This is a genomic window from Vibrio sp. QJM3NY_26 (assembly GCF_057786005.1).
The window spans coordinates 1-115,343 of record NZ_CM173516.1 but is presented as its reverse complement, the minus strand read 5'-3'; the positions used below and the strand labels follow the sequence as shown (position 1 = coordinate 115,343).

General features: G+C 44.0%; 101 protein-coding genes and 1 pseudogene (1 of these 102 running past the window's edge). 54 read left to right on the top strand and 48 right to left on the bottom strand.

Going from position 1 to position 115,343, the window contains the following annotated elements; translation table 11 throughout:
* On the top strand, positions 1–1,472 hold the 3' portion of the coding sequence (gene gndA / locus AC3CH4_RS16010) for an NADP-dependent phosphogluconate dehydrogenase (RefSeq protein ID WP_488544010.1). 37 nt of this gene lie to the left of the window's left edge; the window shows 1,472 of its 1,509 coding nt (coding positions 38–1,509); its start codon lies beyond the left edge, outside the window; the stop codon is at positions 1,470–1,472.
* 139 nt (positions 1,473–1,611) lie between these two features.
* The gene (gene gntR, locus AC3CH4_RS16005) at positions 1,612–2,613 is read left to right on the top strand and encodes a gluconate operon transcriptional repressor GntR (protein ID WP_154723734.1); all 1,002 of its coding nucleotides are present in this window, start codon (positions 1,612–1,614) and stop codon (positions 2,611–2,613) included.
* 115 nt (positions 2,614–2,728) lie between these two features.
* Here gntR and AC3CH4_RS16000 read toward each other — a convergent pair whose 3' ends face one another.
* The 3 genes from AC3CH4_RS16000 to AC3CH4_RS15990 form a co-directional block, all read right to left on the bottom strand.
* Positions 2,729–3,511 (bottom strand): siderophore-interacting protein, encoded by a 783-nt coding sequence (locus AC3CH4_RS16000; RefSeq protein ID WP_473577879.1) that lies wholly within the window; start codon positions 3,509–3,511, stop codon positions 2,729–2,731.
* 200 nt (positions 3,512–3,711) lie between these two features.
* On the bottom strand, positions 3,712–5,190 hold the full coding sequence (locus AC3CH4_RS15995) for a peptide MFS transporter (protein WP_473577881.1): 1,479 nt from the start codon (positions 5,188–5,190) through the stop codon (positions 3,712–3,714).
* A gap of 515 nt (positions 5,191–5,705) precedes the next feature.
* Positions 5,706–7,076 carry an L-serine ammonia-lyase gene (locus AC3CH4_RS15990; RefSeq protein WP_473577883.1) on the bottom strand — a complete coding sequence of 457 codons (1,371 nt, stop codon included), beginning with the start codon at positions 7,074–7,076 and terminating at the stop codon, positions 5,706–5,708.
* Positions 7,077–7,387: 311 nt separating this feature from the next.
* Between AC3CH4_RS15990 and AC3CH4_RS15985 the strand changes: the two genes are divergently transcribed.
* Positions 7,388–8,266: a YdcF family protein gene (locus tag AC3CH4_RS15985; protein WP_488544009.1), complete on the top strand. Its 879-nt coding sequence runs from the start codon at positions 7,388–7,390 to the stop codon at positions 8,264–8,266.
* Positions 8,267–8,270: 4 nt separating this feature from the next.
* Here the strand turns inward: AC3CH4_RS15985 and AC3CH4_RS15980 are convergent, their stop codons facing one another.
* Complete coding sequence (locus tag AC3CH4_RS15980; protein WP_171315733.1) at positions 8,271–8,948, bottom strand: hypothetical protein; 678 nt, start codon at positions 8,946–8,948, stop codon at positions 8,271–8,273.
* A 230-nt stretch (positions 8,949–9,178) separates the two neighbouring features.
* Positions 9,179–9,433: a putative hemolysin gene (locus tag AC3CH4_RS15975; RefSeq protein ID WP_102442190.1), complete on the bottom strand. Its 255-nt coding sequence runs from the start codon at positions 9,431–9,433 to the stop codon at positions 9,179–9,181.
* A gap of 370 nt (positions 9,434–9,803) precedes the next feature.
* Between AC3CH4_RS15975 and AC3CH4_RS15970 the strand changes: the two genes are divergently transcribed.
* From AC3CH4_RS15970 to AC3CH4_RS15940, 7 genes are all read left to right on the top strand, one after another.
* Positions 9,804–10,322 (top strand): NUDIX hydrolase, encoded by a 519-nt coding sequence (locus AC3CH4_RS15970; protein ID WP_017082444.1) that lies wholly within the window; start codon positions 9,804–9,806, stop codon positions 10,320–10,322.
* A 525-nt stretch (positions 10,323–10,847) separates the two neighbouring features.
* Positions 10,848–12,959, top strand: coding sequence for an LruC domain-containing protein (locus AC3CH4_RS15965; RefSeq protein ID WP_488544008.1), 2,112 nt, complete (start codon positions 10,848–10,850; stop codon positions 12,957–12,959).
* Between the two features lie 12 nt (positions 12,960–12,971).
* Complete coding sequence (locus AC3CH4_RS15960) at positions 12,972–13,406, top strand: hypothetical protein (RefSeq protein WP_488544007.1); 435 nt, start codon at positions 12,972–12,974, stop codon at positions 13,404–13,406.
* A 222-nt stretch (positions 13,407–13,628) separates the two neighbouring features.
* Positions 13,629–15,392 (top strand): ABC transporter ATP-binding protein, encoded by a 1,764-nt coding sequence (locus AC3CH4_RS15955; RefSeq protein WP_372243522.1) that lies wholly within the window; start codon positions 13,629–13,631, stop codon positions 15,390–15,392.
* Positions 15,386–17,170, top strand: a complete 1,785-nt coding sequence (locus tag AC3CH4_RS15950; protein WP_488544006.1) for an ABC transporter ATP-binding protein — start codon at positions 15,386–15,388, stop codon at positions 17,168–17,170. The genes AC3CH4_RS15955 and AC3CH4_RS15950 overlap by 7 nt, the downstream gene beginning before the upstream one ends.
* Positions 17,171–17,404: 234 nt before the next feature.
* Positions 17,405–17,671, top strand: coding sequence for a hypothetical protein (locus tag AC3CH4_RS15945; RefSeq protein ID WP_054547069.1), 267 nt, complete (start codon positions 17,405–17,407; stop codon positions 17,669–17,671).
* 134 nt (positions 17,672–17,805) lie between these two features.
* A complete protein-coding gene (locus AC3CH4_RS15940; protein WP_488544005.1) occupies positions 17,806–18,240 on the top strand; it encodes a hypothetical protein in 435 nt (144 codons plus the stop codon).
* A gap of 138 nt (positions 18,241–18,378) precedes the next feature.
* Here AC3CH4_RS15940 and AC3CH4_RS15935 read toward each other — a convergent pair whose 3' ends face one another.
* A complete protein-coding gene (locus tag AC3CH4_RS15935) occupies positions 18,379–18,870 on the bottom strand; it encodes a cytochrome b (protein WP_108150412.1) in 492 nt (163 codons plus the stop codon).
* 300 nt (positions 18,871–19,170) lie between these two features.
* Here AC3CH4_RS15935 and AC3CH4_RS15930 point away from each other — a divergent pair, with 300 nt between their 5' ends.
* Complete coding sequence (locus AC3CH4_RS15930) at positions 19,171–20,010, top strand: tetratricopeptide repeat protein (RefSeq protein ID WP_065205922.1); 840 nt, start codon at positions 19,171–19,173, stop codon at positions 20,008–20,010.
* 144 nt (positions 20,011–20,154) lie between these two features.
* Positions 20,155–21,432 carry a peptidoglycan DD-metalloendopeptidase family protein gene (locus AC3CH4_RS15925; protein ID WP_488544004.1) on the top strand — a complete coding sequence of 426 codons (1,278 nt, stop codon included), beginning with the start codon at positions 20,155–20,157 and terminating at the stop codon, positions 21,430–21,432.
* 185 nt (positions 21,433–21,617) lie between these two features.
* On the opposite strand, the gene AC3CH4_RS15920 is transcribed toward AC3CH4_RS15925, so the two are convergent.
* Complete coding sequence (locus AC3CH4_RS15920; RefSeq protein ID WP_004730185.1) at positions 21,618–21,938, bottom strand: heavy metal-binding domain-containing protein; 321 nt, start codon at positions 21,936–21,938, stop codon at positions 21,618–21,620.
* Between the two features lie 58 nt (positions 21,939–21,996).
* Positions 21,997–22,923: a LysR substrate-binding domain-containing protein gene (locus AC3CH4_RS15915; protein ID WP_054547064.1), complete on the bottom strand. Its 927-nt coding sequence runs from the start codon at positions 22,921–22,923 to the stop codon at positions 21,997–21,999.
* A gap of 91 nt (positions 22,924–23,014) precedes the next feature.
* Here AC3CH4_RS15915 and AC3CH4_RS15910 point away from each other — a divergent pair, with 91 nt between their 5' ends.
* The gene (locus tag AC3CH4_RS15910) at positions 23,015–24,052 is read left to right on the top strand and encodes a DMT family transporter (RefSeq protein ID WP_474356689.1); all 1,038 of its coding nucleotides are present in this window, start codon (positions 23,015–23,017) and stop codon (positions 24,050–24,052) included.
* Positions 24,053–24,094: 42 nt separating this feature from the next.
* Here the strand turns inward: AC3CH4_RS15910 and AC3CH4_RS15905 are convergent, their stop codons facing one another.
* Complete coding sequence (locus AC3CH4_RS15905) at positions 24,095–27,118, bottom strand: HD domain-containing phosphohydrolase (RefSeq protein ID WP_488544003.1); 3,024 nt, start codon at positions 27,116–27,118, stop codon at positions 24,095–24,097.
* Between the two features lie 346 nt (positions 27,119–27,464).
* Between AC3CH4_RS15905 and AC3CH4_RS15900 the strand changes: the two genes are divergently transcribed.
* From AC3CH4_RS15900 to AC3CH4_RS15885, 4 genes are all read left to right on the top strand, one after another.
* The gene (locus AC3CH4_RS15900) at positions 27,465–28,211 is read left to right on the top strand and encodes a PHP domain-containing protein (protein WP_488544002.1); all 747 of its coding nucleotides are present in this window, start codon (positions 27,465–27,467) and stop codon (positions 28,209–28,211) included.
* A 177-nt stretch (positions 28,212–28,388) separates the two neighbouring features.
* A complete protein-coding gene (locus AC3CH4_RS15895; RefSeq protein ID WP_004730193.1) occupies positions 28,389–28,784 on the top strand; it encodes a cytochrome b562 in 396 nt (131 codons plus the stop codon).
* A gap of 324 nt (positions 28,785–29,108) precedes the next feature.
* Positions 29,109–29,459, top strand: a complete 351-nt coding sequence (locus AC3CH4_RS15890) for a hypothetical protein (protein ID WP_061023346.1) — start codon at positions 29,109–29,111, stop codon at positions 29,457–29,459.
* A 111-nt stretch (positions 29,460–29,570) separates the two neighbouring features.
* Positions 29,571–31,106, top strand: a complete 1,536-nt coding sequence (locus AC3CH4_RS15885; RefSeq protein ID WP_488544001.1) for a PepSY-associated TM helix domain-containing protein — start codon at positions 29,571–29,573, stop codon at positions 31,104–31,106.
* A 111-nt stretch (positions 31,107–31,217) separates the two neighbouring features.
* Here AC3CH4_RS15885 and gloA2 read toward each other — a convergent pair whose 3' ends face one another.
* Together gloA2 and AC3CH4_RS15875 are read right to left on the bottom strand one after the other, a co-directional pair.
* Positions 31,218–31,601 carry an SMU1112c/YaeR family gloxylase I-like metalloprotein gene (gene gloA2, locus AC3CH4_RS15880; RefSeq protein ID WP_488544350.1) on the bottom strand — a complete coding sequence of 128 codons (384 nt, stop codon included), beginning with the start codon at positions 31,599–31,601 and terminating at the stop codon, positions 31,218–31,220.
* The gene (locus AC3CH4_RS15875) at positions 31,601–32,533 is read right to left on the bottom strand and encodes a LysR family transcriptional regulator (RefSeq protein ID WP_004730200.1); all 933 of its coding nucleotides are present in this window, start codon (positions 32,531–32,533) and stop codon (positions 31,601–31,603) included. Before AC3CH4_RS15875 ends, gloA2 begins: the two co-directional genes overlap by 1 nt.
* Before the next feature lie 487 nt (positions 32,534–33,020).
* Here AC3CH4_RS15875 and AC3CH4_RS15870 point away from each other — a divergent pair, with 487 nt between their 5' ends.
* From AC3CH4_RS15870 to AC3CH4_RS15860, 3 genes are all read left to right on the top strand, one after another.
* A complete protein-coding gene (locus tag AC3CH4_RS15870) occupies positions 33,021–34,214 on the top strand; it encodes a glycine C-acetyltransferase (RefSeq protein ID WP_488544000.1) in 1,194 nt (397 codons plus the stop codon).
* A 109-nt stretch (positions 34,215–34,323) separates the two neighbouring features.
* Complete coding sequence (gene tdh / locus AC3CH4_RS15865; RefSeq protein WP_004730216.1) at positions 34,324–35,355, top strand: L-threonine 3-dehydrogenase; 1,032 nt, start codon at positions 34,324–34,326, stop codon at positions 35,353–35,355.
* 210 nt (positions 35,356–35,565) lie between these two features.
* The gene (locus AC3CH4_RS15860) at positions 35,566–36,426 is read left to right on the top strand and encodes a hypothetical protein (RefSeq protein ID WP_488543999.1); all 861 of its coding nucleotides are present in this window, start codon (positions 35,566–35,568) and stop codon (positions 36,424–36,426) included.
* Between the two features lie 100 nt (positions 36,427–36,526).
* Here AC3CH4_RS15860 and AC3CH4_RS15855 read toward each other — a convergent pair whose 3' ends face one another.
* The 3 genes from AC3CH4_RS15855 to AC3CH4_RS15845 form a co-directional block, all read right to left on the bottom strand.
* On the bottom strand, positions 36,527–37,753 hold the full coding sequence (locus AC3CH4_RS15855; RefSeq protein WP_171307935.1) for a DUF819 family protein: 1,227 nt from the start codon (positions 37,751–37,753) through the stop codon (positions 36,527–36,529).
* Positions 37,754–38,294: 541 nt separating this feature from the next.
* The gene (locus tag AC3CH4_RS15850; protein WP_102571233.1) at positions 38,295–40,220 is read right to left on the bottom strand and encodes a monovalent cation:proton antiporter-2 (CPA2) family protein; all 1,926 of its coding nucleotides are present in this window, start codon (positions 40,218–40,220) and stop codon (positions 38,295–38,297) included.
* A gap of 3 nt (positions 40,221–40,223) precedes the next feature.
* Positions 40,224–40,838 carry an NAD(P)H-dependent oxidoreductase gene (locus AC3CH4_RS15845; RefSeq protein ID WP_154723786.1) on the bottom strand — a complete coding sequence of 205 codons (615 nt, stop codon included), beginning with the start codon at positions 40,836–40,838 and terminating at the stop codon, positions 40,224–40,226.
* A 303-nt stretch (positions 40,839–41,141) separates the two neighbouring features.
* Between AC3CH4_RS15845 and AC3CH4_RS15840 the strand changes: the two genes are divergently transcribed.
* Entirely contained in the window at positions 41,142–42,218 is a 1,077-nt protein-coding gene (locus tag AC3CH4_RS15840) for a threonine aldolase family protein (RefSeq protein ID WP_154723785.1), read from the top strand.
* A gap of 122 nt (positions 42,219–42,340) precedes the next feature.
* On the opposite strand, the gene AC3CH4_RS15835 is transcribed toward AC3CH4_RS15840, so the two are convergent.
* Positions 42,341–42,466: a hypothetical protein gene (locus AC3CH4_RS15835; RefSeq protein WP_017060906.1), complete on the bottom strand. Its 126-nt coding sequence runs from the start codon at positions 42,464–42,466 to the stop codon at positions 42,341–42,343.
* 247 nt (positions 42,467–42,713) lie between these two features.
* Here AC3CH4_RS15835 and AC3CH4_RS15830 point away from each other — a divergent pair, with 247 nt between their 5' ends.
* Positions 42,714–43,148: a YccF domain-containing protein gene (locus AC3CH4_RS15830; RefSeq protein ID WP_029225586.1), complete on the top strand. Its 435-nt coding sequence runs from the start codon at positions 42,714–42,716 to the stop codon at positions 43,146–43,148.
* A 162-nt stretch (positions 43,149–43,310) separates the two neighbouring features.
* Here AC3CH4_RS15830 and AC3CH4_RS15825 read toward each other — a convergent pair whose 3' ends face one another.
* From AC3CH4_RS15825 to AC3CH4_RS15815, 3 genes are all read right to left on the bottom strand, one after another.
* Positions 43,311–44,234 (bottom strand): hypothetical protein, encoded by a 924-nt coding sequence (locus AC3CH4_RS15825; protein ID WP_488543998.1) that lies wholly within the window; start codon positions 44,232–44,234, stop codon positions 43,311–43,313.
* 202 nt (positions 44,235–44,436) lie between these two features.
* Positions 44,437–45,585: an L-threonine dehydrogenase gene (gene yiaY, locus AC3CH4_RS15820; protein ID WP_488543997.1), complete on the bottom strand. Its 1,149-nt coding sequence runs from the start codon at positions 45,583–45,585 to the stop codon at positions 44,437–44,439.
* Positions 45,586–45,845: 260 nt separating this feature from the next.
* Positions 45,846–45,998 carry a hypothetical protein gene (locus tag AC3CH4_RS15815; RefSeq protein ID WP_172837680.1) on the bottom strand — a complete coding sequence of 51 codons (153 nt, stop codon included), beginning with the start codon at positions 45,996–45,998 and terminating at the stop codon, positions 45,846–45,848.
* A gap of 225 nt (positions 45,999–46,223) precedes the next feature.
* Between AC3CH4_RS15815 and yjjG the strand changes: the two genes are divergently transcribed.
* Both yjjG and yddG read left to right on the top strand, forming a co-directional pair.
* Positions 46,224–46,898 (top strand): pyrimidine 5'-nucleotidase, encoded by a 675-nt coding sequence (yjjG, locus tag AC3CH4_RS15810; RefSeq protein WP_171310667.1) that lies wholly within the window; start codon positions 46,224–46,226, stop codon positions 46,896–46,898.
* Positions 46,899–47,085: 187 nt separating this feature from the next.
* A complete protein-coding gene (yddG, locus tag AC3CH4_RS15805) occupies positions 47,086–48,015 on the top strand; it encodes an aromatic amino acid DMT transporter YddG (protein WP_488543996.1) in 930 nt (309 codons plus the stop codon).
* A gap of 50 nt (positions 48,016–48,065) precedes the next feature.
* Here the strand turns inward: yddG and AC3CH4_RS15800 are convergent, their stop codons facing one another.
* A complete protein-coding gene (locus tag AC3CH4_RS15800; RefSeq protein WP_488543995.1) occupies positions 48,066–48,962 on the bottom strand; it encodes a cation diffusion facilitator family transporter in 897 nt (298 codons plus the stop codon).
* Between the two features lie 297 nt (positions 48,963–49,259).
* Here AC3CH4_RS15800 and AC3CH4_RS15795 point away from each other — a divergent pair, with 297 nt between their 5' ends.
* Positions 49,260–49,610: a hypothetical protein gene (locus tag AC3CH4_RS15795; protein ID WP_065205938.1), complete on the top strand. Its 351-nt coding sequence runs from the start codon at positions 49,260–49,262 to the stop codon at positions 49,608–49,610.
* Positions 49,611–49,671: 61 nt separating this feature from the next.
* Here the strand turns inward: AC3CH4_RS15795 and AC3CH4_RS15790 are convergent, their stop codons facing one another.
* Positions 49,672–50,550, bottom strand: coding sequence for a LysR family transcriptional regulator (locus AC3CH4_RS15790; protein ID WP_004730238.1), 879 nt, complete (start codon positions 50,548–50,550; stop codon positions 49,672–49,674).
* 161 nt (positions 50,551–50,711) lie between these two features.
* Here AC3CH4_RS15790 and AC3CH4_RS15785 point away from each other — a divergent pair, with 161 nt between their 5' ends.
* The 3 genes from AC3CH4_RS15785 to AC3CH4_RS15775 all read left to right on the top strand — a co-directional run bounded on the left by AC3CH4_RS15785 (position 50,712) and on the right by AC3CH4_RS15775 (position 54,187).
* Positions 50,712–51,311: a class I SAM-dependent DNA methyltransferase gene (locus tag AC3CH4_RS15785; protein ID WP_065205939.1), complete on the top strand. Its 600-nt coding sequence runs from the start codon at positions 50,712–50,714 to the stop codon at positions 51,309–51,311.
* A gap of 348 nt (positions 51,312–51,659) precedes the next feature.
* Entirely contained in the window at positions 51,660–53,216 is a 1,557-nt protein-coding gene (locus AC3CH4_RS15780) for a YjjI family glycine radical enzyme (protein ID WP_488543994.1), read from the top strand.
* 56 nt (positions 53,217–53,272) lie between these two features.
* The gene (locus AC3CH4_RS15775; RefSeq protein ID WP_488543993.1) at positions 53,273–54,187 is read left to right on the top strand and encodes a YjjW family glycine radical enzyme activase; all 915 of its coding nucleotides are present in this window, start codon (positions 53,273–53,275) and stop codon (positions 54,185–54,187) included.
* Between the two features lie 58 nt (positions 54,188–54,245).
* Here AC3CH4_RS15775 and AC3CH4_RS15770 read toward each other — a convergent pair whose 3' ends face one another.
* The 5 genes from AC3CH4_RS15770 to yccS all read right to left on the bottom strand — a co-directional run bounded on the left by AC3CH4_RS15770 (position 54,246) and on the right by yccS (position 59,809).
* A complete protein-coding gene (locus tag AC3CH4_RS15770) occupies positions 54,246–55,157 on the bottom strand; it encodes a LysR family transcriptional regulator (RefSeq protein ID WP_054547044.1) in 912 nt (303 codons plus the stop codon).
* Between the two features lie 78 nt (positions 55,158–55,235).
* Entirely contained in the window at positions 55,236–56,495 is a 1,260-nt protein-coding gene (locus AC3CH4_RS15765) for a hydroxymethylglutaryl-CoA reductase (RefSeq protein ID WP_488543992.1), read from the bottom strand.
* A gap of 170 nt (positions 56,496–56,665) precedes the next feature.
* Positions 56,666–56,986, bottom strand: coding sequence for a hypothetical protein (locus tag AC3CH4_RS15760; RefSeq protein ID WP_050613103.1), 321 nt, complete (start codon positions 56,984–56,986; stop codon positions 56,666–56,668).
* 121 nt (positions 56,987–57,107) lie between these two features.
* Entirely contained in the window at positions 57,108–57,293 is a 186-nt protein-coding gene (locus tag AC3CH4_RS15755; protein ID WP_004730253.1) for a hypothetical protein, read from the bottom strand.
* A 332-nt stretch (positions 57,294–57,625) separates the two neighbouring features.
* Positions 57,626–59,809, bottom strand: coding sequence for a YccS family putative transporter (gene yccS / locus AC3CH4_RS15750; RefSeq protein ID WP_004730255.1), 2,184 nt, complete (start codon positions 59,807–59,809; stop codon positions 57,626–57,628).
* 177 nt (positions 59,810–59,986) lie between these two features.
* Between yccS and helD the strand changes: the two genes are divergently transcribed.
* The 4 genes and pseudogenes from helD to AC3CH4_RS15730 form a co-directional block, all read left to right on the top strand.
* The gene (gene helD, locus AC3CH4_RS15745) at positions 59,987–62,062 is read left to right on the top strand and encodes a DNA helicase IV (RefSeq protein ID WP_054547042.1); all 2,076 of its coding nucleotides are present in this window, start codon (positions 59,987–59,989) and stop codon (positions 62,060–62,062) included.
* Between the two features lie 110 nt (positions 62,063–62,172).
* Complete coding sequence (locus AC3CH4_RS15740; RefSeq protein ID WP_488543991.1) at positions 62,173–62,466, top strand: VOC family protein; 294 nt, start codon at positions 62,173–62,175, stop codon at positions 62,464–62,466.
* Positions 62,467–62,468: 2 nt separating this feature from the next.
* Positions 62,469–63,709, top strand: a protein-coding gene (locus AC3CH4_RS15735) for an IS3 family transposase (RefSeq protein WP_479304477.1) whose coding sequence is annotated in 2 segments (ribosomal slippage) — positions 62,469–62,841 and positions 62,841–63,709 — 1,242 coding nt in all. Because the reading frame shifts where the segments join, the coding sequence is not laid out codon by codon here.
* A 30-nt stretch (positions 63,710–63,739) separates the two neighbouring features.
* Positions 63,740–63,835 (top strand): annotated as a pseudogene (locus AC3CH4_RS15730) (VOC family protein); the annotation flags it as partial.
* A 134-nt stretch (positions 63,836–63,969) separates the two neighbouring features.
* On the opposite strand, the gene AC3CH4_RS15725 reads toward AC3CH4_RS15730, so the two are convergent.
* Both AC3CH4_RS15725 and torT read right to left on the bottom strand, forming a co-directional pair.
* Positions 63,970–64,425 (bottom strand): methylglyoxal synthase, encoded by a 456-nt coding sequence (locus AC3CH4_RS15725; RefSeq protein ID WP_009844869.1) that lies wholly within the window; start codon positions 64,423–64,425, stop codon positions 63,970–63,972.
* A 60-nt stretch (positions 64,426–64,485) separates the two neighbouring features.
* Positions 64,486–65,433, bottom strand: a complete 948-nt coding sequence (gene torT, locus AC3CH4_RS15720) for a TMAO reductase system periplasmic protein TorT (RefSeq protein WP_488543990.1) — start codon at positions 65,431–65,433, stop codon at positions 64,486–64,488.
* On the opposite strand from torT, the gene AC3CH4_RS15715 reads away from it, so the two are divergent.
* Both AC3CH4_RS15715 and torS read left to right on the top strand, forming a co-directional pair.
* Positions 65,378–65,542, top strand: coding sequence for a hypothetical protein (locus tag AC3CH4_RS15715; RefSeq protein WP_231903598.1), 165 nt, complete (start codon positions 65,378–65,380; stop codon positions 65,540–65,542). The genes torT and AC3CH4_RS15715 overlap by 56 nt on opposite strands.
* A gap of 64 nt (positions 65,543–65,606) precedes the next feature.
* A complete protein-coding gene (gene torS / locus AC3CH4_RS15710; protein WP_171328201.1) occupies positions 65,607–68,621 on the top strand; it encodes a TMAO reductase system sensor histidine kinase/response regulator TorS in 3,015 nt (1,004 codons plus the stop codon).
* Positions 68,622–68,787: 166 nt separating this feature from the next.
* Here the strand turns inward: torS and AC3CH4_RS15705 are convergent, their stop codons facing one another.
* The 3 genes from AC3CH4_RS15705 to AC3CH4_RS15695 form a co-directional block, all read right to left on the bottom strand.
* Complete coding sequence (locus tag AC3CH4_RS15705) at positions 68,788–71,142, bottom strand: fatty acid cis/trans isomerase (RefSeq protein ID WP_488543989.1); 2,355 nt, start codon at positions 71,140–71,142, stop codon at positions 68,788–68,790.
* Between the two features lie 157 nt (positions 71,143–71,299).
* A complete protein-coding gene (locus AC3CH4_RS15700) occupies positions 71,300–72,982 on the bottom strand; it encodes a VRR-NUC domain-containing protein (protein WP_488543988.1) in 1,683 nt (560 codons plus the stop codon).
* A gap of 57 nt (positions 72,983–73,039) precedes the next feature.
* Positions 73,040–74,278 (bottom strand): L-lactate MFS transporter, encoded by a 1,239-nt coding sequence (locus tag AC3CH4_RS15695; RefSeq protein ID WP_488543987.1) that lies wholly within the window; start codon positions 74,276–74,278, stop codon positions 73,040–73,042.
* Between the two features lie 594 nt (positions 74,279–74,872).
* Here AC3CH4_RS15695 and AC3CH4_RS15690 point away from each other — a divergent pair.
* Positions 74,873–75,253, top strand: coding sequence for a hypothetical protein (locus AC3CH4_RS15690; protein ID WP_054547036.1), 381 nt, complete (start codon positions 74,873–74,875; stop codon positions 75,251–75,253).
* 182 nt (positions 75,254–75,435) lie between these two features.
* Here AC3CH4_RS15690 and AC3CH4_RS15685 read toward each other — a convergent pair whose 3' ends face one another.
* Positions 75,436–75,780: a YajD family HNH nuclease gene (locus AC3CH4_RS15685; protein ID WP_004730279.1), complete on the bottom strand. Its 345-nt coding sequence runs from the start codon at positions 75,778–75,780 to the stop codon at positions 75,436–75,438.
* Positions 75,781–76,055: 275 nt separating this feature from the next.
* Between AC3CH4_RS15685 and yghU the strand changes: the two genes are divergently transcribed.
* Positions 76,056–76,913, top strand: coding sequence for a glutathione-dependent disulfide-bond oxidoreductase (yghU, locus tag AC3CH4_RS15680; protein ID WP_473577996.1), 858 nt, complete (start codon positions 76,056–76,058; stop codon positions 76,911–76,913).
* Between the two features lie 182 nt (positions 76,914–77,095).
* Positions 77,096–77,419: a DOPA 4,5-dioxygenase family protein gene (locus AC3CH4_RS15675; protein WP_017085490.1), complete on the top strand. Its 324-nt coding sequence runs from the start codon at positions 77,096–77,098 to the stop codon at positions 77,417–77,419.
* 110 nt (positions 77,420–77,529) lie between these two features.
* On the opposite strand, the gene AC3CH4_RS15670 is transcribed toward AC3CH4_RS15675, so the two are convergent.
* The 8 genes from AC3CH4_RS15670 to fruB form a co-directional block, all read right to left on the bottom strand.
* Positions 77,530–77,682: a hypothetical protein gene (locus AC3CH4_RS15670; protein WP_009844874.1), complete on the bottom strand. Its 153-nt coding sequence runs from the start codon at positions 77,680–77,682 to the stop codon at positions 77,530–77,532.
* A gap of 87 nt (positions 77,683–77,769) precedes the next feature.
* Positions 77,770–79,062, bottom strand: a complete 1,293-nt coding sequence (locus tag AC3CH4_RS15665; protein ID WP_473578000.1) for a sensor histidine kinase — start codon at positions 79,060–79,062, stop codon at positions 77,770–77,772.
* Positions 79,059–79,733, bottom strand: a complete 675-nt coding sequence (locus tag AC3CH4_RS15660) for a response regulator transcription factor (RefSeq protein WP_488543986.1) — start codon at positions 79,731–79,733, stop codon at positions 79,059–79,061. Before AC3CH4_RS15660 ends, AC3CH4_RS15665 begins: the two co-directional genes overlap by 4 nt.
* Positions 79,734–79,741: 8 nt before the next feature.
* Positions 79,742–80,653, bottom strand: coding sequence for a sterol desaturase family protein (locus AC3CH4_RS15655; protein ID WP_488543985.1), 912 nt, complete (start codon positions 80,651–80,653; stop codon positions 79,742–79,744).
* A gap of 11 nt (positions 80,654–80,664) precedes the next feature.
* Positions 80,665–81,285: a hypothetical protein gene (locus AC3CH4_RS15650; protein ID WP_488543984.1), complete on the bottom strand. Its 621-nt coding sequence runs from the start codon at positions 81,283–81,285 to the stop codon at positions 80,665–80,667.
* Positions 81,286–81,487: 202 nt separating this feature from the next.
* Positions 81,488–83,263, bottom strand: a complete 1,776-nt coding sequence (gene fruA, locus AC3CH4_RS15645) for a PTS fructose transporter subunit IIBC (RefSeq protein ID WP_488543983.1) — start codon at positions 83,261–83,263, stop codon at positions 81,488–81,490.
* 15 nt (positions 83,264–83,278) lie between these two features.
* On the bottom strand, positions 83,279–84,256 hold the full coding sequence (pfkB, locus tag AC3CH4_RS15640) for a 1-phosphofructokinase (RefSeq protein ID WP_488543982.1): 978 nt from the start codon (positions 84,254–84,256) through the stop codon (positions 83,279–83,281).
* Positions 84,257–84,265: 9 nt separating this feature from the next.
* The gene (fruB, locus tag AC3CH4_RS15635) at positions 84,266–85,399 is read right to left on the bottom strand and encodes a fused PTS fructose transporter subunit IIA/HPr protein (RefSeq protein WP_488543981.1); all 1,134 of its coding nucleotides are present in this window, start codon (positions 85,397–85,399) and stop codon (positions 84,266–84,268) included.
* A gap of 385 nt (positions 85,400–85,784) precedes the next feature.
* Between fruB and cra the strand changes: the two genes are divergently transcribed.
* On the top strand, positions 85,785–86,789 hold the full coding sequence (cra, locus tag AC3CH4_RS15630; RefSeq protein WP_135457646.1) for a catabolite repressor/activator: 1,005 nt from the start codon (positions 85,785–85,787) through the stop codon (positions 86,787–86,789).
* A 78-nt stretch (positions 86,790–86,867) separates the two neighbouring features.
* Here the strand turns inward: cra and AC3CH4_RS15625 are convergent, their stop codons facing one another.
* From AC3CH4_RS15625 to nirB, 4 genes are all read right to left on the bottom strand, one after another.
* The gene (locus AC3CH4_RS15625) at positions 86,868–88,658 is read right to left on the bottom strand and encodes a bifunctional protein-serine/threonine kinase/phosphatase (protein ID WP_488543980.1); all 1,791 of its coding nucleotides are present in this window, start codon (positions 88,656–88,658) and stop codon (positions 86,868–86,870) included.
* Between the two features lie 167 nt (positions 88,659–88,825).
* Positions 88,826–90,295 carry a NarK family nitrate/nitrite MFS transporter gene (locus tag AC3CH4_RS15620; protein ID WP_428783100.1) on the bottom strand — a complete coding sequence of 490 codons (1,470 nt, stop codon included), beginning with the start codon at positions 90,293–90,295 and terminating at the stop codon, positions 88,826–88,828.
* Positions 90,296–90,435: 140 nt separating this feature from the next.
* Positions 90,436–90,780 (bottom strand): nitrite reductase small subunit NirD, encoded by a 345-nt coding sequence (gene nirD / locus AC3CH4_RS15615; RefSeq protein WP_488543979.1) that lies wholly within the window; start codon positions 90,778–90,780, stop codon positions 90,436–90,438.
* Positions 90,781–90,964: 184 nt separating this feature from the next.
* Complete coding sequence (gene nirB / locus AC3CH4_RS15610; protein ID WP_488543978.1) at positions 90,965–93,547, bottom strand: nitrite reductase large subunit NirB; 2,583 nt, start codon at positions 93,545–93,547, stop codon at positions 90,965–90,967.
* Positions 93,548–94,048: 501 nt separating this feature from the next.
* Here nirB and AC3CH4_RS15605 point away from each other — a divergent pair.
* Positions 94,049–96,604, top strand: a complete 2,556-nt coding sequence (locus AC3CH4_RS15605) for a molybdopterin oxidoreductase family protein (protein WP_488543977.1) — start codon at positions 94,049–94,051, stop codon at positions 96,602–96,604.
* A 99-nt stretch (positions 96,605–96,703) separates the two neighbouring features.
* Here the strand turns inward: AC3CH4_RS15605 and AC3CH4_RS15600 are convergent, their stop codons facing one another.
* Positions 96,704–97,636, bottom strand: a complete 933-nt coding sequence (locus AC3CH4_RS15600) for a LysR family transcriptional regulator (protein ID WP_488543976.1) — start codon at positions 97,634–97,636, stop codon at positions 96,704–96,706.
* 158 nt (positions 97,637–97,794) lie between these two features.
* On the opposite strand from AC3CH4_RS15600, the gene cuyA reads away from it, so the two are divergent.
* The 13 genes from cuyA (at position 97,795) to AC3CH4_RS15535 (ending at position 107,525) form a co-directional block, all read left to right on the top strand.
* Positions 97,795–98,805, top strand: a complete 1,011-nt coding sequence (cuyA, locus tag AC3CH4_RS15595; protein ID WP_145565790.1) for a D-cysteate sulfo-lyase — start codon at positions 97,795–97,797, stop codon at positions 98,803–98,805.
* 108 nt (positions 98,806–98,913) lie between these two features.
* A complete protein-coding gene (locus tag AC3CH4_RS15590; protein ID WP_145565789.1) occupies positions 98,914–99,903 on the top strand; it encodes a TRAP transporter substrate-binding protein in 990 nt (329 codons plus the stop codon).
* An 11-nt stretch (positions 99,904–99,914) separates the two neighbouring features.
* Positions 99,915–100,448 (top strand): TRAP transporter small permease, encoded by a 534-nt coding sequence (locus AC3CH4_RS15585; protein WP_145565788.1) that lies wholly within the window; start codon positions 99,915–99,917, stop codon positions 100,446–100,448.
* 3 nt (positions 100,449–100,451) lie between these two features.
* On the top strand, positions 100,452–101,756 hold the full coding sequence (locus AC3CH4_RS15580; RefSeq protein WP_145565787.1) for a TRAP transporter large permease: 1,305 nt from the start codon (positions 100,452–100,454) through the stop codon (positions 101,754–101,756).
* Between the two features lie 5 nt (positions 101,757–101,761).
* Positions 101,762–102,502 carry an alpha/beta fold hydrolase gene (locus AC3CH4_RS15575; RefSeq protein ID WP_488543975.1) on the top strand — a complete coding sequence of 247 codons (741 nt, stop codon included), beginning with the start codon at positions 101,762–101,764 and terminating at the stop codon, positions 102,500–102,502.
* Positions 102,503–102,955: 453 nt separating this feature from the next.
* Positions 102,956–103,447 (top strand): GNAT family N-acetyltransferase, encoded by a 492-nt coding sequence (locus tag AC3CH4_RS15570; RefSeq protein WP_171307906.1) that lies wholly within the window; start codon positions 102,956–102,958, stop codon positions 103,445–103,447.
* A 98-nt stretch (positions 103,448–103,545) separates the two neighbouring features.
* Positions 103,546–103,902 (top strand): DUF6404 family protein, encoded by a 357-nt coding sequence (locus AC3CH4_RS15565; protein ID WP_017082412.1) that lies wholly within the window; start codon positions 103,546–103,548, stop codon positions 103,900–103,902.
* A 59-nt stretch (positions 103,903–103,961) separates the two neighbouring features.
* On the top strand, positions 103,962–104,285 hold the full coding sequence (locus tag AC3CH4_RS15560; protein ID WP_102442418.1) for a YqfO family protein: 324 nt from the start codon (positions 103,962–103,964) through the stop codon (positions 104,283–104,285).
* 140 nt (positions 104,286–104,425) lie between these two features.
* Entirely contained in the window at positions 104,426–105,016 is a 591-nt protein-coding gene (locus tag AC3CH4_RS15555) for a GNAT family N-acetyltransferase (protein WP_065681367.1), read from the top strand.
* Positions 105,017–105,031: 15 nt separating this feature from the next.
* Complete coding sequence (locus tag AC3CH4_RS15550; RefSeq protein ID WP_102446736.1) at positions 105,032–105,460, top strand: bleomycin resistance protein; 429 nt, start codon at positions 105,032–105,034, stop codon at positions 105,458–105,460.
* Between the two features lie 222 nt (positions 105,461–105,682).
* The gene (locus tag AC3CH4_RS15545; protein ID WP_171307904.1) at positions 105,683–106,033 is read left to right on the top strand and encodes a cupin domain-containing protein; all 351 of its coding nucleotides are present in this window, start codon (positions 105,683–105,685) and stop codon (positions 106,031–106,033) included.
* A 292-nt stretch (positions 106,034–106,325) separates the two neighbouring features.
* Positions 106,326–107,096, top strand: coding sequence for an alpha/beta fold hydrolase (locus AC3CH4_RS15540; protein WP_488543974.1), 771 nt, complete (start codon positions 106,326–106,328; stop codon positions 107,094–107,096).
* 111 nt (positions 107,097–107,207) lie between these two features.
* Positions 107,208–107,525 (top strand): heavy metal-binding domain-containing protein, encoded by a 318-nt coding sequence (locus tag AC3CH4_RS15535; protein WP_017082406.1) that lies wholly within the window; start codon positions 107,208–107,210, stop codon positions 107,523–107,525.
* Positions 107,526–107,631: 106 nt separating this feature from the next.
* Here AC3CH4_RS15535 and AC3CH4_RS15530 read toward each other — a convergent pair whose 3' ends face one another.
* The 3 genes from AC3CH4_RS15530 to AC3CH4_RS15520 form a co-directional block, all read right to left on the bottom strand.
* Entirely contained in the window at positions 107,632–108,030 is a 399-nt protein-coding gene (locus AC3CH4_RS15530) for a hypothetical protein (protein ID WP_488543973.1), read from the bottom strand.
* Positions 108,031–108,233: 203 nt separating this feature from the next.
* Positions 108,234–110,696, bottom strand: a complete 2,463-nt coding sequence (locus AC3CH4_RS15525; protein ID WP_488543972.1) for a CHASE3 domain-containing protein — start codon at positions 110,694–110,696, stop codon at positions 108,234–108,236.
* Between the two features lie 193 nt (positions 110,697–110,889).
* A complete protein-coding gene (locus AC3CH4_RS15520; protein WP_146453877.1) occupies positions 110,890–112,470 on the bottom strand; it encodes an EAL domain-containing protein in 1,581 nt (526 codons plus the stop codon).
* Positions 112,471–112,797: 327 nt separating this feature from the next.
* On the opposite strand from AC3CH4_RS15520, the gene AC3CH4_RS15515 reads away from it, so the two are divergent.
* Both AC3CH4_RS15515 and AC3CH4_RS15510 read left to right on the top strand, forming a co-directional pair.
* The gene (locus tag AC3CH4_RS15515) at positions 112,798–113,229 is read left to right on the top strand and encodes a lysozyme inhibitor LprI family protein (RefSeq protein ID WP_054547011.1); all 432 of its coding nucleotides are present in this window, start codon (positions 112,798–112,800) and stop codon (positions 113,227–113,229) included.
* 170 nt (positions 113,230–113,399) lie between these two features.
* Positions 113,400–114,191, top strand: a complete 792-nt coding sequence (locus AC3CH4_RS15510; RefSeq protein WP_488543971.1) for a carbon-nitrogen hydrolase family protein — start codon at positions 113,400–113,402, stop codon at positions 114,189–114,191.
* Between the two features lie 150 nt (positions 114,192–114,341).
* Here the strand turns inward: AC3CH4_RS15510 and AC3CH4_RS15505 are convergent, their stop codons facing one another.
* Positions 114,342–115,343: a substrate-binding domain-containing protein gene (locus tag AC3CH4_RS15505; RefSeq protein WP_017074037.1), complete on the bottom strand. Its 1,002-nt coding sequence runs from the start codon at positions 115,341–115,343 to the stop codon at positions 114,342–114,344.

Genomic DNA, 115,343 nt, shown 5'->3' with positions numbered 1-115,343 from the left:
TAGGCGTTATGGGCAAAAGCCTTGCACTCAACTTACTGGATAACGGCTTTAACGTTGCTGGCTTTGATTTGAATACAGACAACATTGAGCGCGCCAGTTCAGAAGCAAAGCTGCTTAATGAATTGTTTACTGGTAAAGGTCAGTTCACACAAGGGACTAGCCTTGAGCATGTACTGCAAGGGCTAGCGAAGCCGCGTGTAATCGCTTTGTCGGTTCCTGCTGGAAAACCTGTCGATATCGTCGTGAATAGCTTGCTTGATGCTGGCTTAGAAAATGACGACATTGTTATCGATACGGGTAACAGCCTTTGGACAGATACCGAGGCGCGTGAAGTGGGCTACAAAGGCAAACTGCGCTTCTTTAGCACCGCCGTTTCTGGTGGTGAAGAAGGCGCTCGTGTTGGCCCTGCGCTTATGGCGAGTGGTGACCAATCGGCTTGGCAATATGTGAAACCGATGTGGGAAGCGATTGCTGCAAAAGTGGATGCTAATGGGCTACCGGTTGCTCAGTTTGAAGCGGGTGAAGCATGCGCTGCCTATGTTGGTCCTTCTGGTACAGGGCACTATGTGAAAATGGTACACAACGGTATTGAATATGCCGACATGCAGCTCATCTGCGAAGTGTATCAGTTCATGCGTGATGTACTTGAAATGCCAGCTCAAGAGATTGGCCAAGTTTTCGAACAGTGGAACAACGGTGTACTTAATAGCTACTTAATGGAAATCAGTGCCGACATTCTTCAACAAGAAGATTTGGCTACGGGTAAACCATTTGTTGATGTTGTGCTTGATAAGGCTGGCCAAAAAGGCACAGGCTTATGGACAGCAGTTAACAGCCTTCAGGAAGGCTGCCCAACTCCAACCATTGCACAGGCGGTTTATGCACGTGCGATGAGCGGTCAAAAATCACAACGTATTCAAGGGAGCAAACTGCTAAAAGGCAATGTTGCCGATGCGAGTCAGTTGGATAAAACAGAGGTTATTTCTGAACTTCACGATGCCCTATATTGCGCCAAGTTGTCTGTTTATGCACAAGGCTTTGATTTATTAAAGACAGCGTCAGACAAAGAGGGTTGGAATCTCGATTTCACTCAAATAGCTAAGATCTGGCGAGCAGGTTGTATTATTCGTGCAGCATTCTTACAAGGTATCACATCGGCTTATCAACAAAATGGTGAGCTGGCGAATCTGTTGTTTGACGAGGTTTTCATCAAACAAGTGGAAGAGCGTGAGCTTGCTTGGCGTATCGCCGTTGCTAACTCCGCTTTGTATGGTGTGCCGATGCCGGGGATCAGTTCTGCATTAAGCTACTTTGATTCTCTGCGCTGTGAAGTGTTACCAGCGAATCTATTGCAAGCGCAACGTGACTATTTTGGTTCTCATACCTATTCGCGAGTCGATAGAGAGGAAGCCGAAAAATTCCATGTCACTTGGAGTCAGTCCCCAAGAACTGAAGTAAAAGTAAACGCTTAAACAATCAATAACGCCCTCAACAAGAGGGCGTTTTTAATTATGATGCTGTATCAACATTTTACTAAATTAGGCTTCAAATTCCACGTCAGTCGGATACACTGTTACCAGTAACATAACTCAAAAATAATAATTACTAATTATGTCGAATAAGAAAAAACGTCCAACATTACAAGATGTTGCCAACTTAGTTGGTGTCACCAAAATGACCGTCAGTCGCTGCCTGAGAGACTCTTCTCAAGTATCAGAAGCACTGCGAGATAAGATCAGCGCTGCAGTAGACGAGCTAGGTTATATCCCTAACCGCGCACCAGACATTCTTTCCAACGCAAAAAGCAATGCGATTGGTGTTTTGGTCCCCTCGTTAACTAACCAAGTTTTTGCTGAAGTTATTCGTGGTATTGAGCAAGTCACCGCGCCTGCGGGTTACCAAACCATGATTGCTCACTATGGCTATAGCGCAGAACTGGAAGAGCAGAGCATCGCTTCGCTGCTTTCTTACAACGTTGACGCGATTATCCTTTCAGAAAACGTGCACACTGATAGAGCGCGTAAGATGCTGCAGACTGTTTCTATACCAGTGATTGAGATTATGGATTCGGTATCGCCAAGAATTGAACAAGCCGTCGGCTTTGATAACTTCGAAGCGGCACGAGCGATGACCAAAACTATGCTCGACCGAGGGCGTACCAATATCGCTTACTTAGCGGCACGTATGGATGAGCGTACGCGCTTGAAAATGGCAGGCTATGAGCATGCGATGCAAGAAGCCGACAAAACGCCAGTAACGCTGCAAACGGAAGACGCTTCCTCGTTTACTCTTGGTGCCAAACTGATTGGCGAGTTACTTGAGAAGCACCCTGAAGTGAATGGCATTTTTTGTACTAACGATGATTTGGCCATTGGTGCTTTTTACGAATGTGTACGACGTGGTATTCAAGTACCAGAGAAGATGGCGATTGCAGGCTTCCACGGACACGACATTACGGTGGCGATGACGCCGCGTTTAGCGACTGTCGTAACACCTAGGGAGCAGATCGGTAAAGTCGCTGCAGAGCAAGTTGTAGCGCGTTTACAAGGCAACAATGAATGGGTGGCGAAGCTGGATCTTGGTTATGAGATTGAAGTAGGTGAGAGTATCTAATCTTACACTTCGGCTTTGATCTTCATCGGATTCAAACTAAAACGCCCTTAACGAGATGAACTTTGCTAAGGGCGTTTTCTATTTATCTAGTAAGAAGCTGTAGGTAGTAAAAGACTTAACCCGCTAAAGCTTGAGCATCCTGTTGTTTCAACACTTTGTGACCATCTTCAGTGACACCACGTTTCCAGTAACTGCTAATGTAGATGTTCTCTTTCGCGACTTCTTTTTCGTTACGGAAGTACTGTCTTAGTTCGCGCATGCTTTCAAATTCACACGCCGTCCATACTGAAACCTGCCCTTCTAACCATTCTGTGTTACGCACGGTTTGTGAAAGTGTTTCTTCAGTTGCATCTTCAATTAACCAAGTGACTTTTATACCTTGAGGTACTTCAAGTGTTTGCTTGTCTGCTGCTGAATTGATCTGAATGACAGCGTGGCCTGCTGCGTGTTCCGGAAGCGTTTTTACTTTTGCAGAGAGCGCAGGTAGCGAAGTCATATCTGCCACCAAGAAGAACCAATCCGATTCTAGATTCAGCCCTTGAATTAATCCAGGGCCTGCCACTGAAACCGTGTCACCTACTTCTGCGTTCATTGCCCATCTTGCAGCAAAGCCACATTGCAGATCTGTGGTGATGTGGCGTACGAAATCAACCTCAATCCACTTTTCGACAGGGTTGTACTGACGAATGGTGTAAGTGCGCATGGTTGGGCGCTCACCTTCGTTCAGTTGACTTAAATCTGTGGTGCCGAGTGGCGAGAACAAAAGCTTGATGTAGCCGCCGGCACATTCGGTTGGGTACTTACTTAATCCTTCACCGCTAAGCGTTATACGCTGCATATTCGGTGTAATGGTTGAGGTTTGAGTAACGGTTAATGTGATAGGGCTAGGCTTGCTCATATAAGGCTCTCTTAGATTTTGATTTCCACATCATAATCCTGAACAAGAAAACACTCAATACTAATAATTATCATTTACTTTTATTTACACAAGCGCAACGTAACTTGAACCCGATATCAATAGAAACAAAAATATCGACAAAAAAGCCCTTTAGAAAACTAAAGGGCTTGAAGTGTTAGAGCTATTTAACGTGAGCAGAATTAGCTGTTTGCTTGCTCTAGTTCAATCGTTTCATCAGCGGCTTTCGCTGCGTCTAGCATCTTACGAATAACGAACGATGCTGCCATTGCGATACCCACCATTACTACCGCTAGGATAGTTAATAGTTGGAAGTAATCACCGTAAACCGTTTGAACGATCTCTTGTGTGATCTCTTGGCCTTTCTCAAGTGCAATAGACGTTGAGAATACAGCACCAACAATGCCTGATAGTGCGATTGCGACAGAGAATAAGCTTACTGAAAAGTTCTCGATGTGCTTAGGTGCAACAGACAGAATGAATGCTACAACCATAGAACCAACAATAACCTCACCAAATGCTAGGAAGAAGTGGATTGCTAGGAACACTTCTGGGCGAATCAGAATATCTTCACCAACGGTCGTTACTGCCATCGTTAAGATACCGAAAGCGATCGCCGTCAGAATGAAAGAGAAACCTACTTTGGTTGCGGTAGAGAAATGAATGTTTTTCTTTTCTAGTTTAGAGAAGATGCCCGTAATGATAGGGCCTGCAACCATACACCAAAGTGGGTTCATTGCCATCGACGCTTCAGGTGCTACAGGGATGAAACCGAATAGATCGCCACGCATTGTGTTGATTGCAACCATTGTCATCGATGTCATCATTTGACCGTAGTACACGAAGAAACATGTCGTCAGGAATGTGATGATTAAGATCGTGCCCATTTTCAGCATGTCTGACTTCTTCGATTTCATCATCAAAGAGACAAAGTAGATGATCGCTGCACCACCAATTGCGTACACGATGTTCTGGCCGATATCCATGTTAGAAAACATGAAGAATACCAAACCAATCATTGCAGCTGAAAGGCCAAGGAATGCAGCCCAGTGTTTAGTGCTTACTGGTTTTTGGTCGATTTCAGCACTTGCTTCAACAAGGCCTTTGCGAACAAAGAGCATCATCAGAAGTGCGGCACCTGCTAGAGCAGCTGAAAGAAGGAAGCCACCGTGGAAACCAACAACAAGCACTAGCATCGGGAACAAGTACTGGCCTAAAAGCGCACCAATATTGTTGACTGAGTAGTTGATAGGGTAGCAGTTTTCGAAATCTTCCTGAGTTTTGAACGTGCGTTTGTAAAGACTTGGGTAAGAAGGGGACATCAAACCACGCGCATAACTCGCTAAAGCAATACCACATAATGCCATTGGAACATTGGTCGCCGCGGCACCGAGTACCAGTAGAGCATAACCACTTGCGAACCCTAGAAAGGCAATGGTCAACGATCGGTATGCGCCTAAAAATTTGTCGGCGATGAAGCCACCTGCAATAGCAAATAGCGGTCCGATTGCAGAGAAAGCACCAACAACCATCATTGTGTCGGCTTCATTGTAGTTAAGATCTTCAAGGAAGAAACGAGTCAAGATCACCATGACGCCATAGAACGAAAGTCCAAACATCATTTGGCAGAACATCATTGATTTGTTTAATCTATTCCACATTATTTTATTCTCACATTAGTATTAAGATGTAGTGTAATAACCTAATTATAATACCATCACTAGCAATACATAAAATGAAACATGCATCCCAAACAGAACTTTACTCGATATACCTTTTCTTATGAGTGCATTGATATTTCTCATGAATGAAATTTGCAATGTTAGATTTTGATAATAGATGCATAACTGTGAGAAATTTAGCTACCTTCATTTGTGGCTAAGTAATGAACGGATAAAGGAAAAGTTAACATTGGTCATCTTGTAAAATGTTCAAGTGAGTATCACTTTCAATTGGCTGTTGGATTTTAGCCAATAAAAAAGCCAGCTTGGTGGCTGGCTTTTGTACGGATACCGAAAACTAAGTTTACAATAACGGTTCTGAGTGAGGCGATTTCTCGTCGTGCGTGTCAACGATGTATTGCGTTTCAACTATTCTCTTTATCTCGACTATTCACCGCATCTAACTAGTCACCGCATCTAACTGGTCACTACATCTAATTGGTCACCGCAACTAGCTATTCACACGGTGGCGCCATGTGGATCACCGCTAAACCACCTAAAGACGTTTCACGGTACTTCTTGTTCATGTCTTTACCTGTTTGGTACATGGTTGCGATAACCTTGTCTAACGAGATAAGGCACTTGCTGGTACGTTTTAGCGCCATACGTGATGCGTTGATGGCTTTCATTGCACCCATAGCGTTACGTTCAATACACGGTACCTGAACAAGCCCACCGATCGGATCGCATGTCATGCCTAGAGAGTGCTCCATTGCGATTTCAGCTGCGATACAGATTTGCTCGTTGCTGCCACCGCGCAAAGCGGTTAAGCCAGCAGCAGCCATTGATGAAGATACGCCGACCTCACCCTGACAACCTACTTCTGCTCCAGAAATTGAAGCGTTGGTTTTGTACAAGATGCCAATAGCGCCAGAGACTGCTAAAAAGTCTTTCAACTGCTTGGTGTCTAGCTCTTTAATGAAACGATGGTAGTACATTAATACCGCAGGAATAACGCCAGCCGCACCATTGGTTGGAGATGTTACCACTTGGCCACCCGCTGCGTTTTCTTCGCTTACAGCAAAGGCAAACAGGTTAATCCAATCCATGATCTCCATTGGATCGTTTTCAATCGAAGCATTCGCCTCAAGCTTTTTCAAAAGAGCAGGCGCTCGACGCGTCACTTCTAAACCGCCATCAAGAATACCTTCGGTGTCAAAGCCACGCTGCATGCACAGAGACATCACCTTCCAAATTTGGTCAGCTTTTTGGTCAATCACGTCCATGCCTTGAAAAGACACTTCATTGCGCAGGATTAAGCCACCAAGGCTAAGCCCTTGCTGTTCTGACAATTCAAGTAATTGGTCGGCAGAAGAAAAAGGGAACTCGACTTGTGTTTCTGCTTCTTGCTTGCCGTTTTGTAGCTCATCAGCGGTTGCGATAAAGCCACCACCAATCGAGTAGTACGTTTCCATATCTAGAAGACTACCGCTTGCGTCAAAGGCAGAGATGGTCATGCCATTTTCATGAAGCGGAAGATTAGTTTTATGGAAGAGTAAGTCGCTTTCTACATCGAAGTGAATTTCATGGTTACCGCTAACCAGTAGAGATTTATCTTCAATCGCTTTACGCATTGCTTGGTTAGCACTGGTAATCTTAATGGTGTCGGGGCGATTACCGAGCAAACCTAACAAAGTTGCTCTGTCTGTGTGGTGACCAATACCCGTCAATGATAACGAGCCATATAAGTCGATTTGAATACGCTTCACTTGCTTAAGCTGAGCATTAATTTTTTGGGTAAAGTTAAACCCAGCGATCATTGGTCCATTTGTGTGGGAGCTGGACGGGCCAACCCCAATTTTGTAGATATCAAAAATAGACAGCATAGTAACTTCCTGTGAAGACGGTTCGATGAACGAACTCTGGTTAAAGTATATCTTTTGTTAACCTCACTTCTTTGAGTGAGCGTATTCTTTCAATGAGATTAATGTTAACAAGCGTGTAGTTCGATGAAATACAAGACCGTGCTATTTTTGCTTTATATAGCTGCACGTTGATTCTTGTGTACCATAAGATGTTGCTATCAATAGTGAGCATTATTGCGAGCTACATTTAGGAATTTAAAAATACTTTTGTTAAGAACTATTGTATACATAATTCACTCCATCTAATCACTAAAACGAGACTTGAACATAAAATGAGCATTAATCACCTCCTTATTGTGCTAGGTAAGCGACTTAATGGGAATAAATTGACTGATGAAGGCATCAGTCGAGTTGATGCTTTGGTGGAGTATCTGGCGGGGCCTTTGGCAGAAGAGCCTATTCAGAAAACGGGTGTTGCATTTTGTGGCGGGGTGACAAAAGGTCAAACCACCTCTGAAGCGGATGCAATGCACCAGTATTTTCGAATTCTGGAAAGCCAGCGAGAATATCCGTTTTCCTTTGGGGCGATTTTGCTTGAGCAGAACTCGACAAATACGGTTGAGAACATTCAGAACTTAGCTTCAGAGATGATTGAAAGTGGACTGTTTACCCGTGGGCAGAGTGTGAAGGTGACGTTTGTTTCGAATGACTACCATTTACAACGTATTTTCGAGATCCAATCACTAATGGACGAACAAGGCTTGCTTAAGGTTTTGGTTGAGAAGTGCTCTGCACTTGGGGTGGAACTACAAGTCGATCCTCAGCTAGAAGCTCATGTTGCGGTGCCATATCCTCATCAAAATACTCAAGGGCAATTGTTTCTGTTGATGGATGTGCTGACAACCTATCGAGTTTATCTTGAAGGTGTTTCTGCGGGCACATTCAAGCGAGATTTGGAGTTAGTTAGGGGGGAGCCTAAAAGACTGTCGTTGGAGGCACTGATAGCGGTAAAGGCGTTAGTAGAGGGGGCGCCTCATTTTGACATCGTCGACACCTTACTCCCAGTATTGGAGCGCTGTATCCAGCAGACTTCAGTGGGTACCGACATACAAAAAGTCAGGGAGTACCTAGCATTACTCGATACTAACCTGACTTTATTGAATCGTTATTTAGACCCAGAATCGGATCACACACATCGCTGGTGGCGATAGATCTTTATTTCTTTCTCGTGATGCCAATAACGGTCTTTAAGCTCGCAAACGCAATCAGGCAGTAAGCCAAAAGTTCAGTGCCTTCTTCTGCGATGTTTTTAACCACGCGCACATAATCATCGCCCATAACATTGTGCCAAAAGCTGCCCATGCCAAATAGACGAGAGAACACCAACAGTAGCATTACGCCAGTAACGAGTAAGTTCATGTGTGGGGAAGCAAGAATAAGCGCAAGCTGATCAATGGTTCTTTTACCATTCTTAATCGCATAGAAAATTGCACTGCCAGCAACCAATAGGGCAGGGACAACCCATGCACCATGTACGATCTTGTCGAACCAAAAATCCATTTCACGAATGAACAACACTGCGAAGAATGCGCTGATAAGAAGAGCTGCGTGCTTAACTTCGCGCCTCTCTCTTGCTAAATAAGCAAAAGAGCCAGATGTCACGATAAGCAGTAACTGTTGCAGCATCTCGGTCGCCGAGACCTCACCAACATTGCCATTTAGCAATACAAAATCAATTCGAAGTGCAAGGTTTGCGACAATGCCTATCGCTAAAACAACGAGAGCTGTTTGGCATCGTTTGTAAATCACTTGAGATGTCGATTGGGAAAGGGTGAACTCTGGCAGTTCAAACGACATTGGAGTTTGTTCATTGGTTTTAGATTGGCTTTTCATAGTAATTCGATGTGTAAATATTTGTAACGGGCAGGCATTCTATCGGCCTCGGTTAGCGCTATGTCAGGGAAATGTCATAAATAAAACACCGTTCAATTGGTGTGGGAGTACGGTAAACTGCCGCTTGGTAGCGGTCAGTCTACGTAATGTAATAGGATTTGATTAGGTGGGATTCGTGACAGAATAACGTCGTTTACAGGTGTGACGTCATCAGTTCACGATGTCGCAGTTTAGCTTTCTTCTTTTTGCTCATGGTTGTTGCGGTAGTATTCCCATTGCTCGATACGTTCACCGTCATCAAACACACAATAAGTGGTGCGTTGATTGTTTTCAGTTACGGTTTCTAATTCACCATCTTGTTGAACACAATAAACCGCGGCTGGGTTAGCGACTGAAACACGTTGGCCTTCGCTATATTCTGCATAGTCGTTTGCACAACCGCCCAACACAACGGCAAATACAGCCATCAAACCAAGTTTCTTCATGTTTATCTCCTATGTGATAACTCTATAATTGAATGCGTTAAGTTCTACAGAACCAGATTAGAAGCTCTATGAAATTAGTATATTTTAGATTTCAGAAAAGGTTGTCCTAATTTGGTCAAGATATTGAAATAGGTTGATATTTCGCTATTTTTAAGTGCTTTTTGAGTGCTTGATCAAGCTGACATAGCTGATGTTATAACAGGAACGGCCTCCGTCAATAAGGCGCTACTTGATGGTTATTTTGACTCGATAGCCGTGGGCGAACAGCGATCAAAAGCAGAGGGTATGTGTTCTTGTGGGGTACGGAGAACCTCGAATCTATTGATGATTATGATATGATGCCGCCAAATTTAGTAGAGCAGTCAGAATCATGAGACACCTAAAAACCACCATCCACCCTGATATCGATCATCTAGACAATAAAACGGTATACAAGCGTAATGCTGCCCGCGCCATTGTATTAGATGGTGAAGACATTCTGATGCTCTATACAGAGCGTTATCACGACTACACCATTCCTGGTGGTGGTTTGGATGAAGGTGAAGATGTGATTGCTGGTATGGTGCGTGAACTCGAAGAAGAGACAGGCGCGAAGAATATCCATAGCATTAAGCCGTTTGGCATTTTTGAAGAGTTCCGTCCTTGGTATAAAGACGATGCGGATATGATGCATATGATCTCTTACTGCTACTCATGCAAGATCGATCGTGAGCTTGGTGAAACGGCTTACGAAGATTATGAAGTGAAAAACGGGATGAAGCCGATGTGGATGAATATCCATGAAGCGATCGCTCACAACGAAAAGACCATGGCTGAGAGCTCTAAGAAGGGCATGAGCATTGAACGTGAAACCTTTTTGCTGCATTTGATTGCCAAAGAGATGCTTTAGCCTTTTAATAAATCGAGACTGTTTAAAAGTAGAATACTTTTTAAACAGTTTTGCTAGCCATGAACGAACAATAATACCTACCCTTTTACTTGACCAAACACATCGTAGTTTGAGTTTTAAGCAAAACGCCTCCAGCCTTTAAACAACTTATCCGGTTTCCAAACAGCATAGAACGTTGCTGTATCTAACAGACTTTCAAGTTGACTAATCTCTTATCAAGTTGACTAACCTTTCTTCAAATTGATTCTTATTTTGAAGAACAGACCGTTTTATCCTGATTGTAATTTGTAATTTGAAAAATAAGTCTTATTTTTCAATGTAATACGATTATTTTCAAATAGTTAGAAACTTGGCTTCTCTTTTGCTTCTTTGTATTAAGCAGCTCGCTTTATCGGCACTAAAACAATAAACAAAGATGCGAATAGTTTGTTTCAGAGTTAACGGAGACGCATCTTTAACTTGCCGTTCAGAGTTCACACACTTTTCAAGGAAATCGCTCATGCGAAGAAGAAGTCGAGGTTTACTATGAAATACAAGCAAGTTATTTATCTTATGACGGCAGTGGTCAGTGTTCCTGTCTACGCAGCGACGGTAGATTTGGATTTTTCTAACCATGTTGAATCAACGAATGGCAGCAGTGGTTGGGCCGGGCCTACCTATGATGGGCCTGACATGCATTTTCTGAACGTCGGAACACATGATGGAAAAACAATAGACGCCAAAGTGTCTAGTAGTGTGTTTGGTGATGCGACATTTTTGTTTCATGCTCCTAACTACAAAGTTGGCGCGACGCAGCCTTCAGGAGATATTGGTTTTCTTTACCAAACTAACTCAGCGGGCTCTGCAGGCTTAATCTATACCTTTGAATTTTATGATGGTACAGATGGCCTCTCAGGTACGTTCTCAGTGCCTTATACACTTCCCGAATTTGACATGATTGGTTATGACATTGATGGCGAACCCGTGCAGTCGGAGCAAGTCAGAGTGTTTAAAAGCGAAGGTTTCTACAGTTACCAGCTTGGTAGTGCTAGCGCGAGTTTGACGGTGGAAGAGAGTGCCGATGGAACGTCGGTGCTATTCACCGGACCAGGTACGAACTATTCCGAAACTGACACATCCGGTGCCGTAAAATTCACCTACAAGAACACCTCGATCGTTACTCTACAATTTGAAACGGTTACGAGTAGTAGCAGTAGTTTCCCTAACCCGATTTTCTCGGCATTTGACGGTAATTGGGATTTATCTGGATTTACTACGCCAATAGAAAGCTCAGACGAATCTGATTTTGGTGACGCGCCTGATAGCTATGGAACATTACAGGCGAGCAACGGTGCTGAGCATGCGATTTCTTCCACGCTGTACCTAGGCGCTAGCATTGATGCCGATACTGATGGCCAACCTGGCGCATCATCAAACGGTGATGATTTGGATGTTGGCGGAAATGATGATGACGGTATTGCATTGCTGACGAACCTTGAAATCGGCCTAGACAGTTTAATTAACGTCAATGTTGTTGGTAGTGGTTATCTGCAAGCTTGGGCTGACTGGGATATGAATGGGTCTTTTGAGGATGACGAGCAGATATTGAAAAACCATTCTGTTGTCGATGGAAGCCAAGTTGTCCCTATTCGAGTGGGAGACTATGCTACCGTTGGTGGAGTACAAACTCGATTCCGTTTAGCGAGTAGCCCTAACATCCCTAGTGACGGTTATGTTGGTGATGGTGAAGTTGAGGACTACGTGTTCAACGTTACGGATCCTGGCACAATGCTTCAACATTCGAATTACTATACAGCAGCCTTCGAAGATAATTGGCCAGAAGTTGGTGACTTTGACTTAAATGACGTCGTGGTTTACTACCGCACTACCATTTTAAGTAAAGATGACGCAGTACTTCGAATGGATATTACGGGAACCATAATGGCCTACGGTGCTTCTTATGGTAATGGACTGGGATGGAAGCTTGATGGCTTCGATGAGTCAGATGTCGATCTTCAAACGGCTCGAGTGCAAAAGAATGGCGCGACTCGAGTAAATATCTCGCCGTTTACAGGTGAGGATAAAAATGTTGCATCGCCAGGAGGAGACCTCGTTGTTGTCGCTTCGTTGAACCTAAAAAATGATCTTCCGATTCACGGTGAGTGCATGTTCCACCGCACTAATCCTTCTTGTAGCCCGACGTTAGAAGCTGACCAAATGACGTTCAGCATTTCTCTACCGTTTGCTTCTGGAAGCGAGCCGACAGTGAGTTCACTGATGCCATTAAGTGGCTTCGACCCATTCATCTTTGGAGCAGGAGAAGGTCAATACCATGGTGATAGCTTCGTTACATCTCCGGGTAAAGACTTAGAAATACACACGGCAGACTTACCACCAACGTCTCGTGGCACGTTAGTGAGTGATTTCTATGGCATCGCGCAAGACGATTCAGACCCATCTAGTGATAAATACTATCGAACTACGCAAAACATGCCTTGGGGAATCTTAATTTCATCGCCATGGAACCACCCGTCAGAATATATTGATATCAGTGAGGCTTACCCAGAGTTCGCAGAGTGGGCTACATCAGGTGGTGTTTCGAAACCAACGTGGTACCAAAACCCTAACGCCAACAAAACTTGGTCAACGGAAGACTAATCAGGAGGATTTATGAATACAATTAAACTAATGCTGAGTAGTGTAACTTTGGCCTCTCTTACTGCTTGTGGTGGCGGTGGTGGAAGTAGCTCTTCATCCCCAAGTTCTGTGTCGGCATCGCAGTCTTTGAAATCGGTTGAGCTATCGATACCGGAAGGTTTTGATTTTTCGACGGAGAGAGAGGTTACTGTATCCGTAGATGTAGCAAGTTCGCAAAGTACTCGAGGTTTTATGAGTATCTACATTGAGTTTAATGGTGAGGTAGCTGACTACACATCGCAAGTATTGAGAAGCCCAATCAATGAAGGTATTGATTTCTCAACAACGCTGCTTCTTCCAAACCATGTGGAGAAAGTTTGGGTTGAGGTTTGGTACCCATCAGCAATGGGAAGTGAAGTGAAACGCTCAATCGATATCGATGATAATCAGATAGACGTTGTTCTTTAAAACGAATGTTCTCATGTAATCAGATATTTGCCGCCACTTTTGGCGGCAAAGTTGTTTCTAGCAATGCTAAAATGTAATAGCAGTAATCAATTATTGAATATGGTTGATATTGTCAACTAAGTGATTTTAATGTATCTTTAGCTCAGTGATGACCCTATCGAGCTCAACTGCCCGGTCATATCGCTAGTTCTCGCTGTGAGCCTGCCCTAAACAAAGAATACTATGAATAAAAGACAGTTTATTGCCCATTATCTGCGCATGAATCGCACCTCGTACTTACTAGCGATTGTGTTCATTTTTCTCGTCAACTGGTTACAAGTAGAGATCCCTCGTTATATCCAATTGGCGATAGATTTGATTGATGACGCTTCTTCAACTGGCCATCAGCAGCTGCAAAGCTATGTTTGGGTTGTAGTCGGCATGTCTGTCGCCATGGTGGTGGTGAGAATTCTGTCTCGTATCTATGCGCTTAATCCGGGGCGAATTACTGAAGCAGCACTAAAGAGTACACTTCTACAAAAGCTGAATCGCTTACCGAGCAGCTTTCATGAACGTTTTGCTTCAGGTCGATTGATCTCCATCATCAATAATGACCTCAGTGGCATTCGTTTGCTGTTTGGTGTCGGCTTCTTGCAGTTCTTCAATGCGTTGCTTGCGTTGTCGTTGACTCCTCTTTACATGTGGCGCATATCGCCAGAACTCACACTGTATTCGATCATTCCTATCTCAATCGCTTTTGTGATTTTTCGTGTGGGATTCAAGCGTATGAAAATACTGCATTTAGAGCACATGAAACGTTTACAAAACTTGTCTGCTCAGCTAATGAGTTACCTGTCTGGGATCGATTTGATTAAGAGTCAGCAGATGTCACCTTGGGTGAAAGCCGAAACTGAAAAGCTTAACCAGTTATTGCTTGAGTGCCGCCTTAAAATTACACGTATTCAGGTGTTCTTTATGCCAGTACTCGATTACGCCAATGACTTGATGAAAATCATCATTCTTGGGCTTGGTGGCTACATGTTAATGAGACAAGAGCTAACCCTCGGTGAGATCACTGCTTTCCTAACTTACTCGGTTTTACTCGCTATGCCATTGATGCAGCTTGGCAGAATCGCGACCATTTATCAGCGTGGCATGGTAGGTATTCAGAGCGCACAGACTATTCTTAATGCCAAAGTTCCCGAGCTTGATGAAGATAAGCTCACGGAGTTAGATGTTGAATCGCTAAGGGGAAAAACGTTTTCCGTTCGCAATTTCAGCTTCAGCTATTCGGGTGAAGAGCGTGTGATTCTTGATGACATCAGTTTTGATATTCCTGCTGGTAAGAAAGTGGGTGTGCTAGGTGGAATCGGAGCGGGTAAAACGACATTAGTGAACTGCTTGAATCATCATTTGGATGTACCAGAAGGCTCGGTTTTCCTTGGCGAAAGGGATATCACTAGCTTCTCACGCAGTGACTTGCGCCGTTATGTAAAAACCGTGACTCAAGACCCTTTCCTGTTTTCAGCAACCGTCGAGGATAATATTCGTTTTGGTAGCTTAGATACTGACTTGTCAAAGAATCAGGTTGATGAAGTACTTGAGCTCAGCCAGTTGGCGAGTGACGTTACTCGTTTTGAGCATGGTGACCAAACCTTAGTCGGTGAGAAAGGGATCATGCTGTCAGGCGGCCAGAAGCAGCGCTTAAGTATTGCGCGTGCTTTATTGCAACCCACAGACCTGATCATCATGGATAACGTTCTATCGGCTGTCGACTATGAAACAGAACGTAAGATTTTGGAAGGCCTGTTTAAGCGCTTGGAAAATCAATCGGTACTTGTGGTTTCACACCGTGTTAATGCCCTTGAATATATGGACGAAATCATCGTGTTGAATGAAGGTAAAGTGATCGCGAAGGGTGACCATGCGACGTTATTGAAAACATGTGATTACTATTACGATACATGGCAGTTACAGCAGAATGAAACGGAGGCAGCAGCATGTTAAAAGGTGTTGATCTTAAGTACCTCAAGCACTTTTTTAAGTTTGCTAAGAAATACAAACGCTCTGCGATTCTGGGCATCGCTATGCTTCCGCTCTCTGTCATTACAAGCTTATTGTTTCCTTGGCTGATCATTCAAGTGATTGATGTACATCTGAGCCATGGGGATATGGATGGACTGCTCGAGTACGTCTTCTATCTAGTCGCAGTTCTGGTGGCGAGCTATGTGGTGGATACTATCTATTCATATAACCTGCGTAAAACGGGTCAATATACGATAACCGACATGCGTTCAGTGTTGTTTGCTCGCGTGCTTAAATTGCCACGCAGCTATTTTGATAACACACCGATTGGCGTCACGCTTTCACGATTAACCAGTGACTTGGAAACCATCGGCGAGACATTTGTTCAGTCGGTTGTAGGTCTAGTTAAAGACAGCATCAATACCATTGCTCTGTTGGTGATGATGTTCTTCATTGATTGGCAGTTAACGATGATTGTGTTGATTATCATGCCGCCAGTGATGTACTTGACGGTGTATGTGAGAAACCGACTTCGCGCTTTGTATAAGGTGACTCGTTCTTCGTTGGCTCGCGGTATTGGCTTCCTACAAGAAGTCTTATTTGGCATGAAAACGGTTCAGATGTATCGAGCCGAAGAACAAGTCGAACAACGCTACCAAGGCTATACTGATGAGTTTCTGAGAGCACAGAAGAAAATCAATAAATACGATGCGATTTTGTTCTCGTTTATCTCGGGCATTACCTCAATCACGATCGCAATTATGATCTGGTATGGCTCTGAGCAAGTGATAGAAGGGGCACTCACCTTGGGTGTGCTGATTGCGTTCATCAACACTTTAGAAAAAGTGTTTGTTCCGATCCGTGACTTTACTTCACAGATTGCTTCGATTCAGAGTTCATTTGCAGCGTTTGACCATATTGAAGAGCTGTTTGTTGAGCCGACTGAAGAGGAAGGGCGCAACCTGCTGCCATCTAACAAGGTTGAAAAACAGCTCGAACAGTTTGTGAGCCTGGAGTTTAAGAACGTGAGCTTCCGTTACCAAGACGACTCTCCCTGCGTTCTAAAGAATGTTTCGTTTGTATTGGAGAAAGGGCATCAAATCGCGCTTGTGGGTTCTACGGGATCGGGCAAGTCGACAATTCTGCGTCTAATCTCTAAAACCTACCAAGACTATGAAGGCAGCATTCTACTGAATGGAATAGAGCTGTCGCAGATCTCTAGTGAAGACTCTGCTCATTTGTTCTCAATGATGATGCAAGACGTGCACTTATTTGAAGAGACAATCCAATTCAATATCGCGCTGGGTAAAACGCATTTATCTAGAACTGAGGTTGAGCAGGCAGCGCGCTATGTTTATGCCGATAAGTTTATTGAACAATTGCCACAAGGTTATGACTTCCACTTGGAAAAGAACGGCTCCAATTTGTCTGTGGGGCAAACGCAGCTTATTTCGTTCGCACGAGCGGTTGCACAGGGTGGTCAATTGATGATGCTTGATGAGGCGACCAGTTCGGTAGATTCAATCACCGAAGACCTCATCCAAAAAGCGATGCAGCGTCTGTTTAAGGAAAAAACCGTGATTGCGATTGCGCACCGTTTGAGTACCGTTCGTCACTCGGATACGATTCTGGTATTGGAACAGGGTGAAATTGTTGAGCAAGGTAATCATCAACAGCTGGTGGCATACAATGGAATTTACGCAGGGTTGTTGAATGAATCGATTGTCGAAACGGGCGATTCCCAAGTTACGGTAGCCTGATTGCCTCAAATTTAGGCTGTTGCTTTCGATGAGATAAATTGGCCTTGTCTATGCTTCACCAGTTTCTATTGTTTTCTAATACTCCCAAGAGGTTAGGGAAATTAAACATATTTTTCGATTATTAATATGTTATGATCTCCCTACTACTAAAGGGGTGTCTTCGTACATCGGGATGTATGCGAGCAAAACGTAAGTGCTTGTGTCAGTCACTTTCTGGCGAATATGGAATCGAAAATGTTGTTGGAAGAAGTTGTAGAAATTATCGAATTAACCGACTCAGACCATTTATCTCAAGCAATGGAACTGTTTAACGAGCATGGTTTTGTTGATGCTGAGTCTTTACCTTTTATGGATGTTGTTTTTGAAACAGCACCGGATCACCTTGCGAAGAAGTTGTCGCAGGTTGGTTTTAAAGGTTTAGTGCAAGTCGAAAAGAATGAAGATGCATCGGGCTTCACCATTATTGATGCTGACCGCGTTCTGCTAAAAGACTCTGCTTAGCTGTAAGACTTTGCTTAGATACAAGACTCTGCTTAACTGTAAGATTCTTCTTAATTACAAGAATAAGATTCAGCGTAATGAAAAGGCTCTATCCAGTTCAGTAACACCCGTTATGATTATTTGAGGTTAACACAGTGACAACAGCAGCCGCTTCATCAACAGAGCAACACATTTCTAATGAACATGCGCTTTTAGGGGCATCGTTATTAGCGTCTCAAAAAGTTGAGTTGGCTCTGTTCAGTGTTATCTCTAAATTAGCTAAAGCACTGCCAAAGGAACAACAGCAGCCACTAGGCTTGGATTTGGATACCTTTTTAAGGGAAAAGCCAAGTGAGCAAGCCTCTATGCTGAGCCTATACGAACAGACGTTTGGTGAGCAACTTCCTTTGAAGGCCAATGAACTCAACGATTTTATTTACCACCGAAACTTGGTAACTCGTGGCTTTTGGCGAGTGACTGGGGCTGATGTTAAAGGCGGTGAGAAGCTTGCGAACCCAGAGCTATATTTAAAAGAGTTCTTGGCCAAATGTGAATACTGGCAAGTGATGCTTGATACCCAAACCAAGTAATCAAATTGAAATAAGAAAGCCATAGCGAAACATGCTATGGCTTTTTTGTTTGTGTAAACCATGCTGAATTTTTTAAAGCAGATGATTACCTCGAATACTGAGAACATCACTTATATTACTTAAATATCCCTCCAAAATTTAAATCATCATCTTCAATACATAGTTCCTAGAGACAAAGTGGTGTTTAAGTGCAGCACAAACATGAAGAACAACTAAACAGGCTAGGGCAATACAACTGGCACGATGTAAATAGAAAAAGAAGCCGTTGATTGCAGGATCGGTAATTGGGTTATTCACGATCACTAACCAGAATAACGAATAAGGTTCTTTCAGCATCAAATAACCGGTGCTGAAAACCATAAACATCACTAGATACATCAGGGAGTGAGCAAGTTTAGCAACGCATTTTTGCCCTTCAGGTACAGACAGTGGCATGGTTGGTGATGACCGGAAGTGGCTCCAGACATAACGAACCACGAATAATGGCGTCGCAATGGTCGCCAATGACATGTTGAGCACTGACAGAAAAGAAAATAGCTCTGGATGACTGGTGACATAGTGCATCACATACCCTGCGACTGTTGCATAGATGATGACAGATGCCATGATCCAGTGCAGCACCCGGCTCATTAAATCGTATCGTGGATTGTTCAAATTAACCTCGCTCTGATCGTTATTAATATAAGATTCATCTCGATGCAATAAATCAACTCTTGGTATATTCGCATCGCGAATTAATTATATAGAACAGTATTACGCGGTATTTTTATAATTTAGAAATTAATGATGTTGCTTCAGGTGTTTTATAATAATCAATGATGTTTTAGAGTGTTAATTCCAATAAGGAGAAGGCAGAATTGCCAACTTTCTAGCTTGTCTTGCGATTAAGAGATACAGTTAACAAAGATTAAATATATAAGGAATGTATAAATGCTTCGAACCCTATTGATTGCAGTGTTATCACTGGTCACGACCATGAGCTTTGCAAGCGAGGAGGTTAAATACTCAGAGAAAGAGTATGTAGACCGACCATTGATGGAACGCTACATCTTAGATGAGTTGAAGCAGTTGCGAATGGAACAGCAAGATCTGGAAAGGCGCTTGACCATTCAGATGACCGATCGTGAGCTTACAGTCGCCGATAAGTCATTGAATTATGCCAATGTCACGGTCACGTATTTCTTCTACATTATTGCGGGTGTTGCTTCTCTTATTGCATTGGTTGGTTGGCAATCACTGAAAGACCTCAAACACACCACCAAAGAAATGGCTGACCAGCGACTTAATTCGATTGCTCAAGACTACGAGAAGAAATTCAATGTTCTTGAAAGGGATCTTAAGCGTAAGACCAGAATTATCTCAGAGAACAACCGAGAAATCGAAATCATCAATGAGATTCACAATTTATGGCTCAGAGCGCAAAACGCTCAAACCGCCGAGCAGAAGATTGAAATTTACGATGAGATATTGAAGGTTCGTCCGGGTGATTTAGAAGCGTTGACCTATAAAGCGGATGCTGCGATGGATATGCAGGAATACCACTGGGCAATGAGCCTATGTAACCGCGTGTTAGAAGTGGATGACCAAAATGCCCACGCCTTGTATCAACGTGCTTGTTCGTATGCAAGGTTAGGAGCAGAAGGTCAGGCTATCGATGACTTAGAGCGTTCTATTGAAGCCAGTGGTTCAATGAGAGAGTTGTTAGCTGAAGAGCCAGACTTTGAGATGCTGCGCGGCTTAGATCGTTTTGAAGCGCTTTGTGAAGAGTAATGTCACATAAGGTGGTGGGCTTCACACGCCCACCATATTTTGGCAACTTTTGTGGAACGGTTTCTTACATTTCGTTTATTCTTTTGAATTAATTGTTATGTTATAACACTTGCCAAGTTCCTTGTTATAACCGCTAAGTATTTTATGAAGTTCCTCCCTATTGGCCTGATCGTGATCGCTATCAGTGCATTCTCGCTTTCCGTTTTGCTCCATTTTCAATCCGAAGCACCAGAAGAAATCTCAATTCAAGTCACCCCTTATAAAGATTTATTAACTCATCAAGAGGGGGCATCAAACTCATATACAGATTCAGAGGCAAGCTCAAGAACGTTGATGAAAGTTCATTATTTCGTGAAGGTTGGAGATACGCTCAGCAACATATTTTCGTCATGGAAACTGCCTTATGAGACAGTTCAAAAAGTGATGGAAGCGGATCTTGAGTCTTTGAAGCTCGATACAATAAAGCCTGGCGATCATCTAGAGTTGCTTTTGGATAGTGACTCTAAACAACTCGTAGAGCTGATTTTCCATGAAAGTCTCGTAGAGCAAGCTGTCTTCACTAAAAATGATGATGGAAGCTTTAATTACCAATTCCATGAAATGCCTGGCGAATGGAAAGAAAAGCTCTATAAGGGCACCGTTCATGGCAGTTTTTCAACGTCAGCATACAAAGCGGGATTAACAACCGCCCAGATAGCCAATATTACTCGAACGTTAAGAGACAAGATTAACTTCTCAAAGCAGTTAAGAGCGGGCGATGAGTTTAATGTGTTGGTTAAGGAGCAATACACAGGCGACCATCTAACAGGAAAAACAGAGGTCCAAGGCATATCGATTACGTTACGAGGTAAGGAAGTGGCCGCGTTTCTTGCTCCAGATGGACGCTTCTACGACAGAGAGGGTAACAGCCTTGAGCAAGCGTTCAATCGCTACCCAATAGACAAACAATTCCGAAGAATTACTTCGCCATTTAACCCGTACCGTAAGCACCCAGTGACCGGACGTATATCTCCACATAATGGTACTGACTTCGCAACACCTGTAGGTTCGCCAGTTTATTCAACCGGTGACGGTCGAGTTATTGCTATTCGTAACCACCCGTATGCGGGGAAATACATAGTGATTGAACATAACAGTGTTTACAAAACTCGCTATCTGCATTTAAGCCGATTCTTGGTTAAGAAGGGGCAACAGGTTAAGCGTGGGCAGAAAATTGCGTTGTCAGGCACGACTGGTCGCGTAACCGGGCCGCATTTGCATTTTGAAGTACTGGTGCGAGGAAGAGCTGTGGATTCGATGAAAGCGAACTTACCTTTAGCGAGTTCTATCTTACCTGAAAATAAAGGTGCATTCTTGGCGAGAGTTGCCTCGTTTGATGACATGCTCTCAGGGCAAAAGGTTGCACGAGTAACATCAAGCTAAGTATCAGCTTATAACCGTTCTAACCCTCTGGCGGCTATTCATCAAAGGGTTGGAACGAGTTTTCATTAGACTGCCTGATTGCTCAGTATCCTAATAGATTAAGTGCTCATGTGTTGAAATCTTAAGTGACTAAGTGACTAAGTGACTAAGTGACTAAGTGACTAAGTGATTGAGCGACTAGGCGATTAAGCGACGACAACCGCCGTGCCGCTCGCCGATACCATTAGCATGCCATTACCCGTTCCTAGTACCTCGTAATCGATATCTACGCCCACAACCGCGTTCGCGCCTGCTTCAATGGCTTTTTGTTCTAGCTCTTTGAAGGCGTAGTTACGTGCTTTCTCTAGCTCTTTTTCATAAGTGCCAGAACGCCCACCAACAAAGTCACGGATTCCTGAAAACATATCTTTGAAAACGTTAACGCCTAGAATGGCCTCTCCGGCGATAACTCCTTTGTAATCGACAATGCGTTTGCCTTCAACAGATTGAGTGGTGGTAATAATCATAATGGCCTCTTGTAAGCTTGATGAGCTTTTACTCGCTGTATGGATTGATAGTTTGGTCTTACTCTTGAATAACATCGCTCAGTGATGTCTCTGAGCGTGTGAACTCATGTCTTAACCATGTTCTCAGTTTTAGCACACTTTCTTGTTTTAATTTGTTTTTTGGGCAAACAAAATAGAAATCTTGGTGTGGATTCGCGACGGGTTCGCCCAACTCCACTAGCATCCCATGGCTGATGTCATCTTTCACAAACAAGCGATGCGTAACCAATACGCCTAACGAACGAATTGCAGCTTGAACCGCTTGAATAGAGACATCAAACGTTAGATTGCTATGGAATGTGGGCATTGGGATTTGGTAATTGTCGCACCAGACTTGCCAGTCGTGTTGTCGCCTGAGGTTAAAAACGCCAATGGTCGGGTTTTGTTTGACGAGTTGCTGGACGTTTAATCCGGTCTGGTTTTTCAATAGAGCAGGGCTGCACACCAAGACCAGGTCATCGTCGCCGAGCTTTTCGCTGTAATATTGTTCCCACTCGTTTGGCTTGCCATGTACGAGGGCAATATCGACACCTTCTTGTTCGATATCGAAAGGGCCGGTTAATGTCGAAATACGGATATCAAGTGAGGGAGCAAATGCTTGGAATTCGGGGACTCGAGGGATCCACCAGTGCATCGCGAGTGAGTTCACCATGTTAAGAGTGATACGGTGATCGTTAGGCGTTCTGGCAAGCTCTTCGGTGGCTTCTATCACTTGCTCAAGTGCGGGCGCGACCTTTCGATAATATCGCTTACCGGCGGCATTAAGAACAACACGACGACCTACTCGCTGAAATAGCGGTTTATTAACCAGTTGCTCTAGTGATTTGATGGCTTGGCTTACTGCAGAATGACTGACAAACAACACTCGAGCAGCGTCGGTCATGCTGCCGGTTTCAGCAACAGCAATGAAAGCATAAACGGATTTAAGCGGGACGAGTTTCTTCATTGGTAAGTTTTCCTTACAGTTATGGTTAATATTACTCGCTATTTTTCATCACGTCACGCTTCTAAAATAGGTGTCATAGGAGGTGATAATTATGTCTGATATTACCAAGGCGACGACTTTCATGTTGTTGTCGACGTTCAGTTTGTCTTTGAGTGGCTTGATGGCCAAGTATCTATCTGAAGTGATGCCAATCTCGTTACTCAGTTTTGTGCGTTTTTTGTTACCCAGTCTGTTCTTATTCTTATTCTTGATGTTCTACAAAATAACGAAACCTTCACTCGATATGTGGAAACCTTTAGTGATGCGGGCGATCTTTATGGTGGCGTGTCAGTGGTGTTTCCTTACTTCACTACAAACCTTAACGCTGGTTGAAGGTGTGGTGTTATTCAGTACGGGGCCTCTGTTTATTCCATTGTTAGAAAAATTAATATTCGGAACCAAGATTCATACAACGACTATCGCATGTTTAGCAATTACATTCTTCGGCGTAGTGATGATGGCAGGGGATTGGTCGCAGTTTGAGTTTGGTTCGGAGTTCTTTAGACCTGCACTATTGCTTGGACTTCTAGCGGGTGTGTTTAATTCTGGCTCGCAAGTGAGTCTGTACCGAGCATCTAAAACCAGCCTGACACCAGCAGAGCTTAACGCATGGACCTTTTTAGTCGCAGCAATACTCGTTATACCTATGCTCGTGTTTACTTCTGTTTCTGCTGTACCAGATATACTTAAGGGGGACAGTGTGTATGGAGCTTTAACGACTTTGCTGTCGTTTGATGGCTTGCGTTGGATTGGACTTGGTGCATTTGGACTCGCACTGTTTACCATCAATACTCAAATTTTCCGCTCCAAGGCTTATAAGCTTGCAGATAGCGGTTCCCAGTTGGCACCACTGATTTTTACTAACATGCTGTTTAGCGCCTTATGGCAGGGTTTGTTCTTTGATGATGTGTTTTCTACTCAGCAGATGATTGGCATTAACCTGATTGTTGTGGCGAGCATTACCAACACGCTATTAGCGAAGAGACACAGCAAAGCAAAAGCCAAGCAAACACCGCGAGTCACAGTGGCTGTAGCGACGGTAGCCACTGTAGTGGACGTTGCGGTGCTGGATTCTGCGGCTAAAAGCTAATCATTGATCTTATAGCCTAAAGACTAAATGGTTAGCTCAAACTTAAAATAATGAGCGTATGTACTCTTTTACTCGGTCGATGTGTTCGTTTGGTTCAATCTCGCAACGCTGTTTAGTCTCTAGGAATCGCTCAGCGTATTTGTCGTAGATTTTGTTTTCTAAGAACAGCAAATACAGCTTGGGATCGATATGACCGCTGGTGGCCATGTCGGTCATGATGTTGAGTGATTCGCTTAGGAGTTTGCCTTTCTTATACGGGCGATCACTAGAGGTGAGCGCTTCAAAGACATCAGCAATGGCCATCGCTCTGGACGGTAGAGGTAATTGGTCTTCGCTTAAGCCTCTAGGGTAGCCCTTGCCGTCGATACGCTCGTGGTGTCCGCTGGCGATATCCGGAATATTCTGGAGGTAAGACGGATAAGGCAGCTTGTTAAGCATGGTGAAGGTTTGAATAATATGATCGTTGATCATGAAACGTTCTTCATCGTTTAACGTGCCACGACGAACTTTCAAGTTGTGCAGTTCACCTTGGTTGTATTTGACTTCTCCTGGCTTAAGCACAAACGCTTCTTGCCATACATCAGCAGGGCTAAAGCCATTGTCCCACGGTATTTTATGCTCAGGCTTATCGGCAAGTAGCGGTTCCATCACCGGTAGTATTTGGTCTTTTCTTGCTGGCTCAGCTTCACTCTTCTCTGTCGTGTCTTGTTGTTCATTAAACCTCTCTTTTTCAGACCATGATAGCCCCAATTGATCATCCAGCGTGCGTTTCCATTGGCGCTTGGCTATTCGGTCTAAGCGTTCTAGTTGTTCGTCCGTCATCGACTCTCCACCAAGGTTGCACTCAGCAACGAAGGCAAATTCTTCATCCAATTCTGACAAGCTTTGTTCGAGGACCTTAAGCTGATCCTCTTGAAGCGCTCCGTTCGCTATGGCTTTCCAGTAGTCGGTTTCCGCTTGTTGCTTTAACAGCTCGAAGCGCATGCGAACTTCGTGGATTCGGTCATAAATCGTTTCCAGTTTTGTTGCTTTGTCCACCACATATTCAGGTGTGGTGACTTTACCGCAGTCATGTAGCCAAGCGGCGAGCATTAACTCTTCCCACTGTTTACTATCCAATGAGAATTGCGGGTAATAACGGTCATCATCAATGGTTGCTTGAGTCAGCCATTTGGTCAGTTCAGGCACTCGTTGGCAGTGCGCGCCCGTGTAAGGTGATTTGGTATCAATAGCTGATGCAATCAACTCGATAAGGGCATTAAGCATGTCTTTCTGTTGCTGCATTTGGTCAATGTTATCTTTGGCTATCTCCGCAAAGCTGAGCAGTTCTCGTAAGAAGGCGTGCTTGTCTGACTGCATCTTAGTAATCGGTCTTTCATAGCCAATTGCGACGATACCCACCAACAACTTCTCACGGTTTAATAGTGGAAACAGGTACAGATCTGAATTGAAGATCGAATCTTGGTAATAGTTGAGAACATTGTCTTCTCGGTTTAAGTGGATGGTTTCTCCAGATTTAAGTTGGCACAGCAACCAAGGTGTGTGCTTGATGAAGTCATTGATGTCGGCCTTAAAGGGAAGAATGGCGAGGTTCGCGGCCGTATCAAACACATCTTTCTCTTTTGATTGAGTAAAGAGGACGATGGTTTCTGCTTTGGTAATCAAATAGCTTTGATGAGCAATATTTTTGGCTAAGATCGAAAATTCCTGATTACCTGCCGTGTCTCGAAGTAGCGTAATAAGATCATGAAGTGTGTGTTCCATCAGCTCAATTGAGTGGGCGAGGTTAGCCACTTCTTGAATCATGCTTTTGGGATAATGAGTTCGCCTGAAGTCAAATCGTGCGATGTTGTCGGTGAGTTGCATCAGCGTATTGAGAGGCTGAGACAGTCTATTAGCAACAAACCATACGATAGCGAAGCAGATGAACAACATCCCAATCGCGACGGCGACTTGCTTGTCACGCATCGAGATAAGATCAGAGAGCAACTCATTGTGTGGCGTAGCCTCTGCCAAATATAAAGTGACATTCTGAGTGAGCTCAACAGGCGTTAGCGTCAATGCCCAAGTGTTTAAGTTGTACTCAACGTTTTTTAGGTTGAGGTTTAATTTCTCTTCGTCGGAGATAAGTGGTGCTATGACGGATGCTTTCAATGCTTCCATCTGTTCACGTTTGGGCACATAAAAGAAGCTTTGGTCTTGCTCACTGCCCGAGAGTTTCCCCGTCGTTTGGTTATTCGTTTTCTCAGTTTTACTTGTGTCATTAGGCTGGGAGGTAAGCTTGGGGATTGATAAATCAAGTTGATGTTGGCCGAGAAGATTGAAATGTTGATCGAACAGAGCGAGTCGGGTTTGTGGAGAGTAGGCCAATTCACTGATCTGGGAAGAGAGAGATTTCAACGTGAAGTCGGCACCAACGACATGCTTGCCATCCAAAGAACGTCTAGAAAGCGTGATGCCATTGGTTTGCAGGAAATAGAACAGGTAGGGCTCAGAGAGTTGTATTGAGCCGTCAGGCTTTGCGTTACGAAACCAAGGTCGAGTCGTGGGGTTGAACTTACTCTCGGCTTGTCGGGTACTGATCACTTGGTGTGCGCCATCGAGAAAGGTAATAAAGTTTTCACCATCTAGATTGGTGCTGCTGACCATCATGGTCGCTTTGGCGGGAGCGTTGTTATCGGCTCTCTGTTTAATGGAACTCAGAGGGCGAAAGATTCTGAAATCACCATCTTCAGAGCCATAGAACAGAGCGACTAAATTAGTATTTTGTTTGAAGATGATATCGACCGAAGCAAGCCAAGATTCTTTTTCGACGGAGGAGGTTTGATGAGCAACAAACGGGCTCACTGCCATCACGTTTAAGGTTGTGATGACTGGGGCAATAGCTTGTTTAAATACCGATTCCAACTTATCGCGATGTTCATTACTGACTTCGCGCACGGTGCCTAAAAGCAGTTCTTGAGAGTGCCGATAACTTATTGAAATCAGTACGGTACCGACAAGAGTGGTCAAAATTAAGAAAAGGCTAGTGATGTGGATACTCAGCGGATATCGTCTTCTTCTCATCTAACACTCCAGTTTGTAGACTGGTTTAAGTATTGACGAACTTGGGTAGGTTGCAAAAAATTGGCGTAATTACCGAGTATGTTCGGTTTTACTTAGATAAGAAAAGCGTTAGTGTCTTCTGGTTAGTCACGTATTATCGTGCTGTGTAAATGAACTCACAAGAAACCCTTATGTTTAGGTGCTAATTGTCACTTTCAGCTGATAAACTGGTCGAATTGTTGCCATTAAGCATTCCTTTTCAGAAGCACTCCTTTTCAGAAAAAGGTGCAGGCACTCCTTTCCAGAAAGAGACTCAGAGCTACTTTCTGAAAAACGTTTTTTGACCAAGCGAAGAGAGCATTGATTCATGGAACTCAAAGTAGATACCCACACCCACACATACGCAAGTGGCCATGCTTACAGCACGCTGATCGAAAACGCCAAATCGGCGAAGCAAAACGGTTTAGCCATGTTTTGTACTACTGACCATTCAGAATCCATGCCGGGCGCTCCACACTATTGGTTTTTCAGCAATCAGCGTGTGCTCCCTCGTTTTATTGAAGATGTCGCAATTATTCGAGGTGTCGAGTCAAACATCATGAACACACAGGGTGAAATCGACATTCATCCGAGTGTGGATAAGAACTTGGATTGGGTGATCGCGAGTTTTCATGAGCCAGTATTTCGTCCATCGGATGTCGCTACCCATACAGAAGCATTGTTGAATGTGATTAAAGGTGGTCGAATTGATGCACTTGGTCATTTAGGAAACCCAAATTTTGATTTCGATTTTGAAGCTGTGATTCAATGTGCGGCGGAACATAACGTTGCGATTGAAATCAACAACACCACACTCAAAGGCAATAGCAGAGTTGGCAGTGTTGACCGCTGTTATGAGATTGCAAGAATAGCGAAAGAGAAGGGTGCATTTATTACCACAGGTAGCGATGCGCATTTCTGTGTAGATGTCGGTGGCTTGGACTTAGTCGCTGCATTGTTAGATAAAGTAGGTGTGGATTCGAATAAAGTGGTCACTCATTCGCCACAGCAATTTTTGGCATTTTTAGCATTGCGTGGCCGCCAATCTATTGCTGATTTTTCGGTATTTGAGTGATGGAATGTCCGTTACTTTTTACTTTTTAGTCATTGGTTAGCTAGCTAGTTTGCATTTCGACACAATCAATTTTTGTGCCCGGCGGATTTTTGTATACACTAGCCGAAAATAATAAAGTCGAAGTGCCACAACAACGATGGCACTATCTTCAAAGACATCGCTTCACCTGGAGAAACAATGAAAACTCGCTCAATCCTTTTATCTGGCTTAATCGCTGCTTCGCTATTGTCTGGCAACGCTTTTGCTAATGTTGACCTTAAGAAAAACATGCAAGAAATGAAGCTTGCATTTAAACAAGCGGCAGAAGCTCAAAACATTGAAGAGATGCAAAAACCTATCGTACGAATCGATACGCTGGTTGCTGAGCTCAAAACGGGTGTTTACCCAATTGAGAAAGAAGAACACTTCATGGAAGGTTTCAAAAAGATCAGTGCATCGATTGATAGCATTGAGAAGAAGCTAGACCAAGGTGAATTTGAATCTGCACAGCAAGAGCTTCGTACTATCGATGGCCTTCGTGAAGAGTATCACGAGAAGCGTAATCCAAGCATTTGGAGCAAGATCTTCGGTTAATTTGCTAATCAATTGAGTTTGCTAGATACGTAACAAAGAGCAAAGCCTCAAGATTCGATTTCTAAAACGCTGTCTTACATTACCCTCTTTAGAGGAAGATGTAAGGCGGCGTTTTTTATTGTCTTTTTTCTAAACAGTTTACTGCTATTTTCTAGACATGTTACTGCTAATAGGTACGTAACATTCTTTTGGCTCTTTGGTTGTACCAGTTTTTAACTAAAAAGAGTGTGCGTTAGCTTCAATTTTTTAACCTGATGTTAATCTTTACGTTTACCTATATAACAAGTGCCTCATAATAAGGGAAATTTATAAAGATTAGGAATAATGCGCCGAACTTCGTTCAATTTCTCCATGTTACTTGCTACAGCATTAAGCTGGGTGCTAGTGACATTAATGCCTGTTATCAATGCTCATGGTAATAGTGCGGGAGTATGGGCGTCGTTATGTACGGTCAACGGCTTTGAACTGGTTCAAATTGAGGAAGGCGAGCCCAATACTCACAAAGGAAAGCCGTGTCCATTTAGCCATTTTTCCACGTTTCACCAAGACGAACTTCCAACTACACTACTGACAACTCGACTGAGTTCTATTGTCTCAGACAGCTACGCTTTTTTGGCTCTAAGCGAACGCTATATGAGGCAAGCCCCGCGCGGCCCTCCCTTTGATATTGCTTAAACCTAACCCACTAAAATAATTAAAAAATAAAGTATTAAGTAAAGTTAAACATGCTCAGATTACTTTCTGATTTTTCAGAAGGTATGTTTGCGTGTGTCAAAGGAAATAATAATGTTGAGAAATGAATCTCAAACCCCTGCGAAAGCACAAGCGACTTCGCAGTCTAAAAGCAGTGCAACAACCGGTTCGGAAACCAATATAAAAAGCAAAGACCGCAATAAAACTCTCTACTTCCTTACTTGGCGATGGCACTTCTATGCTGGGCTATTCGTTATCCCATTTATGCTAATGCTGAGCATTACAGGCTTGGTGATGCTGTTTGATGATGAAATCGAATTGGCTTTCCACCACGAAGCCATTGAGATTGTTGCATCGGGCGACCCTATTAAGGTGTCACAACAGTTAGCTGCAGTGCAGAATCAATACCCACAAGGTACGGTGACACAGTTTGTACCGAGTAAAGCCCCTGATCTTGCGAACCGATTTTCTGTATCACTTGAAGATGGCACTTCCGTTTTCGCCACGGTGAATCAATACACTGGCGAAGTGGTCGGAGAAATTCCCCGCAGCGATAGCCTGTATCAACTGGCGAATGACATCCACGGCACTTTGTTGATTGGTGATTGGGGTGATTACCTCATTGAGGTTGCAATCAGCTTGTCGATCCTTCTGTTAGTGAGTGGAATCTATTTATGGCTTCCTCGAGATAACGCAAGCCGTGCTGGCTTTCTTAAGCTTAGATTTACCTCAGGAACACGTGTTTTAATGCGTGACCTGCATGCGAACATCGGTGGAACACTATCATTTATTCTTCTGTTATTTATTCTATCGGGATTATCATGGACCGGCTTTTGGGGCGGTAAACTTGTTCAAGCATGGAGTACTTTTCCTGCTCAAATGTGGGACGATATTCCTCTGTCTAGCGAAACGCATGCTTCTTTAAATCACGGGTCTGAAGAGGAAATGCCTTGGAACCTAGAGCAAACTCCACTGCCTTTGTCTCAAGATAAGCCGTCAGAACACGTCCACCAAGTAGAAGAAGCGTCTGAAGATCATGATCATTCTAAGATGGGTGAGGATCATTCTCAGCATGTATTATCTGCGAGTAATTTCTCGATTGATGATGTGATAGCAAAAGCTCGAGCTCTTGGTTTTACGCAGTATAAAGTCAATTTCCCGCGCTCAGAAACGGGCGTTTACACCGTGGCTGCCAATACCATGGGAGGTGATATCATCGATCCAACCCTAGATCGCACTACTCACCTCGACCAATATTCAGGGCGTATTCTAGGAGAGGTGACGTGGCAAGATTACAACTTATTCGCCAAAACCTTAGCCGTCGGTATTTCTCTGCACCAAGGTGACATCAGCATCATCAACAAGCTTCTAAATGCGTTGTTCTGCATTGCGTTCGTCGTGGTGTCGGTGACTGGTGGTGTGATGTGGTGGATGCGCAGACCTTCAGGCCAAAGAAAGCTTGGGACGCCACCTAAGTTTGGTGATGCAGGCTTATGGAAAGCAGGCTTAGTGACGGTGGTTGTTATTTCGGTTCTGTTTCCACTCGCGGGTGCAACGATTGTGACTGCAATGCTATTGGATTGGTTACTGTTTTCACGCGTTGAGAGATTTAAGGCGGCATTGAGTTAATTGATATAAAAACTGACCTTCTTTCTGAGGAGGTCAGTTTCATTAATCAGATGGGTGATTCCTTTGTGAGGAATACTTTAGACTTGATTTAGCTCTAGATTTGATAAAGCTTTAGATCTGATAAAGCTCTAGCGGCAGGCCGTCTGGGTCTGCGAAAAACGTAAATGATTTCCCCGTATACTCATCAACTCGAATCGGTTCGACTTCAATGCCTTGTCCTTCCAAATAGCTTTTGGCATGTTGAACGTCATCAACACAAAAAGCCAAATGTCTCAGCCCTTGAGCTTCCGGAAAGCTTGGTCTTTCAGGTGAGTCAGGGAAGCTGAATAATTCTATTTGAGCGCCAGTAGGCAGTGCCAAGTCAAGCTTATACGACTGACGCGCTTCACGATAATTCTCTGCAATCACTTCAAGCTTTAAAACTTCCGTATAAAAGTGTTTAGAAAATTCGTAGTCTGAGCAAATAATGGCTGCGTGGTGTATTCCTTTCAGTATCAGTTTATTTCTCCTGCCAATTTGTCACCCAAGTGCTCCATCGCGTAATCAATGAACACACGCAGTCGAGCGGGCATGTACTTGGTTTGAGCAAACTGCATCGCGATAGCGCCATGGTAATTACTCTTGATGGTCCAATCTTCCAATACTTGCACTACAGAACCTTCAGCCAATGCATCTTGAATCACGAAGTCATGGAAAATACCGACGCCAAGCCCTTCTTTAACGCCTTTCAATCGCATCTGAGAGTGGTTCACAGCGTAACGTCCACTGACGGGGACTGTGTAAAACTCATCATCTTTAAGAAAGTCCCAAATGTGGTCTTTATCTGTTTCTGCAAGGTATAAGCAGTCGTGCTCAGAAAGCTCGGTAGGGTGGTGAGGGATTCCTTTGGCATCTAGATAGTCGGGGCTCGCACATAACACGAGGTTTGTTTTTCCGAGTTCTTTCAATACCAAACTCTCGTCAGGTTTGTCGGTAAGGCGAAAGGCAATGTCGATGCCTTGGCGCAATATGTCGATGTCGCCATCGGCGGCTCTTAACTTAAGTTGGATCTCAGGGTACTGATTCAAGAATGGAACAACGAAAGGCTGTAGCACGGAGTTCAAGAAGGCCTCAGGTGCCGCTACCGTTATAGAACCAGCTGGCTCTGTGTGGTCAGAGGTAGACAGCTCAACCGCTTGCTGCGCCGCATTAATCATGACCACACTTTGATCGTATACCAACTGGCCTGCTTGCGTGATGATCAATGTACGAGTGGTTCGCTCGAACAGCTTTACTGAGAGTGCTTTTTCTAAACGTGTGATCAATTTACTCAACGCTGAAGGTGTCACGCCTAGCTGCTTTGCTGCAGCGGTAAAGCTACCTTCATTCACAACTAAGATAAACGAGGCGAGATCGGGAAGTAGGGCGATGAGTTTTGGGTTAATCATAAGTATCCAGTTGGGCTAGTTTCAACGGTAGTCATAACCTTGATTGTGATTGATCTCTTCTGATTTGTGAATCAATTTCATTAATGGTGTGGCGTGATTGCTCAGATAGTTTCACGTGCTTGTATCTCATCTATATAGCGGCGCAGAGGCTTCACATTTGAGAGAAGTGGATAATCATCACTATATCGTTCTGAGATGAAAAATTGATATTCGATATGAAAGCGAAACTAGACAGAGACGGAAGGTAATTTGACGTTAAAAAGAACAGGTAAGAAGCGTTTATGTGCCCTGCGTCACTGGGATGAACTATTATTCGTGCCTGTGATTCATTAATGTTTTTCCAACTAGAGGGATAATCGAAAAGGGTATGTTCAACTAGAATAGAGGTATAAGTTTTACAGTGTAAATGATCGAATTGAAATCGTTTACATCCCCTACATAATGCGGCGCACGATGCTGCTGAATAATAACTAGGAAGGAATAGACAATGTCTTCTGCATTTTACCAACAGATTCAAAATCAAATCGAAGAAGTTAAAGAAGAAGGTCTTTACAAGTCTGAGCGCATTATCACTTCTGCTCAAAAAGCAGCGGTTTCTATCTCGACTGGTGAAGAAGTACTAAACTTCTGTGCAAACAACTACTTAGGTCTTGCTAACCACCCAGCTCTTATCGAAGCAGCTAAAGATGGTATGGATCAGCATGGTTTTGGCATGGCTTCAGTACGTTTCATCTGTGGTACTCAAGACTCTCACAAAGAACTAGAGCAAAAGCTATCTACGTTCCTTGGTAAAGAAGACACTATCCTTTACACATCTTGCTTTGATGCAAACGCTGGCCTATTCGAAACGATTCTAGGCAAAGAAGACGCAATCATTTCTGATGCTCTAAACCACGCATCTATCATTGATGGTGTTCGTCTATGTAAAGCAATGCGCTTCCGTTACTCGAACAACAACATGGAAGAGCTAGAGCAACAACTTATCGCAGCTAAAGAAGCGGGTGCTCGTCACACGCTTATCGTAACTGACGGTGTGTTCTCAATGGACGGCGTAGTCGCTAACCTTCCTGCTATCTGTGACCTTGCTGACAAGTACGGCGCACTAGTGATGGTTGATGACTCTCACGCAGTTGGCTTCATGGGCGAAAACGGCGCGGGTACTCACGAGTTCCACAACGTTGTTGACCGTATCGACATCATCACAGGTACGCTTGGTAAAGCAATGGGTGGCGCTTCAGGCGGTTACACTGCTGGTAAGAAAGAAGTGATCGACTGGTTACGTCAGCGTTCTCGTCCATACCTATTCTCTAACTCTGTTGCACCTGCAATCGTATCTGCGTCTATCCGCGTTCTAGATCTTCTTGCGGAATCTGGCGACCTACGTACTCAACTATGGGAAAACTCTGCTCACTTCCGTATTCGCATGGAAGAAGCGGGCTTCACTATGGGCGGTGCTGACCACGCAATCATTCCAATCATGCTAGGTGATGCAAAAGTAGCGGCTGAGTTCGCAGAGCGCGCACTAGAGAAAGGCATCTACGTAGTAGGTTTCTCATTCCCTGTAGTACCAAAAGGCCAAGCTCGTATCCGTACGCAAATGTCTGCTGCACACTCTCGTGAGCAACTAGACCGTGCAATTGATGCGTTTATCCAAGTTGGTAAAGACATGGCTATCATCTAATTTTAAAGGGGTGCCTTTTGCACCCTTTGATTAGATAGAGCAACACCTAATAGAACAATAGATTTTTGATTCTCGCCTTACAGTTAGGCGAGATGAACTGGATAACATTATGAAAATTAAAGCACTTTCTAAGCTTAAGCCTGAAGAAGGCATCTGGATGACCGAGGTTGAAAAACCTGAAATGGGGCATAATGATCTTCTTATCCGTATTAAGAAAACTGCAATTTGTGGTACAGATGTACATATCTACAACTGGGATGAGTGGTCACAAAATACAATTCCAGTACCTATGGTAGTAGGTCACGAATACGTGGGTGAGGTTGTTGGTATCGGCCAAGAAGTTCGTGGTTTTGAAATTGGCGACCGTGTATCTGGCGAAGGTCACATCACATGTGGTCACTGTCGTAACTGTCGTGGCGGCCGTACTCACCTTTGTCGTAACACAACAGGTGTTGGTGTTAACCGCACTGGTGCGTTCTCTGAGTTCCTTGTGATCCCTGCGTTCAACGCATTTAAGATCCCTGCAGAAATCTCTGACGATCTAGCATCAATCTTTGACCCGTTTGGTAACGCAGTACACACAGCGCTTTCTTTCGACCTAGTAGGCGAAGATGTGCTAATCACTGGTGCTGGCCCAATCGGTATCATGGCTGCAGCTGTGGCTAAGCACGTTGGTGCTCGTCACGTTGTAATTACTGACGTAAACGAATACCGCCTAGACCTTGCTCGTCAAATGGGTGTAACTCGCGCAGTAAACGTGATGGAAGAGAAGCTTGAAGACGTAATGGCTGATCTTGGCATGACTGAAGGCTTCGATGTAGGCCTAGAAATGTCTGGTAACCCATCTGCGTTCAACAGCATGCTGACCAACATGAACCACGGCGGTAAGATCTCTCTACTAGGTATTCCACCATCAGACATGGCAGTAGACTGGAACCAAGTTATCTTCAAAGGCTTGGTTATCAAAGGTATCTACGGTCGTGAGATGTTTGAAACTTGGTACAAGATGGCTTCGCTAATCCAGTCAGGTCTAGATCTAACACCAATCATTACTCACCACTACAAAGTGGACGACTTCCAGAAAGGCTTCGACATGATGCGCTCTGGTATGTCTGGTAAAGTAATTCTAGATTGGGAATAAGCTAAAGGAGTAACTACTCCCGAGCTTCCTGATTAATTAAAAATGCCTCAAAGAGATTTGGGGCATTTTTGTATCCATACTTTGTCTGTTTCTTTATCTAGGCTTCGCTAATTCCCTTCTGTCACTTAATGGCCATTTTACTGTCCAGTAATCTCTAAAATACTCAATAAGCAGTTACACCTTATTGTTTTATTATTGAAGAGAGGGCTCATGGCTTGTAAACCACTTGCACTGATAATAACTGGAATATTATTAACGCCGAATTTTGCTAGTGCTGATGTCGATATTTCGAAATCTGAAAGCGATCAAGCAGCAGAAAAGGCAGCAAAGGAACTTGCAAACCCAAACACAGCTTATGCTAGCCTTAATTTAAAGCTCCAGTATTCAGGTGGTTACGATGGTGGAGGAGATGCTTTCGCGACCGTCTTACAGCCGACATTGCCGTTTCCAATGGACAATGGTGATAAAGTGATTTTCCGCCCGGCTATCTCTTATGTACAGAACGATTTCCATATGGATACACCAGCAAGCTCGCAGAATATGGATCAGTCCGGTGTTACAGATATCTCATTTGATTTAGCTTATGCGCCTAAAATGGAGGGCGGTACTATTGTCGCTTTCGGTCTCTTTGCTTCTTTACCAACGGGCAGTAATGACTTAACGGCTGATCAATTTGCTGTCGGGCCTGAGTTTATGTTCGGTAAGGCAAGCAGCGAGCGAGTTGTTGGTATGTTCCCCAACCACTTGTATGGTATTTCTGGAGACGGAGCCGACCATTCTGATACTCAAATCAATAAGACATCGACACAAGTATTTTGGGTAGAGATATTAGGTGGAGGTTGGACTATAGGTTCTGCTCCGACATTCTCGTATGACTGGAATAAGGATCAGGCGGAAATTCCGTTGAATGTAAGCGTAAGCAAGACTACTGTGTTGAACGGACGTCCTTGGAAGTTTGGCATTGAAGCGAACTATTACCTTGAGAAAGACGAAGAAACGCGTCCAGATTTTATGTTGAGCTTTAATATCAGCCCAGTTGTGGAAAATAAGCTGGCGTCTTTGTTCGATTAAGCCGTTATTTGAAATACAGTTTTAGAAACAAGAAAGGCTGAACGATCATCGTTCAGCCTTTCTTGTTGTTGCTTTAGCCATCTTTGTTTTAAGAGGCTTATTAACCTAGTGCAGCAGCCTGCATGATTAGGCCACAGATGTAAGCGCCGTATGTACCCAGTGCGTAACCAAGTACAGCCATTAGAATACCTACTGGAGCTAATGCTGGGTGGAATGCAGCAGCGACGATAGGAGCCGATGCAGCACCGCCTACGTTAGCTTGGCTACCTACTGCCATGAAGAACAGTGGTGCACGGATTAGCTTTGCCATCACAATCATGATAATCGCGTGAATAGTTAACCAAGTGATACCGATGAAGAAGTAACCAGGGTTATCCAAAATAGCCGTTATATCCATTTGCATACCAATGGTTGCAACTAAGATATAGATGAACGCTGAGCCTACTTTAGATGCACCACTGTGCTCAAGGCTGCGCGTTGATTTGAAACATGAAGCGATCAGCGCAAACGTAGTCACCATTACGATTAACCAAAAGAACCCAGAAGTCAGGCTGTATTGCGCTAGCTCAGGAGCGTTAGTTGAGATCCATGGTGCGATCATGTCACTGAAAAAGTGTGCTAAGCCCGTAAGACCAAATGCGATTCCCGTGATCTTCATGAGATCAGTCGTCGTCGTCGGGCGAGCGTTTTCTTCTTGGTACTTAGAAACGGTTTCTTTTAGGTCTTCGATAGATGAAGTATCGGCTTTTAACCACGCATCAATCTTCTTCTGACGGCCAGCCATGATAAGTAATATTGCCATCCAAATGTTGGCACAGATTACGTCTACAGTAATCATCGCAGAGAACAGTTGGTCGTCTACTTCAAACACTTCTTTCATTGCGGCTTGGTTTGCACCACCACCAATCCAAGAACCTGCAACCGTTGTTAGGCCACGCCATACATCACCAGATACAAGGTCAGGGTTGATTTGGTCGATGATCAAGATAGCCAGCGGGCCACCGATGATAATGCCGACAGTACCAGTTAGGAACATGATGACGGCTTTTGAACCAAGGCCAAAGATTTTACGGAGGTCTGCTGAGATGATCAGCAGAACGAGTGCGCTTGGTAATAGGTAGCGACTTGCAACGAAGTATAACTTAGAGTTTGATGCGTCGATGATGCCTAAACTGTTCAGTAGAGAAGGAACAAAGTAACAGAGCAATAGACCCGGAACGAACGAGTAGAATTTTTTCAGTGCGCTATTTTGGCTACTTTCCGTGATAAAAACACCGCCAAGAATAACAGCTAACATGCCCATTATTACAGCATCATTAGTAATCATTATTATATCTCCTTTAAGGTGAGCGCAAAGGTCTCACTTTTTGAATTGCAGGACTATACCGATAACCGCTATTCGTTACAAATTGTAACGATAGACATATTTTGAAATGTTTATGTTAATTTTAACGGGTTGAATTTGTGAATGTAGCGCGCTACTTATTTGTGTGGTGAATGGTTAGGTTGGGGCTTGTGCAGCGTATTTAGATATATGCAATGTAACTCAAGCCTTGGAGGGTGGTCGCTATGAATTGGGGCGATGATTGAATGACCTAAATGAGTGCATATATAGCCATGTTTATGGTGTGGTTTATGCGAGGTTGGAATGTTTCAATAATGTAAAAAGTGAATTCACTTTTGCCATGTGGTCAGAAATTAAAAATTTTAGCTAGATCACATAAATCTTTTGGATTACGAGTTTTAGCACCCGCTACTCATGCTCATTTGACGTTTTGTAGGGGGGCAATGAAAGAAAAAGCGGCCTAAATAGCCGCTTTTGATGGTTGCCTAGTATGGTTATCTAGCGCCGTTATTTAGAGTTGTGCTTAGGACTCTTCTTCCTCAAAGCCATCTGCATAGCCTTTCGGTGGCGGTGTCCAACCTCGCTCAGATCGAGAGTGCTTGTCTGAACGGTCTTTTTTCATATCTTCTTTCATTGCTTCTTCAAGGTGAATGAAGATTTGTCGGTAGTTGTTGTCGTAGCGCGGGTTCTCTTCTGCCTCAGACCAAGCTTGGTAGAGCTTTTCAGACTTACGGCTTTCAACACGTTGATACGTCGATTTTTGTTGTTCAACAAAGAATGGGTGATGACCCAAAGAACGCAAGGCTTCTGCGCCCATTTCAAGAGCTGAATGGTAGGTCTCTGATTCCACAAAGTCTGCACCTGCTTCTCTTAAACGGTAGCTATGACCACGGTCGAATGCACGCGCTAAGATTTTCACTTTAGGGTAGTTGTGTTTAACGTATTTGACCAATTCAACGCTTGAGTCTTGGTTGTCGATAGCCACAACCAACATTGCGGCTTCTTCGATACCAGCGGTATGTAATAAGTCATGACGAGTCGCATCACCAAAGTAAGATTTGATGTTGATTGAACGTAGTAAGTCGACTTGATTAGCTTGATGATCCAAAACCACAGTATTGACGTCATTAGATACCAATAAGCGGTTAACAATCTGACCGAATCGGCCAATACCAGCAATGATCACCGTACCTTTCTCTTCGATGGTATCTTCTTCGCGATCGTTAGACTTTTGCTCATAACGAGGAAGTATCACTTTATCAAATAGAATGAATAATCCTGGCGTTAGGAACATTGAAAGTGCAACAACCAGCGACAGTGTTTGAACAATATCGGCTGGCAGTACATGGTTTTGGGATGAGAAGCTCAGTAGGACAAAACCGAATTCACCGGCTTGCGCCAAGCTCAACGTAAACAACCATCGGTCGCTATTTCTGATTTTAAAGATCAGAGCTAGTGTGAATAGCACCAAAGCTTTAAGTAGCATAACGCCAAGAGTGAGGCCAATGATCAAACCAAAGTCGTTGAATAGAACATCAAAGTTGATGCCCGCACCTACCGTAATGAAGAACAAGCCAAGTAGCAGCCCTTTAAACGGGTCGATATTAGACTCAAGTTCGTGGCGGAATTCACTGTTCGCCAATACCACACCCGCCAGGAAGGTACCCAAAGCCGGTGATAGGCCGACTAGGCTCATTAGTGCAGCAATACCAATCACCAACATTAGTGCGGTTGCAGTGAAGATTTCACGCAGGCCTGAGCTTGCAACAAAGCGGAACAGTGGACGACTCAAGAAGTGTCCGCCGACAACAACAATCGCAATAGATGCCGTGATCACAAGGCCATAAGCCCAACCGGGTAGGCCAGCAACGAGACTTAACTCTTCATGGTGATCAGAAGCTGAAGCGACTGCGCTTTGTGCTGCTTCAATTAATTCTGGCAACGCTAATAGAGGAATGAACGCCAACATAGGGATGACGGCAATATCTTGGAAAAGTAGAACAGAGAAAGCGTTCTTGCCCCCTTCGGTTTTGGACAACCCTTTTTCATTGAATGTTTGTAGAACAATCGCGGTTGATGACAGTGCGAAGATCAAACCGATGGTGAGTGCTATCGTCCAAGGTTGCCCGAAGAATAGGGCAATACCCATAACAATCGCGGTAGTGCCGCCAACTTGCAGGCCACCCAGTCCCATAAGACGGTTTCTCATTGCCCAGAGCATCTTAGGCTCAAGTTCCAGCCCGACTAAGAACAGCATCATCACCACACCGAATTCGGCAAAGTGTTGAATGGTCGTGGTCTCTTCGCCAACTAATCCAATAATTGGACCAATCACAACACCGGCAATCAGGTAACCAAGCACAGAGCCGAGGCCAAGCCTTTTGGCGATAGGGACCGCGATGACTGCGGCAAGCAAATAGATAAATGCTTGTAGAAAATATCCTGTCATGATTTAACCTCTGATCATCAGTTCATCAACGTAGTGGTTTAGCTTTTCAGCCTTACTTGCTTTTTTAAGGTCGACTTCGCCCGTAACAAAAGCTTCTAAAAGCACTTTATAGCTATTTACGTGATCTTGAATTCGGCCTTCTTCCAACGCAGTACGTGAACCAAATAAAGCCAATGGAGCCAAGTAGTTCATACCGCACAAAGATGCTGTTTGTTCGATTGGGTGAAGCAGTTCACGTATGGTGAAGTGGTTATAACCGTCAGTCTGATAAGCATCTTTTTTGCCGCCAGCGGTGATACTGCATAACAAGCTTTTACCTTGCAGTTCATTACCGTCGGTACCGTAGGCAAAACCATATTCGAGAACAAGGTCTTGCCATTCTTTAAGAATCGCAGGTGTTGAGTACCAATATAGTGGGAACTGAAAAATGATGATGTCATGGTCCAACAGGCGTTTCTGTTCACGGTCGATATTGATCTTGAAGGTTGGGTACTCAGCATAGAGGTCGACACAGGTAACCCCGTTAATGCGTTTGGCTTGCTCAAATAAGGGTTTATTAGCTTCAGAGCGATGCTGAGAAGGGTGGGCGAATAGCACCAAGACTCGATTTTTCGACATATAGCCCTCTTTGTCCATTAACGAATAATATTTATTGGAATTATAGATATACAATAATAGAAGAATGGTTGAACAACAACGAATTAGCCCATACTTATCTATTTAGATGCGTGTGTTTTTAGGGACTTAATTATATAAAACATCCGTCAATTTGAGTATTTCCGGCACAAGCCGCCGATGACTAAGTAAAACTAATTATTCGCTAATAATAAAAGCGAATAGGTGCACTTTATGTCACCGTTGGCGTGTAACGTAAATAATCCAATAACCCTACATAGAACAACAATGAATAAAGGAAAAACTATGAGCATGGACTTGCGTCAACAATGTGATTTGTTGCTTTCCGGTCACCTAGAACCGACTCCAGCACAAACATTCGCTCAGATGGCTGAATGGTGTGAGACACACAATGTGAGCCATGATAGCTATGGCGATGGTGAGTTTATCGAGAGCTTCGAAAACAAAGTCGCGGAACTGCTAGGTTATGAAGCGGCTGTATTTGTGATTACCGGCACCATGAATCAACCAACAGCATTAGAAATTGCGTGCCAAGAGAAGAGAAACCCAGTAGTGGCGATGCATGAATCGAGTCATATTATGCGCCATGAACGTCAAGGGTATCAGCTCCAGAACCGTTTCAATGTACTTCCGGTTGGTAATGTATTTCGCACTTGGAATGTCGACGACTTAAAGGCTTGGCCTGATGAGATTGCCGCGGCATTGTATGAACTACCGATGCGAGAGATTGGTGGTCAGTTGCCTGAGTGGGAAGAGCTTGAAGCGATAAAGCAGTATTGCAAAGAACAATCAATTCACCTTCATATGGATGGTGCTCGTTTGTGGGAGTGCGGCGCGTATTATCAAAAGCCATATAGCGAGATTGCTAAGGGGTTCGATACGGCTTATGTTTCGCTCTATAAAGGGTTAAATGGTCTTGGTGGGTCACTCTTATTAGGTGACAAGGCTTTCGTAGCAAAAGCTTCAGCGTGGATGAAGCGTCAGGGCGGAAATATTTATCATCGCACGCCTTACGTGGTTTCGGCAGCAATGCAGTTTGATCAACGGATCGAGTTGATGCCAGCATTGTATGAGCGTACCAAGCAAATCTATCAAATCTTACAAGATTACCCGCAGTTCAAAGTGAACCCGCAGCAACCCCAAGTAAACATGCTTCACCTCTATTTACCGGTGAGTTTTGAGGATGGTATTATCCTGCGCGACAATATAGCTAAGAAGCACAAGGTTTGGATAGGAAACCCAGCGATCAGCGAACTGCCAACCCAATGTAAGATTGAATGGTATGTGGGTGATAACTTACTAAACTTGCCAGATCATGAGCTGATCGACATTCTGGATTTTATTAACGAAGAGCTGATTTAATTAACGAAGAGTTGAATTGATTACAGAAGAGCTGACTGAAGAAGAACTGATCTAATTGGAACTGAAATGGATACAGGAAAGGGTTCTTATATCCATTTATACAGCTAGGATGTCCGGCTCTGTTACATATACTGGTTGATGTACACGTCGACTAAGAACATGAACACTGGGACTGTGCTGAGAAGTCCGAAGAAGACGATTGGCACCCAGTTTTTCATTTTCTTTTTAGGTTGCTCAGTGTTGTTCATAAATTCGGCCTTCAATTAGTTGTTGTAGCTGTTTAGCTTTGTGGTACTAAAAATCTAAGAGCATGGTATCAAATAAAATCGATGAGCCCTATGTGGATTTGGCGTTTCGTGGCGTGTATCAATCATATAAAATGTAAGTGATTCATAAACGGTTCATAAAGGTTCAACAATAATGAACCTATTAGAATAAGTATTGCCTTATTCGGCATATGAAATAAACAGTATTCAAAGATTTGGAGAAGACAACATGAGAACAATAGGAAACATCATTTGGTTTCTGTTCGGTGGCGTATTTATGGGACTAGCTTGGTGGTTCTTCGGACTGCTCGCATTCCTTACCATCGTTGGTATTCCATGGGGTAGAGCGTGTTTTGTTATGGGTAACTTTTCATTCTTCCCATTTGGTCAGGAAGCCATATCTCGTGATGAGCTGACCAATGAAATGGACATCGGTACCAGCCCGCTAGGCGTGATTGGTAACGTGATTTGGTTCTTATTTGCGGGTATCTGGCTAGCAATCGGTCACATCATGTCAGCTGTGGCGTGTTTCATTACCATCATTGGTATTCCGTTCGCGATTCAACATCTTAAGCTCGCGGTTATCTCCCTAGCGCCAATCGGTAAGACAGTTGTCGATAAACGTGAAGCAGAAGCGGCGCGAGTAAGAAATTACAAAGGTTAAGATTACAGTTTAAGCCTTGATCGAACTGAAAAAGCACATCGTATGATGTGCTTTTTTTGTGCCTCTGTTCTTATCTCTCGATACTTATATCTCAAACACTAACTAGGCGTTGTTGAGCTAGATACTGTTGAACTATACGTTGTTGAACTAAACATTATAGAGCTACACATTATTGAATAGGACTTCAAGCCGAAGGGTGATGTTGGCTTCTTCGGTATGTTTCTCGTGGGGTTCTCGTTCCCATTGATAACGAGGGATGAGTTCGTAGAACAGCCACTCTTTCCATACGTTTTGTCGGTAAGTAACCGAAACCTGAGCGTATTCGTAATGATTATGAGGCTCATCCGTTGCATTAATTGTAGCGCTATATTGAAGCGCTTGGTCTTGGGCAAGGTAGTGATACAAGGTTAATCCCGTACCATAGTTCCAACCTTTGAGATCGTCGTTGTACCCTGCAAAGCTTGACCATCGAGCCAAGAAATCATCACTTAAAGAAAGATCAAAATCGACGTCAGTGATCTCGCCAGTTTCTTGTTTTTCTTGATACACACGTTGGGTCAGCCTGAATACGGCATCGGTAGTGAGAGGGTAGGTAAAACGATAGCGAGCTTCAATGCGTGGTCGTAATGTTGCCTTAATATTGAAGCTGCTATATCCCTTGGCATAGGCGTCGTAGCGCAGGCCTAACGCACTTTCCAATTCATCTGAATCATTCGGAAAAAAATCCAAGAACTCTTCATCGCTGACAGACTCGTAGATCAACTTTAGGCGTTTACTCACAAAGGGAAGATGCAGACGCGCCTTGAGTTTTGTTGAGTAGTCGACATCGCCACCTTCCGAGTAAATAAAATCGTTATACCAACGGACGGACGTGCCAGCTCTGGCATCTTCGGTAATGCGGTCATCAACAAAAAAGCTGTCAAACCACAGAGCAGGTTGGCAGAATTTACTGTTTAGGAAATGGTAAGCTTTTTCGACAGGGACGTCTTCTAACGGCTGACTGTGGCACTCATTTTGCTCCTCTGCTTGAGCGGAGTATGCAAGAAGTGATGCTAATAATGAGGTGCTAGCTATCTTACGACTCAATGGAACCTGTTTGTCATTCTATATATCAATAGTTTAACTATAACTAAGCGATTGCAACAATGCGACTTTTTCGTGATTAGTGATTAGTGATTAGTGGCTAGTGGAAAAGGAAAAGATTTGAAAGGCATCGTACAGAAATAAGAAAGCGGGCTCAGAAGGTGAGCCCGTTTGTGTTAGCTATAAGAAGTGACTTGTATCTAGATTACATTGCCGCTTCGAAGATTGCTGAGATCTCTTCGTGTGTTGCTTGTTTAGGGTTAGTGAAACCACAAGCATCTTTTAGTGCGTTGTCAGACAGAGTTGGGATATCTTCTAGCTTCGCACCAAGTTGAGCGATACCTGTTGGGATGTTCACGTCGTTTGCAAGTTGAACAATCGCGTTGATCGCCGCTTCTGCGCCTTGTTCTGCTGTCATGCCTTCAACATTCACATCCATTGCTTTTGCCACATCACGTAGACGCTCAGGGCAAACTTGTGCGTTGTAGCGTTGAACGTGTGGAAGCAAGATAGCGTTACATACACCGTGAGGAAGGTCGTAGAAACCGCCCAGTTGGTGAGCCATTGCGTGAACATAGCCCAGTGAAGCGTTGTTGAAAGCCATACCCGCCATGAACTGCGCGTAAGCCATTTGCTCACGAGCTTCAATGTCTTCGCCGTGCGCTACCGCTGTTCTTAGGTGTGCTTGCACAAGCTCGATTGCTTTAATTGCTACAGCGTCTGTAATTGGCGTTGCAGCTATAGAAACGTAAGCTTCGATTGCGTGCGTTAACGCATCCATGCCTGTTGCAGCAGTTAGTGATGCAGGTTTAGCAAGCATCAACTCAGGATCGTTTACTGAGATTAGTGGTGTTGTGTGCTTATCAACAATAGCCATCTTGATGTGGCGAGCTTCATCAGTAATGATGCAGAAGCGTGTCATTTCAGATGCAGTGCCAGCCGTGGTGTTAATAGCAATCAGTGGCATCATTGGCTTTTCAGACTGGTCTACGCCTTCGTAATCAGCGATCTTGCCGCCGTTAGAAGCAACCAGAGCGATACCTTTTGCACAGTCATGTGGAGAACCGCCACCTAGAGAAACAACAAAATCACAATTGTTGTCAGTCAGCAATTCAAGGCCATCGTTCACGTTAGTGATGGTTGGGTTTGGTTGAGTACCGTCGAATATAACTGCGTCTACGCCGCGCTGGTTAAGAAGATCTTGTACCTGCTTAACTACGCCAATTTGATTCAGGATCTTATCCGTAACGATCAGACCTTTTTTGAATCCTTGAGACTGAATGCTATCAGCCGCATCCTTCAGACAGCCAGTACCCATGAAGTTGATTGTAGGGATGTAAAATGCAGTAGACATTGGAAAACTCCGTTAATTATGATTTTTAATTTCCTACATGTTGTCGGCATTTAAGTGGTTGACCATTGATCTGGAACAACTTTGATTCCGAACTACCACTTTGTGGCTAGTCGTTGTGATAGGGCTCATATAGCAATCGTTTTCATGGTTTTTGGCTGTGTTCTTTGTCAGTAATGGATAGTGATAAATTGACTCAACCAAGAGCAGAATGGCGCTCTATAACAATGAAAAGTAAGGTTTTTCATTGAAAGCTGCTTTAGTTAGGCTTGTGTCGACTTTTTATCTGAGTTGTCACCGCATTCAATTTGAGGCTCTTGTGACTCGTCAGAATCAAGCGTGTCTTCTGGCTCCTCGTCATAGTATTTGACAAGAAAAGGGGTGAGCATGACAGACGACGGTAAAAAGTGCTTCATAGTACCTCCCGGTACCTAAGTGTATTTCTTGTATGGTATTGGTTTAATATGTGGCAAAATTTGCGATACATCATGACTTGTGGCTTGTTTTCTATAAATTATTAGATTTATATACAGGCTCACAAAATTGAGGGTAAAGTGATGATCCGCCCTTTGAGGCAACGATAAAAACAATGACAAAAACAGTGCATGCACTGCTCAACAGCGCGAATAATAGGAAATAAAATGAAGTACGATTGGATATTCTTTGATGCAGATGAAACCTTGTTCCATTTTGATGCTTATCAAGGAATGAAGCTGATGTTTTCTCGCTTTGATGTGGATTTCAGCGAGCAAGATTATTCGGCTTATCAAAAGGTTAACTTACCACTTTGGGTCGATTACCAAGATGGCCGCATTACTGCAGATCAACTGAAACATACGCGCTTCGAAAGCTGGGCTGAAAAACTTGAAACAACAACCGCTGCTTTAAACAGTGCATTTTTAACGGCAATGGCGGATATCTGTTCTTTGTTACCGGGTGCACAAGAGTTGATGGAGTCTTTAAAAGGGAAAGTGAATATGGGCATCATTACTAACGGTTTTACAGAGCTTCAGTCTATCCGTTTAGAGCGTACCGGAATGACGGACTACTTTGACCATGTGATCATTTCTGAGGAAGTCGGTGTTGCTAAACCAGACGCGGAAATTTTTGAACATGCACATAAGCTGATTGGATTGCCATCGAAACAAAGAATATTGATGGTCGGGGATAACCCACACTCTGATATTTTAGGTGGCTTGGATTTTGGTATTGAGACCTGTTGGTTGAACAGCCAAGAGAAAGCGACGCCAGCAGGAATTAACCCTCATTATCAGGTTAAGTCTCTGGCTGACCTGCAAGCACTTTTGTTGGCATAATTGCTAATTGCTAATTGCTAATTGCTAATTGCTTTTAGATTTTTGAGTGAATGATTGATAGCCGAGTACAGTTATGTGCTCGGCTACTTATTTTTACTTACTGCAACTTATCGATAGTGGTGTTTAAGCTTATCTTTGCTTTAAGCTCATTTTGATTACCCAATTACAATAGAGAGAAGGAAAAGGCGTGCTGAAATCTCATCGTTATAGCTGCTATGGTATTATCGCCATTTTATTATGGAGCTGTTTGATTGCTCTGTCTCGTAGTGTCTCAGAACAGCTAGGTCCAATTGGTGGTGCTGCCAGTCTTTACACGGTGAGTGCACTGTTGTTGGTCTGTGTTATGGGTTTACCAAAGTTGTCACGCTTCTCTAAGTCTTACTTGCTGATTGGCGGCGCCTTGTTCGTTTGTTATGAGATTTTCCTGGCTCTGGCATTGGGAATGGCGAACAGCCGACATCAAGCCATAGAGATGGCAGTAATCAACTATCTATGGCCGGCACTGACGGTATTGTTTGCGGTGCTGCTGAGTGACAAAAAGATTAACTGGTTGGTTTATCCAAGTACCTTTTTGGCATTCTTCGGTGTGGCTTGGAGCATCAGTGGTGACCAAGGCCTATCTATTGATCAAATTGCTGCCAACATTGCGACTAATCCTAAAACCTATTCTATGGCGTTTTTTGGTGCGATTATTTGGGCTGTTTACTGCAACTACACCCAGCGCGTTGCTAAAGGACAGAATGCGATTGTGCTTTTCTTTATCGCTACGGCGATCACTCTGTGGATTAAATACGCGTTGAGTGATGAAACAGGCATGGTGATGACAACGAGTGCGGCGATTGACTTAGCGTTAGCTGGCGCTTGTATGGGCGCAGGCTATGCGCTTTGGAACACGGCGATTCTGGGGGGGAATATGGTGTTTCTTGCAACCATGTCTTACTTTACGCCAATCTTCGCAACCGTACTATCTTCGTTGATTTTAGGCTTGTCGTTGACCATGACATTTTGGCAGGGCGTTTGTATGGTAACAGTTGGTTCACTCGCTTGCTGGTGGGTAACAAGAGAAAAGCCGACGGTAAAGACGTCGGCTTCTAAAAAGGTTCAATCTCACTCTTAATTTGAGTTTATGTACTCAGGTGAGGTGTGCCCTCGTTTGCTATGGAAAACTTAACTCGCAACATTGAGATTCAATTGAAGCTCATAAGGCATCTTAGATAGGCGTCGCTTAAGCTGTCGGCGCGTTCGTTCAATATCATCGACCGCAATGGCTTGTTGGTCGTTGGTATGAATATCAACGTTAATTCTTAGTTCTGGGCCAACCTTAGTCACACCCATCAGCTCCAAATCTTGATCCGCTTCTTTGTCTACCGCGACAACGTTCTTATCTACCGCGTCACAAATATCTTTGTTTGCCGACATCATCAGCAGTTCGCGCATTGCTTCACGTAACATGTCGAAAGGTACTTTGATGAAGTAGAAAGACATTAGCAACATCATCATTGGGTCGGCATACACCGCGTATTCTGAAAGTGGAGAAAAGGTAATTAACCAAGCTGCTACGAAACCAGCCGTTACCGCTACGCTCAGTAGCGTATCCATCTGCCACTGCTTAGACTCTGCCTGAATCAGACCTGAAGAAATACGTTTGCTCTTGTTAGCGATGTACCACCAAGCGTAACCACAGCCCAACACGTTGAAAATACCAAACAGAGTCGCGATAGAAGCATCAACTTCACGACCACCCGTCATCAACGCACCAATCGCAGAGTAAAGTGAATAGCTAACCACTAGCAGAATCACAATTGCTTTAATCGCAATCACAATTGGTTCAATGATAGCTCGACCAAACGGGAACTCGGTATCTGAAGGACGGTTAATGTATTTCGATGCAGCTAGTGACAATAAAGTTAGCAGTAAGCTGATAAGAGAATAAACACCGTCAAATACTATGACCAGAGAGCCAACGAGAAGACCCAACACCAATCCGCCAACTGCGAAGCCTGATGCTAAAAGGGCTGAGAACAATAGTACTCGATTTTCGTTTTGGCTTTTCCTGTCACACATAAAATTTTCCAGATGTTTTTGATAACTTCATTGTTCTAATATTGAGCTAACTTTACAAACTTTATCTGATGATGTTTATATGTCGGCACCCCATTTTATATTAAAGTTCTTATTATTCAATTACTTATTGATAAGTTGAGGTGTCAGTAAAGTTGACGTTGAGTGTTTCTTGGGGATGGTGTGCAACTGAAATAGGATCGTTTATGATTAATAAAACACATTAGTCGCTAGGGTCTCATTGATTTCCTAGACTCGACTGAGACTGCACGAATTGGAATGGACAAGGAATGGATCAATATGAAGTTTGACGATATCAATGATAACGAACTGTGGGTGATTGCTAACCCGATCATGGATAACTTGATGGACGGTTCAACTAAGGTTGATCATGCTCAGCACTGTCGAGACTTTACCCAAAGGATGAAAGACATTGTTACGCCGGAATATTTAGAAAAGGTATGTCACCATTATCAACACAGCAATGGCTTTTTTGCTGAACGAAAGCAGGTCGCACTATTTAGACGCTCAGATTCTATCGCCTTTGTGTGGAAGCAAGCGTATACCATTGCGAAAGGCGAGTTTGTGGCTGAAATGGTGTTGGTTGAAGAAGACGGACGCTATTTAGTTGATCACGTGATGGTCTTTTAAAGAGAGGGCTTTCTATTTGTTAGATGATTTTAAGTGTCGAGATAGAACATTATCTGACACTTTAAAAATCAAACAAGTAATCGCTGATCTGATCCGCTAACCAATTCATACCTGGGTGTTCAGCCATCCCAGCCGCGGTAAACATACAATAGTCTTCTTGTGTTAAGCCGTACGTGTGTTTGATCACTGCTAGCTCTTGTTCACGCAATAAATGGCGAATCAATGGTTCTGGCATTACGCCCCACGCCTCTTCACGCAAAATTGTATCCAACATGAAGTCGAAGCTAGAGAAGCCAATATAACGGCGAGAGAAGGGCTCAAGCTCAGGATTATCCTTCTCATTGAGATAAACCATGGTCGCTTGCATCGAATTTCTCAATACTTCATCCGACACACGTCGCATCGCACTCAGATCATGTCCTTTCTTACACACAGACATCATTCGAATCTTACCAAGTGGATTGTAGATAATTCTTGGGTCATCGACACGTTCGTAATCGACGCCAAATGCGAAGTCAACTTGCTGAGTTTCAACTAGGTTAGCTAAATCGCCACTCGACGCGAGAACGAAGTTGAATGAGGTAGAAGGGTACTTGTTATTTAAAGCGTGAGATAAATCCTGCCACATTCCATCGGGTAGGGAGTCATCTCGTGCAATCCAAATTTCCGCGTTAAATTCACCTGAAACATGCAAGCAGGTCTGTTTAATACGCGCTGCTGTCACCAACAAGCCTTCGCAATCTTTGTAAATGGCTTTACCCGCTTCAGAAAGTTCAACGTGGTTTCCGCTGCGCACAAATAGCTCGACATCTAACTCTTTTTCCAAGGCTTTAATCGACATGCTGAGTTTGGTTCGATTGCATTCTAGCTGGCGTGCAGCTTCAGACACTGATCCTAAATCAGCAACGGAACAAAAGGCTTGGACTTGAGAAAGGTTCATTTCATTTCCATATTGAGCGGGGGTCGGTGCATATTATCTGAATATTGTGCTGACTATCTTAGAAATAGTCCATCTTTGCATGATAACTCTATGACGAATTGACTAATTTGGTTTATTCTGGGGAAGTTCCGAACCTACAAGAAGTAAAGATGGAGGCCATGATGGCGAAACAATGGGACGAGTACGCCGTTGATTGGGATAAAGATCCCGCGACCGCAGTATTCGCACAGTCCGTATTTGACCAGTTAACACCGCTCGTTGATTTAAACGGAACCCGTGTCCTTGATTTTGGTTGTGGTACAGGACTACTCAGCCAGAAAATATCTCCTTTAGCAAAAGAGATCATCGCACTTGATATCTCTGAAGGGATGATTGAAGAGTTAGATAAGAAAGAGTTACCCAACGTTGAACCTGTTGTTGATCTTTTATCGCGCGGGCTTGCAGCGCAGCATCCAGCATTCAGAAACCAGTTTGACCTAGTGGTAGCTTCTTCGGTGTGTGGTTTTATCCCGAACCTACAAGACACAGTCAGTCTGATTTACACGCTGCTTGAAAACGACGGCACGTTTGTACACTGGGATTGGTACTTAGAGAACGACAGCGAAGACTACGGTGTAAGCCAACAGCGCTCAGAGAATGTACTGAGTGCAGCTGGCTTTGCAGTGGTTGAAGTGTCAACGCCGTTCTCGATCAACACTCCACAAGGAGAGTTAAAGGTATTGATGGGTGTTGGACGTAAACAAGTGCTTCCTTATCTGTAATCGTGTGTATGCCTAGAGCTAGCCTCGGTAATGCTCATCTAAAATAACGAAACCCACATCAACGATCTTAAGGTCAGTTATGTGGGTTTTCTATTTTTAGTCGTTTGTGTTTCAAACAGTCGAGCCATTGAGTGCTTTTAATATCTTCACTATCACTATCACTATCACTATCACTACCAACGCCAACACTGGCTTCTTTCTTCCCATTTCGTTCATAGATAAGCAAATTTCAGGCAATTAACAAATTGCTCATTTCCATTTTGGAAATATAGTCTTGCATACATTTCATTAGTGGAAATGTAACAGTGAGATATAAAATAAGCCCATAATAATATTAAGGGTTTCATCATGAGCCACCAATCTGCTTCTCCACAACTTTCAGAGCAACAACAACGCTTTAGCAATATCATTTCAGATGCCCACCTGTCTCCAAAGCAGAAGTCGAGTTATCTTGCCTTAGAAGCTGAAGCAAGCTTGCCGTATATGCTGGTAAGCAACGAAGTAGAGCAAGCCCTACAACAAGGTGTGCTATGTGACATGTTTGAAGGGCATGCACCATTTAAGCCGCGCTATGTACTTCCAGACTATTCTAAATATTTACATCAAGGCTCAAAGTATTTAGAGCTTAGCGCGGCCACTAATTTCGATGAAGCATTGAACATGCTGACCATCCTTTACCACCATGTTCCGTCTGTGACATCAATTCCGGTATACCTAGGTCAGTTGGATGATGTGTTGATGCCATTTGTTGGCGACTTGACGGATGAGCAGGTATATCAAAAGCTTAAGCTGTTCTGGATTATGCTGGACCGCACACTGCCAGATGCCTTTATGCATGTGAATATCGGCCCGACCGACAACATTGTGTGTCGTACGATTTTGCGCGTAGATGCTGAACTGAAGCAGATCGCACCAAACTTAACCTTTATGTATGACCCTGCTGTGACACCTGATGATCTACTTCGTCATGCGGCAAGCAATATCTGTGAGTGCAGTAAACCACATATCGCAAACTATCCAGCGCATGCCGAGGCTTACGGCGACAAGCGTTTTGGTATTGTGAGCTGCTATAACTCTTTGCCTTTAGCAGGTGGTTCAAACACCTTGGTGCGTATGAACCTCAAGCAAGTGGCGTTGAAGTCTGAGGACAGTGCTGATTTCTTACAACAAGTATTGCCGAATTACAGTGGTATCATGGTTGAATTGATGAACGCTCGTAGCCGCTTCTTGCATGAAGAGTCTAACTTTTTTGACGGCTTCCTGACCAAAGAAGGCCTTATCGAAGAAGACCGCTTTGCGCCAATGTTTGGTATTTATGGTATGGCGGAAGCCGTCAACATCTTGATGGAGAAAGAGGGCCAAGCAGGGCGCTATGGTCACGATGAACAGGCGAATCAGCTTGGTCATTGCATTTCTGAAAAGCTGGCTGAGATCGTTGAAAGCTCTGAAGTGAAGTATGGGCTTGAGGGTAAAGCTCTGCTGCATGCTCAAGGCGGTATTAGTTTAGATGAAGATGTGACTCCGGGTGTCCGCATTCCTTATGGCACCGAACCGGATCCAGTCTCTTACGTTCGTGCTACCGCGGGTCACCATAAGTTCTACACCTCGGGTATCAGTGACATTCTAACCATCGACGAAACAGTGAAATCAAATCCTGAAGCGATGTTTAACCTGTGTAAAGGCGCGATTCAGGCGGGTTACCGTGAATTCACGGCTAACGTTGCATCAAACGATTTGGTTCGTGTGACGGGTTACATGGTCAAACTGTCTGATATTGCGAAATACGATGAGCAAGGCTCACGTACTAATACCACCTTCTTAGGTGCTGAAGCTGCGAAGAACACGGGCATATTAGAGCGTAAACCACGTGTAGCGAGCTTAGAGATGTCGCCGACATACGAATAGCTTTAACGTGCGTGTGTTATGTGTGTGTTGCGTTTCGACTACGAACAATGTGAATTATGAAAGTTTCTGATCTAACAACTCAAATGGCTAGGGTTAAAAATAATAAGACAGAAAAACAAGCGAAGGTCAGCCGTGTGCTGACCTTTTCTTGTGTTGACGGCCCGGGAAACCGCTTGGTGCTGTTTCTTCAGGGCTGCAATTTTGACTGCATTACTTGCCATAACCCTCATACAATCAATCACTGTAACCATTGTGGAGACTGCGTTAGTGGCTGTCCAAGCAATGCTTTAAGCATGATTGATGGCAAAGTGAAGTGGGACCCAGAAGTTTGCACCAACTGCGATCAGTGCATTGATGTCTGCGATCATAAGTCGAGCCCGAAAATTACCACGATGACGATCTCAGAGGTGCTTGAACTCGTCAGGCATAACCAATTTTTCTTAAGCGGAATCACTATTTCAGGTGGCGAGGCGACCATGCAGTTGCCGTTTATCATTGAGCTATTTCAAGCGATTAAAAGTGATCCGCAGCTAGCGCACCTTACGTGCTTTATTGATAGTAACGGTTCGTTGTCACAGCAAGGCTGGGACAAGGTGTTGCCTTACCTTGATGGCGCGATGATTGACCTAAAATCATGGCAATCTGAAACGCACCAATGGCTGGTGGGCAGAGGAAACCATCGAGTGTTTGAAACCATCAATTATCTTGCAGGCAAAGGAAAGCTGCATGAAGTTAGGTTGCTGCATATTCCGAATAAAAGCGATCTTGAAGATGAAATTGAACAAGTGGGGCGTTACTTGAAGACGCTACCAAATGATGTTCGAATTCGACTGAATGCGTTTCAACATCATGGTGTGATTGGTGAAGCGTTAGATTGGCCTAAATGCACCGAACAACAGATGCAGAGCTTTCACGATAAGCTCTACACGATCGTTAAAAGGCCAATGCAAACCCCAGAGGTTTATACTTAACCTCTAAGTTTCTTCTGCGGTCAATCAGGTTTCTAAGAACGTAAAGTCTCTAAAAATATCAAGCCTCTAAAAATAGGTCACACAACCATTTGATCGCTTGATCATTCATGTTGGGCTTGTTCCACACCAAGCTATACGCCACTTTGCCGTAATCAAAAGGCAAGGGTTTGCTCACTAAGCCCTGAGCTTGCTTAGCATGTTCAGCCCACTGTTTAGAGCTGGTGAATAGGAAAGGCGTGTGGTGACACAGTACAGCCGCTGCACCGAAGTCCGCTACCGATATTGCCATATCTCTTGGCTTATGACATTGAACTAAGTTTTGCTCAAAGTAAGGCTGAGACAGTTCGTTATCTAAAATCCCAATGTGCTTGTAATCTAAGTAGCCTTCAATCGTCAGTTCTTGCTGAGCAAGAGGGTGGTCTGCGCCCATCAAACAAACCATTTCGTCTGGAAGAATCGTTTCCCAAACCAGCTCCTTATTATCGGTCGGTGGCTGGGAAATATCATGGGGCAATAAGATCAAGTTGATCTTACCGCTGAGCAAAGCATCAAATCCCAGCTGTTGCTTCGAATAGATGTTGAGTTTGGCTTTGGGTGCGAGTTCAGTGGTAATTTTGCTGAGCTTGGACGCGAATACTTCAAAGGTACTTTCGCGCATCGAAAGTGAAAAGCTGCCTTGGTATTCTTGAGGGGTAAAACTCTTCTGATGAAGCAGTCCGTTCATGCTTGAAAGAATCGCGTGAACAGTAGGAGCTACCTGCAAGGCAAATGGCGTCGGGATCAGCTTGGTGCCGTCCCGATAGAAAAGCTCGTCGTTAAGTATGTCACGCAGCTGAGATAATGTCTTACTCACACTCGAAGGGCTGACAAAGAGTTGCTCTGAGGTTTGAGTAACGCTGTGGGTGTTCAGCATAATATGAAGCGCAGTGAGGTGCTTAAGGCTCACTCTAGATAAGTGTAAGTAATCCATTTATGACTCACGCATTCAGAGTGGCTTGTGCTCTTGTGCAATCCACAAAATCTCACAAGCCAAATTGGATAAAGGTTATTAACGAGCTAATTTGTGATGAGCTCGCGAAAAGTGACCTGCGCAAAACGCGCCTACAATCGACAGTTCACCCGCTAAACATAATGCAGCACATACCTCAGCTAAGGCTTGCGATTTACCATTGCCGTGAAGGCCAAGTAAATCTAGACATGCCTTTTGGCTTGGTAGACTAGTGCCGCCGCCTACTGTACCTAGCATTAAGTTAGGCAGTGTGACGCTCGCGTATAAACCGCCTTCTTTATTGAGTTCCATGCGAGTCATACCAATCGCTGATTCAGCAACACAGGCAGCGTCTTGTCCGCAAGCAATGTAGAGCGCAGCAAGTGCATTTGCATAATGAGCATTGATACCAATCGTGCCGCTCAAAGCCCCACCGACTGTGGTCATTTGTCCGAACTGCACCATTTTCTCTGGTGTGGTGTGGAGGTGCTTAGCGACAAGCTCGGCAGAGATATTAACCTCGGCTGTGACCTTTTTACCACGAACGCTGCGCAAGGTTTGAGTATTGGCTTTTTTATCGCCTGACAAGTTACCATCTAGGAAAGCATGATCGGGCTTAACCGGCGTATTTTCTATGATGTACTCAAAGACTGCATTAGTGGCGATGGTCACCATGTTTTGACCAGAAGCATCACCAGTTAGAAATTCAAACACCAAATAAACATGGTTACCTTCGATGTTGATATTGATGTCGGTAAGCTTGCCGTGTGATGTTGTTGATTCTGCCAAGATCTTGAACTGGTCATACTGAGTCACAGCCCAAGCCACAAACTGTCCGGCTTCAACTAATCCTTGGAATGCGAAACCAGGAGTACGTGTTACACCTTCATTGAGCAACATAGCACTTGCGCCACCACATGCCGTAATCAACTTAGAACCACGATTGTAAGACGCAACAAGCGCTGCTTCTGTAGTTGCGAGTGGGACGAGGTAATCGCCCGTAGCAAATAGGCCATTGACTCTTAAAGGGCCAGATATTCCCACAGGGACTTTAACTGTGCCAATAAAGTGCTCAATGTTTTTCTCATAAGCTTGGACCTGACTTTGTGTATGAGGGTCGAGGAGCTCTTGTTGAGAATCTAAATTGTCGAGAGCTGTCCAGCGACGTGCTAGATTTTTTTCTGTCAGATAGGGGCTAGGTGTCAGCTTATTTACTGGCTTTTCAAAATGAGGCTGAAGCTTTTTTTCTAATGCGTCTGCGGAGATGTCGCCTCCTAAAATAGAAACATAGTCACGGCGATGCAGATTTAGTTTTGGCATAAATAGTATGAAGTAAAGTTTGTGCAGCAAATTGGTTTGCGCTGATTCTACCGAGTAATAAGCCAGAAACAAGCGCCTGATATAATGAGTTACAGTTTGTATGGGTTTAGCAGCAATTTGTTCGCCTAAGCAAGACAACTTCGTCAAAAAATGCTCACTATGAGATTGAACTAGATATGGATATCGAGAAGGCTGCCGATGGCTTCGTTTTGACGATCAATCACACTCGCACCAACGCGGTTATAACTTGCGCTTTGAGTCAGTTTTATAAGTGCATCAGTTGAGGATGAAGATGGTTCCGGTTCTTTCTCTTTAAACGAAATGGATTGTTCAGGTTCTATTTGGTTAAAGCTGAAATCGCTAGTTTGGAAAGCGTCATCGGATTCTAGAGAGTGTTTGGAGGCTTGGTTGAGCTCGATTGCGGCTTCTTCAACCATGTTGGTTGACTGCTGAATAATGGCGTAACCAGATTGAATACCAGATATCGACATAGCAGAACCTTTTATTGACGTATTGAATGAGTCTAGGCGGACGATATTTTGAGCGCAATGGTGAACAGGTGAAATTTACGGTGAAACGGTGAACTTAAGCTAAAATAGTGACGTCTGTCTATTAATTAAACAGGTCATTTAGTGCGTTTAACTCTTCATCAGTAAGCAGAGAAGGCTGGTCCGTCTCAAGGTTGCCGTCGATTTCACCTTGAAGTGCTTTCAATTGCTGTGGGCTAAGAAGCTGTATTTGCTGCTTAAATACTTCAAATTGCTGTGTATTCATAATGTGACCTTTGTTCAAATCCATATGCTCTATAGAGCATAGCCTACTGATTCAGGAAATCAAACAAGATTAAGTGAATATTAAATGAAGTTTGAAGTTTCCTAAAACTAAGACAACTATAAATTTCTGTGGTCGTTTTTTGTCCGAGAAATGTTAGGCAAAGTTATGGTTGGGTCAATCAAAGTCAGAGAATTCCTACAATGTAAAAATCCCCGCATCCCTTGTAATGAAAGGGTAGGTAAGCAATTGCTCTACCCAGTTTGGGGTATGGATAGAGCAATGTATAAATACACTCAATGATCAAAAGGTGAACGATTGGCGGTATCTTTTTGTTTTTACAGTATTTTGTTTGTTGTTCAAGAAGCTTCTGTTTCAAACGGCTTATCTATCTTTACCTTAACCGCAAACTTGGTCGCTAAGGTATGCAATTCTGGAAGCATTCGATAGATCAAATGCAGCTGTTGTAGAACCATTCTGACAGAACTCTCGTCTTCTTCTCGCCACTCACTCAGGCGTTTATCCAGTTCAGGGTCGTAAGCGTTTTTCACTTCACACTGTTCTTGGTGGGAGTAGAGTTGATCATTTAGAGCGTCGAGATGTTCGTGTATTACTCTGTGTGCATCTAATACTAGTTTATGTGTTGCTTCATCATCGATACGCGTTCTGTGAGCACCTAGAGCAGAGATATAACTGAGTAGAGCATGATTAAGGGTTAGGAATCGGAAACTCTCATCTTCAGAGGTACGATACTTACCTGGTTCAACCAACATGCTACTGATGGCCGCAGTCAGGTTGGCATCGTTATTGTGTGCACTGCGGCGCGCAATACGGTAATTAAGGGTGTCTTTTTTACCTACGCGATACTGGCCAATGATCTGAGCGAGATAGTTCTTATTGGAATCGAGCGCATCTGCCATTACTTTGTGCAATCGCTTTGATTGCCAATCAGGCAACACGTAAATGACAGCAAGTACGGCGAGGGCACAACCGATAAAGGTATCCGCTAGTCTTGGCAACACCACCGCGTAGCCTTCCCCTAATTGGTTAAAGCAGAAGAGTACAAGCAGCGTGATAAAGCCGGTCGCGAACCCGTAGTTATTGATTCTGAATGCAAAGAACATCACGCCACTGATCACAATGAAAACTAACTGGCTCTCTTGAGACGGGAAGAAGGTCAGTAGTGGTACGCCAATCAACAAGCCTGCGACGGTGCCAATGACACGAGCCGTCAGCTTTTGTCGTGTTGCACTATAGTTTGGCTGGCATACAAACAGTGTCGTCAGCAAGATCCAATAGCCACGCTCTATGTCAAAACCTTGAATGATCCCGTAGCCGAGCGTCAATGTGATTGCCATACGAATCGCATGACGAAACAGCATCGAGTCGGTATTCAGGTTGGCTTTGATCTTGTGCCACATTGCCGTCAAAGTATGAGGGTTGGTATCGTCCAATACGTCTTCTTCCAACTTTTCCGCATCCGGGTTACTGATATTCGAGAGCTGCTTTTCGACGGTAGCGAGGTTATTGAATAAGTAATCCAATTGGTTGAGTAGTGATTTCCACTCGGGCTTGTTCTGTTGGTTAAGATGGTTAAGCGAAGACATTAACTCATCAAGTGCTAATACAGATTTATCGCCATGCTGGTATTCAGCTCCGACTTTCAATGAGCTCGCCACTTCTTTACAGGCTGTGGCTTGGGCTTCGAGTAGATACTTAAATCGAAACAACACATCAGAGCGTTCAAAGTGCTTTGCCAGCTCTTGATAGCGGTAGTGGGTAGAGCTCACGCGCTCATGAATGTCTTGTGCGATAAAATAGGTATTTAGGAATCGGTCACTCGGACCATCAATGTGCCCGCGCTTAGATCGGTTAAGTAGTGTTGCTTTACACATGTTGAGTGCATTAACGGTACTGGCGTTTAACTTAGCTTCAATAATACGATGTGGCTGAGGAATAAGGTCAGATACAGGGTAGAAGAGTTCCGCTTTTGATCCGATGTAATTGCCGATTTGGTCGAACACCGTGGCTAGGTTTTGCTGTACGGGCTGCATCGGCCAGACAATCTGCCAAATCATCGACATGAAGTAGTACCAAGCGGCGCCGGTTAAAAGTAGAAGCGGTTGAAACCAAAGGTTTGTGCTCTCATGGGCGCCGAGCATGGTATAAATAGCAACAAGCAGCGAACCAAACGCGATACTGGCGTATTTAGGGCCAATTGCACCGAGTATAATAAAAGAGAAGGTTGAAACGAAAAGCCCTATCGCGAACAGCCACGGTGTATCGAACAGAATCTCAATAGAGAAAGCGGCCACAGCGAAACAGATAAAGGTTAGCGTGAGTGCTTTCAAACGCCCGGTAAAGCTGTCGTCACTTTCAGCAAGAGCCGCAGCAATAACACCTAAGATCAAAGGTGTGATGAGTGTGTTTTGTCCATAATACCAAGCAGGAACCACAACACCGAGTAGAGTGATGAGAATTAATACGCTGTAATTTATGGTTTTATTCGCCCAATAGAGGCGCAATTTGGCTGAGAAGTCCACAGTCGCTCACTTGACACACTAAAACCATAATCCTAACAGAAATCAAGCACAAGAATTTGATACTTATCCATAATTGCCCCTAGATTGTCATGAAAGCATCGATAAGATGTGAGACATTATTAATTCTCACAGCATCATGATATAAATTCAATATTCCCAATTAGAGAGCACACTCCAATGCAGCTAAGCGCTAACAAGACTGCACAGTTTTTTATTCAAAATGAATATCATCAAGTCGAACTTGATGGTCCACGCCTGCTGTTATCTTCAGTAGGCAGTGAAGAACGAATCCCGTTTACTATTTGGAGTGGCAAGATCGCGATAAAACGCGGATTGTTTTGGGGATCGTTACAGTTCTTTGCTAATCAGCAAGATGGCAAACAGCGCAGCTGGTTAGTACAAGGCCTACCTTGGGAACAATGCCGTCAATTTGCACGCGCATCGGTTGCTGCTTATCAGAAGTGGCATGACACGCAATGTGAACAATTGGCTGAACACGTTCCTCAATGGGAAGCTGAATTGACACGTCTTGAGCAACTTCCTGCTTTCCTAGCGCATTCTAAAGTTAAGACTTGGGTCGACATGGTTAACTCAAGTTTAGAAAATATGACGATGACTTTAGAAGAAGCGGCGCAGCGTATGCCAAACCGCATTGCTCGAATGCAGCCATGGTTGTCTGAGACGGAAATTAAGCAAGCCGAGAGAAATCAGCAGTGGTTAGAAACAGAAAGACAAAACTGGGAAGTATTGTTTGCTCAATGTGAATCGTCACCACTCAATTTATCTCAGCAATATGCGGTCTTGATGAATGATGATCACAACCTTATTTTAGCGGGCGCTGGCTCGGGTAAAACCAGTGTTCTTACAGCTCGCGTTGCGTATTTATTGCAAAGCCATCAAGCTCAAGCTGAAGAGCTGTTATTGCTCGCATTTGGTCGCGAAGCAGCGGAAGAGATGAAACAGCGCCTTAACAGCAAAATTGGTTTGTCAGCAGAGAAGGTGCAAGTGAGTACTTTCCACCAGTTGGGTCTAAAGATCCTTAATCAGGTTGAACCTGAACGTGTGGTTATCTCTCCGTTAGCGCTCGATGACAATCAACGCCAAGCATGGTGCATTGATTGGTTGAAAAAGCACTGGATGACGCCGACTAACTTCAAACGCTGGCAAAAGCACCTGTCTAAGTGGCCAATCGCTTATTTAACAGGTGACGACGAACTTGGTAGTCATGTTTCAAACCTCAAGTTGATAGGTTGGCTTGAAAAGCAGCTTGAGCAGTTGAATGCATCGGGTTTATCGAAGAAGGAAGTGCAACAGCAGTTGATTGATCACAGAGACTACACGCGTCTCAACAGCGAGCTTTCACTGTGTTGGCCATGCGTGACAGCATGGCAAAAAGAACTGAAAGAACAGAATCACATCGACTTCTCAATCATGATCAGCCGAGCGACTCAGTATGTCGAAAAGGGCAAGTTTATCTCGCCTTGGAAGTTTATCATGATCGATGAGTATCAAGACATCTCGCCAGATCGCCTTGCCTTGGTTGAGGCACTGTGTAATCAGTCGAAAGCGCAACACCAAGCTTCTATTTTTGCGGTAGGTGATGATTGGCAGTCGATTTACCAGTTTGCGGGCGCAGATGTGGATTTAACGACGGGCTTTAAGGATCGTTTTGAGAGCTCGACGATTCATCACCTAGATACGACTTACCGATTTAACAATCAGTTAGGTGCAGTTGCCAATCGTTTTGTGCAGGAAAACCCGATTCAGCTTCCGAAAGAACTGAACAGCTTCAAACAACAGAAGCAGAAGGCGGTGTACAGTGCGCCAAGCAAAGAAGTTGAGAAGATCCTGGATCAGATTAATAGGCAAGTAAAAGGTAAAGCCAGCAAGTCAGTATTGCTACTTGGACGTAACCATTACCACAAACCAGAATTGCTGGAAGATTGGAAAAAAATCTTCACATCCATCAACATTAATTTTATGACTTGCCACGCCAGTAAAGGCAAAGAAGCAGATTTTGTGATTATTCTTTGTGTTGATGAAGGGCAGTTCCCGACGAAGAAGAAACAGCTGCATATTGATGGCGCATTGACTGAATCATCAGACGCCTTCCCTTATGCAGAAGAGCGTCGTTTATTTTACGTGGCAATGACGCGAGCGAAAGAGAAAGTATGGATCACGCACAGTGGCGACGGTTCTGGTTTTGTACAAGAACTGCATGGATCTGATTACCCCGTCGTTCGTAAAAAGTGATGTCACTTGGCGTAATTGTCTAAGATTAGATCTTCAAGCCCCCTACCTATTCTTATTAGGACGTAAGCTATTATCATTAGGAAAAAGGCATAAAGCAGAAGGAATCCGCTATGGAACACGGCTCTATTAACTACATTGAATTTGCTGCGAAAGACATCGCTGCAACTAAGGCGTTTTTCAGCCAAGTGTTTGGTTGGACCTTCGAAGACTATGGCCCTGAGTATTCTGCTTTCGAAGGTAAAGGCTTAATGGGTGGGTTCTATTTAGCGGATCTGGCGTCGAATGCTGAAAGTGGCGCAGCGCTGATGGTGTTCTATAGCGAAGATCTTGAGCAAACCGAGCGTGACGTGCTTGATGCTGGTGGCGTGTCCCGTCCTGAAATGTGTTTACACATTGAGGACTAATGATGACCATTCCAAATAAACACTACGTTAAGCGCACTCAGCGTGATTACACACTAGGCTTTAAATTACAGGTTGTAGACGCTATCGAAAAAGGCGACATGACCTATAAACAAGCCCAATCAATTTACGGCATACAAGGTCGTTCGACCGTTCTTACTTGGTTAAGAAAGCATGGGAAATTGGATTGGACAAACAATCCAAGGAAGAGCGCGATGCCTAAATTACCGAGAGCGAATGAAACGCCTGTCCAAAAAATAAAACGACTAGAACAAGAGCTTGAAGATGAACGCCTCAGATGCCTTCTTCTCAATAGGGTTGTTGATATTCTTGATGCTGAGCACGGGATGTCGCTAAGAAAAAAGTATATAGCGAAGGAGCAAGAAGCCTTCAAAAAGAGAAGAAAGTAAGCTTAAGTAAAGCTTGCTCATTGCTCAATATATCTCGTCAGTGTGTCTATCAGAGAGAAAAGCGTGAGACCACTCGTCAGGCTGAGCTTGCTCCTGTGAAAGGAATGGTGCTTGAACTAAGGCGGTTTATGCCTCGGTTGGGAGCTCGTAAGCTCTATTTCTTACTAAAGCCTAAGTTGATAGCTAAGGGAATAAAACTTGGCCGTGATGCTTTGTTTAATTACCTCAGGGAAGAGCGCCTACTCGTTAAGCCGAAACGAAGTTATACCAAAACAACGAACAGCAGGCACTGGATGAAAAAACATCCGAACTTGCTAAAAGAAGTCGTTCCGTCAAAACCAGAAGAAGTTCTGGTGAGCGACATTACTTATGTTCAGTCAAATGAGGGCGTTCACTACTTGTCATTGGTTACCGATGCCTTCAGCCGTAAAATCATGGGGTATGAAGTCAGCAATGAAATGAAAGCGAGCGATGTTGTGAAGGCTTTAGATATGACGGTAAAAACTCGATGTTATTGTCATGCGACAATCCATCACTCAGATAGAGGGCTTCAGTATTGCTCAAACCTCTATCAAGAGAAACTTAAAAAGTATGGCATAACACCATCAATGACAGATGGTTATGACTGTTACCAAAACGCTTTAGCTGAGCGGGTCAATGGTATCCTCAAGCAAGAGTTCTTGCTTACTCAATGCAAAGATCTTCGCGAGTTGAAAACACTTGTTGAAGAGTCGATTTATACGTACAACGAAATGAGGCCACATCTCAGCCTAGGTATGAATACGCCAAATAAGATGCATGAAAAAAGCCAGCAACTTGCGTTACTGGCTTACTAAAATCGTCAACGTATTTTAGGACGAGACAGCGAGGTAAATCGTGAGATATTTAGTTTCCCCGGCGGGCGACGTTTCCACTTTAGAGAGCCAAGTGGCAACGAAATGGCTGTATGGAGTGACAAGTAGCGAGTTAAGATTCTGGTGAACAAAAAGCCTGCAATGAAGCAGGCTTTTTAGTCTGTGACGTTATCTTGGTTCTTAACGAAGCGTTTTTCTTAGTTCATATCGAAGCGTTCTGCTTAGTTAAGAGCGCTGAACCATTAAGTTCGCTCAGCTAGGTACGCTTCGTAGTCTGGGATCTCAATGATCACCTCTTCTTCAAGCAGTGAAGAGTTAAATAGGAAGTTAGCGGTAGCACGGTTGGTTGCCACTGGGATGTTCCAAACACTTGCGATACGAAGCAGTGCTTTTACATCTGGGTCATGTGGTACGGCATTCAGTGGATCCCAGAAGAAAATCATCATATCGATCTTGCCTTCAGAGATAAGCGCACCAAGTTGTTGGTCACCGCCCATTGGGCCGCTGATCATGCTCTTAATTGCTAGGCCTGTTTCTTTACTGAGTAGAGAACCCGTTGTGCCCGTTGCATAAAGGAAGTGCTTTTGTAGTTTTTCTTTGTTCTCTTTGACCCATCTAAGTAGCTCAGGTTTGAAATGGTCATGAGCTACCAAAGCGATATTCTTATGCGTTGGCATAGTACGCGTCGTTTTTTGCATGAATGTTCCCTAAATGATTGTTTCGTTTTTATTGTTTTGAGTTCTTCAGCCAATATAGCACTAAGGATTCACACTGAATACCGGACGAAACTCAGAAGGTGACAATGAGTCGGCGATAATTTGATCTTTGAGTGTTGCTGGTGTCAGTGCTTCTATCATGGGTGCACTGTGTTGTTCATAAGGTTGACCGCGTAAGTAACTGGTGGCTTGTTTTACCGACAAGCGACCTTGCTCAACCATTTTATCTGTTGGTGCAAAAAGCACCTTGTTACGAAGCAAGCCGCGGTAGGTTCCGTGACTTAGGTAACTTGAAATTAATCCAATTTCTTTGGTTTTACCGGCTGCTCTTAGCTCACTTATCGCAGCTTCAATCGCGACTGCGCTTCCCACAATATATTGAATATCCGGCTGCTCGATGACTTGTTGTACTAAGTTTCTTTGCAGTTCTTTATCGTTGTCTGCCCAATAGCTTATCGCAATTTTGATATCGCTCGATTTGATTGCATCATAAAACCCCAGTGCTACAGGCTTAGTACCGCCACTTGATTGTGGGCCAAGTAACAAGGCGATAGGTGTTTCGCCGGATCCTTTCGGATGTCGTTTCGACAAAAACTCTCCGACTTGAAATCCCATTTGATACCAGTCGACACCGACCGTACCTTTCAGTACCTTCTGTTGTTCTTCATTGACGGTTAACTCATTCACCGTAGCAAACACAGGCGTCGAGCCAACCCAATCCGTAAGATTGTCATGGTAAGCATCGGGTGAAACTGTGCCCAAAATAATGGCATCGGCTCCCCATTGTGTGCAAAGCACCAGCTGTGAGGCTTGCTTACCAATGTTTGGGTACCCGCCAGCTTCTAATACTCTTAGCTCAACTTGCTGCTTTTCTGCTTCAGAGACCATGCCGTAGTTAACAGACAACCAGTAAGAATCCTTAAGGTGCGGATAAATGGCACAAATTTTCTCTTTATGTGATGTGGCTTCGGCAGGTTTTATTGGGCTCAAAGGCTCGCTAGCACTCGCGACAGAGGTTACTGTGGCCAGTAGTGAGAGAATGATTTTTGAAGCTAAAGGTCTAGATAGCATGAATTGCCGTTTTATTGGTTTTAGATAAGAAACACTGCAAAATATAGCGTATTCTGCATGGGTAAAGAAGAACGTTTTAAGGTTTAAAGTTTATGTTATTAGCCTCAGCGAGTATTGGACGCAAGCTACTGGCCTCATTCTTAGTGATGGCACTGTTGGTTCTATTATCTGCATTGATCGGTGTTTCTGGATTTAGCTTTGTAGCAAAAACGGAAAGAAACGTCGTCGATTCAGCGCTTCCTGCCATGATCGAAGCTCGTCAAGTTTCTGAGTTGAGTAACCGTATTATTTCGTCGGTACAAACGCTTTCTAATGCGAGAAACGAGGCCGAACGAAAAGAGGCTGGCACTGTGTTGTTTGGCCAGCTTGAAGCACTTCTTCAGCATATCAAAGAGCTTGGTGTCGACAGTTTTGATTCCCAACTTCTCAATAAACTCGAAAACAATGTTCAAAGCGTTATTAACACACTGGCTGAACTGGGTGTCTCGGTCGAACGTAAGCTTTGGTTGAGCAAGGAATTGACGTCTCGTGTTGAAGAGATGCGTCTACTCGCAGAAGAGTTAGAGCAGCTCACGCGAACCCAAGTTTTGAACACGGCTACCATTGCGGTTGCTAACGTAACGCACATCTACGACCTGCTAGAAACCAAAGAAACCGATAGAGCCTACCAAGCCTTAGACGCACTTGTTGAAGTTGATCTTGATTTGTCTGAGCGTCTGCACGAATTGCATTTGTTGGCGTTCAAGATGCTCAATCAAATTGAAGAAACGCAAACCGTCACCAACGTTGAACGTATTCATCAAATCCAGTCTGAGTTCGAATCCAACCTAAGAATCATGGCGCGCCGCGTTAAAGCGGTGGAAGATCCGACTCGTTCTGCGCAGATGTCTCAGTTGCTTGAAGAGTTGAGAAAACGCCAGGTCGTGTTCGATATCTCGCTAGAACAATATGAGAACACCAAGAAGTCAGAGTTTCTGATGCAAAATACGTTGGAGCTGTTCTCTCAGCTGAATACAACCGTTAACCAACTGGTTGATGATTCAAACCGAAGCACCAAAAAAGCGGTTGATGAGCTGACGAGCACGCTGAATCTGGCTCAATGGTCGCTGTCTGTGATTTCGGTTATTGGTTTGGTTATCGTCGCATTTATCGTTTGGCGAGTGGTGTATATTTCGGTTGTTAAACGCCTTACTGAATACTCATCGGCCTTGATGTCTATCGCACAAGGTCGCCTGAATATTGATATCTCGGTTAAGGGTAATGATGAGCTGGCTCATATGGGTGAGGCAATCATCACCGCCAGAAACACCGCGCAAGCATTACAAGTGGTCGCGGTTGGCGAAGCTAAGGCAAAACGTGAGCTGGAAGAGCACAAAGAGCACTTAGAAGAGTTGGTCACAGACCGAACCTATCAACTGCAAAAGACCAATGAGAAGTTGAATGTCGAGGTGGGTAACCACGCTAAAGCTCGCAATGCGGCAGAACAAGCAAGCCGTGCCAAGTCTGCTTTCCTTGCGACGATGAGCCATGAAATACGAACGCCAATGAATGGCGTATTAGGCACGGCTCGATTGCTTAAAGATACCGGCTTAGACCCGCTGCAATCAGGCTATGCGGACATCATTAACCGCAGTGGTAAGAATCTACTCGCGATTTTGAATGATGTGCTGGACTATTCAAAGATAGAAGCGGGACATCTAGAAATACGCGCGGCTTCTTTTGACCTTTACCAGATGGTTCAAGATACCTATCAGTTAATGGAAGGGCGCGCCGCTGAGAAGAAGCTTAATTTTGATTTTCACATTGAAAGTGATGTGCAACGTTATTGGCGTGGTGACGTAACGCGAATCAGTCAAATATTGAATAACTTGGTCGGTAACGCGATTAAGTTTACTGAAAGTGGCTCGGTCGATATCTTCATTAGTTTAGATATCGAAGATGAAAATCGAGTGATGTTTGAAGTGTCAGATACCGGTGTCGGTATTGACGCTAGCGAACAAGCTTGTCTGTTTGATGCCTTTACTCAAACCGATAGCGGTCGCAACAAAACCGGTGGCACAGGGCTTGGATTAGCGATCAGTAAAAGCATCATGTTGGCAATGAATGGTGACATTGGTGTTCATTCCGAAGAAGGCGAGGGCAGTCAGTTTTGGTTCTCATTGCCACTTGAAGTAGGTGAGAAAATTGAAACGAAAGCAACGGTTATTGAAGCTTGTATCCGAGCGAAGGTACTTCTGATTGAAGACAACCCTGTGAACTGTATTGTTGCCGAAGGCTTTTTGAATAACCTGGGCCACGATGTTGTGATAGCGACAACCGGACAAGAAGCGAGAGTAATATTCAGTGAACAAGAGTTTGATATTGCGCTGGTGGACATCAATTTACCTGACTGCGATGGCGTAGAGTTGATTCAACAACTCAAAGACGATGCGCTTCAGCATGAGAATGAAGAAAACGTAACACGCAAAATACCACCAATGATCGCAGTATCGGCTCACGTGTTTAACGAGGAAGTGGAAAGCTACTTGTCGTCTGGCTTTGATGGCTTCTTGCCTAAGCCGCTAGAAAAAGAGGCACTTTCTCAGCTCATTGTTGCTCAACTCGATGGTAAAACACTATTGTTGCCACAGCCCGATCCAAACGATGCTGTTTGTAAGCAAAATGGTAACCGTGCTGTGAAGGGTAACAGTGATGAGTGCTCGACACAGATGGTAGATGTTTTAGCCAAGTACACGACGACAACGGATTCCCAAGATGAAGGAGACACTCCAGTGAAACTGATTGATTCCAAAGTGATAGAGGGTGACCTATCGATTCTTGGATTGGATAAAATGAAACAGATTGTTGTGCTGTTCGAGGAGAGCAGTAACCTTACCTTGAATGAATTAGTCGAGGCAAGCGAAGCCGATAACGGACGAGAAGTGAAATCTTTGGCGCACAAGCTGAAAGGCTCGGCGGGCAGTTTGGGTTTATTAGCACTGTACAATTTGTGTCAGAGCATCGAAGCAAGCGAACAACCATTATTGCAGTACCGAGATAACGACCACGCTTTATCTGAATTGGTTAAAGACTCGTTAGAGGCGTTACTAACTTATGTTTCTGCCTAATGACGTGAGCTTGCTTTAAACTTGATCTAATCAACAAGTCAAAAAAATCCTCTGAACGAATATTCGTCAGAGGATTTTTTATACCGCGCAAGTCAGCGCTCTTTATGAAAGGCTAACCATTCAAGCTAACCAAGGCTCAAGAGCTTGAACTAAGGCTTATCGCTTACTACCTATTCTCAAAGCGATTGTAATCCAACAAGCCAAACTCGATCGGTTGGTCTTGTTGATACCAACGATGAACTCGGTCACTGAACGGCCAGAACTCGTTAGAACTGCGTCGTACCGCAAACTTATCCAGCAGCGCCACGTAATCTTCTTCTGTGTTTAAATTTTGCAGAGTTTTCACCAGAGTCGGTATCTCGCTTTCGGTTAAAGACAGGTAGGCGGCAGGGTAGCTACCGACAACGCCTCGTACGAGCGTTAAGTCATCATTGGCGTAATCTCTGTTACCTTCTTCATTAAACAAGCTTGAAATGTTGCTGTGAGCGTTATTGTGAATCATGGTGAACAGCTGCTCTTCGCCATTTTCGCCTTCAATCATGATCATCACTAACTGAGGAACATGACGCAGGCCGACTCCCTTTATCAAATTCACTTGGTTAAGCAGTGCTTCGTTCTTTCGACCAAAACCTGTTTCGACAATATCAAAACGACTATCGAGGACAGGCGCGAGCTTATCTTTGATCATATTGAGCAGTTCACGCTTAGGATCGGCCGTTTTGTAAACCACACTTGTTGGTTGGTCGAAAGGGGCGATATTGCGTTGCAAGTAATCGCTCAGTTGTGCACTTTGGTTTTTGTACCAGCTTGAGTGTTCAATATGGCGAACATCTTTAGGAAGAAGGGTTAAGAAGTTACTTTCACCCTCAAGGCGCAAGAAGTCCATAAACATACGCGTAATCAGCTGGTGGCCGAAGTTTCCGTACACATCGAAGCCTGCTACAAGAAGGTAATGAATGCGCTCTAGTAAGGCGTAATCAAGGATCCATGCTGTCTTAGGCTGTGAACCAACTAAACCCTGAACAACAGAAGCGCTATCGAAGTGTCTAAAGATAGTGAGAGCGGCATTTTGGTTGATGCCATCGCCATCCCAAATTATACCGGTGTCTAGGTTCACGCCACTATCGAACCATTGGTTGGTGAAGTCTGATTTCGCATTTAGGTATCGAGCCTGTTGCTTAGAGTAACGTACCCAGTTAGTCGCTGGTACGGTGTTACTTTTTAGCTCGCTAGGTAGTTTTAAGTTTTTCTTCTGGCTAGCGTAGAAAGCGTTTATTTCTGGTAAATCGGCTTTCTCTGGATCAATGAAGAAAACCCAAAAACGGTCGTTAATCACATTCAAGGCAAGTTGACCACGACACACTGGCCCTTTGATAAAAGCCATGATGGTGTTTTGCGCATTGTCCAACATGAAATGGAAGCGCGAGTTCACTGGCAGCGCTTCAAACGAAGTCATAGGGTTAGCTGCGACATCAATATTGTAGCTAGGGAGTTGTTTCACAGAGTAATTAGCATCGACAAACCAAGTGTTCCACTTTTGTAGTCGCTCTTTATTGAGTGCGAAAGGCATGTGCGTTTTGTCGACGATGGAGCCTTGTTCTGGAATCAGGCGGTAGTAAACACGTTCTACTTTTGGATCGTCGTAAGGGCGACGAGTCGTGATGCGTTGCACCGCTTCACCTGGAGGCGTTGCAGAACGGACAAGTGTGAAGAAACGCGTTGGCTGCGCCAAATCAGAGAAGTAGACATGCGATAGAAACAGGTGCTCATAGATGTAACGTGCTGAAAGTTGGCTTTTATTGTCACTCTTATTGAGAAAGCTTTCGTAGACATTAACGAGCTCTAGCTCCGCATCATTCAGCGGAATGTGGTCGTTCATTAACGCGCCATTTTCCAACCAACTCATTAAAGTCGCGTATTCTGTTTTATCTAAGTTCGGCATCCCATAAGGCATCCCCCAAGTCGGGTAATCTCTCTCGTATTGGGCATACTCTTCAATAGTTGGGCATTGTTGGTCGCGGTTGGTTGAAAAGTCGAAACCTTCAAGCTGGGTTTGATCTGGAAGTGGGTGGTTCTCTTTTTGGATCAACATTCGAGAAACAAGACCAGCATCCAGGTTAGCCGTTGAGTTCTGCATACGTTCGTTGAGAACTGGATGAAAATCCGCATCGCGCCACTCTTGTGTGGTTAAAGCATCTTCAAACAAGCGAGTAGGGGCTGAGGCGGTTAAACGGGTGCCTTGATAAACGAGTGCCTTACTCGCACCTCGGTCTATACCTTCTACCGAAGACATTTTGAGCTGGCAAGGTGCGTCATAGCAAGCGTGACAAACCACACATCGGTTATCAATGATGGGCTTCACTTCATCAATGAAGTGCTGTGCTTGAGCCGACAGAATAGGTGCTTGGCGATCGCGAACTTGTTGTTTACCAAACAGCTCGTCGAAGTTTAAACCCGCGTAGACAGCACAACCTGAGAAGACGCTAACAAAAGCTAAAATGAAGAGTTTTTTCAAATTCATACGTATTTATATATTAAGCATTTTCTTTAATTATATCGAAAATGATTGAAAATGCTCATGTTCTAACAATCTTATAGATAAGATCTTGATGGGACTGAGCAACTTATCGAGGTGAGTCACTCACCCTAGGTTGGAATTTATAGTGTCGACTTAAGGCTTACTGATTGACGTAACAAACAGAGAAAGAGACAGATAATCGCTCAAACTCTTTGATCCAGCGCCATTGGTTGTCTTGCAGTTTGTCTCCGGGGCCTTTGACTTCAACCCAATGAAACTCTTTGTTCTTGAATGCAATCAAATCGGGCATCCCAGTTCTAAATAGCTTTAAATCACTCAATATCACTTTGAAAAGATCAACAATCAAGGCGTTGGGAATAGCCTCCATACTGTGCTCGACGAGTGATCTGGAGAAGTAGTTCCAATGGACAAATGGGTTGGCAATACCGTGTTTTTGGTCGTAAATATAGAGTAAGTGGTTCAGCCCATGCTTGAATATAGTCTGAAACACGGCTTCAACCTGTTCGGCTCGCTTGTCTACGAAATCGGAGTGGTACAAGTCCAGAGGTCGATGTTGATAGCGATTGATAAAAGCGCCTTCTACATCAGAGAAAATGACATCCCAGAAAGCTAAACCAAACAAGCCACACAGAAAACTGTTTTCAGAAAAGTAGACATCCCAGCCTTGGTTCTCAAAATGCTGCTTTACCGCAAGCTCAACTCTCGTTTGGCTTAGATCTAACTCCAACTTTATCTGCTCACAACTTGGTTTTGAAGTGCGTGGAACCTTGTGTCCCTGTCTGCGTAATAGCTTTTGTTTTCGCAATAACCTTTGTTCAAGCTTAATAGCGACTTCCAACTCTGACACATCCGATGGAGCAGTTTTCATTTGCGTGACAATGTCACACATTAAGTCTAGCTCACTTTGTTTGTCGTAGATGCGAGCAAGTCGCTCTCTGCTGGGTGGAAGTGTAGATTGCTTGAACCAAAAGACAGCTTGGTCGTTTAGGTTAAGCCTTTCAAGATCGCGAGCAATGTCATTGATCAAACGCGATCGTTTTCTGGCAATGCTTCTGTGTTCTGATTCCGCAGGTATCGACTGTAAAAGCTGCTCAAGAAACTCACTGTCTTTGCGATCACCTTCTGAATACAAGCGTTGAACATCGCGCATCTGGAGCAATTGATTGAGTTGCTCTCTGGAAGTGAAGAAGCGGCGCTGCTTGCTTAATGGGTAGTTCTCAAAGGTATTGAGCCCAAGATCGCTTAAGACAAATTGGCTTAAGTCTTGATAAGTATTAGCAAAAAACAGTAACAGCAAGACATCAATAACTTCAGATTCGACAACGTAAATACAATCGAATGCTAGGCTTTGGAACTGATCAAAAGGTTGGTGATCGAGCAACGCCAAGAGTTCGTCTTTCTTCGCAGTTTTGTTGCTCTTAAAGGCAGGGAATAAATTCAACAGCTCTGGTTTGGTGAGCAAGTGCAATCCGAGTTCGACATTGCTAACGACAAGGTCATGTCGCTCGGCGGGATGACTCAACGCAATAAAGCCTGCGTTGCTGAGCTCTTGTAGTGCGGTATTTAGATCAGTGATCTCAACATAGTTGAGTTTATCGCTGCGAAACCAACGGCCTTTACGAGAAAGTAAACGAACCATTAAGCATTGACTTGAAACGGAAAGACGTTTGTATGCGGACAACCAACGATATTCATCGTCACTTAGAAGATCGGTATAGAGCGTTTGAGCGTGTTCAACCAACCGATTGAAGTTGTCGAGGTAATAAGTAGGGGAGAGCTGAGGAGTGGTTTCTATCGTCAATGGGTTAGTCGCTTGATACAAAAAGAGCCTAACCCTAAGGTTAAGCTCTTCAGTAACAAATTCAATCTTTTCTGACGATTAAGCTTGAGATGCTTTTAGTTCAGAAACTTTAGCTTCAGAGATTGGCTTGGTGACGACTGCAAGAACAATACACACTGCCATCATAGCTGCAGAGATTGTGTAAGCTAGGCCGTAACCTTCGCCGTTTGTCATTGAGTAACCAACAACTGCTGCACCGATAGCGCCGCCGATACCCCATGCCGTGTAAAGCACGCCGTAGTTAGTACCGTAGTTTTTCAGGCCGTAGAACTCAGCAGTAAGTGTTGGGAATACTGCTAGAAGCGTACCGTAACCAACAGCTGCGATAGCCGTGCCAATGATTAGCGTGAATTCAGAGTTGAACGTAGCGAATAGAGCCATGTTCGCGCCTTGAAGGATGAACGCTAGAAGTAGAGTACGTACGCCACCGATTTTATCTGCAAGCATACCTGCAGCAACACGGCCGCCTGAGTTGAATACAGCAAGGATAGACGCTAGGTAAACTGCGTTTGGTAGGTTCGCTTGAACGCTAGCAATCGTAGTGATGTTACCGATGATCATAAGACCAACAGAAGCTGCAAATGCGTACATGATCCATAGAGAGTAGAACTGAGGAGTCTTCAGCATTACTCTCCACGTTAGGTCTTCAGTCTTCTTAACTGCCTTAGGTGCTTGGCCTGCTTTTACTTTAGGCTCAGCTGGCGTGTAATCCGCTGGTGGGTTGTTGATTGTTGCTGCTAGAGGTACTGCAATCGCAAGCACGCCGGCACCAAGAATCATAAAGCTTGTTTGAATACCCATGCTGTCGATTAGCGCAGAAGTGAGTGGTGCTAGGTAAATAGCAGCAAGACCAAAACCTGCAGCGATTAGACCGTTAACCATACCTTTCTTAGAAGAATGGAACCATTTCATTGCTGATGGCGAAAGACATGCGTAGCCAAAGCCGATACCAGCACCTGTCATCACACCAAACGTTAGATTTAGCATCATAGGAGTCGTAGCGAAACCAGAAGCAATCATACCGAGGCCAGTAAGCGCTGTACCTAAGATAAGGATCTTACGTGGACCCATACGGTCTTGTAGGATGCCCGCAACAAGAAGACAAACAGAGAATGTGATAGTTGCAATAGCGTAAGGTGCAGATGCTTCAGCAGCACTCCAACCAGCTTCGGTGACTAGCGCCTTGTTAAATACACTCCAAGCATACAGGATGCCAAGACAAAGGTTGATACAGAAGCCTGCTAGCAGGATACGTGATGCTTTATCAATCTTGCTCATTTTTATTCTCAGTTTTGTCGTTGGTCAGTGGTGAGCCACTTAACTAAAGACGGGTTATTGTGATTGTTTCTTCAAAATTAGTTTGCGTTTATCAACAGACAGCGCAAAAGAGCGCGGATTATAACCAATAAAAATGTGATTGGAATCTCTTTTTCTATTTTTGGTAAATAAACTCAAACTTGTTAATGAGTTGTTTTTTATTGGTTTTGCAATTGTACTTAATACCTTTCTGTTTTGTTCTTTTTAACGTGGCGAGCCTATTTTTTAAGGTGTTCTTCGATAAGTATTTCTGAATTGCCACGTATTCCGTGCGGATATCACAGAGTTACGAATTATTTTAATTATTTTCTAAGGTTAATTTTGTGTAACAAAATAAATCGAAGTGGAGCTTTATCCATATGAGACAAGGAGTAACGGAGTTCTATTAAAAACAAAATGTTAACCAGTTGTTACGGTTGGTTTTTGTTAGCACCTTTGCTTACATTTTGTTCGATTTGAGGGGTTGTGTTGTCCGTGAAAAGTGGGAAAATAGTACGCAAACAAAGATTCCAAATTTGAAAGGATGCGTTTCCAACTTATGGTGAGGCGAGTATTATGAAACTGTTTTTAATTTTATTGATGTCAATTTCTGGTGGTTTAGCGGCAGCTGACCATATTCACTCTTTCTTATTCGGCTTCTATATCGCTGCGTTAGCGGTGGGTAGTTGTTACTGGCTTGCATTCCGCAGCACACGCTTCCCACAGTTGGCTTTGATGCTATTAATGTGTGGCTTCTTCGCGAAAATTGCAGTGACAGTTGTCGGTGTTTCTTGGGGGATCTCGAACGATATCATTCAATCGCCGTTCATTTTCTCATTGTCATACCTGTTCTTCTTAGTGGTTGTGTCTTACGTTTGGTTTGCATACCGCGATAAGTTGACGCTTAAAAAGCGCGCTAAGCAGGTAGAAGAGTCTCGAAAACAAGCGGCTGCATAATTGCAGAACTAATACAGAATTCTAAAAAGAGCCTTCTTCGGAAGGCTCTTTTTGATCTGGCCTTAACTTGAGTGAACTCTAGCTATAAGGCAGATAAAAGAAACCCCAGTATGGTGACATACTGGGGTTTCTTGTTATTTATCTAGCCGCTATCATCTAGCAAATACAGTTCTTAACGCGTGTTACTTCTTCATCAACTTCGCTAGATCGGCAAAGGGATTGTGCGTTGCTGATTGATGGTCGTCTAAACGGGCTTTTGCATCAACACCGTAACGGTCATGATCCGTGTATTTTGAGTGCTCATGATCGTGACAGTACAAGCACAGTAGTTCCCAGTTGCTGCCATCTTCAGGGTTGTTTGTATGGTCGTGATCCACGTGGTGAACGGTAAGCTCTCTCAAGTTTGAGTAAACAAATTCACGTGCACATTTACCACAAACCCAAGGGTACAGTTTCAGTGCTTTTTCGCGGTAGCCTTTCTCTTGGCGAGCGTACGCTGCACTCGAGCCAGTGTAATCTGAAGACATTGCCTAATCCTTATCAATTGTAATGTCCCGATTTTATCACAGCTTTCTTTAACCTGTAGGCATGTCGTGACTAAATCATGTTTCGTACTAACCGTTATGTGGCTTAGGTTTGATTGGGCACTTATCTTTTACGTGTGCTATCTCATAAAGAAGGTTATGTCTTTCTGGAATAAGCCATGCTTAACAGTTTGAAAAGAAATTGTATTTAGGGGTTTTAACCAAGGGAGCGTGACCTAATATCAGTTAAAGCTACCCTATATTAATAAGGAAATATCATGTCAGAACAATACACACCGCCAAAAGTTTGGGTTAACGATGCTGATGGTGGTAACAAGTGGGCAAATATCAATAGTCCTGAATCTGGCGCTCGCTTTGATAAAGAGCTTCCTGTTGGTGACCATGCTTTTCAATTGTATTCCCTTGGTACACCTAACGGTCAAAAAGTCACCATCTTGCTGGAAGAGTTGTTAGCGGCGGGTGTTAAAGAAGCTGAATATGATGCGTACTTGATCAACATTGGTGAAGCTGAACAGTTCTCTTCTGGCTTTGTTGGTGTAAACCCGAATTCGAAGATACCAGCGCTTGTTGATAAGTCTGGTGCTCAAGACGTGAATGTTTTCGAATCGGCATCTATTTTGATGCACTTAGCTGAAAAGTTTGGTCACTTCTTGCCAAAAGAAGGGCCAGCGAGAACACAAACCATTAACTGGTTGTTCTGGGCACAAGGTTCAGCGCCATTCCTAGGTGGCGGTTTTGGCCACTTCTACGCTTACGCTGATGAAAAGCAAGAGTACCCAATTAACCGTTTCGCGATGGAAGCGAAGCGCCAGCTAGACGTGTTAGACAAACAGTTAGCGAATAACACTTTTGTTGCGGGAGAAGAGCTGACTATTGCAGATATCGCAATTTGGCCTTGGTACGGTAACTTAGTACTTGGCAAAATTTACGACGCAGCAGAGTTCTTACAAGTTGAGTCTTTCACCAATGTTGTTCGTTGGGCGAAGCAACTTGAAGCGCGTGAAGGTTTCCAACGTGGTCGAGTGGTTAACCGTTCATTTGGCGAAGAGTGGGAGCAAGTACCAGAGCGCCATTCTGCAGAAGACATTGACCGAGTTTTAAAGCTGCGCCCGTAGTGATTTTAAAACGATAGTCGGCACCAGTATCTCTAGAGTTTGTTTTAGCGGCCAACGTTAACTCAAACTCTAGTTTTTTGTTCCTACGGTTTTTTTCCATAGTAAGTCCACTTATTTAGATTTAGCTATTAAAGGCGGTTTAGGTATAAAATCGCGACATCATAATTCTAAAGGATGGTGCCATGTACCACGGTCATATCTATTTCCCTCTGCGATTTGCAGAGCAGGCAGAAACACTTCGTCAGAAAATTCTATCGGAACGTAAAGATGTATTAGAGACTTTCCCATTAATACAGCGCTTGGTTGGCCCACATAAGATGCCAATGTTTGAGATTCATTTTGCGAACAAAGAATCGGGTATTGTTGAATGGCTTGAGCAAGAACGCGGTGATATGTCGGTGTTGATTCACCCTGTGACTGGCGGTGAAGAAACTTTGGATCACACAGTACGCGCGACATGGCTTGGTCGTGAGCTAGGTGTCTTTGAAGAAACGCTGAGTAGCTAATTTAATTCGCGCCCGACAGTACGTACCTAATCAACGTACTTAGTAAATATCGCTGCTGTCGGGTGTGCCAATACTCACTTATTTTTTGAACTATGTTCTTCCTTAAATAACTAGCTTCTCCAGCTATTGCCCAGTAACAGTGATACTGCTACCGACACACCTAATGCGATTAATATATTAGGTAAGTACAGTCCCCAAATCGCGACACAAACCGCCACGGTTACCACAGCCCATAACAGTGTTTCTAAAATCCAAGTACCCATAAAATAACTCCTAACTAGATTGTGCGACTAGCATAACCAAGTGAGGGTAAACTTTTGGTCACCATCCAATAACCATTTAGAAAATCGCTATAGCATGACTTTGACGATGAACTCATTGTTGTGAACTTGATGAGTAAACTGCCAACCTTGGTTCTGACAAACGCGATCAATGAGCTCTAGGCCGATACCAAAAGAGGTTTGTTGTTCAGAGTCGTTTGCTAGGTTTTCATCTTCCAAACGATTGGTTACCTCAAACTGATGTTCTGTCAGTGTGATTCTGATATCTCCGCTACCACCATGTTGAAATGCATTTCGGACCAAGTTGGTGAGCATAACCTCTGTTAACTCTCGGGGAAGGGAGTGTTCGCCTTGGTCGACCTTGGTGTGGATCTCTACTTCTTTGTTTTTGAGAAGGTAACGTTGGCTTTCGATGATGTTGTTGAGCAGGGGAGTCAGCTTGATTTGCTCATAGTTGGTTTCCATTTCGCTATTACGACTCATCCACAACAGAGTCGTTACCAAGGCTTTCATGCTGGTGGCTGAACGTTGGATTCGTGCGACGGCACGTTGGCCGCTGTTGGGAATGCTTTCAGACAACCGAACCAGCATATCGCCGCTGGCTGAAATAGTGGCGATCGGTGTTCTTAATTCGTGGCTGGCTGCTCTTAAGAAAAAGCTTTCACGTTCATTGGCTTGGCGTTCACCTTGAACGCTTTTAATTAGTTGGGAAGCTAACTGATCGATCTCTTTATATCGAAACTGAGTCAGACCTTCAGTCTTGTCCACATCCAGAGATTCAGACCATTTTGATAAGGTAATAATCGGTTTGGTGACTCGGTGTATCAGCAGGCGAATGATCAAAAACACCAAGAGCAAGAGTGCACCAATAGCAATGAAGGCATTGTTAATTTGGTTGACGGAATCGGGTGGGTTGAGCTCGAATAGATTCAAGTAGATTGCTTCATCGTACTCAGAAATGATGTACAAGGCTTCACCTTTACCAGAAACTTGATGTTTGGCGGCATAGAGGTATTGCCCTGATTGATTGTTAGGTGAAGGCTGATAATGATCATAGATAGCGTCGTTATCAAACGTTTTCCAATCAAAGGCTTGTTGAAACTTAGTGGGCAGTTCCGAATAGCTTAGAAAGGCTTGGAATGTCGGATTTTGGTAGTCTGGTAGTTGCCCTGTTTCGATGTATTGCTGCTCTGCCACTTCCAACTCATACAGAAATCCATATTTTGCGGATTCATTGAGACCAATATGATAGCTCTGAGATACCATCAAGCTGTAGATGGCAGTGAGTAATACGACGATGCCAAATAAGTAGAGGTAGATATCACGCTTGATACTGACTCGATTCATGTTCGGGTGCTTCATGATGACTCCCCATGTAAGACAACACCAATGCCATGAACCGTGTGGATTAACTTTGAGTCAAAGGGCGCATCAACCACTTGTCGAAGCTTAAATAGGTGCGCTTTCATGCTATCAGAGCTTGGCATTTCGTCTTCCCATGCTTCTTCAAGCTTGGCTTTGCTCACCACGTTAGGGCTGTTTCGCACTAACATCACGAGCATTCGCCAACATACCGGAGAGAGCTTCAATAGCTTGCCGTCTCTAATGGCTTGATGCTTGTCTAAGTCCAGCTTGAGGTCTGCCACAGATAATGACGTCACGGAGCCTTGAGCGCGGCGCACTAGTGCCATCAACCGTACTTTGAGTTCTTCCATCGCAAAAGGCTTCACTAGATAGTCATCCGAACCGACCTCGAACCCCGCGATCTTGTCTTGTAGCGTGTCTCTTGCCGTTAGCATGAGAATCGGAGTGGTTACGCCTTGTTGCCTAAGAGATTGACAGACATCGAGCCCATCCATTTTGGGCATGTTGATGTCCGTTAAGATGATGTCATAACGCCCCTCTAAAGCGAGATTTAGGCCCGCGCTGCCATTGTAAGCAAAATCGAATTCGAACCCATCGAGTTCCATATAGTCTGCAATGGCTTCTGCCAAGTCGCTGTCGTCTTCAATCAACAGGGCGTTAATACTCATAAGTGTCCTTACTTTGTTTCTCGTTCTCTTTTCCAAGCCCAGATAGGCGGTTGAATAAGAAGTTGTAGTCGGTAGTTCCAATTTGGCGCGTGCCATAATTGTTGGCACAGTTTAACGTAGCCGTGGAAATATACCTTAAATGGGTTCACAGAGTTGATTCTCGGGAACACGCCATATCTGACTTCTTCCTCTTCTTTGGCGAAGGTGTCGAACATACGATCCCAAATGATAAAGATCCCAGCGTAGTTCTTATCAAGATACTGCTTGTTGGTCGCGTGATGCACTCGGTGGTGTGAAGGCGTATTAAACACCGCTTCAACAGGGCGAGGTAGTCGTTTAACCGTTTCAGTGTGCAGCAGTGTTTGAAACAGTTGAACAAAGGTTTCACACATCAGCACGACAAACGGGTTAAAGCCGAGCAGAATTAACGGCAAGTGAAAGAAGAACGGGAAGAACCAATCTAAAGGCCCAAAGCGGTAAGCGACCGAGATATTAAAGTAAGGCGAGCTATGGTGAACCGAGTGCGTTCCCCAAGCTAAACCGTTGCTGTGCAAGAATCTGTGTTCCCAGTAGTAAGCGAGATCGGCCAAGATCAAGCAACCAAGAATTGTCCAACCGGATATTGGCAGTTGAGTTAGGCTGAAGTTCTCGTAGGCGTAAACAAACGCACCAACATAAGCTAACCCGACGAAGAAAAGGGTAACCAACAAGAAGAACAAAGTGACTAAGTTGGTCGCGCTGTCTCCCAACATATTCCAGCTGAGCTTTTTCTTAAAGGCATAGCGGATAAGCTCAAAGATAAACAGAGCCAGAGCAAGCAGTAGAAAGTTGTCATCGACCCAAGTCTCGGTAAGGATGATGCTTGTTTCTGTGAATGTTTGAGAGAGAAAGCTCCCAATGCTATCCAAAGTGAAATCCATAACTAAATCCTTTACTGGTTGTTCTTATAATAGACGTATAACTCGCTAGAATCTGGCAACCCATGCTGATTGAGTTGGTGGTGCTCTATAACCATGTCCACTTCTTTTAATATCGCGATACCTTCCCAAGCTTGTGTTAGTTCCTGTTCAGTATGTTCGCCTTTACCGAGTAGAAGAGTGCCTTTGGCTTTGCTTGGTACCTTCATTAAGGGGTTGTTTTCATGTGATTTTGATTGCTGATTAGGAAAGCCAATCGTGATTGTTGCTTCGCTGAAATCAGAGCTGATATCTTGATAGACCACGATGACTTTTTGCTGTTGTGCGAGCTCTTCTTTATTTACTTTGATGTTCTGATAGAAGTCCACCCACAACTCTGGAACGTCTTCTAAAGGAATGGTTTTGCTAAAGCCTTGTAGATAGATCGTTTGTGTAGCTTGAGAAGCAATAGGCTGCGTGTTTTTAGTGACCAGTGGCTTTGCCTTGATTGGTTTAGCTATTGAAGGCTTGACCGTTGATACCTCTTTGATTGGCTGCTCATTTGATGCGTCAGCAACTGCTGGTTGAATATGGAGTGCCCCCCAGACAGCGCCGGTAATGCCGACTGTTGTGAGTAGTGAAGCGAGTAATTTCATGCTCATTCCTTGTGTGTCATTTTTCTTATCAGCGACAGTAAAGGAGTTGAGGTAAACAAAAGGTAACCGTGGGGAATTATTTTAGTCAGAGAGTATTGGTGATTCATTAAAAAAGGCTCCTCAAATGAGGAGCCTTTGTTTTATTTGTTGCATTTAAATTATCAGTGCATCAGAAGCGCTCTAAATTAAAGAGCTTGGGGGATTAAGCTTGGGCTTCTACTTTATCGCTGCTCATCTTTTTAAGAGCTGCGTAACCAAAGCCTGTTACTGCCGTACCTGCTGCAATCGCCACTAGGTACATCAGCACTGGAGAGATAGCACCAGGAATCAGTAGTACGAACAAGCCGCCGTGTGGAGCCATTAGCTGTGCGCCAAACATCATTGATAGTGCGCCAGTTAGTGCACCACCTGCCATACAAGCTGGGATAACACGCATTGGATCTTTCGCTGCGAATGGAATTGCACCTTCAGAGATGAAACATAGGCCAAGAACGAATGATGCTTTACCTGCTTCACGCTCGCCTGCTTCAAACTTGTCTTTCACTAGGAAAGTTGCAAGACCCATACCTAGAGCTGGAACCATACCTGCTGCCATGATTGCTGCCATTGGTGCGTAAGTTTGCGAAGCCAGTAGACCAACACCAAATGTGTAAGCGGCTTTGTTTACAGGGCCACCAAGGTCGAAACACATCATTGCGCCTAGAATCACACCCAGAAGAATCGCGTTAGACGTTCCCATGTTGTTTAGGAAAGTGGTCATTGCGCTCATCACGCCAGAAACAGGGCCACCCACGATGTAAACCATCACAAGACCAGTGAACAAACTCGCGATAAACGGAATGATCAGGATTGGCTTGAGGGCTTCCATGGATTGTGGAAGTTGAACCTTGTCGGCAATGAATTTCGCTGCGTAACCCGCAATGAAACCTGCTGCGATACCACCTAGGAAACCTGCGCCCGTTGAGCTCGCCAGCATACCGCCGATTAGACCTGGAGCCAGACCCGGACGGTCAGCAATTGAGAATGCAATGAAACCAGCAAGAACAGGAATCATCAGTGCGAATGCAGAACCACCACCGATAGTCATCAATGCTGCTGCGAGTGTGCCTTCTTCTTTAAACGCTTCAATACCGAATACGAAAGAGAGTGCGATGATCAAACCACCTGCAACGACCACTGGAAGCATGTGAGAAACACCCGTCATTAGATGTTTGTACACGCCTTTCTTCTCGTCAGCAGGTGCTGAATTTGAAGACGCAGTGTGTTGGTATGGTTTAGCTTCTGCGAACGCTTTTTCCATCTCTTGCTTTGTTTTCTTCAAAGCAGGGCTTGTCGTTGTTTTGTACAGCGCTTTGCCGTTAAAACGATCAAGAGGAACGTCGATGTCTGCCGCGATGATAACAAGATCAGCGTCGGCGATTTCTTGGTCTGTCAGTTGGTTCTTCGCACCTACAGAGCCGCGAGTTTCCACTTTAATTTGGTGACCTAGGCGTTTGCCTTCTGCTTCAAGCGCTTCTGCGGCCATAAAGGTATGTGCAACGCCAGTTGGGCAAGCCGTAATCGCTACGATCTTCTTGCTGCCTGTGCTTGCTGTTGTAGAAGAGTTTGCTGAGGTACCCGTTACTGCAACCGTTTTTTTAACTAATTCGTCAGAGATTTGAGAAGCGTCTAGTACCGTTGCTTCTGCTACCGCTTTCTCTAGGAATGCTTTTGCATCAGCAGTGCATTCAGAGATAGCCGCTTGGTACACTTTCTTGCCGACAAAGCGCGCTTTATCAACGTTTGTGTTGGCTGCGATAACCACAACGTCGCTGTTGTCGATAGTGTCTTGCGATACGGTTGAGTCAGGTAGCACGCTTGATTGACATTCAATAGCGGCGTTCCAACCCAGTGCTTTTGTCGCTTGCTCTAACAAGCCCGCGGCGATGATGCTGTTTGCTACGCCACTAGGGCAAGCTGTGATAATGGTAATATTCATAATAAACCTTTTGTCCTATTTGCTTGTGTCTAACTGGCTAGTTGGAGCACTAAGCGACTGTAATTGGATATTTTGTAGTACTGAATCCAGCTCTTGTTGGCTGGTGATGCCCACGCCTACCTGTGAAACTGCTAGAGCAGATAGGGCGGTTGCGAATTTAATAAGTTCTGGTTTTGGCATCTGTTGCATGTGACCCCAACATAGGCCAGCAACTAAGGTGTCACCTGCGCCTACCGTGCTTACCACTTGCATACGCGGCGGTTGAGCATGTAACCATTCACCTTGGTTTAGCCACATCACGCCTTCTGCGCCAAGTGATACCACGATGTTATCGATGCCTTTTTCACTCAGGGCTTGGCCTGCGTGTTGGCATTGGTCACGTGTGGTCAGTTCTGCATTGAATAGCTGAGAAAGCTCTTCATCGTTTGGCTTAATCAGCCAAGGCTGTGCATTGATCCCCGCTTTCAGTGCGTCACGGCTGCTGTCGAACAGCACCTTTTTACCTAGGTCACGCAAGCGTTGTACCCAAGAAGCACAAAGCTCAGGGGAGATGCCTTGTGGCAAGCTGCCTGCAATCACGAAGTAATCGTGAGTTTCAGCCAGCTCTAACAAGGTTTCTTCAAACGCTTTAACAGCGTCAGCATCAACAGGAACACCTGGGAAGTTGATGTCGCTTACTTGGCCTGAATTCTCTACCAACTTCACGTTGATGCGGGTTGCACCGTCGACACGGATAAAGCGGTCAGTTGCGCCCATCTGTTCGAACAGTTGGCAGAACGCTTCTTCGTTATTGCGGCCAAGGAAGCCCGTCACGGTCACTTTCGCGCCAAGCTCTGAAAGTACTTTTGCTACGTTTACGCCTTTGCCTGCGGCATGCAATGAGCCTTTGTTTACTAAGCTCACTGAACCGACGTTAAGTGCGTCGATAGCGCCAGTTAGATCGAGAGCAGGGTTTAGCGTAACGGTAACGGCTTTGATTTGTTTATCAGACATATCGATTCCTTAACCTTCGCCAAGGCCTGAAGCGATAGCTTTACCAATCGATTCAAGAGCTTGTACAGCATCGTCACCTTCAGCAACAAACTGAAGCTGGTGGCCGTGTTTAACGCCAAGTGCGATTACTTTCATCAAGCTCTTCGCGTTCACTTCTTTTCCGTCACCATCTAGGTTTGAAACGCGGATAGTTGATTCAAACTTCTTCGCTTCAGCGACTAGCATTGCACCCGGACGAGCGTGTAGGCCGTGCGCGTTTTTGATTTTGAATACCGCGCAGTTGTCATCGTCTTGAGACGCTGTAGAAACCGCTTCACCTTTTAGAAGGCCAATCACTTGTGCGGCATCAGCAGTTAACAGTTGTTGCTGTTTACCTTCGAAAACCATCTTGCTTAGGTTTGCCAGAATAGACTGGTGCGCGCTGTTACAAGCAGCAAATGCGACCAACGCTTTAACTGGTGTGCCTTCGTATTCACAATGGTTTGCGGTTGAAACAAACGATACGCCAGTGCGAGTTACGCCTTTATCGCTGCCCAACAACCACAGGCCTTGGCCTAGGTGAGTTGGTGTTTTTGTTACCAGGTCAGCAACGAATGTGTTGTCCGTACAACCTGTGTTCTTAAGTAGTCCGCCCGCCACTGCCGACATTTGAACCATGTCGCTTGCAGGGAACAGTAGCTGAACTAAAGAAGCGTCTAGGTCTGCTTCTAGCTGAACTTCGCCGTTAAGTAGGGCGATGATTTCGTCTTCTGATTTCGCTTGCTTTAATTTCTCTTCAACACCGTCAGCCGCTAGCACTTTCGTTAGCTGCTTAAGAATGCCTAAGTGCTCGTCAGATTTAGCTGCAATACCAATTGCTACGTAAACACGGTTGCCGTCTGCCCAATCAATGCCTTCAGGGAAGTGGTGAACAGCTACGCCTGTTTCTTTTACTAGGCCACGCGTGTCAGTGGTGCCGTGAGGAATCGCGATGCCGTTACCTAGGAACGTCGAGTTCTGGTTTTCACGGTTCAGCATTCCTTCAACGTAGCCAGAGTCAACTAAGCCTTTCGCGGTTAGGTCGCCAGCAATGTTCTGGATAGCTTTGAATTTGTCATCGGCCGTTTGACCAAGAGTGATGTCAGATTTTGATAATTTAAGCATGGTGCCTCTTTAGCGTATCGCTTGAGAATTTGTGTATCGCTACGATTCAGTCTAGAGCAAGATTTATGGAGTTTAACTCGTTGCTTTGCTCTTTGTTTTACTTTAGCTGAATCGGTTCAGCATTCAGTGTAAAAAAATTCAGCAAAGCCGATTTTGATTTTCAAAATAGTTTTGCTGCGTGTCGTAATTTCAGTTTCGTTAATAACGAGAAGTTGAATCACAACAAATGACGCTCAATCCATTCAAAAGGATGATTGAAGTCACTTTTCAGATTTTGCTGAATCCTTTCAGCTTTTATACTGAATCGATTCAGCATATAATTCAACTAATCCGAGGATCAGATCATTGGTTATATGATCCTACGCACAAAATACAGGTCACCCATATGACACTTGATGAAATTGCTAAACTGGCTGGAGTATCGAAAACCACGGCCAGTTATGTCATCAACGGCAAGGCGCAGAAATACCGAATCAGTGAGAAGACTCAGCAGAAAGTAATGGCGGTGGTGGAAGAGTATAACTACCGACCAGACCATGCTGCTTCGTCGCTGCGCGCTGGTAATAGCCGTTCATTTGGTTTGATTATTCCTGATCTGGAAAACAGCAGTTATGCGCGTTTAGCTAAATTGATAGAGCAGAACTCACGTAAAGTGGGCTATCAAATCCTGATTGGTTGCTCTGATGATGATGCTGAAACCGAACGCAAAGTAGCGGAAGCTTTGGTGAGTCGTCGTATAGATGCCTTGCTGGTTGCCAGTTCAATGCCAGACGCCAACGAGTTCTACTTGAAGCTGCAAAATTCAGGCACACCCGTAATTGCGATTGACCGTCCGTTGGATGACGAACACTTTGCTTGCGTGATCAGTGAAGATTTCGAAGCTGCGTTTGAGCTGACCCATTCGATTCTCGATGAAAGTATTCATAGCGTTGGCTTGATAGGTGCATTGCCAGACCTTAATATCTCACGTGAACGCCAACTGGGTTTTGAAGCAGCCAACAAAGCGTATGCTCAGCAGGTTGGACTCTCAGAAAGCAAATCTACAATTGTGGGCTATGGTGAACATTTTGACAGAGAGTCTGGGCGTGCGGTTTTTGAAGAGTGGATTGCTAAAGGCACGGTTCCTGATGCGATTGTCACTATGTCTTACACCTTGCTAGAAGGTGTACTGGATGTGATGGTTGAAAAACCAGAATTAGTTAATCAAGTGAAGTTGGCGACTTTTGGTGATAACCGACTGCTCGATTTCTTGCCTTTTAAGGTCCATTCACTTCCGCAACAGTTTGAAGTGATTGCGGATAGTGCCTTTGCTCTTGCTTTGAATGCTTCAGCTAAACGTTACCAAGCGGGTATTGAATTAGTGCCAAGAAGCTTAGTTAGACGAGGCTAAGTGCCATTAGTTTATACGAGGCTAGACTCGTTTTGTTTAGATTAAGCTAGGTTAGATTAGGCTAATTCGTAAACGTATCTAGCTTGGGTTTAACAATAAACCCAGTTCTACGACCGCAACAATGCCGAGCAACAAAGCCAACACTTTCCAAAACTGGATTGGATTTCGGTTTATCAAAGGTTGGTTGGCTTTGCTTTTCACCAAGCTTTGGTTAGGTGTGTAAAGGTCGGCCACAAAATCCCCCAACACTTGATGACGTTCGCTCGGCGATTCGGCGCAGGCTTTTTGTAACACCAAATCCACCCAGCTTGGTAAGTCAGTTCGTTTCTGATTGATGGGTTGGTATTCCCACTGATGATGACGAGATTGCTTAAGTGATTGTGCGGTCATTTCAGAGTAGGGCAATTCACCGGTTAACATCTCATAACCGATCACAGCGATAGAGAACAGATCAGAGCTGGTGGTCGCGGTATTGTGCTTGATGGTCTCTGGTGCAATGTAATTGACCGCACCTAATGGAGTGTCGTCTTTGTCTGCGAGCTCTCCCTCTTCCAGTCCTCTCACTAATACAGCGCCGAGGTCGATGATTTTTATCTCACCATCACGTTGAAGCATGATGTTCTCGGGCTTTAAATCTCGGTGCACCATGTCTGCGCGTTGTAATACTCGAATGCCTTGCGTGATCTTTTCTAATATTTCGCGCACTTCATTGAGTGACGGTTTTGGATTGTCGTACATCCATTGTCTTAGCGTGATGCCTTCTACCCATTCGCAGATTTGATATAAGAATTGCGAGTTCTCTGGCGTAGGGTAGACCTTCATTACTTTCTTATTGTTTAGCAAGATCCCCGCCCATTGTTCATTAAAGAAAGCTCTCAGTTGCGAAGGGCTATCATGATATTGGACGGAAGGGACTTTCAGCACGAACTCGGTTTGTGTCTCTTTCTGCATCACACGATACACATGGCTTCTAGAGCCTGCATACAACACCTCAAGCACCATAAAGTTGTCGATACTTTGCCCGAGCTTTAACGCGGGTGGGATGGCACGTTTAGCCAGCTTTTCATGGAACTCAATGAGCGAAGGTTTAGGTAGATGGCTGACTTGCACAATCAAACAGCTCACGTTGTCTGAGCTATTGTGGCTTAAAGCAGTGTTACAGATGGTTTGTGCTGCGTATTCAAAATCCGCTCCAGGCTTATCAATGTGTTCTTTGAAAGTATTGGGAGCAACAAATTCATGCACGCCGTCAGATGTCAGGATAAAGCAGTCGCCTTTCTTGATAGGCAGGGTTTGGTAGTCAACGTTGAGTTGATTATCCATGCCTAAGGCGCGTGTTAGATAATGCTTCTGCCCCATAGTTTTACGTGTATGGTCGCGTGTCAGTTGGCGTAGTTCACCATCTCTTAATAGGTAAATTCGACTGTCGCCTACATGGAATATATGTGCAGTGTTCGATTTCAATATCACGCTGCTGAACGTCGATACGAGCGCATTGTGGTTAACTTGTTGTGCGGGATGAATATTAGAAACAGACGTGTTGAATAGCCAAGAGTTGAGCGAGGTTAGGACTTTCTGCGCCGAGCGCTGAATGCTCCAGCTTTTTGGAGTGGCGTAGTAGTCATCAATAAACTGCATCACGCTGGTATGGCTGGCTTTTTGGCCATGTTCACTGCAACTCGCACCATCGGCTATGCAGGCAACACTGCCTTTTAACTCTTGCTCAGCGCGAGTTTTAGGGTGTTTTACAATGATGGCATCTTGGTTTTCATCACGAATGCCTTTATTTGAGTAACCACCAAACTTCAGCGTCATTTGGTTGTTTGACTCTGGCGTGGTGACTTGTCCTTGGCTGAATGAAATTGTCATAACTGGTCTTCTTCTTAACTGCCGTCTTCTAACTTCCTTGAGAGAACATCCTAGGAAGAACAAAAGCTCTAGTGAACGTAGAGCCTTTGAACGAAGCACCTAGCGTTGATGTATCTGCTAAGGTGCTTCTCCCGATTCAATAATATCAATGCTTCATAGTACTGAGACTAGTTTGAAACATTAATCAGCGTGACACTGCCATCGTCGTTAACCTCGGCAATTTGGCCGTTAGGCTCTTCCATGAACAGTAGAGTCACAAAGCCAAGTATGGCGGTCGCAGCAATCACTAAGAAGAAGGTTTGGTAGCTCACGAAAGACAGCACTGTTAGGTAAACTACCGCACCCACGTTGCCGTAAGCTCCAGTCATACCCGCAATCTGACCTGTCATGCGTCGTTTGATTAGAGGAACTGTCGCAAATACCGCACCTTCACCCGCTTGAACGAAGAAAGAACACGCCATGGCTGCCACAACGGCTAGCCATACAGGCCATGTGCTGTCTACTTGACCCATTGCGAAGTAGCCCACAGCAAGACCAATCGTTAGAATAAGCAGTGTTGGTTTACGACCGAATTTATCTGAAATCCAACCACCACCAGGGCGAGACATCAAGTTCATAAAGGCATAAGCTGATGCAACCATACCTGCAAGAACGGGTGTTAATTCAAAAGTTTCAGAGAAGAACAGTGGCAGCATAGAAACAACGGCCAGCTCAGAACCAAATGTCGCGAAGTACAATACGTTCAGTACCGCTACTTGCTTAAATTTGTATTGGTGAATCTCTGGCACTTCTTCTTTAAATACGTTTTTGTTCACTTTCCAAACTTGTGACACTTCGTATACGTAAAGTGCGGCTAAACCTGCGTAAACCGAGTAAACCGCCATGTCAGACAGCATGTTGATGTTGGTTGGTGATAGTTTCCATGTCAGTAGTGCAAGAGCGGCATACATCGGGATCTTCATAATAAGTAAGAAGAAAAAGTCACCCTTTGATGTTACTTCCATCGCTGTTACTTGAGCAGGCTTGAAGTAAGTCGAACCTTTTGGTGTATCCGTTACGTTTTTGTAGAAGACAAACGAGAACGCTAAGCTCATAAGGCCAGTAATACCGACCGCATAACGCCAACCATCTTCGCCACCAAATGCTAGAGCGAGAGTTGGAAGCGTGAATGCTGCCGCTGCTGAACCGAAATTACCCCAACCGCCGTAAATACCTTCTGCGGTACCCAGTTCATTGTGTGGGAACCACTCAGACACAAGGCGAATACCAACGACGAAGCCAGCGCCAATGAAGCCAAGTAGGAAACGTGCAATAGCCGCTTGAATGAAAGAGTCTGCCATCGCAAACATAAAACAAGGGATTGAACAGATTGCGAGTAGTGAAGAGTAGACCAACCTTGGGCCATATCTATCGGTTAACATACCCACTGCGACACGAGCAGGAATGGTTAACGCAACGTTGAGAATAAGCAGTGTTTTGATCTCTTCGGTGGAAAGGCCAAGCGACGTTTTTACCATTTGCAGTAGTGGGGCAAAGTTGAACCACACAACAAAGGTGATAAAAAAGGCCATCCAGCTTAGGTGTAAGGTTTTCATCTTACCCTTAAATGAAAGCAGCGAAAATTTTGTGTTATCCATGGTTTAAATCCCTTAAATCTGGAAATTACCCGGTTTTAGCTCGTGCGTTATTCCGAAATTCTAACGCTTGAATGTGCTTAAACCTTTATGCCGAAATTGCTCACGCCTTAAAGCGTTTGCAGGATGATGTCGGCTATTTATTAACTGGCGATAGCAAGCGGTGCGAGAACTTGTACGTGTTCACCTTGCTTGCGAACTTCAAATTTAATGAGCTTGAGTTCGGGTTGTTCAAGGCATGTGCCAGTTTCTAAGTGGTAATGCTGCTTGTATAAGGGCGAAGCTACGTAAGGCTCACCGCTTAATGAACCAATGATACCACGTGACATTACATTCGCTTTGCCGACAGGGTCGTAATTAGAGAGCCCATAAAGCGTGTCGCTGCGCTTACAATAAAAAATAGCCACTTGGTTATCGTCTACTTTGGCGCAAATTCCACCATTTGGGGTTAAGTCCCGGGTGCTACATACGGTTGTCCAATTTTCCATGACTTTCTCCTAGTCTAAAATTGAGTCTTTAATTATTTGTGTATTAACTTATTCAAATTCTTGGCTTTGCTGAGTTGTCGTTACTGTCTCTATTGGAGTGAGTAGGGAAGTGACTTGCTGAGCATGCCAGTCACTTCCTTGCGTTTTATGTCGAACGCTTTGTCTCACTCTGTTCTATTAACGGTTACGAAACCTCAGTCACTTTGATTTGGTCTGCGTTGGCTAGCTTTTCATCACGTTGTGAATCTGAAGAAGAGCTCAAACTTGGCTTTGGAAAGCGCTGCTCTCGTTCTTTGATGAAAGAGAGACTGGTGTCCATTTCTTCGCTGTTGATGTAGTGCTGGAAGCGTTTCATCTTTTCAGGGTTTTCGATGGTGGTTTTCCACTCACACTGATATTTTTCGATATTGAGGGCGATATCTGCTTCAAGTTCTTCAACAACATTGAGCTTGTCTTCAATCACGACTTGTTTGAGGTATTCAATGCCGCCTTCAAGGTTTTCCATCCATACAGATGTACGTTGTAGGCGATCTGCGGTACGTGTGTAGAACATCAGAATGCGGTCTATGTATTGCAGAAGGGTGGTTTCATCAAGGTCGGTAGCGAAAAGGTCACCATGGCGAGGGCGCATACCGCCGTTACCACAGATGTAGAGGTTCCAACCTTTGTCGCTTGCGATAATGCCGAAGTCTTTCGATTGCGCTTCTGCACATTCACGAGTACAGCCAGAAACTGCAAACTTGGTTTTATGTGGCGAGCGCAGCCCTTTGTAGCGGTTCTCTAGTCGAATCGCTAAGCCTACGCTGTCGTCGATACCGTATCGGCACCAAGTGCTACCCACACACGACTTAACAGTACGAACCGACTTACCGTAGGCGTGGCCTGTTTCGAAACCTGCATCAATCAGCTTTTTCCAGATGATAGGCAGTTCGTTGAGCTGTGCACCAAACAAATCGACACGCTGACCACCGGTGATTTTGGTGTAAAGGTCGAACTCTTTCGCGACCTCGCCAAGCACGATCAATTTGTCAGGGGTGATTTCCCCGCCTGCAATACGTGGCACAACTGAATAAGTGCCGTCTTTTTGCATGTTGCCTAGGTAGATATCGTTGGTGTCTTGCAGTTCAATGTGCTGATCTTCTAGGATGTAATCGTTCCAGTAAGAAGCCAGAATAGAACCGACAGCAGGTTTACAGACGGTACAGCCCAATCCATTGCCATGAGAATCCAATAGCTCATCGAATGTCTTGATTTTGTTGACGCGGATAATGTCGGTAAGTTCTTGACGAGAATAGGCAAAGTGCTCACAGATATCGTTTGAGACTTCCACACCTAAGTTACTCAGCTCGCTATCGAGAACCTGTTTGGCAAGCGCAGAACAACCCCCACAACCTGTTGAAGCATTGGTTGTTTCTTTCAATGCAGCCATGGTGGTGCAGCCTGCAGATACGGCGTCTTTGATATCGCCTTTGGTCACATCAAAACACGAACAAATCACGGCGCTATCAGGCAGAGCTTCAACGCCCATTGCTGAGCCAGAATCGTCCGCGAGGTTTGGCAGAATAAGCACGGATGGATTTTCAGGAAGAGGCATATCGTTTTGTTTGATTTGCAGTAGTGACCCGTAAGCCTCGGCGTCGCCCACCAATACTGCACCAACAATCTTTTTACCGTCCGCTGAGATGATAAGGCGCTTATAAACTTGCTCGATTTCGTCGTTATAAGTATACGATTGAGCGCCTTCTGTTTGGCCGTGTACTTCGCCAATACTGGCTACATCAACACCAAGCAGTTTGAGCTTGGTGCTCATGTCGGCACCAGTAAACGAAGCGTCGCTCGCTCCATCAGAGATGATATGCGCTGCGGCGACTTTCGCCATTGAATAGCCAGGCGCCACTAAGCCGAAGATCTTGTTGTCCCAAAGTGCACATTCACCAATCGCATACACGTTCTCGATGTTGGTTTGGCAATGATCGTTAATCACGATGCCGCCACGTTCACCAATGGCAATATCAGAGCTACGAGCTAGGGCATCTTGAGGACGAATACCCGCAGAGAACACAATCATATCGGTTTCTAGATGGGTGCCGTCTGCAAAGTTCATGCGGTAGCGAGCGTTCTCACCCGCGACTATCTCAGAGGTTGCTTTCTCGGTGTGAACTTGCACGCCAAGGTCTTCAATTTTTCTGCGTAAAAGCGCACCGCCACCGTCATCTAATTGTACGGCCATCAGGCGAGGAGCGAACTCCACCACATGGGTTTTCAAACCAAGGTTTTTGACTGCGTTTGCGGCTTCTAAGCCAAGCAGGCCGCCACCAATCACCACGCCCGATTTGCTGCCTTTGCTTGATAATTCAATGGCGTCTAAATCTTCGATGGTGCGATAAACGTGGCAGTGTTCTTGGTCGTTACCGGGAATAGGGGGAACAAAAGGGAATGAACCGGTCGCTAGAATCAATGTGTCATAACTCTCGGTATGTCCTGATTCCGTCACAACGCACTTATTTTCAGTATCCAGTTGAGCGACTTTCGCGTTTAAAAGGTAATTGACGCCATTGCTTTGGTAATATTCTTCGCTGGTTAATGCCAAATCTTCGGCATTTCCGCGCTTGAAGTAAGCTGTAAGCTGAACTCGGTCGTAGGCCAACCTAGGTTCTTCGCTGAAAGTAATCACATCAAACTCATCACTTTCTGACTGCAATATGTTGTCGATAAATTTGTGTCCAACCATACCGTTACCAACGACGACGATCTTCTTCTTGCTCATAATCCATTCCTTATTCTCGGCTTCATTGTTTATAGCGTTAACGTTTATAGCGTTTAACTTCTAATGGTTAACAAATGAATACCGGGTTGAGATTCCACTCAATTCATCATTATCAAGAAAACAAAAATTGTTTTTCTAACTCTTGGTTTCTAGTGGAGCAAGGAGGATGCCAAATTATAATTTAGCAAAGTAAATAAAATTTAATTCATACTTTTCAATCGATTAAGATTTTCGGGTGGCACGCAATTACCCCTAAAGTGGTATGTAATTTTTTTGTTAAATTTATGGAAATGAGCGTTTGTGGTGCAACATTCAGCAAGATGGTGCAAAAAATAAGTTTTTCATATCAAGCATTTCTTGGTAACTGAGTTTTAATTGTTTTTGTTTTATTAAGTTGTTGTTTTTATTTGTGTTTTGTTATGTTCGTGATTCTTTGATTTAATGGCGTGTTATTTGCTTGATCTAAATAAATACAATTATGGATAATTGAGCGAGAAACGGATGAGTGATTCAAATAGTGGCTGGATAAAATCGACATGTGCCTATTGTGGTGTTGGCTGCGGAATAGAAGCGAGGCCCACTGCATTAGGTAAGCTTGAAGTGCGCGGTGACAAAGAACATCCGTCGAATTATGGAAAGTTATGTACTAAAGGCATTGCTCTAGGTGAAACCGTAACACCTTTAGGTCGTCTTACTCAGCCTACTCATATTCAGAATCAACAAAAACACGAACTCGTATGGGATGACGCCACTCAATTGATCGCTGATAGGTTTAACCAAACCATTGAAGAGTTCGGTCCTGATTCGGTTGCGTTCTATGTCTCTGGTCAACTGTTAACAGAAGACTATTACGTTGCCAATAAGCTGATGAAAGGCTTTATTGGCAGCGGAAACATCGACAGCAACTCAAGGCTTTGCATGGCATCGAGTGTTGTTGGACACAAGCGTGCATTTGGTAGCGACACGGTGCCTATTTGTTATGAAGATTTAGAGCACACCGACTTGGTCGTGATTACTGGCTCAAACTTAGCATGGTGTCATCCGGTTCTTTTTCAAAGGTTAAGAGCAGCTAAGCAAGTGAATCCCAAACTGCAAGTGATCGTCATAGATCCTCGTTATACCGACACATGTGAAATAGCAGATCAACATTTAGCGATTGAATCGGGCTCTGACGTGGCCTTGTTTAACGGGTTACTTTCATACTTAGCGGATAATGATGCACTTGATGAAGCCTACATAAGCAAACATACAGAAGGCTTCCAACAAGCGATCAAGTCAGCAAAGAAGTATGTTTACCACGCTGATTCAAGCATCAATTCAGAGCAAAGCGTCAGCCAACTGACCGGGTTAGCGGAACAAGAGGTTGAGCGCTTCTATCGCGCGTTCGCTTCTAAACAAAAAGTCGTCACCATTTATTCTCAGGGCGTGAATCAGTCGAGCCAAGGTTGTGACAAAGTGAACGCTATTCTCAACTGTCATTTAGCCACCGGAAAAATCGGACAAGCAGGTATGGGGCCTTTCTCTGTGACCGGGCAGCCCAACGCAATGGGCGGTCGCGAAGTGGGTGGTTTAGCGAATACGCTAGCGGCGCACTTTGAGTTTGGGGATGAGAAATCACACCAAACGGTGAGTAACTTTTGGCAAACCGATAACTTAGCAACCAAACCCGGCTTGAAAGCAGTCGAGTTGTTTGACGACATGCTTGAAGGCAAGATCAAAGCGGTGTGGATTATGGCGACCAACCCTGTGGTGAGCCTTCCAGACAGTGCGAGAGTGAAAGCAGCGCTAGAAAACTGTCCATTTGTGGTGGTGTCAGATTGCATTGCCGATACTGAAACCACACGCTTGGCCGATGTTGTGTTGCCTGCGCAAGGTTGGAGTGAAAAATCGGGTACCGTGACCAACTCCGAGCGCCGTATATCAAGGCAGCGCCGCATATTGCCAAGCCCAGGTGAAGCTAAACCTGATTGGTGGATGATTAAAGAAGTGGCGCAGAAAATGGGTCATCAACATGCCTTTGATTATCGTCATGAAGGGCAGATATTTGAAGAATACTGTCAAATGACGGGTCTTGACAATACTGACGGTAAAACGCGAGACCTGTGTTTAATTGGTCTAACCAAATTGGACGATAAAGGTTATAGCGAGCTAAAACCCCAGCAATGGCCCGTATTAGAATTACAGCAAGATATCGTAAATAAACGAATGTTCACTGATGGCGAGTTTTTCACTAAGTCAGGAAAAGCCCAATTTGTTGCGGTTGAACATGCTTTGCCATTAACGACGTCTTCACCAGACTATCCGCTTATTATGAACAGCGGACGAGTGCGCGATCAATGGCACACTATGAGTCGAACAGGGCTTGCCTCATCACTTGGAGACCACACTCCCGAGCCGTTCATTGCTGTTCACCCTGAAACCGCCAAGAAATTTGGATTGGAAACGAGCACAAACCAAACCAACCAGGTTGTTAAAGTGAAAAGTGCTCAAGGTGAGTCTCAAGCGCGCTTGGTATTAACCCAAGAGATGCGTAAAGAGCAGGTGTTTATGCCGATCCACTGGAACGGCACCACGGCCAAAGACAGCAAGCCGTGTGACCTGATTTTACCTAACACCGATTCCAATTCAGGACAGCCAGAATTTAAACACACACCTGTGATGTTAGAAGCATGTGCTTATCGCAGCGAAGCGGCACTGGTCAGTGATAAGGTGATGGATTGCAGCAGCTTTGATTACTGGGTTAGACAGAAAGTCGAGGGCGGATTTTTGTATCGTATCTCGTCATCTAAGAATCCTATGGAGTTGGTGATTCAGCTTGCCAACACACTGGATGAATTACCCGAACCCAACGCAGAAGCGGTTAAATCACTCCATTATCACGGCAATAAATCGTTCAAGAACTATGGTTCAGCCAAGCTTGGTGAGTTTGGTGTGAAACAAGCGTTCGTGGTGAACAGTAACCTAGATCATGAAAGTATCAACTGGCTGGTGGAATGCCTAACCCGAGAAGCCAATGAAGAGTTTGAAGCCGAGTTTTTGAGTACCATGGCGAAGTAGGTAACTTGATATAAAAGATAAGTCGGAGTTGGCTGACTTATCTTTTGTAAACTAGCAAATAAATTGTGTTAATGCCGTTGAACCCTTAGGCTCCCTAGTTTAGTGACAAGGTGCTATTTCGGGTTTTGTTTCACCATTCGATGTTTTGAAGTTGTGCCACAGCGTCGACATTTCAGCTGTCATTTCTTCAGTCGAGAAGCGATACAGCTTTATTTTGGCAGTAATAGGTGAAATGGTTTCTGAGAACCTAACCAATAAACCTTGTTCTAATTCTTCTTGAACAAATCCCTCCGGCAACCACGCCACTCCGTGGCCTGATAACGCCATTGATTTAAGAGAGTGTGTGACGGCGTTTTCGTACACGATATTAAAATTACAACGGCTTTGGGCTATTGAGCCGTGTTTCTCTAATACTTGTGCAAAAAAAGTATTAGATGGGTAACTGAGTAAAGGTACGTTCGAGTTTTTGCAATCTTTATACAGCGCCGCGCCATCACTTTTGGTAGCGACTACCGGGATTAGACGTTCACGCCCAATAGTGACCGACTCGACCTCAGGGTTCGGTACGTAGAGGCGACTTCCGTTGAAAGAGAGACCGATAAGAAAGTCCGAACGATTATCGATAAAGGCTTGCACTGAATCATGTAAGTTATTTGGGCTCACGTAGACTAAGACTGTTTTAAACGTATCGGTGTACTCATTAATCATCTTATTCACTACATATTCCGACAATGAATGCTGGGTGTGAAATGTGACTTTTGTTTCATTATTGTTAACTTGCCTGACGGTTTCTAACCGAGCGTAGTCTATCTGTTGTTTGAGATCATTCGCGTGTTTTAGAAAGCGAAATCCTGCTTTGGTGAATGTGGCGGGGTAGGTGTTTCTATTTACAAGGTCAGTGCCGACCCATTCTTCTAATAGCTTGATTCTTCTGCCAAAAGCAGGTTGAGTTATATTTCTGGCCTTTGCTGCTTTTGCGAAACTTCCGTACTGAGAAAGGTGCAAAAAATCCTCAATCCACTTTAAGTCCATGTGTCGAATCCTTGTCCAGAAATTATTAATGCCGATGTTTTGTTAAACAAAAGTTAACACCCCTGTTAACAAAAAGCATTATCTTTCGAGCGATATCACGGGCTAGTGTAATTGGGTGTTAAACAGACAACTAACGAAACACTGATTGGAGAATAGAGATGCATTTATCGCGTTATCCTCGTTTAAATTTTGCCCACTTGAACACCCCATTAGAGCTAATGGAAAATCTGAGTGAAGCGTTAGGAGGCCCAAACATCTGGATTAAGAGAGATGATTGTACAGGCCTTGCTGGTGGAGGTAATAAAACTCGCAAACTGGAATTTTTGATGGCGGACGCCGTTGAGCAAGGTGCTGACACCATCATTACTCAAGGGGCTACTCAGTCGAATCATGCACGTCAAACAGCGGCGATCGCAACCAAACTGAACATGGATTGTTTGGTTTTACTTGAAGACCGTACTGCCAGTGATGATCCTGATTATAAGTTCAACGGCAACGTAATGCTGGACCAACTCTTCAACGCTCAATTATCTAAGTACCCAGGCGGCACGGATATGAACGCTGCAATGGAAGATGTGGCTGCGACACTGCGCACTCAAGGTAAAAAGCCGTACATAGTACCTGGCGGTGGCTCCAATCATATTGGCGCTCTTGGTTATGTAGATTGTGCATTAGAAATCCTAAAACAAAGCAATGACCAGAACCTTAAGGTTGATCATGTCGTACATGCGACGGGCAGTGCGGGGACTCAAGCGGGTTTGGTTACCGGTTTTGCTTTGACCAACAGCCAAATCCCAGTTCTTGGTATCGGGGTACGCGTTGATAAACCAACGCAAGAAGGAAATGTCTTCAAATTGGCTCAACGTACCGCTGAGCACTTGGGCGCTGCAGATGCGGTAAAGCGCGAAGATGTTGTGGCGAATTGTGACTATGTTGGCGAAGGCTATGGGATTCCTGCACCTTCAACGATCGAAGCGATCAACATGTTCTCTCGTTTTGAAGGTATTTTGCTTGATCCAGTGTATTCGGGCAAAGGGGCCGCGGGTCTTATTGACCTAGTTCGAAATGGTCACTTTAAGAAGGGCGAGAACATTGTCTTTGTGCATACCGGAGGCGCTCAAGCGTTATTTGGTTATCGTGACAGCTTCGACTTTCCTAATTACGAGTAATGGACAGGAGTGAGACTTTTCAATCAGACCTTACCCATGAATCGTTACTGTTAGTACAGAGATACTAACAGTAAGAAGATTTAATGAAATGTTGTAAATGGAGATTACATGAAAAAATCAATCAAATTAGCCAGTTTAATTATTGGTGGATTACTGTCTTTCAATGCAATGAGCAAAGAAGTAATTAGGCTTTCTACTTATGTGAATGAATCGGACATCAGGTATGAAGGGTTTAAAAAATTTGCGGAAATAGCAGAAGCAAAATCCAACGGAAATCTGAAAGTCAGAATCTATCCATCCTCCACGCTACATGGTTGGAGTGAAGGCGTTGATGCTGTTCAAGGCGGGGTTGCGGACATCAGTTGGATCAGTGCTGATAATCGACTTTCATGTTATCGAACAACTTCGTTATATCCGTCAGCGGTTGATTTGAGCGGGCAGTTAGACATGGATTCTCAATATCGTGATCTAATTACTCCGGAGGCGAATCAGAACGGCTTGGTTCCTCTCATGAACTCTAACTACTCTTATGACCAAGAGTGGTGGTTCAACGAGCAGGTAAATTCTGTTGAAGAGTTTTCCAATCTAAACGGCAAGTTGGTTCGTTCTGTTGGACCGTTAGTGAGCAAGATGATTGAAGGTTGGGGAGGCAAGCCAGTCTTTATCTCTCCTAAAGAAGTGTTTCAGTCTGCGGAACGTGGTGTTGTTGATGGCATCAATATGGGTGTAGCAACCTATAGCTCATGGAAGCTTTGGAATGTGATGCCACACATGGTGGATGCGGGAATATTTTACGGCAACATCATGTACATGATGAATAAAGAGCGATTTGACTCGCTTTCCGAAACGGATCAGCAAGCGCTATTAGAGGCAGCAAAAGAGACTGAAGCTTGGTTAAAACCTCAATATGAAAAGTGGGTAGATGCGAGGATTGCAGAAGCCAAACAAGAAGGCGGTACGGTTCTTGAGCTGACCTCAGAGCAAAAGCTTAAGTTAGTTTCTGATATTTCCACGTCTTGGGAAAGCGAACTGAAGAATGATTGTGGAACAGAGCTTTCAATTAAGATGAAAGACCTCTTTGCTGCGAACTCAATCTAGGGATAGAAACTATGGAAGGTAAATTCAGAAAAGCTTTGGATACTTCAACGAATGTACTGCTGTATTGCGGTGGTGTAATCGTTATTGTCCAAGCTTTCTGGATTACCTATGGCGTATTCATGCGATACGTAATAGGTAGTCCTGATGGGATGGTTACAGAAGCAACGGCTTTGATGCTAGTACCATTAGCGTTCGTTGGCCTCTCATACGCACTCAAGGCAGATGCCTTTCCCAAGGTGACGATTTTTATCGATCAACTGTCTAAAGGGAAAAGAGACTATCTGGAAATTGCGAATAACTCACTGATGATGATTATCTCTGTTTTCTTCGCTTTGGCTGCCTTTAAAGGGCTATCTAAGTCATATGTGTCGCTTGCTGCCTCAGAGATATTGTTGTGGCCTAAGTACTATTTTTGGGCCGGAGTTTTTGTTTCATTACTCAATTTATCTTTGGTTTCTATTTTAAAATTCTATGACTCGATAATGCATAAACTTGAGTCAATTCGTGGCACGACTTCTGTGCCTCAAGTAAAGCTTGGAGAATAATATATGCTTGAGTGGTATGAAGTTGGTCTCGGCTTGATGGGGCTACTAATTTTATTTATTGTGATGGGTTTACCAATCCCATTTGCATTGGCGGGCGCATCCGTTCCGTTTCTTCTTTCAATTCAGTCTTTTTCTACAACACTTGTTACAGCCGAGCTCAAAATGTGGGGTGTGTGGGTAGATTACGTTTTACTGTCGGTTCCGCTGTTTGTGTTATTAGGGGAGTTGATTGGCCGGTCGAACATAGGGCCCAATCTGTATTGGTTTATGCACAGCAAGGTACCAATCACAGGTTCTGCTGCATACGGGAGTGTTGGTGCCTGCGCTGGGTTTGGTGCTGTATGTGGTTCAAGTATGGTTGGCTCGTTGACCATTGGTGGCGTCGCTCTTCCTGCAATGTTAGACCTTGGTTACGACAAAAAACTAGCCAGTGGGGTGCTCGCGGCTGGAGGAACACTCAGCGTTCTGTTACCGCCAAGTTTGATTCTTCTCTTTTACGGAATAGTGACAGATCAGTCGATCGGGCAATTGTTTATTGCAGGTGTTGTACCGGGCTTAATTTTGGTTTCTTTTTTCTTCCTTATCATTAAAGGATGGAGCGTCTTACAAAAAGGATCCGTACCAAAAGCTGACGATAGTGAAAGTATCCCTTGGGGGTTAGCATTGAGCGCGATAATTCCAGTGATGGTTATCGGCCTTATTATTACAGTCTCCATCTATGCGGGTATCGCGACCCCTACTGAAGCGGCAGGTGTATCTTGTGTGATTACCTTGCTACTTGCTATTACTGTTGGGGGAATGGATCTCAAAGGGTTCTTTGAATCAATCAAAGCGACCATGAAGACGATGGGTTATTTAGGCTTATTACTTTCTTCTGGTGTGCTTTTTGGTTTTGTGATGACTTACTATCAAGTGCCACAAGAGTTTACTAGCTTGTTTACTTCTCTGGAACTATCGCCATACACGACGCTTGCACTGATTATTTTATTCTACATTATTTTAGGCATGTTCTTAGAGCCTGTTTCGATGACATTCATAACTCTGCCAACCTTGTTTCCTCTGATTCAAGCTTCAGGCTTTGACTTGATTTGGTTCGGTGTCATTTACACCATAACGATGGAAGTCGCTGTATTGACTCCTCCTGTTGGCCTAAATTTGTATGTTATTCAATCTATTGAGAAAGATCGTCTGACTATTGTCGATGTCATTAAAGGCTGCTTGCCTTTCATTGGTGCTCTCATATTTTTGATTGTACTGATGGTTATCTTTCCTCAGCTTGCCGTGTGGCTACCAAATGTTATGGGGTAATATGAATGAACGTTAACGTACCACTAGTGATGATCCATGGATTTTTAAGTGGCCCAGAATATTGGAGTGCTCAAGTACCTTTTTTAGAGAAAAACATGCAAGTAGTCCCTGTTTGTTTGAAAGGCTTTGGTGAGCGTTCTGCTGAGACAGCTTTTGAAACGATTCAAGAGATGGCCCAAGATGTCATGTCACAACTTGCACTGCTTGGAATAAAGCGTTTTCACCTAATAGGGCACTCAATGGGAGGAATGGTCGCCCAGCAGATTGGGCATAAATGGGCTGAACAAGTCGTCAGTTTGACCTTGTACGGAACAGGACCGAAAGGCGACTTGCCTGGTAGGTTTGAACCATTACAAGAGAGCATCAAGAATGCATCCTCTTTTACCTATGGCGACAGTAAACAGAGGGCTGTGTCTAGTTGGTTTAAAAATGAATTAGCACCTCAGGTGTTCAAGCAATCGATGCAGCTTGCAGACAAGGTTTCGTTTCAGTCCTATCTAAACGGACTCATCGCAATGAACAGTTGGAATGGTGAACCCTATATCTCTCAATACAGAATGCCAGTATTAATTATATGGGCGGACTCAGATAAAACTTATCCATGGGATGAGCAGGTATCAGTATTGTGGAAGGGTATTGAGCACAGTTCTCTGTGTATCATTAACGATTGTGCGCACAATGCCCACATTGAGAAACCATTGCACTTCAACGTAGCTTTTGGGGAGTTTTTGCAAAGCGTTGGTTAGCTTCTCTGCTAGCAGTTCAAAGGGAGCAGGAAAGGTGACCTTCAGCGGGAACATTTTGAGTACTTTATTTACAGCTTATATCCAAACGAAAAGCCGACAATCATGTCGGTTTTTTTTTTGCAAATCCGGTAGAAATTATATCAACGATCACGTCATCCATAATTTACTAACCATCACGCCTCATACAGATCTAGGCCAACAATCTTTGTTTGGATGAAGAAGTACATGAGGGAAATGATAAGTAATACACACATTCACATAATTTCTTCATTCAATTTTAGCTATACGGAATACTTCTGCTTTTCGTCATGTATGATACGGTTATATTGGTAAGATGCTGTTATTAAATGAGTTATTTAACTAAGTATGAGATGGTTAAATTATTAGACAGAAATGCGCTAGTGATAAAAATCATAATTATTCAGTTTAATAACTGCTGTGCTTGGAGAGGAAATGGTCAGGGAAGCGACAAAAGACGACTGTGTAAAATTAGCGGCATTGTCCATTAAAGTCTGGCTAGACACATATGCGAGAGAAGGGGGCAAAACTGAATACGCTGAGTATGCCTTGTCTACTTTCACGGCAGCCTACTTCTTTGAAATATTGAATACCACTAAATATCGTGTGTTTGTAAGTGAAGAAAATGAGGTTATTCAAGGCTACGTAATGGTTAACCTTGAATCGCACTACCAGACGTCTGGCAATGGCTTTGAAGTAGAAAAACTTTATGTAGATAACATTTTCAAAGGTAAAGGGATCGGTCGAAAGCTTTTGAATGGAATCGAGAATCAGTTTGGTAATAAATACTGGCTGTACACGTGGGTAGAAAATGAATCGAATGGCTTTTATGAACATTTAGGTTTTAGTCGAATAGGTTTACTGACTTTTGAGTTTTCCGGATCGTTGATAGAAAACAACGTGTATCAATCAGCTCACACACATTGAATCTAGTTAGTCCTTTAGTGGGTAACACTGAACAACCCTTCTCGATAAATCGTCGCATAGTCATAGAATTCGAGTGGCATAGGCATAGTGAGGTAAAGATGGAAAAGGCGAAATTCATTCAGCAGCACCTTATTGAAAAGGGTGTCCCTGCAGACCTAACGAGGCCAAATGCCTTTATTTGGTCAAAGTATACTAACGTGTCTCAAACGCCTCTGGTGTTTCAATCGCTTCAAAAAGTATTCTTGACGTATGGATTATCGATGGCGGTAATTTGGGGGTCTTTGATGTGGATGTTTACTTGGCACTCAGAGCCCGAACATTGGAAAACTTACCTTATTTCATCTGCTATTTTCGGTTTCTTTATGGGGCTTGTTAATGCGTTCAGAATCGTCAAAGCACGAAAAAAATTGGGTGAGAAGAGTTGGGAAAATTGGTGTAAGAAAAACTACGGATAAGCGCGATAACAAGCAGTTAAAATGATTCGTAATACTTGGTATTTAGGAGTTTAAATTAGATGTATAAACTAGAGATTTTTTGTACGCCTGAGCAACAAGATCTAGTTTTGAGCACCTTACATGAGTCGGGTGTCGATAGAATTGGAAACTATGATCACTGTTGGGCTATTGGTTCTGTTATCGGTTCTCACCGAGCTCTTGATGGCTCTGCGCCTGTGTTTGGGTGCAACGGGAAAGTCGAAAACTACCCGTTATTAAAAGTTGAAATCAACGTGGCAAAGAGCCAAGTGAAACCAATCGTTGATCAGCTTAGAGTTTGTCTCGGCTGGGAAGAGCCTTTGGTCAATGTTTTCAAAGTTTGTAATTCGGAGTTTGCTCTTTGAGGTATATCTTCTTGATATTTACAATAGCGCTATAGCCAAAGATTTGCCAGACGAATACGTTACGCCTTGCATTTTGGTGAAATGGCAAACGTTACACAACACTTAACACCGCGTTGGCGATAAAAGGTAAATTGAGAGTTATGTGGATAGAACAGAGCCTGATTGAAGGTGAGCATGTTGCTCTTGAGCCTCTTACTATGGGGCATGTATCTGAATTAATCGAGGCCGTGAAAGATGGAGAGCATTGGAAGCTATGGTTCGCTAATGTACCGAGCCCAGAAAAAATGGAGCAATACGTTGTTGATGCTATCGCTCAAATGCATCTAGGTAATATAGCTTATGCCGTGCGAGCTAAAACCACCAATCAAGTAGTAGGGACTACCCGTTACTATGGCGTTGATAGACCAAATAGACGTGCTTTGATTGGTTATACCTGGTATTCAAATGTGGCTAGGGGAACACTGATAAATAAAGAGTGTAAATACCTTCTTCTAAAACAAATATTTGAGCGCTATGAAGCCATTGCAGTCGAGTTTCGCACTCATATTGGGAATGCCGTCTCTCGAAGAGCGATTGAAGGGCTTGGTGCAAACCTCGACGGAATCTTGCGTAATCATCAAATCTTAAAGGATGGCTCGGTAAGAGATACGGTTGTGTATTCAATTATTGACTCGGAGTGGCCAGAGGTTAAGCAAGGCTTTCTGAAAAAACTGAGTCAACAAGAGCCTTAATACAAGGAAGTAAGTATGGAAAATTATTGGAATCCGATGGTTCCTGAACTATCCGTTAGCAACTTTGAGCGCTCGCTTGCCTTTTATGTTGATGTACTTGGTTTTTCTATTCGCATAAGGCGTGAAACCCCTGATTTTGTGTATCTCGAACAAGAGCATGTGCAGATGATGTTAGAGCAAATCAGTGATGAAGGATGGATTACTGGTGAGCTTGAGGCTCCCTTGGGGCGAGGTGTGAACTTTCAGATTGAATTAAGTGACTTAGAACCTCTAGTAAAACGTCTCCAAACCCACAAAGTGTCCCTGTTTCGTGAGATGAAAGAAACTTGGTATGACATTGGTGAAAAGTTGTCTGGGGAGCGTGAGCTTCTTCTCCAAGATCCGGATGGTTATCTGTTAAGGTTCACTCAACACCTCGGAGAAAAACCGAAGACTTTAGTGTGAACTCATTCATTGTTTTCCAGACTAGCCAAATCGACCATCAAACCTAATCGCGGATTCATCAGGCGCGCTAAAGGTAAACCTGTAAGACTCAGGATTACAGTGCTAACAACGGCTTAGAGTGATTCTAAACACGTGGCATTCAACCATGCAGTGCCACTTCTTACCGTAGCGTTTTATTGTTTAACAGAATATCGGAAACTAGTCAGAGAGATACAGAGAGTTATGATACGTAATTTTTATACTTGCGATAAAGAAACAGATGAAAGCAGTCATGATGGAGAGGGGTCGATAGACATCTATCGTGCGTTCAGACGTAAAGACTTTGATGGTGCTTGGGATTTTGCCATCCGTGTTGTCATGCCACCGGGAAGTTCTATGGGGGAGCACTCTCATGGAGACGATGAAGAAATGTATATTATTCTGAAAGGTGAAGGCACGATGATCATTGAAGGTGTCGAGACAAAAGTGAATGCGGGAGACATGATAGTAAATAAACGTTTTGGTACCCATGGCTTGGCTAATACATCAAAAAATGACATTGAGTTGTTAATCATTCAAGCCAGCCTGAAGTAAAGCGTCAAGCTAGAAATGTTGGTACGGCCGCAGTGCCGTACCGTCCCGATTAGGCGCTAGGCAATGAGGCATTCATAAGGAGTAAAGAGTGAATCATCAAGTTCGTGTAGGTGTGGCTGCGGTCATTTTTCGAGAAGGGCGTATTTTACTTGAGCTGAAAGATGATGAAAGCAAAGAACGTATTGTGTTTTCAGTGGCTTAATTGGCACATCTATAACAAGCGATTCGACACGCTTGACATGTGAAGTATGCATAAATTTATTAGCGTGTTCAGTTGGTTTCAGAGGAACAAATGAAAGAGTTTAAGGTAAAGGGGAGTAACGCGATACTCAGGTATCATGATCTTCCCGGTTCGGAAATGCCTATTGTGTTTATACACGGTATTGGTTGTGCTTCCTCGTTTGATTATCCGGTCGTTGCGGCCAGTGATTGGTTACTTCCTCATCGGCGCATTCTTGTTGATTTATTAGGTTCTGGGTTTAGTGATAAACCTTTGGATTTCGATTACTCCATCGGTAGCCACGCGGCTTATCTTGAGGCGTTTATTCAATCTTTGGGTTTGGATAAATTTGTTATCTATGGTCACAGCATGGGTGGCGCCGTGTCGGTTGTGTTGGCTGAAAAAGTTCAACCACAACTACAGGCCTTGGTGTTGAGTGAGGCTAACCTTGATTCTGGCGGAGGGTTCTTTAGCAAAAAGATTGCGAGCTTCACCGAGCTTGAATATATGAATCACGGTCACGCACAGATAGTGCAACACAGCATCGATGAGCAAAATACCCAATGGGCTGCCAGCTTAGCCGTGAATTCAGCGGTAGGTACTCACAGGCAAGCCGTATCCTTGATAGAAGGGCAGCGCCCGAGTTGGCGTGATAGGTTGTATTCTCTGAACGTAAACAGAACCTACCTATTTGGTAGTGAATCTTTGCCTGACAGCGATACAGAAGAGCTAAGTAACCACGATATAGCGATCAGCGTTGTTTCTGATGTTGGGCATTCAATGGCGTGGGAAAACGCCGATGGGCTAGCTGAAGCCATTAGGCGCGCGATACCAATAGCTTAGCCTGCAATTCAAGTTGATATGGTGTGTCCGGTGCGAATAAGCACCACATAAATGTGGCAGATTCTCGGTAGGGGGAATCCATCTCATTCGTTATCTTCTAAAGGAAAAATTATGATTTTTACTACGACAGAAAGTGTTCCAAACCGTGAGATTGAGGAGATTCTGGGTGTTGTAACTGGAAATGTTGTCCAAACAAAGCATGTTGGTCGAGACATTATGGCGGGTTTTAAAAGCCTTGTTGGTGGTGAACTAAAAGGCTATACGGAAATGCTTTCAGAGGCTAGGGATACAGCTATTCAACGTTTAGTTTCTGAAGCGACTGACTTAGGTGCTGACGCAATTGTGGGCATTCGGTTCTCTACTAGTGCAATAATGGACGGCTCGTCTGAAATCATGGCTTTCGGAACTGCGGTAAAGTTAAGAACATAACAAGCCTTCATGAATCAAAACCGACACTTGGTATTTCTTCGGTGTTGGGTCTATTGTTTTCTTGAAAGCTAAACAAACAGGGCGCCAATAACAGGCGCCCTTTGCGTTAGTTGGAAACGCTGTAAGTGTCGTAGTCGCGGAGTAAGAATAGTGCGATACAGGCTGCGAACATTGGCCAAGAGGCAAAGAACAGTAGGTTGTTGAACGGGTCCATATATTTACCAAAAGAGGCGAAGGTGGAACCTGCGTGCAGGATTAAAATTGCGCCATAGGTATACTTTTTCCACATGCCGACAACGAACGCGCCTAAGAAACCTAATTGCGCGACCCCCATAGCCATTATCGAATTATCCGAGATGTCGATTCCGTAAAAGCCAGACAGTACTTTTGTTGCATGCTCAGGTACAAGGATCTTATCTAAGCCCCAGAACAAGAAGACGATAAAAATGCCAATTCTCAGCAGCAGTAGGCTAGTAGCCAGTTTGGTTTGAAGTTTCTTTTCCATGATATCCCTTGTGATGCACTCAACGATGCGATGAAATTAAATGTTCTTCAAAGAAGACCCATCGTATTCGCGTTTTCTTTCGTTATTTTTGAGGGCCTTATGTAACAAGGAGTGTCTGTTTAGTGGGTTTGATGGTGGGTGGCGTTAATGGAGATGTAGGTAGAGTTTGTATGCTACGAGAAGTCAGGTTTAAATTCTTGATTTTAGCGTACTTGGCCGTGTATATAAGTTATTGGCGCAGCATAAGCCATTATCATTCGTTGAGCCTGATGTTCATTGACTAAGATGCGGTTGATGAGCTTTTGAAGTTGCTCTATTTCTGGCAACTGCTTATGCTTTATTTGTTTTTCTAGAGCGAGCACTTGTTGTGCCAACATGTTTAGCCCGAGGTTCAAAGCCATCCCTTTTAAGGAGTGTAAAGTCTTTCTTATAGATTTAAGGTCCTGCTGAATATAGGCCTCGATGAGTTGATCGATGGACTCCTCAAGCTCTTTCGATGTTGATTTCAAAAGCACGATCAAGTCGTGGTGGTTTTCTTTAAACGATTGAATAACCTCTGATTGACTGATCTCTTCTTCTGTTAGGCTGAGCTTATCAATGGGTTCTCTGTGAAGTTCGATAACATTACTTGTTATATCAGTCGTGGATTCGTCGTTAGCGTGCTTAGGAAGGCGTGAAGAAAACTGTTGTAAGGCATCGAAGAAACTCTCTTGCTGCAACGGCTTTGTTAAAACGTGGTCTGCACCCGCTTCAATAAAGCTGTCATGAGCCTCGCGAAACACATCGGCGGTATAAGCAAATATCAGAGTGTTTAAGCCAAGTTGTTGTCTAATAAATTGCGTTGCCTCAACTCCGTTCATTTCAGGCATGTGATTGTCCATTAAGATGAGGTCATATTTTGCTGTCTTCAGATATTCCGTCGCGATTCTTCCATTTTCTGCCTGTTCAACATGGTATCCGAGGTTTTCACAAAAACCTTTAGCAACAATTGCGTTAATGCGGTTGTCTTCTACTAACAGCACATTCAACGGGTTATTGAATGGCTCGTCAGTGCTAATAAGAACTGGGTTGGTCTCTGTCGATTTGTGCTCTTGCCAGGTGATAGGTAATGAAACTTGGAACTTGGTCCCGAGCCCAACGGCACTGTTTAGAGTTATCTCACCTCTCATTAACTCCACGAGCTTTTTAACGATAGCTAACCCAAGCCCTGTACCACCAAATTTTCTTGTTGTGGATGCATCCGCTTGTTCGAACGGGTTGAATATATGCAGGTGCTTATCTTTCGGGATCCCGACGCCAGTATCCGTTATTGATAAAAGGAGCTTATTGTCTTGATGATTAAGGGCCAATTGAATCAGCACGTGGCCTTCATTGGTAAACTTTATCGCGTTGCCCCCTAAATTAAACAAGATTTGGCGTAACCTCGCGCAGTCACCAATAAGGTCTATGTTATTGGGCACCTCGTTGTCGACGATTAAACGGATACTCTTTTCATCTGCCATCGGTTTAATTGCACTGCAGACAGGTCGAATAACTTGTTCAAAGTTAAAGGGAGCAATATCCAGTTCGAGTTTGTTTTCCTCCACTTTAGAGAAATCTAGGATGTCATTGAGTATTGTCATCAGGTGTTGACCCGAATCGAGGATGACTTCGATGTTCTCTTTGGTGGCCGGTTCTTTAGTCTGGGAAGCTATGATCTGCGATATGCCAAGCACGCCATTCATAGGGGTGCGTATTTCATGACTCATCGTTGAAAGAAATTCACTTTTCGCTTTAACGGCGGCTTCGGCTTTTTTACGTTCAGCAATGAGATCACGATTTGAGGCGTGCATTTGGTTGTTACTTTTAACCAGAGTCGTCGCCATTTTCTGGAAACTGTGGGTGAGTTGAGCAACCTCATCGTTACCGCTCATTGAGGGGCTTCGGTCAAGCATGGAAGCGACTTGCTTTAAATGACCAGCCGCCACTTGATTGGCCGCGTTAAGGAGTAGGTGAATACGTTTCTTAATGCGATTGGATGACCATGCTGCGACGAGCAGAGAAATGAACGTTGAAAAAAGTGTTCCTAGAAACAGCACATAACTGGTTTGGTTGGCGGAGTATTCGGACTCTTTTACTCGAATTTGAATGAGCTTTTGTTCGATTGAAATAAACTCGGCTATCTCATTACGAATTTTATCGATAAGTTGTTTGCCCGTTTGTTTTTGGGTTAAAGCAATCACATTTTGCATCGTAGTTGTGCCATTGCCGACCAAGCTACGCTGGGCGATTTCTTTTTCACCTGCTTCCTTAAGCCATTGCTTATGAAGTGCATCGATGTTTCGGAGGCGTTCTACTTGGCTGGGGCTATCGCTTACTTGTTCACAAAGGGTATGAACTTTTTGGTTCCATACATCAAGTGCTAGGTGATAAGGCTCTAGGAATACAGGGTCACCCGTGATGAGGTAGCCCCTTTGACCCGTTTCCATATCAATGGCTAGGTTTAGAAGCTCCTGAGCGCGAGCAATCGCCTTATGAGTGTGCACAACCCAGTGATTGTCTTCGACTATTGATTGGGTGTTTTGATGGACAGAGAATGAGACAAGAACCATTAATGCAATAGGGATGGAAAAGCTAACTAATAGTTTTCTCTGTAGAGAAATATCATCAAACCAACTCGCAAACATAAAAACGCGTATTCCACACAATAGAAACCTATTGTTATTGTAGGTTAGATCGTTAGGTGTACAAATGCATAGTGTGTGGTTGGGTAGGTTTTGACCCTGAAAAGATGGCTAAAGCTCTAAAAGTAGAGCTCTAGCAACCTTTGCGTTACGAATGGTGACGTAACACGGTGTGACAAAAACGTATTAGTTTGATTTAGGAATGATCTAATTCTGGTGAAGAGGGTTCAGATTCCTGATATTCATGACTAGATTCGATATGTTGCTGCTTGAGCAAGCTGATGGTTAGGCTTATCGGCATCGGCTTATAAAAATAGAAGCCTTGGATGTAATCGACGCCTAATTTAGACAAGATTTTCACTTGTGACTCATACTCGACCCCTTCAACGATCACTTGCATGCCTAATGTGCGTGATAGCTGGAGCATGGATTCTAATAGTGGAATGCCAAGGCTTGATTCGTCTGAAATGTTTTTCACAAACACGCGATCAATTTTTAGAATGCTAAATGGAAATTGTCTCACAAAATCTAAGCCTGCATAGCCAGTACCAAAGTCATCAATCGCGACTCTTACGCCCATATTCGACAGCTTAGTCAGGTTGTCTCTAATCTTAATCATATCTGCATCAGAACATTCACCATCCTCTGTGACTTCAAAGACCACCTGCTTGAGAATATCAGGGTTCTTCTTATAAATACTAATGACTTTGTTTGCGAAGTTACTGTTGGAGACAACATTCCGGCTTATATTGACGCTAATGTACTTTGACTCAAATAGCGTTTGATTATGTTTGATCGTGTTCAACACTTCACGCAACACAAAGTAAGTAAGGTCTTCTATCAGCCCCAAGCTTTCTGCAAGCGGAATGAATATGGCTGGGGAGACGTTACCTTCAATAGGATCGTTCCACCTAAGGAGTGACTCACAGCCTACTATTTCAGTTGTATTTTGGTTGACGATAGGTTGCATGTGTACATGCAGGTGGTTGTTCTTTAAAGCACTAGAAAGCGAATACTCCAAGCTACGTTGGCTCTGTTGTTTATGTTTGATGGAAAGAAGACTAATGGTAATGATTCCAGCCATAAGAAAGCCAAACCATGAGTAACTCAACAGGAAGTTAATATAATATTGATATCCCACGTATGACGTGATGGTAAATGGGTAGGCATCCGATTGTATTCGTACCTTGGCTATGTGCGCGTCAGTATCCGATGGGTAAATATCTCTTTTTATCACTTCAACTTTGGTTTGAATGCCATGGCTGCTAAGGTTTTTTTCTACGAGGTCATAGATGAAGTGCGGCGGTATCATCAGACTCACGCCTATATCCTCTTTGTTTGAGAAGATGAGCATGATGGATTGAACTTGAGTTATGGCTGAGTTTGAATACGATAGCGTTGTTAAATTCGGGGCGTCATTGAGTCGCTGTCTGATGGTGCTAAATAGGCGGAACGAAACCTCACCATCGGTGGTTGAACAGTAAAATAGGTTGTCCTTATTGAATACCGCGGCTTCTTTTACCCAGTCGGCATCAAAAACGTTTTGGCGAAGCTGTCTAACAATCGAATTGCAAGGCTGGTCAGGCGTGATTTCTGAGAGAAAATGGTCAAACCTCGATTGGATTCCTTCAAGCCTCGTTTCAACTAACCTCGATGAATCTTCGGTTAAAGTTTGGTAATGAGACGGCGTGAAAGGAAGAAGCAATGCCATCGAAAAAAAGAACGAAATGGCAAAGTAGAAAGATGTTTTAGCAAAATGTTGGTACTTGATATCCATAGTTGGAGTAACGTTGCCGATTATGGTGAACATTCAATTTAATTTATAAACTTAACGATAGTAGCGCAAGTTTATGCATAAATAGTGTGAATGAACGCATGAGTTATTTATTTAAAGAATGTGTTTTCTATTTTTACCAGTTAAATCTTGGTGTTATCTCGTTTTTTCTTAGTTAGATCGGTGTTATTTTGTACTTTCACGCGTATAAAAATTGCTTATAACCCTATAAATTTTGTTGTTGCATGGCTAAGTATTGAAGGGAGTTTAAATATTGAGCCGTGCTTTAATTAATCAAAAAAGTCACTGATGACAGTAGTTAGGACGTTTATGAAAAGACTTATACCAGCATTAATATTGGCCTATTTTTCTTGTTCTGCATTGGCGGGCGAACACGTTATAGACTGCGAAAATGCGATGACAACAATAGAGATTAATCATTGTGCGTCTATTAAGTTGGAATCGGCACAAATGGAACTCGATAAATACCTGACCGCGAGTTTTGAGCACAATGCTTATGATGCGGAATTGGTCAGTTCAATCAAGGTGGCTCAGGAGAGTTGGCAAACTTACCAATCAGCGCATTGTGATTCTGTGTATACGCAATGGCGTGATGGTTCGATTCGAGGCCTCATGGCGCTTTCTTGCAAAACTAAACTGACTAAACAAAGAACGCATGAGGTGTGGGAAAACTTCTTAACCTATATGGACAGCACTCCTCCTGTCTTGCCAGAGCCAGTGTTAGAAGTAGAACCCAAATAGTGGAATAACCGAGCGCAAATGCTTTTTTGAGTGTGCACTCGCTTCAACCTTTGGCGTGTGAATAAGAAAGCGATAGGGGATTGTCTTACTCTGTCGTTCTCAGTCTCTAGTTTGAAGTAATACAGTTTGAAGTAATACAGTTCGGAGTGTTACCTAGCAAGGATTCAATTGTGAATAATGTCAGCATCACCCTCGTTCAGCTTGAAGTTGAATACAAAAACAAACAAAAGAACCTCTCGCGAGTTTCTGAGCTTTTAGAAGCAGAGGCGTCAGTGGGTGATATCACGTTACTGCCTGAACTGTTCTCTACTGGGTATATCTTTAACGAGGCTGCAGAAATTCATGAACTGTGCGAAGACTTCAATAACAGCCTTACCATTGATTCGTTAACTCTACTTGCCGCGAAACATCAGACATTAATCGTTGCCGGTATCGCAGAGAAAGATGATGGCCATTATTACAACAGTGTCGTTGTTGTGGATGCTTGTGGCTTACGCAACAAATATCGAAAAGTCAGCCAAACGAAATTTGATAAAGAGTACTTTTCTAGAGGGAGCGAGCTCCTTACTTTTGAACATAAAGGCTTAAAGTTTGGCGTCGCGATTTGCTTTGATATCTGGTTCCCAGAGATCATCAGAGGGTATCAATCGGTCGACGTTATTCTTCATCCTGCGAATTTTGGTGGTCATCATAGTTTTGCCATTGCCCAAGCAAGAGCCTTAGAAGAAGGGTGCCATATCGTCACTTGTAATCGTGTTGGGCAAGATGTAGTCGATGCCTTTACCGCAACGTATTGTGGTAGTAGCAGAGTTTATTCCCCTAAAGGTGAAGCAATGCTTCAACTCTCGGAAAATCAGGCCGTTGAGACGGTAGAGGTTGAAGATTTGTCTATTGCGCCTCAGTACAATGGTATTGATGTGTTAGACGAAATACAGCGGATATCGTCTGTGTTGAGTCGTTAACAAGATAAGTGAAATGTAATAGGATCGAAAAGGGCAAGGTTAGATAACCTTGCCCTTTGTTATTTTGGTTTGTTGCTTGCTTTGCTGCTTTGTTTGGCTGCTTAGGCTTGTTGCTTAGGTTTGTTGGAAATGGGTTTGCTAGAAAGCGCTCTAAATCGCTTTAACACTGCTTCGTTCTACTAATGTCGGCTCAAGTTCGACAACTTGCGGGTCAGAGTCAGGTGCTTGTAGTCTGTTTAAAAGTGTATCTACAGCGGCTTGGCCTAAGCGATGTTTTGGCTGGTGGACCGTACTTAACGCTGGTGTCATGTATTTCGACAAGTGGATGTCATCGTAGCCAATGATAGAAAGATCGTTAGGGATCGATGTACCATCTTGCGCCGCTGCGTGAATCACACCCATTGCCATCATGTCATTACTTACAAACAGCGCTGAAGGCATTTCGCCACGGGTTTTTAATGTTTGATAAGAGTCAAAGCCGCCATCACATTCGAAGTTTGATTCAACAATCCATTTAGGATTGATCTCGAAGTTCGCTTCTTCCATCGCCTGTTTGAAACCTTGATAACGAGATGAAGCTTGGTTGCGGTGCAGTGGGCCGGTGATACAACCGATTTGAGAGTGTCCATTATCAATCAAGTGCTTAGTCGCCATGTAGCCACCTTGATGAGAGTTATCTTGAATCTTATCACTCGCAAATAACATCGGGCCCCAGTCCATTACTACGACAGGTAACTCAGGGTATCGATCAAAGACATCGATATGTTGCCCTTCAAGGGTTGAACACATCAACATTAAGCCATCGACACGCTTTTGCAGCAAAGTATCGATGGATGATTTCATGCGTTCACTGTCGCCTTCGGTATTACATAAAATAAGGTTGTAGCCTTTTTCATAGCAACGACGTTCAACACCTTTTACTACTTCCCCAAAGAATGGGTTAGTGGACGTGGTAACCAACATACCCAAAGTTTTGGTTTGCTTCATTTTCAAGCTACGTGCCAATGCAGACGGTGCGTAATTGAGCTCTTTAGCTGCACTGTTAACACGTTCAGCTATTTCTTCACTGACAAAACGCGATTTGTTGATCACATGACTCACGGTAGAAGTCGAAACCTTTGCGATCCGAGCGACATCTTTCATTGTTGCCAT

Excerpts from the sequence above, each read along its gene's own strand:
- gntR (WP_154723734.1), top strand. The coding sequence starts at position 1,612 with ATGTCGAATAAGAAAAAACGTCCAACATTACAAGATGTTGCCAACTTA.
- AC3CH4_RS16000 (WP_473577879.1), bottom strand. The coding sequence starts at position 3,511 with ATGAGCAAGCCTAGCCCTATCACATTAACCGTTACTCAAACCTCAACC.
- AC3CH4_RS15995 (WP_473577881.1), bottom strand. The coding sequence starts at position 5,190 with ATGTGGAATAGATTAAACAAATCAATGATGTTCTGCCAAATGATGTTT.
- AC3CH4_RS15990 (WP_473577883.1), bottom strand. The coding sequence starts at position 7,076 with ATGCTGTCTATTTTTGATATCTACAAAATTGGGGTTGGCCCGTCCAGC.
- AC3CH4_RS15985 (WP_488544009.1), top strand. The coding sequence starts at position 7,388 with ATGAGCATTAATCACCTCCTTATTGTGCTAGGTAAGCGACTTAATGGG.
- AC3CH4_RS15980 (WP_171315733.1), bottom strand. The coding sequence starts at position 8,948 with ATGAAAAGCCAATCTAAAACCAATGAACAAACTCCAATGTCGTTTGAA.
- AC3CH4_RS15975 (WP_102442190.1), bottom strand. The coding sequence starts at position 9,433 with ATGAAGAAACTTGGTTTGATGGCTGTATTTGCCGTTGTGTTGGGCGGT.
- AC3CH4_RS15970 (WP_017082444.1), top strand. The coding sequence starts at position 9,804 with ATGAGACACCTAAAAACCACCATCCACCCTGATATCGATCATCTAGAC.
- AC3CH4_RS15965 (WP_488544008.1), top strand. The coding sequence starts at position 10,848 with ATGAAATACAAGCAAGTTATTTATCTTATGACGGCAGTGGTCAGTGTT.
- AC3CH4_RS15960 (WP_488544007.1), top strand. The coding sequence starts at position 12,972 with ATGAATACAATTAAACTAATGCTGAGTAGTGTAACTTTGGCCTCTCTT.
- AC3CH4_RS15955 (WP_372243522.1), top strand. The coding sequence starts at position 13,629 with ATGAATAAAAGACAGTTTATTGCCCATTATCTGCGCATGAATCGCACC.
- AC3CH4_RS15950 (WP_488544006.1), top strand. The coding sequence starts at position 15,386 with ATGTTAAAAGGTGTTGATCTTAAGTACCTCAAGCACTTTTTTAAGTTT.
- AC3CH4_RS15945 (WP_054547069.1), top strand. The coding sequence starts at position 17,405 with ATGTTGTTGGAAGAAGTTGTAGAAATTATCGAATTAACCGACTCAGAC.
- AC3CH4_RS15935 (WP_108150412.1), bottom strand. The coding sequence starts at position 18,870 with ATGAGCCGGGTGCTGCACTGGATCATGGCATCTGTCATCATCTATGCA.
- AC3CH4_RS15930 (WP_065205922.1), top strand. The coding sequence starts at position 19,171 with ATGCTTCGAACCCTATTGATTGCAGTGTTATCACTGGTCACGACCATG.
- AC3CH4_RS15925 (WP_488544004.1), top strand. The coding sequence starts at position 20,155 with ATGAAGTTCCTCCCTATTGGCCTGATCGTGATCGCTATCAGTGCATTC.
- AC3CH4_RS15920 (WP_004730185.1), bottom strand. The coding sequence starts at position 21,938 with ATGATTATTACCACCACTCAATCTGTTGAAGGCAAACGCATTGTCGAT.
- AC3CH4_RS15915 (WP_054547064.1), bottom strand. The coding sequence starts at position 22,923 with ATGAAGAAACTCGTCCCGCTTAAATCCGTTTATGCTTTCATTGCTGTT.
- AC3CH4_RS15910 (WP_474356689.1), top strand. The coding sequence starts at position 23,015 with ATGTCTGATATTACCAAGGCGACGACTTTCATGTTGTTGTCGACGTTC.
- AC3CH4_RS15905 (WP_488544003.1), bottom strand. The coding sequence starts at position 27,118 with ATGAGAAGAAGACGATATCCGCTGAGTATCCACATCACTAGCCTTTTC.
- AC3CH4_RS15900 (WP_488544002.1), top strand. The coding sequence starts at position 27,465 with ATGGAACTCAAAGTAGATACCCACACCCACACATACGCAAGTGGCCAT.
- AC3CH4_RS15895 (WP_004730193.1), top strand. The coding sequence starts at position 28,389 with ATGAAAACTCGCTCAATCCTTTTATCTGGCTTAATCGCTGCTTCGCTA.
- AC3CH4_RS15890 (WP_061023346.1), top strand. The coding sequence starts at position 29,109 with ATGCGCCGAACTTCGTTCAATTTCTCCATGTTACTTGCTACAGCATTA.
- AC3CH4_RS15885 (WP_488544001.1), top strand. The coding sequence starts at position 29,571 with ATGTTGAGAAATGAATCTCAAACCCCTGCGAAAGCACAAGCGACTTCG.
- AC3CH4_RS15875 (WP_004730200.1), bottom strand. The coding sequence starts at position 32,533 with ATGATTAACCCAAAACTCATCGCCCTACTTCCCGATCTCGCCTCGTTT.
- AC3CH4_RS15870 (WP_488544000.1), top strand. The coding sequence starts at position 33,021 with ATGTCTTCTGCATTTTACCAACAGATTCAAAATCAAATCGAAGAAGTT.
- tdh (WP_004730216.1), top strand. The coding sequence starts at position 34,324 with ATGAAAATTAAAGCACTTTCTAAGCTTAAGCCTGAAGAAGGCATCTGG.
- AC3CH4_RS15860 (WP_488543999.1), top strand. The coding sequence starts at position 35,566 with ATGGCTTGTAAACCACTTGCACTGATAATAACTGGAATATTATTAACG.
- AC3CH4_RS15855 (WP_171307935.1), bottom strand. The coding sequence starts at position 37,753 with ATGATTACTAATGATGCTGTAATAATGGGCATGTTAGCTGTTATTCTT.
- AC3CH4_RS15850 (WP_102571233.1), bottom strand. The coding sequence starts at position 40,220 with ATGACAGGATATTTTCTACAAGCATTTATCTATTTGCTTGCCGCAGTC.
- AC3CH4_RS15845 (WP_154723786.1), bottom strand. The coding sequence starts at position 40,838 with ATGTCGAAAAATCGAGTCTTGGTGCTATTCGCCCACCCTTCTCAGCAT.
- AC3CH4_RS15840 (WP_154723785.1), top strand. The coding sequence starts at position 41,142 with ATGAGCATGGACTTGCGTCAACAATGTGATTTGTTGCTTTCCGGTCAC.
- AC3CH4_RS15835 (WP_017060906.1), bottom strand. The coding sequence starts at position 42,466 with ATGAACAACACTGAGCAACCTAAAAAGAAAATGAAAAACTGGGTGCCA.
- AC3CH4_RS15830 (WP_029225586.1), top strand. The coding sequence starts at position 42,714 with ATGAGAACAATAGGAAACATCATTTGGTTTCTGTTCGGTGGCGTATTT.
- yiaY (WP_488543997.1), bottom strand. The coding sequence starts at position 45,585 with ATGTCTACTGCATTTTACATCCCTACAATCAACTTCATGGGTACTGGC.
- AC3CH4_RS15815 (WP_172837680.1), bottom strand. The coding sequence starts at position 45,998 with ATGAAGCACTTTTTACCGTCGTCTGTCATGCTCACCCCTTTTCTTGTC.
- yjjG (WP_171310667.1), top strand. The coding sequence starts at position 46,224 with ATGAAGTACGATTGGATATTCTTTGATGCAGATGAAACCTTGTTCCAT.
- AC3CH4_RS15800 (WP_488543995.1), bottom strand. The coding sequence starts at position 48,962 with ATGTGTGACAGGAAAAGCCAAAACGAAAATCGAGTACTATTGTTCTCA.
- AC3CH4_RS15795 (WP_065205938.1), top strand. The coding sequence starts at position 49,260 with ATGAAGTTTGACGATATCAATGATAACGAACTGTGGGTGATTGCTAAC.
- AC3CH4_RS15790 (WP_004730238.1), bottom strand. The coding sequence starts at position 50,550 with ATGAACCTTTCTCAAGTCCAAGCCTTTTGTTCCGTTGCTGATTTAGGA.
- AC3CH4_RS15785 (WP_065205939.1), top strand. The coding sequence starts at position 50,712 with ATGGCGAAACAATGGGACGAGTACGCCGTTGATTGGGATAAAGATCCC.
- AC3CH4_RS15780 (WP_488543994.1), top strand. The coding sequence starts at position 51,660 with ATGAGCCACCAATCTGCTTCTCCACAACTTTCAGAGCAACAACAACGC.
- AC3CH4_RS15775 (WP_488543993.1), top strand. The coding sequence starts at position 53,273 with ATGAAAGTTTCTGATCTAACAACTCAAATGGCTAGGGTTAAAAATAAT.
- AC3CH4_RS15770 (WP_054547044.1), bottom strand. The coding sequence starts at position 55,157 with ATGGATTACTTACACTTATCTAGAGTGAGCCTTAAGCACCTCACTGCG.
- AC3CH4_RS15765 (WP_488543992.1), bottom strand. The coding sequence starts at position 56,495 with ATGCCAAAACTAAATCTGCATCGCCGTGACTATGTTTCTATTTTAGGA.
- AC3CH4_RS15760 (WP_050613103.1), bottom strand. The coding sequence starts at position 56,986 with ATGTCGATATCTGGTATTCAATCTGGTTACGCCATTATTCAGCAGTCA.
- AC3CH4_RS15755 (WP_004730253.1), bottom strand. The coding sequence starts at position 57,293 with ATGGATTTGAACAAAGGTCACATTATGAATACACAGCAATTTGAAGTA.
- helD (WP_054547042.1), top strand. The coding sequence starts at position 59,987 with ATGCAGCTAAGCGCTAACAAGACTGCACAGTTTTTTATTCAAAATGAA.
- AC3CH4_RS15740 (WP_488543991.1), top strand. The coding sequence starts at position 62,173 with ATGGAACACGGCTCTATTAACTACATTGAATTTGCTGCGAAAGACATC.
- AC3CH4_RS15725 (WP_009844869.1), bottom strand. The coding sequence starts at position 64,425 with ATGCAAAAAACGACGCGTACTATGCCAACGCATAAGAATATCGCTTTG.
- AC3CH4_RS15715 (WP_231903598.1), top strand. The coding sequence starts at position 65,378 with ATGGCACAAATTTTCTCTTTATGTGATGTGGCTTCGGCAGGTTTTATT.
- torS (WP_171328201.1), top strand. The coding sequence starts at position 65,607 with ATGTTATTAGCCTCAGCGAGTATTGGACGCAAGCTACTGGCCTCATTC.
- AC3CH4_RS15705 (WP_488543989.1), bottom strand. The coding sequence starts at position 71,142 with ATGAATTTGAAAAAACTCTTCATTTTAGCTTTTGTTAGCGTCTTCTCA.
- AC3CH4_RS15695 (WP_488543987.1), bottom strand. The coding sequence starts at position 74,278 with ATGAGCAAGATTGATAAAGCATCACGTATCCTGCTAGCAGGCTTCTGT.
- AC3CH4_RS15690 (WP_054547036.1), top strand. The coding sequence starts at position 74,873 with ATGAAACTGTTTTTAATTTTATTGATGTCAATTTCTGGTGGTTTAGCG.
- AC3CH4_RS15685 (WP_004730279.1), bottom strand. The coding sequence starts at position 75,780 with ATGTCTTCAGATTACACTGGCTCGAGTGCAGCGTACGCTCGCCAAGAG.
- yghU (WP_473577996.1), top strand. The coding sequence starts at position 76,056 with ATGTCAGAACAATACACACCGCCAAAAGTTTGGGTTAACGATGCTGAT.
- AC3CH4_RS15675 (WP_017085490.1), top strand. The coding sequence starts at position 77,096 with ATGTACCACGGTCATATCTATTTCCCTCTGCGATTTGCAGAGCAGGCA.
- AC3CH4_RS15670 (WP_009844874.1), bottom strand. The coding sequence starts at position 77,682 with ATGGGTACTTGGATTTTAGAAACACTGTTATGGGCTGTGGTAACCGTG.
- AC3CH4_RS15665 (WP_473578000.1), bottom strand. The coding sequence starts at position 79,062 with ATGAAGCACCCGAACATGAATCGAGTCAGTATCAAGCGTGATATCTAC.
- AC3CH4_RS15660 (WP_488543986.1), bottom strand. The coding sequence starts at position 79,733 with ATGAGTATTAACGCCCTGTTGATTGAAGACGACAGCGACTTGGCAGAA.
- AC3CH4_RS15655 (WP_488543985.1), bottom strand. The coding sequence starts at position 80,653 with ATGGATTTCACTTTGGATAGCATTGGGAGCTTTCTCTCTCAAACATTC.
- AC3CH4_RS15650 (WP_488543984.1), bottom strand. The coding sequence starts at position 81,285 with ATGAAATTACTCGCTTCACTACTCACAACAGTCGGCATTACCGGCGCT.
- fruA (WP_488543983.1), bottom strand. The coding sequence starts at position 83,263 with ATGAATATTACCATTATCACAGCTTGCCCTAGTGGCGTAGCAAACAGC.
- pfkB (WP_488543982.1), bottom strand. The coding sequence starts at position 84,256 with ATGTCTGATAAACAAATCAAAGCCGTTACCGTTACGCTAAACCCTGCT.
- fruB (WP_488543981.1), bottom strand. The coding sequence starts at position 85,399 with ATGCTTAAATTATCAAAATCTGACATCACTCTTGGTCAAACGGCCGAT.
- cra (WP_135457646.1), top strand. The coding sequence starts at position 85,785 with ATGACACTTGATGAAATTGCTAAACTGGCTGGAGTATCGAAAACCACG.
- AC3CH4_RS15625 (WP_488543980.1), bottom strand. The coding sequence starts at position 88,658 with ATGACAATTTCATTCAGCCAAGGACAAGTCACCACGCCAGAGTCAAAC.
- AC3CH4_RS15620 (WP_428783100.1), bottom strand. The coding sequence starts at position 90,295 with ATGGATAACACAAAATTTTCGCTGCTTTCATTTAAGGGTAAGATGAAA.
- nirD (WP_488543979.1), bottom strand. The coding sequence starts at position 90,780 with ATGGAAAATTGGACAACCGTATGTAGCACCCGGGACTTAACCCCAAAT.
- nirB (WP_488543978.1), bottom strand. The coding sequence starts at position 93,547 with ATGAGCAAGAAGAAGATCGTCGTCGTTGGTAACGGTATGGTTGGACAC.
- AC3CH4_RS15605 (WP_488543977.1), top strand. The coding sequence starts at position 94,049 with ATGAGTGATTCAAATAGTGGCTGGATAAAATCGACATGTGCCTATTGT.
- AC3CH4_RS15600 (WP_488543976.1), bottom strand. The coding sequence starts at position 97,636 with ATGGACTTAAAGTGGATTGAGGATTTTTTGCACCTTTCTCAGTACGGA.
- cuyA (WP_145565790.1), top strand. The coding sequence starts at position 97,795 with ATGCATTTATCGCGTTATCCTCGTTTAAATTTTGCCCACTTGAACACC.
- AC3CH4_RS15590 (WP_145565789.1), top strand. The coding sequence starts at position 98,914 with ATGAAAAAATCAATCAAATTAGCCAGTTTAATTATTGGTGGATTACTG.
- AC3CH4_RS15585 (WP_145565788.1), top strand. The coding sequence starts at position 99,915 with ATGGAAGGTAAATTCAGAAAAGCTTTGGATACTTCAACGAATGTACTG.
- AC3CH4_RS15580 (WP_145565787.1), top strand. The coding sequence starts at position 100,452 with ATGCTTGAGTGGTATGAAGTTGGTCTCGGCTTGATGGGGCTACTAATT.
- AC3CH4_RS15575 (WP_488543975.1), top strand. The coding sequence starts at position 101,762 with ATGAACGTTAACGTACCACTAGTGATGATCCATGGATTTTTAAGTGGC.
- AC3CH4_RS15570 (WP_171307906.1), top strand. The coding sequence starts at position 102,956 with ATGGTCAGGGAAGCGACAAAAGACGACTGTGTAAAATTAGCGGCATTG.
- AC3CH4_RS15565 (WP_017082412.1), top strand. The coding sequence starts at position 103,546 with ATGGAAAAGGCGAAATTCATTCAGCAGCACCTTATTGAAAAGGGTGTC.
- AC3CH4_RS15560 (WP_102442418.1), top strand. The coding sequence starts at position 103,962 with ATGTATAAACTAGAGATTTTTTGTACGCCTGAGCAACAAGATCTAGTT.
- AC3CH4_RS15555 (WP_065681367.1), top strand. The coding sequence starts at position 104,426 with ATGTGGATAGAACAGAGCCTGATTGAAGGTGAGCATGTTGCTCTTGAG.
- AC3CH4_RS15550 (WP_102446736.1), top strand. The coding sequence starts at position 105,032 with ATGGAAAATTATTGGAATCCGATGGTTCCTGAACTATCCGTTAGCAAC.
- AC3CH4_RS15545 (WP_171307904.1), top strand. The coding sequence starts at position 105,683 with ATGATACGTAATTTTTATACTTGCGATAAAGAAACAGATGAAAGCAGT.
- AC3CH4_RS15540 (WP_488543974.1), top strand. The coding sequence starts at position 106,326 with ATGAAAGAGTTTAAGGTAAAGGGGAGTAACGCGATACTCAGGTATCAT.
- AC3CH4_RS15535 (WP_017082406.1), top strand. The coding sequence starts at position 107,208 with ATGATTTTTACTACGACAGAAAGTGTTCCAAACCGTGAGATTGAGGAG.
- AC3CH4_RS15530 (WP_488543973.1), bottom strand. The coding sequence starts at position 108,030 with ATGGAAAAGAAACTTCAAACCAAACTGGCTACTAGCCTACTGCTGCTG.
- AC3CH4_RS15525 (WP_488543972.1), bottom strand. The coding sequence starts at position 110,696 with ATGTTTGCGAGTTGGTTTGATGATATTTCTCTACAGAGAAAACTATTA.
- AC3CH4_RS15520 (WP_146453877.1), bottom strand. The coding sequence starts at position 112,470 with ATGGATATCAAGTACCAACATTTTGCTAAAACATCTTTCTACTTTGCC.
- AC3CH4_RS15515 (WP_054547011.1), top strand. The coding sequence starts at position 112,798 with ATGAAAAGACTTATACCAGCATTAATATTGGCCTATTTTTCTTGTTCT.
- AC3CH4_RS15505 (WP_017074037.1), bottom strand. The coding sequence starts at position 115,343 with ATGGCAACAATGAAAGATGTCGCTCGGATCGCAAAGGTTTCGACTTCT.